The sequence below is a fragment of the Streptomyces sp. NPDC036764 genome (assembly GCF_055609385.1).
Map to the genome: position 1 here is coordinate 1,749,761 of NZ_JBVJPT010000001.1, position 112,339 is coordinate 1,862,099.

Sequence of the window (112,339 nt, forward strand, 5' to 3'; positions counted from 1 at the left end):
CTTGCCGTAGAGCTCGTGCACCGCGGTGTGCCGGCGCCGCGTGCTCGCCGTACGGACGCCTTCGACCAGCCACGATGCGCCGGCAGACGATTCAGCCGGATCGGCGCTGGCCTCGCCCTCGCCCCAGGTGTTGTGGTCCTCGGCCTTGGTGAGGCAGGAGCGGTGGGTGACGACGGCCTTCTCGACCGCGTCGCACAGCAGCAAGGACCGTACGCCCTGGACGCGGAGAAGGGCACCGGGACCGCCAGGACCGCCTGAGCGCTCCGCTGGGCGTGCGGCGACGGGCCGTCTTCCGGCTGCGGCGCCGTCATGGCTGGTCGCTCCCCCACTCTCGGCTTCGCTCGAGCGGGAGGGACCCCCATCGCGGCGGAGCCGCATATCGGCACCGCCCCGCGCCCCTTGAGGGAGCTGTCGAACCGCAGTGGACTTCACCAGGTCCGCTTGGAGTCGCCGTGCCCGCGCACGGCACGGCGACCGGCCGATCACGTGCGGTCGTGGAGCGTGACCTGGTAGCCGTCGGGGTCGGCGAAGGTGAAGGTCCGGCCGAAGGGGCCGTCGATCGGTGCGGAGACGATGGTGTGACCGTCGGCGACGAGCGCGTCGTGGATGGCCTGGACGTCGGTGGCGTGGAGCCAGATCGCGGCACCGATGCCGGGCTGAGCGACGGATGCGAGGTCGGTGCCGGGAATGACGTCGCGGAGTGCGAACGCGATCGGCTTCGTCTCGAAGACGACGGCGTGCGCAGGTCCGGCCGGCGAGCGGACGAGGCCCAGGTACTGCTCGTAGAACGCCTGCGAAGCGTCGAGGTCGCGCACTTGGAGCGAGATGAAGTCGGGGCCGGTGGCGGGCATGATGGCGCTCCTTCTGTGTGTGTCAGTTTTCTGACATGCATCAACCTATGTCAGAATGCTGACATGGGTCAAGAAGGTGTCGGCGTCGACCTGGAGACGTCACTGGGTTACCTGCTCAAAGAAGCGTCGAGCGCGCTGCGCGCGGCCATGGAGGAAGTGCTGCGGCCGCTCGGGATGAGCGTGACGCACTACTCCTGCCTCGAGCTGCTGGCGCAACGACCGGGCTTGTCGAACTCCGAGCTCGCGCGGGGCGCGTTCGTGACACGGCAGACGATGAACGTGCTGCTCCAGGCCCTGGAACGAGACGGCTACGTCACCAGGCCTGCGGAGGCACCCGTCGGGAAGGTGCTTCCCACGCGGCTGACGCCCAGCGGCCGACGAAGCCTCGAGAAGGCGAGCGCAGCCGTCCGGTCCGTCGAGGCCAGAATGCTGGCTGGCCTGACCGAGACCGAGCAGTCAGAGGCGTTCCGGCTCCTGCAGAGCATGATCCGTTCCCTGCGAGCCTGAAATCCGAACCGCTCAGTGCGCGTCCGGCTTCCGCTCGTGAGGAATTTGCTCCCCTGCCTCGATCGCGATCGGGAGGCGGTTCTCGGCGGGCGGCAGGGGGCAGGTCGCGAAGTCGGTGTAGGCGCAGGGCAGGTTGGTCGCGCGGTTGAAGTCGAGCACGACCCTGCCGTCGGGGCCAGGTGCGTCGATGTGCAGGGAGCGGTTGGCCGCATACGTGGTCACGCCGGAGGTCGCGTCGGTGAACAACACCAGGAGACTGCCCGGCGTGTGCCCGTCGAACGCGGTCAGGCTCAGCGCCCGGCCGTCGATCTGGAAACGGATCTCCCCTGGCGCGTCGTAGACGTGCTGAAGTCCTTCGGCCGCGGCACCCACGGTGGTCGGTCGCGGCTCCGGGAACGGCGTGTACGTACCAGTGATCACCCAGCGCGGGTGCGGTGCGTACGCCGGTGTTCCGGTGAACGCAGTGCGCAGCCGATGGTGCGGATGCCGCGGCCGGATCACGTTCTGGCCGCCCCGCTTGGCGACTTCGATCACCGCGTCCCCCCACACTGCGTTGACGCCGCCGCGTTCCGGGATGACGCCGAAGCCGTGCCGGCCGCGCACGGCCGTACCGTCGACGACGAGCTCCTCTCCCTCGCCGAGCACGACGGTGACGCCGTCGACGCCCGTCGACCAGGTGCCAGGCGCGTCGGGGAAGCGCTGGGGGTCGGCGGCCAGCCAGTGGAGGCCGGTGACGGCGAGGAATCCGTGCTCATGGGCGAGGGAGGCGTCCTTGTGCTGGTGCCATGCCTCCCATTCGGCGGCGAAGGCGTCGATGCCGGTGGGTGAGTCCTGGACGGTCATGTCTACTCCTGCTGATGTCGGTACTGCTGGCAAAGGGTGTCCGGCGGTGACGGAGTCGATGGGCTCGCTCATGGCGCTCCCTTGTGGCAATGCGGCGATGCCGGAATGCGGAGCGAGGAAGGCGGAAGAACCGCAGGCCGAGAGCACGCGCCCGGACAGGGGCAGCGGTCAGCGCGATGTGGTGGGAGAGGGCTGGTCGGACGCCGGAGGACGCGGTCAGCTCACGGCGGAACAACCCGTGGTGGTGACACGCACGTAGTCGACGTGGCGGCGGGTCACGAGCACGGTCATGGAGTCAGGTAACCACACGGTGGCAGGGGCGCACCAGCTCGACCGGGATGTCTCATCGACCAGGGGCGCGGTGGACTCCCGTTGTCGGGGTGTGCTTTGATCCGGCCATGGAAACCACTGGCCAGGTGCACACGGTGCTGCTCGACCCGTTCTGGGTGAGCCGCCGCGCCGACCAGTTCGACGAGGTCTGTTGCTGATCGCCGTTCCACGGCCCGCGACTCCGACTCTTCATCTCCGCCCCACCCCGTTCTCGGCGCACCCTTCGGGCAACTGACCTATCCGGCAGCCCCGTTGACGTGTGCAGCCCTGGCCGGTCGGCTGCCCTCACGAAGGAACCACCCCATGGCCCAGCCCACTGCCCTGCCCGTCATCGACATCTCCCGCTTCCGTGCCCCGGACACGGACCGCGAGGCCTTCCTCGCCGAGCTCCGTTCCGCGGCCCACGAGGTGGGCTTCTTCTACGTCACCGGGCACGGCGTCCCCGCATCGGTGCAGGACGAGATCCTCAGCGCGGCCCGCACCTTCTTCGCCTTGCCGGAGGAGCAGCGCCTGGAGATCGAGAACGTCAACTCGCCCCAGTTCCGCGGGTATACGCGTACCGGGACCGAGCACACGCTGGGCAGCGCCGACTGGCGCGAGCAGATCGACATCGGCCCGGAACGCGCGGCGCTCGACACGGGCCCGGAAGACCCCGACTACCTGCGCCTGATCGGCCCGAACCAATGGCCGACCGCGCTCCCGGAGCTGAGGGACGTGGTCCTGCGCTGGCAGGCGGAGGCGCTCCGTGTGAGCCGCGAGGTCCTGCGAGCCCTGGCGGCCGCGCTCGGCCAGGACGAGGGCTACTTCGACCAGTGGTTCGACGAGGAGGCGGCCGTATATGTGAAGATCGTCCACTACCCGCCACGCGCCGCCCGGCACGCCGACCAGGGAGTGGGCGCACACAAGGACTACGGCTACCTCGCCCTCCTGCAGCAGGACGAGGTCGGCGGGCTTCAGGTGCAGGGCGAGGACGGCGAGTGGATAGACGCCCCGCCCGTGCCCGGCGCCTTCGTGTTCAACATCGGCGAGATGCTGGAGATCGCCACCCAGGGCTATCTCAAGGCCACGCAACACCGGGTCGTCAGCCCGCAGTCGGGCGTCGACCGCTACTCCGTCCCGTTCTTCCTGGGCCCCCGCTTCGATGCCGTCGTCGAGCCGCTGCACCTGCCGGCGGAACTGGCCGCTCGCAGCCGCGGAGTCACCGACGATCCGGACAACCCCCTCCTGGCGGCCTACGGGGAGAACGCCGTGGTGGGCTGGCTCCGCTCGCACCCACGGGTGGCCGAACGCTGGTGGGCGGACGTCCTGGCCAAGCAGGGCGCCGCCCGGTGACGACCTCGCCGGCATCGGTGCCGTACGCAGCCTCCTCACCCGTCCCGCCTCCGGATCCGGCAGGTGAGACCGGCCCTTCCCGGGGGTATGTGATCACGGGTATGGATCTTCCAGTGGCGTGCAGAGAGTTGAGCCAGGGGGCCGGTCGAGGCCGCCCCCGGCATCGCCGCGCAGGTGATGTCCCCGTACGCCGCGACGCGCCGACTCGACGCGGTGCGCGATGAGTGTCGTCGGCTCGTTCCCGCTCGGTGCAGCGACCACGCTCGCCGAGCTCGCCGAGGATCCGCATCCGCGGTTGGCGCTGCTCCGTGCCCATGAGCCAGTGTCCTGGTTGCCCGAGCTGGGCGGCTGGCTGGTGACCCGTCGCGACCTCGCGCTCAGTGTGATGCGGGACGCCGACACCTTCACCGTCGACGATCCCCGGTTCTCCACCGCACAGGTCGTCGGGCCGAGCATGCTGTCCCTTGACGGCGACCAGCACGCTCGGCACCGCCGCCCCTTCAACGCCCCCTTCCGGCCCCGGGAGGTGCGTGACGGGTTCGCCTCGTTCATCGCGCGGGAGTCCGACCGCCTCATCGCCGCACTGGAGCCGGCGGGCACCGGCGAACTACGCAGTGCCTACGCCGGCCCGCTCTCCGTCGCCGTCGTGACCGAGGCACTGGGACTGGTGGGCGTCGATACGGTCACCGTGCTGTCCTGGTACGACTCCATCGTGCGCTCGGTCTCGGACATCACCGCCGGTCATGCGGCGGGTCCCGACGGTGCCGCGGCGTACGCGCAACTACGGGCGGCCGTGGAAGCCACGGTGGCCGACGGGGAAGCCACCGTCGCCGACGGGGAAGCTCCCTCGCTCCTCGTCACCGCTGCCGGGCAGCTTGATCTGCCCGAGGTGGTGTCCAATGCCGCGGTCCTGATGTTCGGAGGCATCGAGACCACCGAGGCGATGATCACCAACGCGCTGCTGCATCTGCTGCGCTCCCCGGACCAGCTTGCCCTGGTCCGGGGCGACGCCGATCTGCTGGACGGTGCCATCGAGGAGTCGCTGCGTCTCGAACCCGGCGCGGTGCTCGTGGACCGCTACGCCACCCGGGACACGGTCCTCGGCCCGGCCACGATCCGCCGGGGCGACGCGGTCACGGTCTCCCTGGCGGGCGCCAACCGTGATCCGGCCGTCTTCCCCGACCCCGATCGCTTCGATGTCCGCCGCGAGAACGCGCGGCTCCAACTGGCGTTCGCGCACGGTCCGCACCACTGCATCGCCGCGCACCTCGCCCGCCTGGAGGCCCGCATCGCCCTCCAGCACCTGCTCGAACGACTCCCTGCCCTGCGCCTCGACCCGGACCTCCCCACAACTCCGTACGGTCTGGTCTTCCGCAAGCCGCCCGCCCTGCATGCGCTGTGGGACAGCCCTGCCTGACCGCGCGGTCCGTGGTCCGTCCAGGCTTTCCTGATCAACGGCCGATCGAGTTGAGGGCGTCGAGCAGACGGGGGCTTGCGGGCGAGCCCTCGTCCGGCAGGCCCGCAGTTCGGTGGAGGTCGCCGTCGATGAGCTCGTAGTGTCCGATGGCTCGCAGGGGCGGTGAGTAGACGTGGATGGTGACGGCGCCCGCGTCGTGGTCCATCCGGTGGACGCCCGAGCCGGGGAAGGAGAACGACTCGCCCGGCCCGTACCGCCGGGCGCGGCGCGGACCGCCCACCGGCAACCCCTCCTGCCAGGCGGTGCCTTCGATCACGTGCACGCCGACACAGGATCCCTGGTGGTCGTGGTAGCCGGTGTCGCGCGATTCCCACCAGGTGTTGAGCCACGCTTCGGAAGTCTCGTTCCGCCACAGCAGGAGGTACGAGCCGGGGCCGGAGCGGTCGAGCGCGGTGGTGTCGACGAAGGCCGCCGCGCGGCGGGCCCGGTCCGCACACTCTGCGGGCAGGAACGGGCGGTCGGACACGCCGAGTTCGGCGAGGGCTGTGGTGTCGATCGCGGTCGCGTTCATGGTCATTCCTTTGTGCGGTACGTGGGCGGGTCTCTCACCGGACGGGCTTTTCAAAGTTCCTGGCTCTTTCCGGTGAGCAGTCGTCGCGGATTGGCGTCGCGGAAGGCGGACGCCGCGGCCGCGCCCAGACCGAAGCCGGGATCTCGCGGCGGCTGCGCGTAGGGCCGGTCCGAGCCCTGGACGACGGCGTCCACACCGAGGGCGCGGACGATCGCCTCGACGGCGCGCGGACCGTATGAGGACGTCTCGACGAAAACATCCGGGTCCACCCCGATGCCGCCGCCGTCGCCCCGGGCGGCGAAGCGCTCCCCGTGCAGCGGAGCGAGCCCGGCCAGCAACGCGAAGCACACGCGCAGTCTCGGATGGCGCGCGCGGCCGAAGGCCCGGAAGGCGAACCAGGCCGAGTGCATCTGCTGGACGTAGGGAACCATCGCGGGCCACCAACCGGGTCCCTCGGAGTGGCCGGCGGCCGGCCCCGGGTGGACGAACAGGGGGAGGTCGCGCTCTTCGAGCAGATCGAGCAGCGGGGCGCACCGCGCGTAACCGGCCGCGTCCGCAAGGGCGTTCGCCGGGAGCTGGAGGCCGACGAACCCCCGGTCGAGGTCCTCGGCCGTCGCCTTCGCGTCGATGTCCCGTACGCAGGCGGCGGCCCAGGCGCCGAACGGCTCGGGGAGCGAGGCCGCGCCCTCGTGGTAGGCGTCGAGCAGGGGGCGTGCCTCCGCCGAGGGCAGCCATTCCACGCCGATCGGGGCGGACAGCGAGACGAGTGCCCGGCCGAGGCCGTCGGCGGCGGCGAGCTCTGCGCGCCGTGTCACGTCGTGGTCGGCGGGCGGGATCTCGTAGGGCGGCTCACCGTCCAGAAACAGCGTCCAGCCCTCCAGGAACGGCGGTTCACCGCGGGACCGCAGGGCCGCCACCAGTGACGGACTCCAAAGATGCTGGTGCACGTCGACGTTCGTCATGACAGTCCTCCCACCTCGGACGCTTCTCCCACCACTGCGCGCAGTGCACTGCGGACGTCGTCGGAACCCAGGACGTCGTGGTGCACCGCCTCCACGTCCACCCCGCAGGGCCGGTCGTCGTCCAGACGGGGCACGATCGCCCGGATCGCCCGGTGCAGCAACCGAGGTCCCCGTCCCAGGGCGGACGGTGCGGCCAGGTCCACGGCCTGGGCGGCGACGACGGCCTCCACGGCGAGCAACTGCCGTAGCCGCACGAGGATCGTGGCCAGCCGCCGTGCCCCGAGCGCCGCGTTGGTCGAGTCGTCCTCGACGGCGTCGGCGCCATGACGGGGGTCGGTGCACACCGGTACGGACAGCATGCGGATCTCGGCGGCGAGTGCCTGCGCCGTCTTCGTCAGAGGTGCGAAGCCCGAGCGCTCCGGACCGTACGCCGACAGATTGGCGGGCAGTCCGCTGACGCCGGGGGCGAGCAGCCGGCGCATGCGCTCGGCGGAGAGTGACGCGGTCTGCGTCAGCGCCAGCGCGAGGGTGTCGAAGGCGAGGGCCAGGGCAGGGGTGTGGAAGTTGCCGGAGGAGAGGATCTCGCCGGTGTCGGCCAGCACCACAGGATTGTCGCCGCAGCCGTTCAGCTCCGGTCGGAGCGCTGCGTCGGCGAAGTCCAGCGCGCTGTGCAGGGCCCCGTGCACCTGGGCCGCACAGCGCAGGCTGATGGGATCCTGGACCCGGCGCGCGTGCCGGGGGTCGCCCAGCACACCGCCGTCCAGCAGGGCGAGCAGTTCGCTCGCCGCGCGGGACTGGCCCGGGGCGGGGCGCAGGCTCAGTACCCGGGCGTCGAGCGGGCTCGTGTTCGCCCGGAAGCCCTCGTAGGTCAGAGCCGTGACCGCCTGGGCCAGCGTGAGGACGGCAGCCGCTTCGTGCAGGGCGAGGGCACCCGGCCCGGCTGCCAGCGGGCTCGCGCTGCACAGCACATGGCCGTCCTTCGGACCGAGTTCGGCCGGGGCGAGACCGGCCTGCCGCAGTGCCGTGCCGCCATCGAGCACCCGACCGGCGAACTCGGCGCTGCCCTCACCGATGACGACCAGGCCGACATGGGCCATCTGGCACAGATCGGAGGCGCCGATCGACCCCACCTCGGGGATCACGGGATGCACCCGCGCGTTGAGCATGTCCACGAGCAGCCGCGGGATCTTTGGCCGGACCCCGCTGCCGCCGCCCGCGATGCCGTTGACGCGGGCGAGGACGGCGGCGCGTACGAGGGGGACCGGTAGCGGATCACCGACGGCGTTGGCCCTTCCCCGGACGGTACGGACGCTGAACTCCTCCAGTTCTTCGCGCGGCAGTGCGTAGGACGCCCGGGTGCCCAGCCCCGTCGTCAGCCCGTACGTCGGCACCTGACGGTCGACGACGTCGTCGACGACGGCCCGGTCGCGGGTGAGCCGGGGGAGTACCTCGTCCGCCAGGACGACCTCGGCTCCGTGGTGGGCGACGGCGGCGACATCGCCGTAGGACAGCGTTCGCCCGTCGACGACGACCATGGTCACGAGAACCGCAACTTCTGTCCGAGGCCGCGCTCTTCGGCCTTCCTCAGCATGGCCGCACCCAGCGCGATGTCGGAGAGGGAGAGCCCGCGGTGCCAGAACAGGTTCGTCTCGTCGGCGCTTTCCCGGCCGGGCTTGCGGCCGGCGACGATCTCGCCCAACTCGGCGTGCAGATTGCCCTCGTCGAGTCTGCCGCTGTCGACATGTGCGCGCAGCGCGCCGAACGGCCCCGCGTGCGCCTGGCCCCAGTCGTCGACGACGATCTTGTCCATGACGTCCGTGAGGGAGAGTTCTACGGCGCTGTTCGTTCCGTAGGGCACGACCAGGGCGCCTGGGGCGATCCACTCGGTCCTCAGCAGCGGCTCCGGGCGCTCCAGCCGGGACGCCTCCACCACGATGTCCGCGCCTTCCACGCAGGTCTTCCAGTCCTCGGTCACGACGACGGGCTTGCCGAGCTCCCGCTGAAGTCGCTCGGCGAAGGCTTCACGACTCTCGGGGCGGCGCGAGTGGACGCGGATCTCGGCGAGGTCGAAGATCCGGTCGAGCAGGCGGACGTTCCAGTACGACGTGGCGCGGGCGCCGACGTGCCCCAGCACCTTGGCGTCCGGGCGGGCCAGATGACGTGCCCCGAGCGCGGTGAGGGCGCCGGTGCGCATCTCGGTGATGGCGGTGGCGTCGAGGACGGCCACCGGCATCCCGGTGCGCGGGTCGAAGAGGTTGAGCAGCGCCATCTCCGAGGGCAGGCCCTGCTGGTAGTTGCCAACGTAGTCGCCCACGATCTTGACCCCGGCCAGCGAGAGCGGAGCTATGTAGCCGCGCAGGACGTTGAAGTGGCCGTTGAACGCGGGATCGGGCACGAGGTGGACGCGCGGTTCGATGACCGTCTCCCCGAGGCCCTGGGCGCGCAGCCCGTCCTCGACGGCGTCGAGTATCTCGTCGTCGGTCAGCTCGAGCTGTGCGATGTCCGAGCCGTTCAGGAAGGTGAACCAGACCGGTTCCATGGAGCTTCTCCTTGCGTTTGCGCAGGCCAATTGTGAGTGGAACATCAGTTGTGGAACCTGGGCATTTCAGGCGCTCCTGGCCTGATTTCGTAGGAACGTAACGCGGCGTTCACAGTCGGCCATTGACTGCCATTCACTCACTCGAAAATCTGCATATGCATATGCAGTCAGGTGAGGGGCAGCCTTGATCAGATTCGACGCGGTGAGCAAGAACTATCCGAACGGCACCACTGCCGTGGACGACCTCTCCCTGGAGTTGGCCGAGGGCGGCATCACGGTCCTGGTCGGCCCCTCCGGCTGCGGCAAGACCACGACCCTGCGCATGATCAACCGCATGGTGGAGCCGACGGCCGGGACGGTGAGCCTGCGCGGCCGGGACATCCGGGAGGTCAACGCCCCTGAGCTGCGCCGCGGCATCGGGTACGTGATCCAGCACGCCGGGCTGTTCCCGCACCGGACCATCCTGGACAACATCGCGACCGTGCCGCTGCTGCTCGGCTGGAGCCGCAAGAAGGCACGGGCGCGGGCGGCGGAGCTGCTGGAACTGGTGGGCCTGCCGGCCGGGATGGCGGGGCGCTACCCGAGCCAGCTCTCCGGCGGGCAGCAGCAGCGCGTGGGGGTGGCCAGGGCACTGGGCGCGGACCCGCCGGTGCTGCTGATGGACGAGCCGTTCAGCGCGGTCGACCCGATCGTGCGGGCGGAATTGCAGGCGGAGTTCATACGGCTGCAAAAGGAGCTGCACAAGACGATCGTGTTCGTCACCCATGACATCGACGAGGCGATCAAACTCGGCGACAACATAGCGGTGTTCCGTACCGGCGGCAGGCTCGCCCAGTTCGACACCCCTGAACGGTTGCTCGCGCGGCCCGCCGACGAATTCGTGGCCGGATTCGTCGGGCAGGACCGCGGCATTCGCCGGCTGTCCTTCGTCAATGCGGCCGAAGTGCCGCTGCGCGACGGTGCGGTGCTGCCGGCGACCGCTCCCGTGGCACGGGCCAGGGCGGCGGACGAGCCGTGGGTGCTGGTCGTCGACGACGAAGGGCGACCGCTCGGCTGGGCCGAGGTCGCGAAGCTGCCGGAGAGCGGCACCCTCGCCGAGGCGCCTCTCACTCAGCTCGGCCACACCTTCAGCCTCGTCGGCGACTCGGCGCGGGCCGCCCTCGACTCGGCGCTCCTGTCGCCGTCCCGGCTCGCGGTGGGCGTGGACGCGGACGGCGCGGTCGTCGGAGTCGCGGACGCGCACGAACTGTCCGCGGTCGCAGGCGCGGCCGAGGTGCCGCAGGCGGCGATCGGGGAGCAGTCGAGGCTCGCGAAGACCGGGGACGCGAAGGCCGGGCACGCTGCGGACGCCGCCGGTCCGGGCGGTGGTGAGCGATGAGCGACGGCGAACCGCTGGTCCGGTGGGACTGGATCGGCGACCACATCGGCGAGCTGGCCGACTACACCGCGATCCACCTGCGACTCGGCCTGCTGCCGGTGCTGTTCGGGCTGATCATCTCGGTGCCCCTCGGCATCCTCTGCCACCGCTTTCGATGGCTGTACACGCCGGTGCTGACCGTGGCCAACATCCTGTACTCGATCCCGTCACTTGCCCTGTTCATGATCTTCGTCAAGTACACCGGGCTGACGGAACAGACCGTGATGATCCCGCTGACGCTCTACACGCTGTCGGTCCTGGTGCCCAACGTCGTGGACGGTCTTGCCTCGGTCCCCGAACCGGTCCGGCAGGCGGCCACCGCACTGGGCTTCGCCCCGGTACGCCGGGTCGTGCAGATCGAACTGCCCATCGCCGTACCCGTCGTCATCGCCGGCGTACGCGTCGCCGCGGTCTCCTCCATCAGCCTCGTAGCCGTGGGACAGCTCATCGGACAGGGCGGGCTCGGCTACTACATCACCCGTGGCCTCCAGCTCGACTTCCCGACCCCGATCGTCACCGCGATCGTCCTGATCATGCTGCTCGCGCTCGCCACCGACGCGCTGCTGGTCCTGGCGCAGCGGCTGCTCACGCCCTGGTCCCGGAGCAAGGTGACGGCGACATGAACGATCTCCTGAACCAACTCGGGCTCGTGGGCGACTGGTTGACGTCCTCGAAGCAGTGGCACGGGGCGGAGGGAATCCCGCAGCGGCTGCTGGAGCACCTCACCTACAGCGGCCTGTCGCTGCTGTTCGCCGCCCTGATCGGGCTGACGCTCGGGCTGCTCGTCGGACACACGGGCCGCGGGGCGTTCGCCGTGGCCAGCGTCGCCAACCTCGCACGGGCGATCCCCACCTTCGGCCTGGTGGTCCTCGTCGTCACGCTCGCCGGGCTCAGCACCACCCCCGTACTGGTCGCCCTGGTGGCCCTCGCCGTCCCGCCGATCCTCATCAACACCTTCGAGGGAGTCCGGGGCGTGGACCCCGCGACCAGGGACGCCGCGCGCGGGGTCGGCATGACCGAGTGGGAGGTCCTGGTACGGGTGGAGGTGCCGATGGCTCTGCCGCTGATCCTCCTCGGACTCAGGGTCGCCGCGATCCAGGTCGTGGCCACCGCGACCGTCGCCGCCTATCCGGGTCTTGGCGGCCTGGGCCGCTTCATCGTCGACGGGCTCTCCCGCAACGACTACGAGCTGGTCATCGGCGGCTCCACTGTCGTGGTCGCCCTGGCGCTCGTCGTCCAGATCCTGTTCACCGCGCTGCGGCGCGTCATCGTCTCGCCGGGCCTGCGGGTCTCGGCGGCCAAGTCCTGACCCTGCCGTTCCGCACTTGTCGTTCTGAGTTCGTCCGAGCCCCCGGGCTCCGAGAAAGGAAACACCCATGACAGGCATCCACCGCGGCGCCGCCTTCGCCCTGATCGCCGCCCTGTCGCTGACCGCCTGCGGCGGCTCCGGCGACAGCGACGACAACCCGCTGACGGGCAGCGGCGGTGACAGCGGCGACGGCAAGGCCATCGTCGTCGGCTCGGCGAACTTCCCCGAGAACCAACTGCTCGCCGAGATCTACGCCGAGGCCCTGGAGGCCAAGGGCCTGAAGGTGACCCGGAAGTTCGACATCGGGGCCCGTGAGGTCTACTACGACCAGGTGGTCAAGGGCGGCATCCAGGTCTTCCCGGAGTACAACGGCGCCCTGCTGGCGACGGCGGTCGACAAGGCCAGCACCGCGACCGGCACGCAGGACATCAACGCCGAGCTGAAGAAGAAGCTTCCGTCGTCGGTCGAGATCCTCGACTCCGCCGAGGCCCAGGACAAGGACTCGGTCACGGTCACCGCGGAGACGGCCAAGAAGTACAACCTCAAGACCCTCGCCGACCTCAAGGCGGTCGCCGGGAAGTGGACGATCGGCGCCGGGTCGGAGTTCAAGACCCGTACGCAGGGCTGGATCGGTCTGAAGAAGATCTACGGCGTCGAGTTCGGGAAGTTCCAGCCGCTCGACGCGGGTGCCCAGAGCACCCTGCTGAAGCTGCTGAACTCGGACAAGGTGCAGGCCGCGAACATCTACACCACCGACCCCGCCATCGTCCAGGACAAGCTGGTGGTGCTGGAGGACCCGAAGAACCTGTTCTCCTCGCAGAACGTCACGCCGCTGGTCTACAAGTCCGCGGTCAACGACACGGCGAAGGCAGCGCTCAACGGCGTCTCGGCCAAGCTCACCACCGAGGACCTGCTGGAGATGATGAAGAAGCTCGTCAACGACAAGGAGGACGCGAGCGCCGTCGCCAAGGAGTGGCTGACGAAGGCCGGCCTCGCGACCTGACCGGCTCGGCTCCACCAACACCGTCCGCCCCGCACTCCTCCCCGCAACACCAGGAAGGAGTGCGGGGTACCGGTCGTCCCCGGGAAAGCCAGGAAAGGCCGCCCGGGACACAGCGTCAGGGGTTCTCCGGATCCTGACCTGACGTGGTGCCGAGGCTGAGAGCCGCCGTGGTGGGCCACCCGGCGCCCCGGTCGGCGGGCGCGCTGGGTACGCTCCATCCGTCCCGCCGCCGTCCCCGGCCCGCGCAGCTGCTGATGACGGCCGCCGGCCCGGTGCCGTGCACCCGGCCGAGGGGAGTTCCTCGACTTCGAGTGTGAGGCGTGCGGCGCGTACCACCCGGTCGTCGAGCAACTGCGCGAGGAGTACGGCGACCGCGTCACCTTCGTCGCCCGCTACTTCCCCATGCCCGGTCACCGCAACGGCGAACTCGCCGCCCGCACCGCCGAAGCGGCAGCGCGGCAGGGCGAGTTCGAGGGCATGTACAGCAAGCTCTTCACCACGCAGAAGGAGTGGGGCGAGTCGCAGGAGTCGAAGCAGGACGTCTTCCGTGACTAAGCCGCAGAACTCGGCCTGGACATGGACGAGTTCGACGCGGCGCTGGCCGATCGGAAGGTCGCCGGGCGTGTACACCAGGACCAGCGCGACGGCCTCGGCCTGGGCGTGCAGGGCACGCCGACGTTCTTCCTCGACGGAGCAAGGATCCAGAACCCCGGTTCCTACCAGGAGTTCAAGGCCCTCATCGAGGACCGGTTGGCCGGCTGATCCGCCGGGCCGCGCCCGAGGGGCGGAACCATCGCCGCCCCGCGGGTGTCGTGCCGTCAGGTCAGCATTCCCCGCCCCACACGGCGGAGTTCAAGGTGACGTTGCCGTACAGGCTGAACGAGTTCCCGGCGTCCGGCGGGTAGTGCAGACAGCCGGACGAGGTCTGGCCGGTGGACCAGGTGGCCCGCCACCAGATGTGGTCGGCGCCCGGGTACCGTACGCCGTTGTTGAAGATCGACAGGCCGTTGGCCGAGTGCATGTTGTACAGGTTGCCCGTCGACCTCCAGGTCGGGGCACCGGAGAAGGCGGTGTTGTTCCAGACGCACACGTACTCTCGGGGGCAGTCGCTCTTGGCGGCGGATGCCGATGGTGCCAGCGCCACGCCGGTGGCCGTCATGGCCAAGGTGGCGAAGGCGACGGCCGTGAGCTTTCTGGTCAGCTTCATGGCCCGGGATGCTGTCAGCGGAATCCTGGGCTCGGGAGGAAGCATTGAGACAGCCGGTGCCCGCCGTGTGTAACCGGCCACCGGTGAGGGAGTCGCCGATCGGGCTGCTGCGCGGCGTCCTCAGCGGCGCGCACAGGGCCAATCAGGGTCATGCGTCACCTGATGCGGTGAGCCGTCGCCGCTGAAGCGAACTTTGCGTACGCGACTGATTACGGTTTGTTCTCATGCCGGCCGTGTCAGCCACCCGACACCGCCGCTCCGCGTCACGGACCGGAGCGGTGCTCGCGCTGTTGCTTGTCGCGCTCCTGCATGTGCTGGCCTGCGCCCACGGCCCGACCCTCACCGGCGTGGCCCGCGCCGACACCCCGCTCGTCGCCTCCGCCGCCTGCGGGCAGACATCGCACGACCCGCATCGGGCGGACACCGGGCAGCCGGCCCCGCATCACGACAGCGACGCGCACTGCCGGGGCGGTGACGGACCGATGGTGCAGCCTCCGCGTGACGTCGCGCCGGCTCTCCCCGTGGTACACGACGCCCTGCGCGTCGGCCCCGCAATCGCCGTGGCGCTCTCCTCGCGACCCGGTCCGGCGCCTGATGCGTCCAGCGGATCGTCGGCAGGGCACGCACGGGCCCTCTTCGGCGTGTGGCGGACCTGATCGGCCCCGCTGCCGAGCCCGGCCCCTGACCCGGGCGCACCGCAGCCGATCAGCCCCGCCCTCTTCCCCGAGCATCCGGCCGGCCGCCCTTGACGGCACCGGCCGCAGGAGAAGCACGTCATGAACCACCCCAGCCGTACGCACGCCATGAGCCACCCCACCCCGGTACCCGCGCCCGCACCCGTCCCCCTCTCCCCGGCCCAGCTCCTCGCCGACGCCAAACGTCCGATGCACAACGCCGCCGGACTGGTCGGCGACACCCCCGTGTTGTGGATCGGGGAGCCCTTCACCGCCGCCGGGCGTGGCTTCTGGGCCAAGCTCGAAGGCCACAATCCCGGCGGCATCAAGGACCGCACCGCCCTCCACATGGTCCGAGCGGCCCGCGAACGCGGACGGCTGCTGCCCGGTGCCCGGATCGTGGAGTCCACCTCGGGCACGCTCGGCCTCGGCCTGGCGCTCGCCGGAGCCGCCTTCGGTCACCCCGTCACGCTCGTCACCGACCCGGGCATCGAGCCGCTGATGACCGGCCTGCTCACCGCCTACGGCGCCGAGGTCGTACGCGTCGACACGCCGTATCCCACCGGCGGTTGGCAAGAGGCCCGCCGCCGACGGGTCGAGGAGCTCCTCGCGGGCCGGCCCGATGCCTGGTGCCCCGACCAGTACAACAACCCGGACAACGTCGCCGCCTACGCCCCGCTCGCCCACGAGATCGTCGCCCAACTCGGCCGCGTCGACAGCCTCGTCGTCTCCGTGGGCACCGGCGGTCATTCCGCCGGTATCGGGTCCGTCCTGCGCGGATTCTTCCCTCACCTGCGGGTGGTCGGGGTGGACACCATCGGCTCGACGATCTTCGGGCAGCCCGCCGCGCCCCGCATCATGCGCGGACTGGGCTCCAGCATCCACCCCCGCAACGTCGCCTACGACCTCTTCGACGAGGTCCACTGGGTCGCCGCGCCCGAGGCGGTGTGGGCCGCGCGGTGCCTGGCCCGCGACCACTACGCCACCGGCGGCTGGAGCGTCGGGGCCGTGGCGCTCGTCGCCCGCTGGCTGGCCCGCACCCTGCCCCCGGAAGAGCGGATCGTCGCCGTGTTCCCCGACGGCCCGCAGCGCTATGTGGGCACCGTCTTCGACGACCTCTACTGCCGCGAGCACGGCCTCCTCGGGCATCTGCCGGCCGACGACCCGGACGAGATCGCTCACCCCGGCGAACGGATCGTCACCCGCTGGACCCGCTGCACCCACGTGACCGACCCACTCGCAACGCCACACGCCCCGGGTCTGACGGGAGCCGCCCGATGAGGTCGCTGTGGCGGCAGACCCGCTCCTTCCCGCCCGCCGTACGGCTGTTGATGGCCAATCAGTTCGCCATCAACCTCGCCTTCTACATGCTGATGCCCTACCTCGCCGCCCACCTGTCCGACGGAGTCGGCCTGGCGGCCTGGGCCGTGGGGCTCGTCCTGGGCGTACGCAACTTCTCGCAGCAGGGCATGTTCCTCATCGGCGGCACCCTCGCCGACCGTCTCGGCCACAAGATCCCGATCCTGGCGGGCTGCCTGCTGCGCACAGCGGGCTTCGCGCTGCTCGGCTGGGTCGACGATCTCGCCACCCTGATCGTGGCCTCCGCCGCCACCGGCTTCGCCGGTGCCCTGTTCAACCCGGCGGTGCGCGCCTGTCTGGCCGCCGAGGCAGGCGAACGGCGGGTGGAGGTGTTCGCCGCGTTCAACGTCCACTACCAGGCCGGCATGCTCCTCGGTCCGCTCGTCGGGCTCGCCCTGCTCGCCGTCGACTTCCGCCTCGTGTGTACGACCGCCGCGGCCGTCTTCGCCGCACTCACGGTGCTCCAGTGGCGCCGCCTGCCCGCGCGTCGGGGCCAGATCCCGGGCACCACCGCACGGCGGGAGGGCGTGCTGTCGCAATGGCGGACGGTCGCGGCCAACCGGCCCTTCCTGCTCTTCGCCGCCGCGATGATCGGCTCATACGTGCTGACGTTCCAGGTCTATCTGGCACTCCCGCTGGCGGCTGCCGACGCCCTCGGCGCGAACGCCACCGCGGTCACCAGCGGGCTGTTCGTCGTCTCGGCCGCCGTCGCCGTCGTAGGCCAGTCGCGCCTGACCGCCTGGGCCGGACAACGCCGGCGATCCGACCAGGCGCTGGTGCGCGGCCTGGCCGCGATGGGGCTGGCCTTCCTGCCGCTCGCGCTCGTCCCGAACGGCTCCCCGGCGGCATCGCTGACCGCTCTGGTCGCCGCGGTGGTCCTGCTCGCGGCGGGCTCCGCCGTGGTCTACCCGTTCGAGATGGACACCATCGTCGCCCTCTCCGGCAACCGCCTGGTCGCCACCCACTACGGCCTCTACAACACCATCTCCGGCCTGGGCATCACGCTGGGCAACCTCGGCACCGGCGCACTGTGGGACTTCGCCCGACGGCACGATGCCCTGTGGCTGACGTGGACCGCGCTGACCGCCATCGGACTCGCCTGCGCGGCGGCCGTCACCGCTCTCGCCCGCACCGGCCGGCTCAACCCCGCGCGCAAGCCGGAACCAGCCCCCGTCTGACGGGCGCGCTCACCGCGCGGGACGGTCCCCGGCGTCCGGCTGCTCCAGGTGCGAGGCGAGGACGGCGGCCTGGACGCGGCGCTGGACGCCCAGCTTGGCCAGCAGCCGCGAGATGTGGTTCTTGACGGTCTTCTCCGAGAGGTAGAGCTTCTTGCCGATCTCGCGGTTGGTCAGGCCGTCGCCGATCAGGGCGAGAATGTCCCGTTCGCGGGGCGACAGGCTCGCCAGCTCCGGCGGGACGGCGGGTGTCTCGGCCGGGTCTGCCCGCAGCGAGCGCATCAGACGGGCCGTCGTCGCGGGGTCCAGCATGGACTGGCCCGAGGCGACCGTACGGACCGCCGAGACCAGGTCGGAGCCCCTGATCTGCTTGAGGACATAGCCCGAGGCGCCGGCCATGATGGCGTCGAGCAGGGCGTCCTCGTCGTCGAACGACGTCAGCATCAGACAGGCCAGCTCCGGCATCTGGCTGCGCAGCTCACGGCAGACGGTGATGCCGTCGCCGTCCGGGAGGCGTACGTCGAGCACGGCGACGTGCGGGCGCAGGGCCGGGCCGCGGACCAGGGCGTGCTCGACGGTGTCCGCGTCGCCGACCACCGAGATGTCCGGTTCGGCGTCGAGCAGGTCGGTCAGGCCCCGGCGTACGACCTCGTGGTCGTCCAGCAGGAACACGCGGATCGGGTTCTGCTCCGTGAAGGTGCCTGGCCCTGTCATGACGACCCCTTGTACCCCGGTGGCTCACGGTCTGCGGACCGAAGGGTCACCGGCGGCGGACGACGGAGCGCAGACCACGGACTGCTTCTGATGACGATCATCGCTCGCCGGGACCTCAGGCACTAGGGCCGACCGGCCCTACCGGACCACGAGAAACGCCCCCGGCGACCCGGAGAGGCGTACTCACCGGCCCATCGCGCGGTCCCCACCTGCCCTTATCGGGGTTTCCAGGGCGAAGTCCACGTCCACCACGCCTTCGACGGCACGTACCAGGCGGGCGGCGACGGGGATCAGGGACGTGTCCCGGACGCGCCCGGCGAGGTGCACCACGCCGTCCTGCACCTCGACCCGGATCGCCGAGGCCGGCATGGGGAAGAGATGGGCGACGATCTCCCGCCGCACCTCCTCGGCGATCTCGTCGTCCCCGCGCAGGAAGACCTTGAGCAGGTCGGCCCGGCTGACGATGCCCTCCAGCATGCCCAGCTCGTCGACCACCGGCAGCCGCTTGACCTTGGCGCGGGCCATGGTCCGGGCGGCCTGGGCCAAAGTCGCGTCCGGGCGGACGGTCAGCGCCGGCGACGTCATCAGCTCCCCCGCGGTGACCGCGCCGGCCTTCGCCAGGTCGGACAGGCGGCGTAGCTGGGTGTACCGGTCCGGGTCGCTGTCGCGGAACTCCTCCTTGGGCAGCAGGTCGGCCTCGGAGACGACACCGACGACACGGCCCTCGCCCGCCAGGACGGGCAGGGCGCTGACCTTCCGGTCCTGCATCAGCCGCACGATCTCCACGAAGGTGGCCCGGCGGCCGACAGCGGCGACCGTGCGGGTCATGACGTCGCTGACGATGTTCGGGTTGCCGTGCATGACTGCTCCTCCTCGCTCGGCTCGCGTGCCGGGTCAGACGGGGCTGCCGGCGCCGTACGGGGCGTAGAGGTCCAGCAGCCGGGTCCGGGCCGAGCGCAGACGGTGGGCCAGCACGTCCCCGACCCACTGCGCGATCGGGTGACCCAGCGCCGGGTCCTCCCGGCACATCATGCGCACGCTCGTCGCGTCGAACTCGTAGGCCCGTACGGGGGTCGCCGCCTGGGCGCCCAGATGCCAGACGTGCGGGGTGAACAGCCAGGACCAGCCGACGAGTTCGTTGTGCCGCAGGCTCTCGATGACGGCCGCCCGGCGGCCCGGTACGCGCATGTCGAGTTCGACGGTGCCCGTGCGAATGATCCAGAACCGGTCGGCCCTGCCGCCCTCCTCGAACAGGCGCGCCCCTTCCGGGAAGGACACTTCGCGGGCCATGTGCATGAGCCGTTGCCGCTGTTCGGCAGGCAATGCGCGCAGCATGCTGGGCGTGGGTGTGGTGATCATGGCGTGCCTCCCGACGGGTGCAGGGACTTCCACTGCCAGCGTCCGCCCGGCGGCCACGGCCGGCCATGGGCCACCCGGCCCCTCGCATCGGGCCACCCGGCTCCTGCCCCGCCTAGAGGTCGCCGGACCACTCCCGGTACGCGGCAACCGCGGTCGGCAGGGTCGGAAAGATCCGGTCCGCTCCCACCGAGTCCGCGAGGCCGTACGCCTGAAGGTCGTCCAGGAGGTCCTGCTTGACGCGGGCGAGGGCGAACACGACGCCGCGGTCGGTGAGCTCGCGGCGCAGCTCGTCGACGGCGTCCAGCGCGGTGATGTCGACCTCCACGTTGGCCTCGGTGTTGAGGACGAACCAGCGGACGCGGGCGGTCTGCCCGTCCACGGCGGCCAGGGCGCGACGGCGGAAGTCCTCGGCGTTGGCGAAGAAGAGCGGGGAGTCGTAGCGGTAGACCAGCAGGCCGGGGATGGTGCGCGCGGACGGGTAGTCGTCGACGTCGTGCATGCCGGCGACCCCGGGCACCACGCCCTGGATCGCGTCGTGCGGACGGGCGACCCGGGTCAGCAGCTCGGCCACCGACAGGCCGACCGCGACGAGGACGCCGTACAGGATGTCCAGGGCGAGCACGCCGACCAGGCAGCCGAGGGCGAGCAGGAGTTCGCGGCGGCGAAAGGACGCCAGACGGCGGAAGCCCGTGAGGTCGATCATGCGGACCGCGGCGTAGACGACGAGTGCGCCGAGCACCGCGGACGGGGTGCGGGCGAGCAAGGGGCTCAGGAAGAGCAGGACCGCGAGGACCGCCGCCCCGGCGACCAGCGAGTACCCCTGGCTGCGGGCGCCCGCAGAGGAGGCGAGCGCGGTGCGGCTGGCGCTGCTGCTGACGGGGAATCCGTGCAGGGCGCCGGCGCCGAGGTTGGCCGCGCCCAGCGCCAGGAACTCCTGGTCGGCGTCGAGCCCGGGGCCTTCGTCCGAGTCGTTCGTCCGGCCGGAGAACGCCCGCGCGGTCAGGATGAAGTCTGTGTAGCCGACCAGGAGTACGCCCAGGGCGGGCAGCACCAGACCCGGCACCTCGGTCCAGTCCGGCGCGGCGAGGCCGGGCAGGCCCGAGGGGACCTCGCCGATCACCTTGACGCCGTACCGGTCGTCGAGGTCGAAGAGCACCACGGCCAGCGTGCCCAGGACCACGGCGAGCAGCGGACCGGGCACGGCACGGACGTACTTCGCCATGAGGAAGAGCAGGACGAGGGCGGCGGCCGAGAGCAGGACGGTCGCCGCGTGGGCCTGCGTCACATCGCCCGCGAACGACCACACCTGGGGGAAGAACTTGGATCCCGTCGTCTCGACTCCGGTCAGCTTGGTTAGCTGGTCCGACATCATGATCAGAGCCACGCCCGCCATGTAGCCGATCAGTACCGGGCGGGAGAGCAGATCCGCGAGGAAGCCGAGCCGCACCGCCCGCGCGACCAGGCACAGCAGGCCGACCGTGACCGCGAGGGTGAGGGCCAGAGTGGCGTACCGGTCCGGGTCGCCGGCGGCGAGCGGGGCGACCACGGTGGCCGTCATCAGCGCGGTCGTGGACTCCGGGCCGACCGACAGCAGGCGCGAGGATCCGAACAGCGTGTACAGGGCGAGGGCGGGCAGGATCGCCCACAGTCCGGCGACCGGCGGCAACCCGGCCACGCCCGCGTACGCCATGACCTGGGGCACGAGATACGCCGCCACGGTGACGCCGGCCAGGATGTCGCCCCGCAGCCAGGAGCGCCGGTAACCGAGGAGGGTGACGACTCCCGGCACCAGGCGCCGCCACTGCGACACCTGATCGCTCTTGCCCTGCTCCATCGGCCACCCTTCTCCGTCGGGCCTCAGGATCCACCGGCGTGCCCACGGCCGCGAGAGGCGAATCGACTCCGGCCGATCATGCACCCCAACGGGCCCTTCGCGCAGGTCCGTTCAGCCCACCGTCCGCGATGTCCGCCCGGTCCGCGCCCGAACGCCGCACCGCGGGGGAACGGCCAGGGCCGGTCGGCCCCTTGCAGGGACTTGCGGCCCCTGCCGGGAGGGGCATCCGAGGGCGAGGCTCGGATCGGGACCCCGACCCGGGACCCCGGATCCAGGAGGTGGAACCATGACCCGCACCGTCACTCTCAGCGTGACCGCCGGTCTCGACGGCTCGCGTGAGAGCCGCGCGGCGGCCGAGTGGGCGGCACGCGAGGCACAGTTGCTCGGTCTGCCGCTCAGGCTGGTCCATGTGCGGGAGCCCGTACCCGAGCCCATGGCGCAGGCGCCGCTCCTCGGCGCGGAGACGCAGCAGCACTGGACCGAGCGCATTCCGCGGGACGCGGCCGAAGGAATCCGAGCGCGGCACCCCGGCCTCGACGTGACCATCGAGGCGCTGTCCGGGCGACCCGCCGAGGTGCTGGCCGACGAGGCGAAGGACGCCGAGCTCGTCGTCCTCGGCTCCCGCGGGCTGAGCGGCATCGGCGGCTTCCTCGTCGGCTCGGTCGGCCTCTCGGTCGTGGCACACACCGACCGGCCGGTCGTACTGGTCCGCGCCGACGAACAGGCCGCCGACGAGCACGAGAGCGACCCCGTCGGCATACCGTCCGCCGCGACCGCGTTCCGGCCCGTCGTCCTCGGCCTCGACATCGACAGCCCCGATCGGGAGCTGATCGAGTTCGCGTTCGCCGCCGCTGCCCGCCGGGGTACCTCCCTGCGGGTCGTACACGGCTGGAACCCGCCCCCGTACTACGCTTACGGCCTGTCCGCGGACCTCGAACTCCATGCCTCCCTCGCACAGCGCGAGACCACGGTCCTGACCGAGGTCATGCGCCCGTGGCGGAAGAAGTTCCCGGAGGTCGAGGTCACCGAGGAATTCCGCTACGGCACCCCCGGCAGCCATCTCGTCGACGCCTCCCGCGAAGCCTCCCTGGTCGTCGTCGGCCGCCGGATCCGCCGCAGCCCGTTCGGCGCCCACATCGGTCCCGTCACGCACGCCGTGCTCCATCACGCCATGGCCCCCGTCGCCGTCGTCCCGCACAACTGACGGAAATCCGGAGGAGTTGAACCATGAAGGCAGTGATCGTACGAGTCCTCTCCCGGTTCCGGGCGTGGAGCGTTCGCCGCTCCGGCGCGGGACGGTGAGGGGCGTGGACCTGCCGATCGTCGTCGGAGTCGACGGCTCCGAGCCCGGCCTGCGGGCCGTCGACTGGGCGGCCGACGAGGCCGCACTGCGCGGCCTGCCGCTACGCCTGGTGTACGCCTCGCTGTGGGAGCGGTACGAGGGTGCCGCCCTCGCCCACGACCTGGCCAAGTCGGCCGAACAGGTGCGGGACCAGGACATCGTGACGGCCGCGGCCCGGCGTGCCCACCGCCGCCAGGCCGACGTGAAGGTCACCACCGACGTGCTGCCCGAGGAACCCGAGTACGCGCTGGTGCGGGAGAGCCGCAGCGCCGCCCTGCTGGTGACGGGCACCCGTGGCCGCACCGGCATGGCCGAGGCGCTGCTGGGCTCAGTGAGCCTGACCGTCGCCGGGCACGCGCACTGCCCGATGGTCGTCGTGCGGGGCGGCCACGGCAACGCGGTCCGGCCGGGCGGCCGTATCGTCGTGGGGGTCGGTGAGGGGGCGCCGGTCCGGTTCGCCTTCGAGGAGGCGCGGCTGCGCGGAGCGTCGGTGGAGGCCGTACGGGCGTGGCGGTTCCCCGCGCGTGAGACCACCGATCATCCGCTGCCGGCCGGAGCGCCCGCCAGACTGCACGAGCAGCAGGCGGCACAGGCCCTGGAAGAGGCCCTGCGGGGGATGCCCGCCGATGTCGAGGTGCACCGGCGGGTCGTGGAGGGCCATGCCCGGACCGTGCTGGCGGACGCCTCCCGCGACGCGGACCTGCTCATAGTCGGGGCCCGGCGCCGTCCGCGGCACTTCGGGCTCCAACTGGGCCGGGTGGCCCACGGGGTGCTGCATCACGCCGTCTGCGCGGTCGCCGTCGTGCCCGAGCACGACGGATGAAGGCCCATCGGGTACCCGCCCGCCGACCGCACTGACCGGCTACCCCGTCGATGACCGGCCGTCCCTTCTTCGATGGCCAACCGATCCTGAAATCAGGGCAGTTCGAATTACCGACGACTTCCGGAGTCGCCTCCATGTCCAAGGCCGAGCACCAGGACACCACCGAACTCTCCGCCGACGAGCTGCACAGGCTGGACGCCCACTGGCGGGCCGCCAACTATCTGGCCGCGGGCCAGATCTATCTGCTGTCCAACCCCCTGCTGACCGAGCCGCTGACGCCGGAGCACATCAAGCCGCGGCTGCTGGGCCACTGGGGCACCTCACCGGGCCTGAACCTCGTGTACACCCACCTCAACCGGGTGATCGGGGCGCGCGGGCTCGACACGCTGGGCGTGTGGGGGCCGGGGCACGGGGGGCCGTCCGTGCTCGCCGGGTCCTGGCTGGACGGCAGCTACAGCGAGATCTACCCGGACGTGCCGCGCGACGGTGAGGGGATGGAGCGGCTGTTCCGTCAGTTCTCCTTCCCCGGCGGCGTCCCGAGTCATGTGGCCCCCGAGGTCCCGGGATCCATCCATGAGGGCGGCGAGCTCGGTTACTCGCTCGCCCACGCCTACGGCGCCGCCTTCGACAACCCGGACCTGCTCGTCGCCTGTGTGATCGGCGACGGCGAGGCGGAGACCGGGCCGCTGGCCGCCTCCTGGCACTCCAACAAGTTCCTCGACCCGGTGCACGACGGCGCCGTCCTGCCGATCCTGCACCTCAACGGATACAAGATCGCCAATCCGACCGTGCTGTCCCGCCTGCCCGCCGCCGAACTGGACCAACTGCTGCGCGGCTACGGCCACGACCCGCTCCACGTCACCGGTGACGACCCCGCCGCCGTCCACCGCGCGATGGCCGGCGCCCTCGACGAGGCGTTGGACCGCATCGCCCTGATGCAGCGGTCGGCCCGCGAGGGCGGCGTCACCGAGCGCGTGCACTGGCCGATGATCGTGCTGCGCACACCCAAGGGCTGGACCGGCCCCGCCGAGGTCGACGGCCTGCCGGTGGAGGGAACCTGGCGCGCCCATCAGGTCCCGCTCGCCGGCGTACGCGAGAACCCGGAGCACCTGCGGCAGTTGGAGGCATGGCTGCGCTCCTACCGGCCCGAGGAACTCTTCCACCCGGACGGCCGGCCCGTCGCCGACGTCCTCGCCTGTGTCCCCGACGGCTCCCGCCGCCTGGGCGCCACCGCGTACGCCAACGGCGGCCTCCTGGTGCGGGACCTGCCCATCGGGTCCCTGGACTCCTTCGCCGTACCGGTCGACAAGCCCGGAACGACTCTGCACGAACCGACGCGGGTCCTCGGGAACCTCCTGCGGCAGGTCATGCGGGACACCCGCGCGCGCCGGGACTTCCGGGTCGTCGGCCCGGACGAGACCGCGTCCAACCGGCTGGAGGCGCTCTACGACGCCAGCGGCAAGGCATGGCAGGCGCAGACCCTGCCGGTCGACGAGCACCTCGACCGGCACGGGCGCGTGCTGGAGATCCTCTCCGAACACACCTGCCAGGGCTGGCTGGAGGGCTATCTCCTCACCGGGCGGCACGGGCTGTTCTCCTGCTACGAGGCCTTCGTCCACATCGTCGACTCCATGGTCAACCAGCACATCAAGTGGCTCAGGACGGCCCGGCGGCTGCCCTGGCGCGCCCCCATCGCCTCCCTCAACTACCTGCTCACCTCGCACGTCTGGCGGCAGGACCACAACGGCTTCTCCCACCAGGACCCCGGCTTCGTCGACCACGTCCTCAACAAGAGCCCCGAAGTCGTACGGGTCTATCTCCCGCCGGACGCCAACACCCTGCTGTCCGTCGCCGACCACGCGCTGCGCAGCCGCGACTACGTCAACGTGATCGTCGCCGGCAAACAGCCCTGCTTCGACTGGCTGTCCATGGACGAGGCCCGCGTCCACTGCGCGCGCGGAGCCGGCATCTGGGACTGGGCCGGCACGGAGAACGGCGGCGAACCTGACGTGGTGCTCGCCTGCGCCGGCGACGTGCCCACACAGGAGGTGCTGGCCGCCGCGCAACTGCTGCGCCGGCATCTGCCCGCGGTCGTGGTGCGCGTGGTCAACGTCGTCGACATGACCCGGCTCATGCCGCGCGAGGAACACCCGCACGGCATGACCGGCTACGAGTACGACGGCCTGTTCACCGCCGACAAGCCGGTGATCTTCGCCTACCACGGCTACCCGTGGCTCATCCACCGCCTCGCCTACCGCCGCACCGGCCACAAGAACCTGCATGTACGCGGCTACAAGGAGTCCGGCACGACGACCACACCCTTCGACATGGTCGTCCGCAACGACCTCGACCGTTTCCGCCTGGTCATGGACGTCATCGACCGCGTCCCCGGACTGGCCGTGCGCGCCGCCGCCCTACGCCAGCAGATGGCCGACGCCCGCACCCGCCACCACAACTGGATCCGCGAGCACGGCACCGACCTGCCGGAGATCGCCGACTGGACCTGGAGCACCTGACAGACCCGGAGGGGACCGGCGCCGCCGATCGCCGGTCCCCTCCGCCCAGGCCCGGCCCACCTCGTGGCTTTTAGGGGCCGAACGGACCCCGGGTCGGCCCCGGGCGGCCCATGGGATCGGCCGGTCATCGGCTGCATGATGGCAGCGAAGGAGGCGAACCGCCATGACAGACAAGGTGCTGGTGGCCTACGGAACGACCAATGGATCGACCGCGCGGATCGCCGAAGCCATCGCCGACGTCCTGCGCAAGGACGGGCTGACGGTGGACGCGCTGCCCGCCCGGTCCGTGCCGAGCGTGTCCCCGTACGACGCCGTCGTGGTCGGCGGCGGGCTGTACGCCGGACGCTGGCACAAGGACGCCCGCCGCTTCGTCCGGCGACACGGCCGGGCCCTGACCGGACGCCCGCTCTGGCTCTTCAGCAGCGGCCCGCTCGACGCCACGGCCTCCGAGCGGAACATCCCGCCCGTGCCCGGCGTGAAGAAGGCCATGACGCGGCTGGACGCCAGGGACCACGTCACCTTCGGCGGCTGCCTGGAGGAAGGCGCCAAGGGCTGGGTCGCCGGGATGATCCTGCGCTCCGGCAAGGGCGGGGACTTCCGGGACTTCACCGCGATCGAGGCGTGGGCGGGGCGGGTGGCCGCCGAGCTGCGGAACGGGGCGTAGCGGAGCAAGCGTGCCGCGGCGGCCCTGCGACTCCGTGAGGGTCCCGTCCGGCCCAAGCGGTGCCCGCGCATCCGCGTCAAGCTGGACTTGCGGGGCAAATCCGGCATCGGGGTGCCGGCGGGCGCGTGCCGCCCGCGAGACCTCATCGTCGGGTCCGGGCTCCGCGACACGTCGAGTGGGGTGAGGAGCGTCATGAGAGGCTACGTGTTCCACGGCGCCGGACAGTCCGCCTGGGAAGAGGTCCCGGACCCGGCCATCAAGGAGCCCACCGACGCGATCGTGCGCGTCGGGGCCGTCACCATCTGCGGCACGGACCTGCACATCCTCAAGGGCGACGTGCCCGAGGTGCAGCCCGGCACCGTCCTCGGCCACGAGGCCGTCGGCGAGATCGTCGAGGTCGGCAGCGACGTACGGACCGTGCGGCCGGGGGACCGGGTCCTGGTCTCCTGCATCACCTCGTGCGGGCGCTGCTCCTACTGCCGTCAGGGGGCGTACGGCCAGTGCCGGGGCGGTGGCGGCTGGATCCTCGGCCATCTGATCGACGGTACACAGGCCGAGTACGTCCGGGTGCCGTACGCCGACCTGTCCGTGCACCCGCTGCCCGGCGCCATGGACAGCAAGGACGCCGTCCTGCTGGCCGACATTTTCCCGACCTCCTACGAGGTGGGCGTGCTCAACGGCCACGTCCGGCCGGGCGACACCGTAGTCGTGGTCGGCGCGGGCCCCATCGGACTGGCGGCCATCGCCACCGCCGGGCTGTTCTCGCCGGAACGGATCGTCGCCGTCGACCTGGCCCCCGCCCGCCTGGAGGCCGCCCGGCAGCTCGGTGCCGACGCGGTGGCCGACGCCCGGGAGGCCCCGGAACAGCTAGTCACCGACCTGACCGACGGGCTCGGCGCGGACGTCGTCATCGAGGCGGTCGGCGTGCCCGAGACGTTCGAGCTGTGCACCCGCATGGTCCGGCCCGGCGGACACGTCGCCAACGTCGGCGTGCACGGCGCTCCCGCGACCCTGCACCTCGAAGACCTGTGGATCAAGAACATCACCATCACGACCGGCCTGGTCGACACCTACTCCACCCCGACCCTGCTGCGGATGACGGCCGCCGGCCGGCTGCCCACCTCGCAGCTCGTCACGCACACCTTCCCGCTGGACCTGATGGAGGAGGCGTACGACGTCTTCGGCCGCGCCACCGACACCGGCGCCCTCAAGGTCGTGCTGGGCGAGGAGCGGCACCAGGAGGTCCTCCCTGTGAGCGGGGCCTGAGCGAGGACACGAGCTGCGGACAGACTCTGCCACCGGTGGCCGTCGGAGTGGCCGGTCTGCGGGGGATCGCCGTCTCCGGCGGGGTCAGGCGGCGCCCGAGCGGTCGCCCGCGGTGAGCAGGATGCCCGTGACCAGGTCCGGCCGGATACGGACCGCCTGGTCCATCGCCTGGTCCACCCACGGCCGCACCAGCGTCCGGCAGCGGGCGAGATCGTCGGGGTCGGTCACCAGCCGGGCGTACCCGGTCACCACCACGCTCCAGCCGAGATGCGTCCGCGGGTCGATGGCGTCCGCTTCGTAGGCGACGACGACCCCCGGGTCGTCGGCCCGCCGGGCGTGCGAGGTCAGGGCGGCGCCCTCGTGGGTGCGGATGACGATGTCCCCGCGGTCCAGGGCATGGTTGACGGGGCGGACGGTCGGCAGCGCGTGCCGGGTGAAGACGATCCTGCCGAGGGACACGCTGCCCAGCAGCCGCAGCGCCTCGGCGCCGTCGAGCTCGATGCGGTGGCGCGGTCCTGAAGGGGCCGGCCGGCTGTCGTCGTGGACCATGACGGGCTTCCGTTGGGGTGCGTTGCCCATGGATTCGGTCTGCACAGGCGCGGAGCGACACCGCGGGGGATCGGTGCCGCTCCTGCCTCCACCATCTCTCGGGTCACCGCCGGGTGCCAGGGCCGAAGGGTCTCGATCAGGGGCCGGACGGCCCAGCCGCGTGATATCGGCCAGGTTCGTGTCCACGCCGCCCGGCGGTTCCGCCGGGTCCCGGCGCGACCGGCGGAGATCGTGCGCGTATCGGACCATGGCGCTGCGCTCCTCGGATCCGGCCGGTCCCGCCCGGCACTGTGGCCGCGTCGCGGATCCAGCCTCGAACGCAGGCGGGTCGGGCCGACAGGTGCTGTCCGTCCCCGCGGTAGAGCCGAACGGCCCACGACACCTCGTCGTCGGCGCTGCCGCGGGCGCCGGACCATGGCTCCAACGGGTCCGATTCCGTACCGTCGCACGCCGCGTGCCGGTAGCGTGACCGGTGTCCGCAGCGGCCGGTGTCCGACCGCCCAGGGGACCGGAGGAGACGCAGGTGGGAAGCCCCGAGGAACCCCGGGAGGCCCGCATACGGCTGCCGCAGTTGAGGCTGGACGAACTGCTGGAGGAGCTCCAGGCCCGGCTGGACGCGGCCCGCGGCACCCGCGACCGGGTGCACAGCCTGCTGGAGGCGGTGCTCTCGGTCGGCCGGGAGCTGGACCTGGAACAGGCCCTGCACAGCATCGTGGAGGCCGCCGCGGTGCTGGTCGACGCCGAGTACGCCGCCCTCGGGGTGATCGGGCCCGACGGCAGGCGGCTGTCCGACTTCCACACCGTCGGCGTCGCCGAGGACCGGATCGCCAAGATCGGCCACTACCCCGAGGGCCACGGCATTCTGGGCGAGCTCATCCGCCACCCCGAGCCGTTGCGTCTGGCCAAGATCTCCGAGCATCCGGCCTCGTACGGCTTCCCGCCGAACCATCCGCCGATGAACACCTTCCTCGGCGTCCCCATCCGGGTGCGCGACCAGGTCTTCGGCAATCTGTACCTGACCGAGAAGCGGGGCGGGGCACAGTTCGACGAGGAGGACGTCGCCGTGACGTCGACCCTCGCGGTGGCGGCCGGCGTCGCCATCGACAACGCCCGCCTCTACGAGGAGTCCCGGCTGCGGGAGCGGTGGCTGCGGGCGACCGCGGAGATCACCCACAGCCTGATGTCCGGCGCCGAGCGCGGCGAGGTGCTCGGGCTGATCGCCGACCGCGCCCGCGAGATCACGGGCGCGGCGCTGGCCATGGTCGCGATGCCGATGGAGGACACCGACTCGCTCAGCGTGGAACTCGCCATCGGGCCGGAGGCCCAGCCGCTGCGCGGACTGGTGCTGCCCGGCGACAGCGGCCTGCTCGGCGAGGCTTTCTCCACGGCCGTCCCTGTCACCAGCCCGGACGTCTCCCACGACGAACAGATCTCGGCGGGACCCCCGCGCCTCACCGGCCTCGGCCCCGGCGTCGCCGTTCCCGTCGGAACGGGGGAGGGCGGAGTACGCGGCGTCGTCCTGCTCGTCCGCGGAGCGGGGGAGAGGGTGTTCACCGGCAAGGAGATCGAACCGCTCCAGGGTTTCGCCGCGCAGGCCGCCGTGGCCATGGAGCTCGCGGAGCGCCGCCAGGACGCGGCCGAGGTCGCCGTGCTCAAGGACCGCGACCGCATCGCCCGCGATCTGCACGACCTGGCGATCCAGCGGCTGTTCGCCACCGGGATGACGCTCCAGAGCGCGGGCCGCTTCATCGATCACCCGGAGGCATCCGAGCGCGTGGTGCGCGCCGTCGACGACCTCGACGAGACCATCAAGATCATCAGGTCGACGATCTTCGGCCTGCGCTCACGCGAGGGCGTCGGCGGCGCGGGACTGCGGGCGCGTGTGGTGCGCCTGGCCGGCGAGGCGGCACCGGTGCTGGGGTTCGCACCCAGCGTGCGCATGGAGGGCCTGGTGGACACTCAGGTGCCGCGGGAAATCGCCGATCACCTGGTCGCCGTGCTCTCCGAGGCCCTCACCAACATCGCCCGCCACGCCCGAGCCGACCGCGCCGACGTCGTCCTCACCGCCGACTCACGCCAGGTCCGTCTCACCGTCGGCGACAACGGCGTCGGCATCCCGGACGGCGGCCGCCGGAGCGGGCTGCGCAACATGGCCGAGCGGGCACGGCACTTGGGCGGGGAACTGGAACTGAGCAGTCCCGAGGGCGGAGGCACCACGTTGGTGTGGTGGGTGCCGCTGCCGGCCGTGTAGCCCTTCGACCGGGGCGGGGCGCGGCGCGCCAAGGCCGGGACCGGTCGCATGGGCCGAACGTCCTCTGCTGTGGCCCATCCGCCTCTCGTGGCCGCCCCCCACGGGTGCGACGGTGGGATCAGAGCCCCGGCTGCCCGATGCGGCAGCCCGGCAAAAGGTGGTGAGGACGATGACACTCCCCCTGATCGTGGGCGTCGACGGATCCGACGCGAGCCTGCAGGCCGTCGACTGGGCGGTGGACGAAGCCGCCCGCGGTGACAGGCCCCTGCGGCTGGTGCACGCCTCCCTCTGGGAGCGCTACGAGGGCGCCGTACCGTCGACCGGACGGAACCGCCCCACCGAGCGCGTGCTGGCCGAGCACATCGTCGCCTCGGCCGCCGAACGTGCCGCACTCCGCCGCCCGGACGTGAAGGTGACAACCGGCATCGTCCCCGCCGACCCGGTCGACGCTCTCCTGCGCGAGGGCAACAACGCCTTCGCCCTGGTGACGGGCGAGCGCGGTCACGGCGAGTTGAAGGGACTGCTCCTCGGGTCGGTGAGCCTGGCTGTGGCCGCCCGCGCGCACTGCCCCGTGATCGTGGTCCGGGGTGAGGAGACGGGACTGGCCGGCGTGCACGAGCAGGTCCTGTTCGGTGCCGGGGACCTGGCCACCGGTGCGCAGGCCGTGCGCTTCGCGCTCCGCGAGGCCGACGAACGCGGATGCGCCCTCGACGCCGTACGCGCCTGGCGCTGCCCCGCACCCGCCGAGGATCCCGGGCACGAGCACGAGGAACGTGCGGCTGCCCAGCTCGACGAGCTGCTGAGCGAGGCCATGGCCGAACAACCCGGCGTCCGGGTACGCCGGACCACCGTCGAGGGCCCGGCCCGCCGGATCCTCGTGGACCGCTCGGCCACCGCCGACCTCGTGGTCGTCGGAGCGCGCCGCAGGCACGGCCACTTCGGCCTGCAACTGGGCCGCGTCGGCCACACGTTGCTGCACCACGCCCACTGCCCCGTCGCGATCGTGCCGCAGATGGCGTGAACGTCCCCGACCCGTCCGGAGTCGGGCACGCCCGGGCGGGGCCGGAACTCTCCCGGCCTCGCTGCCGGGCGCTCGCTGCCGTTGCTAAAGTCCCGTTCGGCTTCTCACCGTTGGGCTCACGCCTCGCCAACCAGCTTCTTCGGGTCCCGATGACCGTGGAGAAGGTGGGAGACCGGACTTTGCGACCGGTCCTGGCAGGTCCAGCACTGCCGACAGGGCGGCCACCGGACCGGGCGGCAGGGCGTCCTCGCCGGCCATCGGCTGCGGATTCCAGGACTCCACGTAGGAGGCGAGTGGGGCGGGCATGGGCGGGGATTCCTCCTGGCCGGCGTGATGGGAGTTCCGCGTTCGGGTGGCCCGCGCTGGGAAGGACCACGTTCAGAACGGGCTCAGGCCGAGGGCGGCGCGAAAGGAGTTCTTGTTCGCGACGCCGTCCCGCGGCGGCAGGGCACGTGGTGGCTCGTCGGCGGTGATGAGGACGTGCGCGTACGTCGTGCCGGCGCGGGACTTGATGCGATCCGCGAGGTCGTCCGTCTGGACCGGGTCGGTGATCCGCACCGCGTCACGGATGCCGAAGCCCCGCGCGACGGCGACCAGGTCGGTGCCGAGGCCCGTGTGGCTCGGCTGCATCCCGGTCTCGCCGAAGTGGGCGTTGTCCAGGACGACGACCGTCAGGTTGGGTGGAAGCCGAGCGCCGATGGTGGCCAACGCGCCGATGCCCATGAGGTGTTCGCCGTCGCCGGTGACGGCCACGAAGGGCCGCTCCGGACGGGCGAGGGCGAGACCCAGGGCGAGCGGGGCGGCGGCGCCCATCGCGCCCCACAGGTAGAAGTTCCCGGGCCGGTCGCCCGCGGCGAACACGTCGTAACTGGGCGACCCCAGGCCGGAGACGATCAGCGCGTCATCGGGCAGACGGCCGATCAGGCCGGCGACGAAGCGGCGCCGGTCGAGACGTACGTCGGCGGTGGTGTTCATCAGTCACGCTCCCACTTCTTGCGGCCGATCAGCTTCTGCCCGAGGAGCACGGCGACCCGTTCGCCCGCCCCGAACGCCGAGTCCAGGGCGGCCTCGACGGTCTCTCCGACCTCACCGGGGGAGTCGGCGCGCAGCACGGTGACATCCATCAGTTCCAGTGCCTGCCGGGTCGTGCGGCCCATGGGGCCCTGCCACGGGTTGAAGTCGGCGTACTCGCCCCGCATGGTCACCAGCGTCAGGAACGGGAACCGGCACATCTGAAGCAGGGAGAGCATGTTGACGCAGTTTCCGACGCCGCTGCTCTGCATCAGCAGCACCGCCCGCTGCCCGCCGAGCCAGGCACCGCTGACGACACCTACGCCCTCTTCCTCGGTGGTCAGCACGATGTCGTGGATGCCGGGGTCCTGCTGAGCCGCACGGATCACGTGGGAGTGACCGGCGTCGGGGACGTAGGCGATCTGCTGGACGCCACGCCTCTTGAGGGCGGCGAAGACGTCCTGCTGCCAGGAGGGTGCTGGTGCGGTCGGGGGTGCGGGGGTCACCGTCATGCCGCTCATCATGGGCACTGATGGATGGTGTTGAGAAATAGAAATGCGTGATCCCGGTATGCCCCGCCCGTATGGCTATACGTCCGGTCGCGGCGGTGCGTGCGGTTCCTGGGACGGCTGCTGAGGCTGCGGCTGCGCCAAAGGCCATCTGCCCTCGCTCACGGCGGCCTCGACCTGCCGTACGAGTTCCCGCGCGACCACCTCCACGGCGGGCGGCGTCCGGCCGGACCTCGGTGTGGCGAGGACGATCGAGCGCCAGATGTCGGGATCGCACAGCGGCGCGGCGCTCAGCGTGCCGTTCGCGACGTCCTCGGCGATCCCGATGCCCGGCAGGATCGTCCAGCCGTGCCCGGCCAGGACGAGCTGCTTCTGCACCCGCATGGAGTTGGTCTGCACGACGATGTCCATTTCGGCCTCGGCCCGCACCGCGGCGGCGTCGATCAACGCACGCAGGGCATGGCCCGACGCGGGCATGACGAGCGGATGGGCGGCCGCCTCGGCGAAGGGAACCGGGCGATCGGCCCGCAGTCCGGCCGAGCCCGGAGCGACCGCCCACAACTGCTCCCGCACCAGCGGACGGGCGTTCAGCGACGGCGTGCTGTCCAGGTTGTACAGCAGCGTCAGATCCAGGTCGCCGTCGTCCAGCCACTGCTGGAGATGGCCGGAGTAGGCGGTCATCAGGCGCAGTTCGATGCCGGGATGGTCTCTCGCGACCGCCGAGACCAGAGGGGCGGCCAGCAGGTCGACCTTGCTCTCCAGCAGCCCGACGGTGACGATGCCGGTCACCGCCCCCGGCGTCGGCTGCACCTCGGCGCGGGCCCGCTCCAGCTCGTTCAGGGCGCGCCGCGCACGGTCCACCATGATCGTCCCGGCCTCGGTGGGCCGCATGCCCTGCCGGGTGCGTTCGAAGAGCGGGACGCCGAGTTCCTGCTCCAGCGTGCGGATCTGCCGCGTCACGGCCGGCTGCACCAGATGCAGCAGCTCCGCGGCCCGGGTGACGCTGCCGACCTCGGCGACCGTGACGAGTGCCTTGAGCTGTCTGACGTCCACGTCTGTTTCCACCGCCATCCGCACCGGGCATGCTCGCATCAGCAATTGCTATTTCACTCAGGATGTCATGAGTGACCATGATGGAGATCCGGCGGGCCCACCGAAGGAGCGGCACCATGAGCACCCTCGACCTGCTGTCCGAGGACGAGCAGTTCGTCGTCAGGACGGTGCGCGGCTTCGTGGACAGGGACGTCAAGCCCGTCGTCCGGGAGCTGGAGCACACCGACACCTATCCCGAGGCCCTCATCGAGCGGATGAAGGAACTCGGCGTCTTCGGACTCGCCGTCCCGCAGGAGTACGGCGGCACACCCGTCTCCATGCCCTGCTACGTCCTGGTCACCGAGGAGCTGGCCCGGGGCTGGATGAGCCTGGCAGGCGCGATGGGCGGGCACACCGTCGTCGCCAAGCTGCTGCTGCGCTTCGGCACCGAGGAGCAGCGGCGGCGCCATCTGCCCCGGATGGCCACCGGTCGGACCCGCGCGACGATGGCACTGACCGAACCCGGCGGCGGCTCCGACCTCCGGGCGATGCGCACCGTCGCCCGCAGGGAGGGCGACGGCTATGTGGTGAACGGCGCGAAGACGTGGATCACCAACTCCCGCCGCTCGCAGCTCATCGCCCTGCTGTGCAAGACCGACCCGGACGCCGACCCCGCCCACACGGGCATGTCCATCCTCCTCGTCGAGCACGGGCCGGGCCTGACGGTCTCCCGCGATCTGCCCAAGCTCGGCTACAAGGGCGTGGAGAGCTGTGAACTGTCCTTCGACAACCACCGCGCACCCGCCGACGCGCTGCTCGGGGGAGTGGAGGGACAGGGCTTCGCCCAGATGATGAAGGGCCTGGAGACCGGCCGCCTCCAAGTCGCCGCCCGGGCCCTCGGCGTGGGCCGCGCCGCCCTGGAGGACGCGCTCGCCTACGCCCAGGCGCGGGAGTCCTTCGGCAAGCCGATCTGGCAGCACCAGTCCATCGGCAACTACCTCGCCGACATGGCGACTTCACTCACCGCCGCACGCCAACTCACGCTCTACGCCGCCCGGCAGGCGGACGCCGGACACCGGGTGGACATGGAGGCCGGCATGGCGAAGCTGTTCGCCTCCGAGACGGCCATGCAGATCGCCCTCAACGCCGTGCGCATCCACGGCGGCTACGGCTACTCGACCGAGTTCGACGTCGAGCGCTATTTCCGGGACGCGCCGCTGATGATCGTCGGGGAGGGCACCAACGAGATCCAGCGCAACATCATCGCCGGCCAGCTCGTGCGGCGGGGAGGGCTGGACGTGTGAGCCGCACAGGCCGCGCCACCGCATGACACGGCTCGATCGGGCCGGGCCACCGCGTCACACCCCCGGCCACCTCATCAGGACCCGCACTCCCCGCCATGGCACAGTGGCCCTATGTGCGGCCGCTACGCCTCCACCCGCAGCCCCCAGGACCTGGTCCAGCTCTTCGAGGTCACCGAGTGGCACCCCGAGGAGACCCTCGCGCCGAGCTGGAACGTGGCCCCGACCGACGAGGTGTGGGCGGTTCTGGAGCGCGCTCCGCGTGGCGCGGACGAGGACGCCCCGGCCCTGCGCAAGCTGCGGCCGCTGCGCTGGGGCCTGGTGCCCTCCTGGGCGAAGGACGTGAAGATCGGTGCGAGGCTGATCAACGCGCGTGTGGAGACCGTGCACGACAAGCCCGCCTTCCGCCGCGCGTTCGTCAAACGCCGCTGCCTGCTGCCCGCCGACGGCTTCTACGAGTGGGACCAGGTCAAGGACGCCGCGTCCGGGAAGGTCCGCAAGCAGCCGTACTTCATCCACCCCGAGGACGGGCAGGTCCTGGCCCTCGCAGGTCTGTACGAGTTCTGGCGCGACCCGGCGGTCAAGGACGGCGACGACCCCGCCGCCTGGCTGCTGACCTGCACCATCATCACCACCGAGGCCACCGACGCGGCCGGCCGCATCCACCCCCGCATGCCGCTCGCACTCACCCCCGAGCACTACGACGCCTGGCTCGACCCCCAGCACCAGTCGACCGACGACCTGCGCGCCCTGCTCACCACACCGGCGGACGGCCGCCTCGACGCCCGTCCCGTCTCACCCGCCGTGAACAGCGTCAGAAACAACGGCCCCCAGCTCCTGGACGAGGTCCCCGCCCCCTGACCGCGGCGAAGGTGAGCTCTCGGTAAGGGTTGGCCCGAAGGCTCGCCGTAGAGCAGTTTTGACATCCATTTTCATTTAGCGTGGAGCCGCTGCCGGGACGGATCGAGCTCGGCGGACCATTCGCCCTGCTCGGAGGTATCCATGCCCATGCCCTCGCCCCGGTTGTCCGCGGCCCTGTTGGCCGGCTCCTGTATGACCCTGCTCGCGGGCTGCGCCGGTTCCTCGGACACCGCCGCAGCGCAGCGCCCCGCCGCGGCCTCCGTCATCCGGGTCGTGGCCTCGACGAACGTCTACGGCGACATGGCCGAGCGAATAGGCGGCGCCAAGGTCCAGGTCACCTCGATCATCAGCGACCCCGATCAGGACCCGCACTCCTACGAGGCCGACACCCGCAACCAACTGGCACTGTCCAAGGCCGAGGTCGTCATCGAGAACGGCGGCGGCTACGACGACTTCGTCGACCGCATGCTGAAGAGCTCCGGCTCGTCCCCCCAGGTGATCGACGCCGTCGAGGTCTCCGGGAAGACCGCGCCGGCGGGCGGGGAGCTCAACGAGCATGTCTGGTACGACTTCCCGACCGTCGCCGAGCTCGCCGACCGCATCGCCGCCGCACTCGGCAAGGCCGACCCGGCCGACGCCGCGACCTTCACCGAGAACGCGAAGGGCTTCGTGAACCGGCTCCGGCCGCTGGAACGGAAAGAGGCCCGGATCAAGACCGAGCACGGTGGCGAGGCGGTGGCCATCACCGAGCCGGTTCCGCTGTACATGATCGAGGCCAGTGGGCTGAGGAACGCCACGCCAGAGGAGTTCAGCGAGGCCATCGAGGAGGGCGACGACGTCTCCCCGAGAACCCTTGAGGACACCCTGGCGCTGTTCACCGGCAAGAAGGTGAAGGCGCTGGTCTACAACGAGCAGACCTCCGGCCCGCAGACCGAGAAGGCGGAGCGGGCGGCCAGGGCGGCCGGGATTCCGGTCGTGCCCGTGACCGAGACGCTCCCCAAGGGCAAGGACTATCTCGGCTGGATGACCGCCAACGTGGACGCGCTCGCGAGCGCGCTGGCCAAGTGACAAGCCCCGGCGCGTCCGGCCACGGCACGCAAGCCGCGCTGATCAGCCTGCGGCGGGCAACCCTGTCGTACGGCGAGCGCGTGGTGTGGCGGGACCTCGATCTCGACGTGCGGCCGGGCGAGTTCCTGGCCGTGCTCGGGCCCAACGGGGCCGGGAAGACCAGCTTCGTGCGCGCGCTGCTGGGGCAGCGGCGGCTGTCCGCGGGCACGCTCACCGTGCTGGGCCGTCCGCCCGGTCGCGGCAGCCGGCACATCGGGTACGTCCCCCAACAGGCGACCCTGTCCGCACAGGCGATGCTGCGCGCACGGGACCTGGTCCGCCTCGGTGTCGACGGGCACGGCTTTGGACCCCGGCTGCGCACGGGCGCCGTACGCCGCCGCGTGGACGAGATCCTCGCCTCGGTCGGGGCCGCGGCGTACGCGGACGTTCCCGTCGGCCTGCTCTCCGGCGGCGAACGGCAACGTGTGCGCATCGGGCAGGCCCTCGCGACCGACCCGCGGATCCTGCTCTGCGACGAACCGCTGCTCTCCCTCGACCTGCACCATCAGCGGGCCGTCACGGAACTCGTCGACGCCCGGCGCCGCTCCCACGGCACGGCGGTGGTCTTCGTGACCCATGAGATCAACCCCGTGCTGGGCCTGGTGGACCGCGTGCTGTACTTCGCCGGCGGCGGCCACCGCGTCGGCACCCCCGACGAGGTGCTCACCTCCGAGGTGCTGTCGCGGCTGTACGGCACGCGGGTCGACGTCGTCCGCGTCCGCGACCGCGTGGTGGTCGTGGGCGCACCCGACGAGGCGGCACACCATCCCCAACTGCCCCACGGAGTACGGCCATGACCCTCGCCGACGGGATCTGGCGGCAGATCTTCGCCTTCGACCACTACGGCGAACTGCTCGCCCTGGTCCGCAACTCCCTCGTCGCCGGGGCCGCCCTCGGCCTGGTCGGCGGCCTGGTCGGCGTGTTCGTGATCATGCGGGACCTGCCGTTCGCGGTGCACGGGATCAGCGAGCTGTCGTTCGCCGGCGCCTCGGCCGCGCTGCTGCTGGGCGTGAACATCGTGGCCGGCTCGATCGTCGGCTCGCTCGTCGCGGCGGGGGCGATCGGGCTGCTCGGCGCGCGTGCCCGGGACCGCAACTCGGTGATCGGCGTCATCATGCCGTTCGGCCTCGGGCTCGGCGTGCTGTTCCTCGCGCTGTACAAGGGCCGTGCGGCGAACAAGTTCGGCCTGCTGACCGGGCAGATCGTCGCCGTCGACACCCCGCAGATGTCCTGGCTGCTGGGCACGTCGGCGGTGGTGCTGGTCGCGCTCGCGGTCATGTGGCGACCGCTTGTCTTCGCGAGTGCCGACGCGGAGGTGGCCGAGGCGCGGGGCGTGCCGGTGCGGGGACTGTCGTTCGCCTTCATGATCGTGCTGGGCCTCGCGGTCGCGCTGTCCGTCCAGATCGTCGGCGCCCTGCTGGTCCTCACCCTCGTCGTCACGCCCGCGGCGGCCGCGGCCCGGATCACGGCCTCACCCGTACTCCTTCCGATCCTGAGCGTGGTCTTCGCGGTGGCCTCCATCGAGGGCGGGATTCTCCTGGCCCTGGGCAGCAGCATCCCCATCAGCCCGTACGTCACCACGATCTCGTTCGGGATCTACCTCGTGTGCAGACGGGTCGGTGGCCGTCGGACCAGGATCACCGCCTGACATGAAGACATGAATGGGTCTTCATTCATTCCTTTATGGTGGGGGCATGACTGCCACGCTCACCCCACCCGCGGCCGACCCCTCCGCGGCCGCGCGCGCCGCAGCCGTCCCCCGGCGGCGCACCCGGCTGCTCGCGCTGCCGGAGGTCCGCTGGGCCGGCGCGGCCACCGCGCTGTTCCTGCTCGCGCTGCCCCTCCAGCTCGGCGGAGCGCCCACCTGGACCTGGGGTCCGCTGTACGCGCTGTCGTACGCCACCGGCGGCTGGGAGCCTGGCTGGGAGGGGCTCAAGGCGCTCAAGGAGAGGACCCTCGACGTCGATCTGCTGATGGTCGTCGCCGCACTCGGCGCCGCCTCGATCGGGCAGGTCATGGACGGCGCCCTGCTGATCGTCATCTTCGCGACCTCGGGCGCGCTGGAGGCGCTCGCCACCGCCCGCACCGCCGACTCGGTGCGCGGCCTGCTCGACCTGGCACCCGCGACGGCCACCCGGATCGCCCCCGACGGCACCGAACACAGCGTTCCAGTCGAGGAGTTGACGGTCGGCGACACCGTCCTCGTTCGCCCCGGCGAGCGCGTCGGAGCCGACGGACGGGTGCTGGGCGGAGCAAGTGAGGTGGACCAGTCGAGCATCACCGGCGAACCCCTCCCGGCGGCGAAGGAGCCCGGTGACGAGGTCTTCGCAGGCACCCTCAACGGCACCGGCGCGCTGCGCGTCCGGGTCGAGCGGGACGCCTCCGACTCCGTGATCGCCCGCATCGTACAGATGGTGGAAGAGGCGTCCGAGACCAAGGCGCCCACGCAACTGTTCATCGAGAAGGTCGAACAGCGTTACTCGCTGGGGATGGTGGCCGCGACGCTCGCCGTGTTCGCGGTGCCGCTCGCGTTCGGCGAGGCGTTCTCCGAGGCGCTGCTGCGCTCGATGACCTTCATGATCGTGGCCTCGCCGTGCGCGGTGGTCCTGGCCACCATGCCGCCGCTGCTGTCGGCCATCGCCAACGCCGGCCGGCACGGCGTGCTGGTGAAGTCGGCCGTGGTGATGGAACGCCTCGGCCAGATCGACGCCGTGGCGCTGGACAAGACGGGCACCCTCACCGAGGGGACGCCACGCGTCGCCGAGGTACGGCCGCTGCCCGAACGCGGCCTGGACGAGGACGAGTTGCTGACGCTCGCCGCGGCGGCCGAGCACCCCAGCGAGCACCCGCTGGCCCGCGCGGTGGTGGACGCGGCACGCGAGCGTCGCCTCGACCTGCCGGCCGCCGAGGACTTCACGTCCGCGCCCGGAGTCGGCGTCCGGGCCGTCGTGCGGGGCCGTACCGTCGAGGTGGGCGCCCCGGCCCGGCTGCTCACCGAACCCGCCGACGACACGCTCACGGCATCGGTCCGGAAACTGGAGGATTCCGGCCGTACCGCCGTCCTCGTGGTCGTCGACGGCAGGCCCGCCGGACTGCTCGGCATCGCGGACCGGCTCCGTCCCGACGCCGCCGCCACCGTCGCCGCCCTGACCGTCCTCACCGGCACCACCCCGACCCTCCTCACCGGCGACAACCCCCGGGCCGCCACGCACCTGGCCGCCGAGGCCGGCATCGAGGACGTGCGGGCCGGGCTGCTGCCGCAGGACAAGCTGGGCGCGGTGCGGGAGCTGGAGGGCGCGGGCCGCCGCGTGATGGTCGTCGGGGACGGCGTCAACGACGCGCCCGCGCTGGCCGCCGCCCACGTCGGCGTCGCCATGGGCCGAGCCGGCTCCGACCTGGCCCTGGAGACCGCCGACGCGGTGATCGTGCGCGACGAACTCGCCGCCGTCCCCGCCACCGTCGCCCTGTCCCGCCGAGCCCGCGAACTGGTCGTGCAGAACCTCGTCATCGCCGGCGTGTTCATCGCCGGCCTCGTCGTCTGGGACCTGGCAGGCACGCTGCCCCTGCCGCTCGGCGTCGCGGGCCACGAGGGCTCCACGGTCCTCGTCGGGCTGAACGGACTGCGTCTGCTGCGGGACGCGGCCTGGAACCGGGCGGCGGCCGAAGGAACCGGCTGACAGGCGGCCGGGGGAGAGGCCGTCGGCCGCCCGGTGACTCGCCGGGCGGCCAACAGCCCCTGCTGCTCCCTTCCTTCAGATCAGTCGCAGCGGCCCGCTGGCCGCGTCCGGGTCACCAGGTCGGTGATGCCGGTCGTCGAGTCCAGCCACACCACCTGGCCGCCCGCCACCGCCGCCGCCGACGACTGCTCGCCGCGGTTGCAGGAGACCCTGCCCTTGCGCAGGCCCGGAGCGTCCGGCGTGCCGTTCGCCGCGAACTGGTGGAGCTTGGGCAGCGACTCATTGCGGAACTCGGTGTCGGGGAGGTAGGCGCCGACCGTCACCGCGTCCTCGGAGACCGTCAGCGCGTAGGCGTTCAGCGCGGCCGGCCCCGTCTCCGGGCTGAGGTCCACCACACCGGAACCGTCCAGCGCGGCCCGGCGCAGGGCCGTCTTCCCGTCCGCCGAATCCTCGTCGAGCAGCCAGAAGACATGCGTGCCGTTGACGGCCGTCGGGCCGAGACTCGTGCCGGGTGCGGCCAGTTGGATGCTCGTGTTCGCGCCGGTCGCGACATCGACGACCCGCGTGCTGACCGCGTACTCGGCGCGCACCCGCCGCCGCTCCTGATAGGCGACCTTGCCGTGGCTCACCGACGGAGCCCACGCTCGGTAATAGGTGCCGCCACCGATCGACTCCACGTTCGCCGGGTCCTTGATGCTCAGATACGCCACCGCCCTGCGCCCGCCGTAGGTCACGTAGTCGAAGGCCACCAGGTCACCGTCCACGTCCACCGAGCTGCCCGGGGTGCGGCCGTGCCAGAGCTTCTTCACAGGACCGCCGGCCAGCGGCCTGGCCAGCACGTCGACGCCGTCCGCTCCGTACGCCTGCCACACCACCGTCTTGCCGTCGGTGGCCGGATTGACGTGGTAGCGGCCGTCGTTGGGGCTCATCAGCTTCAGCGCGCCCGCGCCGTCGGCGCGGCCGGCCCACACCGAGTACGGCTCCGAGCCGTCCTCGTTGGACTTGGACGCCGCCCACCAGCCGCCGCCGGCGCCCAGGTCCGTCGCGCTCGTGTTGATCCGGTCGAGGAGGACGTCGGAGTCCACGCCGAGGGCCGACTCCCAGCCGGGCACTATGCCGTGGGCGGTGAAGGCGCGTTGCAGCGCCTTGCGGCCGGCCGCCGGGATCCCGAGGTCCTGCGCCGCCGCGAGCACGGCGGCCCGCGCCTCGGTGAAGCCGTCGAGCGGCGTCATGTACTCGGTCACCGCCCGGTACACGATCCTGTCGGTGACCTCGGCGCCCAGGCCCTCGCGGGCGTCCCACAGCGCACCGCCGAAGATGGTCGAGTTCAGGTGGACGCCGCCGTTGTCGGTGGCGAAGCCGACGCCGAGGAACGACTTGGCCGTGGCCCGCCCGTCGCCCAGGTCGCGCAGCGCGCACTCACGCGGGGACTTCGTACGGCACAGCCGCTCGCCCAGGAGGCCCGAGTCCGCGTCGGTCGCCGGGATGCCGTACACGTCGGCCTCGATGGCGTTGCCGAAGTAGTCGGCGACGGCCTCGTTCACGGCGCCCGACTGGCCGGCGTAGACGAGGTTCGCGGTGTGCTCGATCACGCCGTGCGTCATCTCGTGGCCGACGACGTCGAGGGCCGCGGACAGCGGACGGTACTCGGCGTCGCCGTCGCCGTAGACCATCTTCTGGCCGTCCCAGAAGGCGTTGACGTACGGCTGTCCGTAATTCGTCACGCCCACCAGGGAGTTGACGGTCATGCCGCGGCCGTCGAGGCTGTCGCGGCCGTGCTTGGTCCTGAAGTAGTCGTAGACCCGCCCGGCGGCCCAGTGGGCGTCCACGGCGCCCGACTCGGTGGCCTCCGAGCCGAACGAGGGAGTCGGCGCGGCGAACTCCTGGACGCCCTCGGGCCACTGTCCCGCCACGTCGGTGGCCCACTTGCCGCGCGCGTCCCAGGTCGACAGCACGTTGTCGGAGGGTATTCGGGTGCGGTCGCGCAGCACGTACAGACCGCGGGCGTCGTCGCGCTCGACGGCGAGGTCGACGGCAGTGCCGTCGAGCCGGACGCCGGTGCCCGGCTCGGCGGTCGCGATCGCCCGCCTTGGGTTCGTGTCCGCGGTCGGCCGTCCGGCTGTCGTGCGTGGCGTGCCGAACGTCTTGATCCCGCTGTACTGGAGGACCGGATATCCGGCGCGGGCGTCGACGTAGACCTCGCGGCGCACCGGCTCCCCGGTCGCCGGGTCGGTGCCGTGCACGGTGACGTGCCGGGTGAGGACGCCCGCCCCGCTGGGCAGGACGACCAGCCCGCGCGCGGTACCTTCGAGCGGAGCCGCCTCCTCGGCCCCCTCGCGCGGCGGCTTCTCGGAGAAGTTCCGGTCGCCGAGCTCGGTGAGGACGGCGTTCACGGCCCGCTCCACGGCGAGCGCCTCGCCGACCTCGGGCGTCGTGCCGGTCGTCAGCTCGGTGAAGTACTTGCCCGAGGTGCCGGTGACGACCCGCTCACCACCCCGTTTCTCCATCCGGACGACGTACTGCCCGCCCAGGACGGGAACCCCCCGGTGCCGCTGCTGGAGCCGGACGGTCTCCCGGCCGTCGGCGGCCGTCGTGCCGGCGGGCACCAGGTCGCGCTCGGGGTCGGCGATCCGGTACCGGCCCTCCTGGCCTTCGAGGTAGGCGCGGGCGGCCGCCGCGGCGCTGCCGGTGGCCGGCGCCTGTTCCCGGATGCCCCGCACCAGGGCCGGGGTCCTCGTCTGCTGCCCCGGGAACACCGACGCCTGGCCGCCCGTCCCCGGCGGTGTCGCCTCCGTCATGGCATGGGCGGGTGCCGCCGATACGACGAGTGCGGCGACGCTCAACAGCGCCGCCGCACCCGGTAAACCGTTCAGTTGTGTGCCGAAGCCGCCCCGGCGGCCTCTGACTGCTCTGTCTCTTCGGTCCGTTCTGGGGTGACGCAAGGTCTCCCGACCCCCCTTGGTCGCGGTGCCGGGAGCAGAGTGCCGCCCGGCCAGGGGTCATCGAAGCGGTGATGCGCCGTTCCATCAACGGGGCGATTGCGGCCACGGACGACTTCCGGCCGAAACCGGGGGGAAAGCCGTCAACGAGTGGGCGCCGGGCCGCTGCTGGCGCGGACCACCAGATCGACCGGGACCACCGAGTCGGCCCGGGACGGCACCTCGGAGCCGTCGAGCCGGTCCAGCAGCAGCCGCAGCGACCGTGTGCCGATCTCGGCGAAGTCCGTGCGCACGGTGGTCAGCGGGGGATGGAAGTGTGCGGCCTCGGGGATGTCGTCGTATCCGACGACGCTGATGTCGCCGGGGACGCAGCGGCCGGCTTCGTGCAGGGCGTGCAGCAGACCGAGGGCCATCTGGTCGTTGGAGGCGAACACGGCCGTGACGTCCGGGCGCCCGGCCAGGCGCCGGCCCAGCTCATAGCCCGAGTCGGCACTCCAGTCGCCGATCAGCGGGGCCGGCACCTCGGCGCCCGCTGCCTCCAGGCAGGCCCGCCAACTGCCCAGCCGGTGATCGGCCGAGGTCCAGCCGGTCGGGCCCGCGATGTGCCACACCGTACGGTGGCCCAGTCCCAGCAGATGCTCGACGGCCTTGCGGGCCCCGGCCCGGGAGTCGCCGGTGACCTGCTGGGTGTCGGCGTCGAGGCCGTTCTCCAGCACGACCAGCGGGGTGTCGAGGGGGGTGTCCGCGAGGGCCTTGCCGACCCACAACTGCGGGGCGATGGCGATCACCCCGTCCGCGCCCTCGGCGGACAGCCGGTTCACCGCCTCGACCACCGTGTCGGGCTCGGCGGTGTCCAGCGCGATCGAGCTGAGCAGGTAACCGGCGTCCTGCGCCGCGGTGTTGATCGCGGTGAGGATGGCGGCGGGGCCGTAGCGGGCGGCGTCGAAGGAGATCACGCCCACCATGCGGGTCCGCCCGCTGGCCAGCGAACGGGCGCTGCGGCTCGGCCGGTAGCCCAGCGAGCGCATGGCACTCAGCACCGTCTCGCGGGTCTCGGCCCGCACCGACGGATGGTCGTTGAGGACGCGGGAGACGGTCTGCTTGGAGACCCCCGCGAGCCGTGCCACGTCGTCCATCACGGGGCGCGAGCCCGCGAAGTTCCGTCTGCTGCGCCCCCGCGGAGCGGGGTCGTCGGCGGAGCCTCGGGTCATGATCGCTGTTTCCTCGACATCGTCACGGCGGCGGCATCCGCCCCGGCAGATCCCCCAGCATAGGCAGGGTGGCGGGGCGGAACCCCACATGGGCGTCGCGTCCGCCCGCCCTCACCCCTCGGATACGACCGCGGATCCCCCGGACCCCGTGGACAACGGCCGGCGGCGCGGGGCAGACGCCTCGATCGGGCTGTGACGCCGGGCCCGTCGGTGAAGGAGAGGCGGGGGAGCGGAGGGCGTCGGGATGCGCGGGTGGTCGGGGCGGTGCGGGCGGGTCATCAGTCGGTCTCCGGGCCGAGGTCGGCGGTGTCGGTGAGCCGGGCGCGGGTGGCGGTGGTGGCGTGCAGCTCCAGCAGGATGAGGTCGTTGGTGCCGGGGCGCAGGACCGGCGCGGGGACGTAGAGGGTGCGCTGGGGGCCGCGGTTCCAGTAGCGGCCGAGGTGGAAGCCGTTGATCCAGGCCTGGCCCTTGGTCCAGTCGGGCAGGGCGAGGAAGGTGTCCGCCGGGACGTCCACGTCGAACGTGCCGTGGTGGAAGGCGGGTTCGGCGGCCGTGGTCGCCTCGGCGGGGGCGAAGGCGAGCGCGCTCAGGTCGTCCATGGGCAGGGGGTGGCAGTCCCAGCCGTGCAGCGGCTCGCCGGCGAAGGTGACGGGACCGAGGAGGCCCTTGGGCGCGCCGATGCGGGGGCCGTAGTTGACGCCGCCCATGTTCTCGACGAGGACCTCCAGGGTGGCGCCGGGGTGCGGGACGCGGACCGGCAGGGTCTCGTCGTGGCGCTCGCGTTCCAATACGCCGACCGGGGCGCCGTCGACGAAGACCTGGGCGCGGTCGCCGACACCGCCCGCGAAGTGCAGCAGGCCGTCGCCCGCGGTGTCCAAGGTGGTGCGGTACAGCGCGTACCCGGTGTCCAGTCCCAGGTGGTTCATCGTCGCCGGGTTCTCGGTGCGCAGGGGCTCGGCGAGGGCCTTCGCGTGTGCAAGCAGCGGTGCCCGGCGGTCCAACTCGACGCTGGTGGGCGGGAGTTTGCGGGACGGAGCCGGGACCGGCTCGTCGGGGACCGGCAGATGGCGGGCGATGACCTCGCGGAAGGCGTGGTACTTGGGGCCGGGGTCGCCGCACTCGGTGAGGGCCGCGTCGTAGTCGTAGGAGGTGACGGTGGGCTGGTAGGCGTGCTTGTGGTTGGCGCCGTTGGTGAAGCCGAAGTTGGTGCCGCCGTGGAACATGTAGATGTTGACCGAGGCGCCGGCCGACAGCAGGCGGTCCAGGTCTGCGGCGGCGTCGGCCGCGTCCCGCACATGATGCGGACCGCCCCAGTGGTCGAACCAGCCGATCCAGAACTCGGCGCACATCAGGGGACCTTCGGGCTGATGCCCCCGCAGCTCCGCGAGGTTGCGGTCGACCCGGCTGCCGAAGGTGGCGGTCGCCAGGACGCCGGGGAGGGTTCCGGCGGCCAGGTGCTCGGGGTCGGCCTGGTCGCAGGTGAAGAGCAGTTCCTCCACGCCCCTGCTCCGGAACGCGCCTTCGAGGTGCTTCAGGTACGCGGTGTCGTCACCGTAGGCGCCGTACTCGTTCTCCACCTGTACGGCGATCACCGGACCGCCCGCCGCGGCCGTGTACGGCAGCAGCTCAGGCAGCAACAGGTCCAGGTAGCGGTCGAACGCGCCGGTGAAACGCGGGTCGCCGGAGCGCAGCCGGATGTCCGGGTCGGCGATGAGCCATGCGGGCAGACCGCCGTCGTCCCACTCGGCGCAGATGAACGGACCCGGGCGCAGCAGGACGCGTAGGCCCTCGTCGCGGGCGAGGCTCAGATAGCGGGGCAGGTCGAGGAAGCCGTCGAGGACGAGGGGTCCCGAGGGATCGGGCTGGTGCAGGTTCCACGGCACATACGTCTCCACCGAGTTGAGCCCCATCAGACGGGCCTTGCGCAGCCGGTCGGCCCACTGGTCGGGGTGGATCCGGAAGTAGTGCATGGCGCCGGAGACGATCCGGAACGGCTCGCCATGCAGCAGGAAACCGTCGGCGGACGTTGTCAGAGCGGACATTGCGGAGAGTTCCCTTCGGTCGGGACGTAGGGGGATGCGGGTCAGCGGGTTCGGGTGGCGCGGATCAGCCAGAGGGTCGCCATCACGCACAGGGCCGAGACGGCGCCCAGGATGAGGGGGACACTGCGGATGCCGGACCACTCGATGGCCTTGCCCAGGGCCGGGCCGGCCACCACGCCGCCGACCAACGAGGCGGCGATGACCAGCGCTCCCGCCCTGCGAGCCCGCGGGGCGGCATAGTTGAGCCACGGCAGCCCGGTCGGGAAGATCGGCGCGATGAACAGACCGACACCGGCGTAGGCGTACGGGGCAAGTCCTGGCACCGCGGCCAGCAGCAGACAGACCGTCATGCCCGCGCACGAGACCGTGATGATGGTCTGGGCCGAGAACCGCAGCGCGATCGGCGCGACCAGGAAGCGGCCCACGGTCATCATCAGCCAGTACACGGACGTGGCGGTGGCGGCGATCCCGGCCGAATAGCCGACGGTCTGGAGATGGGTCGGCTCCCAGCCGCCGACGCCGGCCTCGATGCCGACGTGCATGACGTACAGGGCGACGAACACCGCGAGGACGGAGCCGAGGCTGCGGGCGAGGACCGTGCCGCCGGACGATTCGGTGGCCGTACCGGACGGCTGTGGCTCCCGGTCGCGCACGCCTCGCAGGCACAGCATCAGCGGCAGATTGGCCACCGCGAAGCCCAGGAACACCGCTGGGTAGTGCGCTGAGCCGACCGCTCCGATCAGGGCCGGACCGAGGACCGCGCCGATGCCGAAATGAGCGTTGAGGATGTTGAGCATGGCCGTCGAGCGGCGGCCGAAGCCGACGGCGAACAGTTGGTTGAGGCCGTAGTCGATACCGCCGAAACCGAGCCCGGCCAGCAGGGCCATGGCCAGGGCGGCCGGCCAGTTCGGCGCGAGCGCGAAGCCGGCCGCGCCGACGGCCATCAGGAGATATGAGGCGCCGAGGATGCCTCTGTTGCCGACACGGCCGTGGAGCCGGTCGAAGATCAGCACGCCGGCCACCCCGCCGACGAAGTGCGCGCTCAGTCCGAGGCCGGCCGCCGACGGCGACAGGCCGAACTCCTCGCGGAAAGCGGGAATCGCCGGGCCGTAGAAGGCCTGGAGGGCGCCGATGAGTACGAAGCCCGCGCACGAGGCGACCACGGCGGTGGGGCTGAACACCCGTTGGGAAGAAGGTGCCGACGTCAGCGTCATGATGCGAGATGTTACCGGTAACATCGCTGCGCCCGTCAAGCTCTGCGCCGAGGTCCGGCCTGATGGGTGCGCGGTGTGGTGCGGTGCTCGACGGGGTGTGGTGCGGTGCCCAACGGGCTGGACTCGCATTGAACTGCCGATTTGAACTGCCGATTTGGACTGTCGGTACAAGGCTTGGACGGCTAGTCTAGGAAGTGGCGACTCGGTGCACGTGGTGCCGAGTGCGGGCGGAGCGAGGAAGCGGGGAGTGAGTGATGGCGGCCGATGAGGCTCTGGAGGCCGAGCGGGACGCGATCGTCGCCGCGCTGAGGCCGGTTGCCGACGGGCTGGTGGCGACGTTCGGGCCGATGTGCGAGGTCGTCCTGCATGACTACCGGCGGCCGGAGAAGTCCGTGGCGGCCGTCGCCGGTTCGGTTACCGGACGGGCCGTGGGTGGGGCGATGAGCGAGATCGGCATGCGGATCGTCGCGCGCGGCGACGGGGCGGGCGACGAGCTGAACTACGTCACCCGGACCCGCGGCGGCCGGTTGGTCAAGGCCTCCACCATGGTGCTGCGGGACTCGACGGGCACGGTGTTCGGCGCCCTGTGCGTCAACCTCGACATCACCGCGGTGAACGACGCCCACGCCCTGCTCGGCGCCCTCGCCGGTATCGGCGCCGCCCCGGCCGAAGTGCCGGTCACCACCTTCGGCAACGACATCGACTCCGTCGTCGACGCCATCCTCGACGCCCATCAGCTCCGGCAGAACGGTAGCTGGGCCGCTCTCGACCGCGCCCGGCGCCTTGAGCTGTTCCGCGGCCTCGACGAGCGGGGCGTGTTCGCCGTGCGGCGTGCGATCGAGCAGGTCGCGGGGCGGCTCGGCATCTCCCGCGCGTCCGCCTACAGCTATCTGTCCCAGGCACGCGCGGAAACCGGGGAGGCGACGGACCGGGCGGCGTCCGCCGGGGTCGGGAGTGCCGGGTCCGGGCAACTACCGCGGACACAACCGCCGCGGACGCAAGTACCGCGGACACAACCGCCGCCGGCCTAACCACCGCGGACGCATCCACGGCGACCGAGTTATGACCGCCGAGACAACCACCTGGAGGACACGCGTGACGACCACCACCCCGCCGGTCACCCTCGACGACGTCCGTGATGCCGCCGTGCGGCTCAAGGGCGTCGCCCACCGCACCCCCGTGCTGCGCTCGCGCACCCTCGACGAACTCGTCGGTGCCGAGGTCTTCCTCAAGTGCGAGAACTTCCAGCGGGTCGGCGCCTTCAAGTTCCGCGGCGCCTACAACGCGGCCTCCCGCCTGACGCCGGAGCAGCTCAGCCGTGGCATCGCCGCCTACTCGTCCGGCAACCACGCTCAGGCCGTCGCCCTGGCCGCCCGGGAACTCGGCACCACGGCGGTCATCGTCATGCCCGAGGACGCCCCGCCGTCGAAGCGCGCGGCGACCGAGGGCTACGGCGCCGAGATCGTCACCTACGACCGCTACACCGGCGACCGGGTCGCGATCGCCGAGGCTCTTGCCGCCGAGCGCGGCCTCACCGTGATCCCGCCGTACGAGCACCCGCACGTCATGGCAGGCCAGGGCACCGCCGCCCTCGAACTCCTGGAGGAGGTGGGGGAGCTGGGCGCCCTGCTGACACCGGTCGGCGGTGGCGGACTCATGGCCGGCAGCGCCACGGTGGCCAAGGGACTGCACCCGGACATCCGCATGATCGGCGTCGAACCGGAGGCCGGGGACGACACCAAACGCTCCCTGGAGGCGGGGCGGCGCATCAGCATCCCGGTGCCGCACACCATCGCCGACGGACAGGCCCTGCACATCCCCGGGGAGCTGACCTTCTCCGTGAACCGGCGGCTCGTCGACCGGATCGCGCTGGTCGGCGACGAGGAGATCCGGGACGCGATGCGGTTCGCCTTCGAGCGTCTGAAGATCGTCGTCGAGCCGAGTGGTGCCACCCCGCTCGCGGCCCTGCTCACCGGCCGGGCGGGCGCGCTGCCGCGCCGGGTCGGCGTGATCGTCTCCGGCGGGAACGTCGACGCCGTGCGCTTCGCCGAGCTCTGCGGGAGGTCGTGACCCTGGGATGCCGACGGCGCTCATCGCCGTCACCGACGTGACCCGCATCCGGCTCGACACCAGGGAAGTCGCCCTTCCCGCCGCGTCCATCCGGCGGGTCGGCGGCGACGGACCGATCGCGGACTTCCGCGTCGTGCTTTACCTCGCTCCGGTCCGTGCTCCTTGGGTGCGAGGGGCATCCGGGCCGGCGGACGTACCCCGGTTGGCGTCCCCGGATGGACAGGCGGACGATTGAGGGGTACGAGGCCGGCCGCCGACGGCGGTGTCCAGGGCCGCCGGGGAGACCGGCACCGGTCGCGGTGAGTCACGGCCGGAAGGGAGCGCGTCATGTTGGAAGTGAAGACACTCGACAAGCCCGACGAGCGGCGTGATTTTCCCCGCGGCCACCTCGAAGCCGTCCACATGTCGGAGCTCGACTTCGCCGTGGCGACCTTCGAGCCGGGCTGGCGCTGGTCGGAGTCCGTAGCCCCGCTGGCGGGCACCAAGACCTGCCAGATGCACCACAACGGCTATGTCCTCCAGGGCCACCTGCACATCCGCATGGACGACGGCACCGAGACCGACATCGGCCCCGGTGACGTCTATGTCTGCACACCCGGGCACGATGCCTGGGTGGTGGGCGAGGAGCAGGTCGTGGCCTATGACTTCCAGGGGCAGACGGCGAGGGAGTTCGCGAAGAAGTAGTCGCCGGCCCGCGTCGGCACGTCAGACGGTGACGACGACCTTGGCGCGCGCGTGCTCGACCTCCAGGTACCGGATGGCCTCGGCCGCCTCGCTCAGCGGATACGTCCGCTCGACGACGGGGCTGACCTTCCCGGACTCGGCCAGCTCCCGCAGCGCCTCCAGGTTCGCCCTGCTCTGCCGCGCGGCGATCTCCAGCAGCCGGTGGTTCCGTGCGAACGGGGCCACCAGCCGCCGCCTGATGAAGAGCCCCATCGGTCCGACGATGCTGCCGCCCTCGTACACCCCGCCGCCGGACAGGACGAGTGTCCCCATGGGGTTCAGCACGCGCCGGAATTCCCCGAGCGAGTGGTTGCCGACCAGGTCCAGCACAACGTCGTAGCGCGTGTCGCCCCGGGTGAAGTCCTCCTGGGTGTAGTCGATGACCCGGTCGGCGCCGAGTGAGCGCACCAGGTCGACGTTGCGCGTGCTGCACACGGCCGTCACCTCGGCGCCGTACGCCTTCGCGAGCTGTACGGCGAACGTGCCCACGCCGCCCGACGCCCCGTTCACCAGGACCGTCTGCCCCGGCTGCACCCGGGCGACGTCACGCAGGCCGATCAGGGCGGTGTTGCCCGCCAGCGGTATCGCCGCCGCCTGCTCGAAGGTGAGGTTGGCCGGCTTCGGACCCACCTCGGTGTCCCGTGCGCACACGTACTCGGCGAACGCGCCGTCGGCCTCCCCGTACACCTCCTCACCGGGCTTCAGCGCGGTGACCGCGGAGCCCACCGCCTCCACCGTCCCGGCGAAGTCCCGCCCCCGCACGGGTGCCTTGGGCCTGCGCAGCCCCATCATGGCGCGGCCGATCACCGGGTCGCCGTGCATGAGGTGCCAGTCGTAGGCGTTGACCGAGGCCGCGTGTACTCGCACCAGCACCTCGTGCGCGCCGGGCACCGGCCTGTCGATGTCCCTGAACTCGAGCGCGTCCGCCGAGCCGTACCTGTCCTGGATCACTGCCTTCATGGGATCCCCCCTCCGCTCTTGCCGAGCGTATGGAAGCCCGCGTATGCGGGCCATCGGGGACGGACCCTGATTTTCTCCGGGGTCGGGCCCTCCCCTTGCCCTGGGAAACCGATCGGTTTACGCTTCTGGTCATGGGAAACCGATCGGTTTCCGATCTGGATGATCACTGAGCATTGCGAGGAGACCCCCATGACCGCCATCGAAGGTTCCGTGGCCCTGGTCACCGGCGGCAGCCGCGGCATCGGCCGTGCCCTGGTCGCCGCCCTGTACGAGCGGGGCGCGAAGAAGGTGTACGCCACCGCCCGCGACCCGCGCACCGTCACCCACCCCGACGCCGTGCCGCTCGCGCTGGAGGTGACCGACCCCGCGTCCGTCGCGGCGGCCGCCGAGCAGGCGCAGGACGTGACCCTGCTGATCAACAACGCGGGTGCCGCGGTGAACGCGAACTTCCTCGACTCGCCGGTCGACGACGTCCGGCGCGAGTTCGAGACCAACTTCTACGGGCCGCTCCTGGTCACCCGGGCCTTCGTCCCGGTCATCGAGCGCAACGGCGGCGGCCACATCCTCAACGTCCACTCCGTGCTGTCGTGGGTCGGCCTCGCCGGCTCCTACAGCGCGTCCAAGGCCGCCTTCTGGTCGCAGACCAACTCGCTGCGCCTGGACCTGAAGCCGCGCGGCATCGAGGTCACCGGGCTGCACGTCGGCTACGTCGACACCGACCTGGCCGCCCAGATCGACGCGCCGAAGTCCACGGCCGAGAGCGTCGCGGCGCAGGCCCTCGACGGAATCGCGTCGGGTGCCTACGAGGTCCTGGCCGACGACATCTCGCGGCAGGTCAAGGCGGGCCTGTCGGCCGATCCGGCCGCCCTGTACCCGCAGCTCGCCGCCTGATCAGACCGGCAGCAGCCTCTCCACCAGCGCGCTGAGCTGCCGGGCGGTGCGGCACTCGTGCATCTCGACCAGCTCGGCGTAGTCGGGGGCGGCGGAGTCACCCGTACCCCAACTGGAGCGCCCCTCCGGGTTCAGCCAGTAGACGCGACGCGCCCGATCGGCGATCTGCCGTACGGCCGGCAGGTTCGGGTCGCTCATGTTCGTGCGGGCGTCGCCGAGGACGAACACGGTCGTGCGCGGGCCGACCGCGTCGCCGTATCGCTCGGCGAACTCGCCCAGCGCCATGCCGTAGTCGCTGCTGCCGTGATAGCCCGTGAGCGTGGCCTCCGCCTCGATCCGGGTGCTGAGCCCCTCCGGATCCGCGGTGCCGCGCTCCAGCAGCCCGGTCACCTCGTCGATCCGGTTGACGAAGGCGAACACGCGCACCTTGCTGAACTGGTCGTGCAGCGCCTGCACCAGCAGCATCGTGAAGTCCGAGAAGCCGGAGACCGACCCCGACACATCGCACAGCAGCACCAGTTCGGGGCGGACCGGACGCCGTCTGCGCAGCACCGGCCGCATCGGCACCCCGCCCGTCGACAGCGACCCTCGCAAGGTGCGTCGCAGATCGATCGTGCCTCGTGCGGCGCGGCGGCGACGTGCCGCGAGCCGGGTCGCGAGCTTGCGGGCGAGCGGCTGAACGGCCCTGCGCAGCTCGGCAAGCTGGGCCTTCCCGGCGTACAGGAAGTCGACGCGGTCGGCGGTCGGAGCCACCGCCCGCCGGGCGATCTCGTCGCGTCCGCGCCGCTCGGCGACGCGGCGTCGCGCCTCCGCGGCCACCAGCCTGCGGAAGGTATCGATGCGCCGCCGGATCTCGTCCTCCAGCAGCCGGTCCGCGAACCCCGAACTCGCGCCCCGCCCACGGATGTCGTCGCGCACCCTGGCCAGCAGGGTCTGCGGGCGCAGCCGCTCCAGCGCCTGGTACGACGACCAGCCGTCCGACGCCGGCGAGGAGCCGTAGCCGCCGAATCCGTCCACCGCCTCCACCGCCAGGCGGGCCATCATCGCCTGGTCGTCGGCGGTCAGCGCGGCCGCCAGCCGGTCACGCAGGTCGTCCCGTCCCGCGGCCTTGTGCTCCGGGCCGCCGACACCGCGCGGGAAATACAGGTCGAAGACCGGGTCGAACACCGGTCGTTGCCCGTTGCCGTGCAGCAGCGTCGCCGCGAGCCCCTCCCGCAGCAGCTCCCGGTCCGCGAGGCCGAGCGCCTCGATCGCCTGCGCCGCGTCCACCGTCTCGCCGGTGCCGATCCGGATGCCGTGCGCGCGCAACGCGCCGACCAGGGACGTCAGCCGATCCGCGACGCCGCCGGGCGTGGTCACAGGGCGTCCAGGTCGAGCTTCGCGGTCGCTTTGAGGACGTCGTCCTGATGCTTGAGCAGAACACCGAGGGTGGCCTGCACGACCGTCTCGTCCAGCGAGTCGGCGCCGAGCGCGAGCAGCGTGCGCGCCCAGTCGATGGTCTCGGCGACCGACGGCACCTTGCGCAGGTCCATCGCCCGCAGCGCACCCACGACCCGCACCACCGAGCGGGCCAGCGTCTCGTCGAGGCCCGGCACCTTCAGCCGTACGATCCGGCGCTCCAGCTCCTCGTCCGGGAAGCCGATGTGCAGGAAGAGGCAGCGGCGGCGCAGCGCCTCGGACAACTCCCGGCTCGCGTTGGAGGTGAGGACGACGAAGGGGCGGCGCGTCGCGGTGATGGTGCCGAGCTCAGGGACCGTGACCTGGAAGTCGCTGAGCACCTCCAGGAGCAGCCCCTCCACCTCGACGTCGGCCTTGTCGGTCTCGTCGATCAGCAGCACCTTCGCCTCCTCACCCCGGATGGCGGTCAGGAGTGGCCGGGTGAGCAGGAACTCCTCGCTGAAGATGTCCGTGCGTGTCTCGTCCCACGTCTCGTCGCGGCCCGCGCTGATGCGCAGCAGTTGCTTGGCGTGGTTCCACTCGTACAGCGCGCGGGACTCGTCGACCCCCTCGTAGCACTGGAGCCGTACGAGCTGTGCCTGCGCCACCTGGGCGACGGCCTTGGCGAGCTCCGTCTTGCCCACCCCGGCCGGGCCCTCCACCAGGAGCGGCTTGCCGAGGCGGTCGGCGAGGAAGACGGTCGTGGCGACCGCGGGCGAGGCGAGATAGCCGGTCTCGGCCAGGCGCGCGGAGACGTCGTCGACGGATGTGAACAACGGGGCCTCCAGCTCGGCGGTGCCGGGCAGGCACCTGTCTAAGCGCTTGTTCAGCGATGATGCCATGAGGATTCCGGGTACCGGAAGGTGGTAGACCGATCGGTTTCCTATCGGCCGCCGGAGAGGTACCCTCACCGGTATGGCCACCACAGACAAGGCGTCCACCAGGGACCGGCTGCTCGACGCGGCGGCCGAGCTCTTCTACCGCGACGGCGTCTCCATCGGCGTCGAGGCGCTGTGCCGGACGGCCGGTGTCTCGAAGCGGTCCATGTACCAGCTCTTCGCGAGCAAGGACGAGGTCCTCGCGGCCAGCCTGGCCCGACGGCTGCCGGAGTACGAGGCCCAGCTCGCGCCGGACACCCAGGGCGCCGCCACCGCGCGCGAGCGGATCCTGCACGTCTTCGAGCGGCTGGAGAAGGCGTCCACCGAGCCCGCCTACCAGGGCTGCCCCTATCTCGCCGCGCTGGTCGAGCTCAAGAACCCGGAACACCCCGCGAGCGCGGTGGCCCGCGGAGCGAAGGACTGGATGAAGGGCTACTTCCGCACACAGGCCGAGGACGGCGGGGCCCGGGACGCGGAGCTGCTCGCCCGTCAGCTCATGCTGGTCTTCGACGGGGCCAGCGCACGCTCCGGGGCCCGGGTCGAGACGCTGGACGGCCTGGCCGTCGCCACGGCGGCCACGCTGCTGGACGCCGCCGGAATGAAATGACGGGACGGCCGCCGAAGCGGCCGCCCCGTGCACCCACCTCACTCATGAGGCCACCGCCACCGCCCCTACAGCCGGAGTGCGCAGCATCCGCCGGGCCGTGACCAGGCTGGTCCCCAGCGTCACCGCCGCCGCGACCGCGACGACCGCGAGCCCGATGCCGTAGACCTCGCCCGGCAGCACCTCGTCGGAGCGGACCACGGCGAACGGCACGATCCCCGCCAGCGCGGCGACCGCGCCGAAGACGATGCCCGTGACCGTCAGGATCAGCCCCTCCACGCCCACCGTCCCGAGCACCTGTCCCGCGGTCGCCCCCGCGAGCCGCTGCTGCCCGAACTCCCGCGAGCGGTAACTCGTCGCCGCGTACAGCGAGTTGACCAGCATCACGCAGACGAAGACCACGATGATCCCGACGACCGTGAAGTTCAGGGTCTCCAGGGTCTTGTCGTCGATCGACTTGGTGATGCCGAGGGCCTCGACGGTGTCGCTCTCCACCGCCTGCATGGTGAGCGTGGCCGTGGCCACCGCGGTGAACAGGATCAGCGACATCAGGATCCCGGCGAGCTGACCGGCCCGCTCCCGCAGATTGCGCACCGCCAGCCAGCCGCTCGCCCCGCTCAGGGGCAGCCGGTTCAGCACGCCCTCCAGCAGTCGCGGCGCCAGCAGTGCGAAGCCCACCGACAGCAGGATCGCCCCGTAGGCGGGCGGCGCCATCAGGGCCGCGTCCGACGCCGAGAACGCGAACGTGGAGGTGACCGACGCGGCCCCGGTGAGCAGCGCCGCACATGCGAGGAACTTCCGTGCCCCGCCTCGCTTTGCCTGCCCGCGGGTCGCCCGCCGTACGGCCAGGAAGGCGGCGCCGGCCGACGCCAGCAGTGTGATGTCGATCCCCGAGACGAACGCGATCGGGCCGAAGGAGTGCGGGACGGACTCGGCGACCTGACCGCTGTCCTGGAACAGGTCCAGCAGCGCACGGCCGCCCAGCATCGCCGGGCCGATCGCCAGCGCCGCGCCCACCAGCGCCACGACCACGGCCTCGCCCACGACCATCCGCTTGAGCTGCGCCGGAGTCGCCCCCGAGCAGCGCAGCAGCTCCAGCTCGGCAGCCCGCTGACGGACGTTGACAGTCAGGGTCGAGGCGACGGCGAAGAAGACCAGCAGGGTGCCGTAGCCGCCGACGACGCCCGCCGCCGTGGACAGGGTCTCCGCGCTGGTCGGGTCGACGCCGTCCTGCGCCGCCGTGTCGTGCATCGAGTTGAACGTCATGATGACGGCCGCGCCCAGGAAGGCGGACAGCAGCGTCGCGAGGAACCGTCCCGGGCGGTGCCGGATCGAGCGCAGGGCCAGCATGAACATCGCTCACACCCCCAGTGCCACGTCGTCGCCGAGGTGCGCCAGCCGCTCGGCCACCGCGTCCGGGCTCGGCGCGTCCATCCGGCCGGCCAGCCTGCCGTCCGCTAGGAACACCACCGCGTCCGCGTAGGAGGCGGCGACCGGGTCGTGGGTCACCATCACGACGGTCCGGCCGTGCACCCGCACCGCCTGCCGGAGCAGCTTCAGCACGTCCCGGGCGCTGCGGGTGTCCAGGGCGCCCGTCGGCTCGTCCGCGAAGATCACCCGGGGCTCGGTCACGAGCGCACGGGCGATGGCCACGCGCTGCCGCTGGCCGCCGGACAGTTGGTCGGGGCGGTGCCCGAGCCGGTCGCCGAGGCCGACGGACGTCAGGACCTCCCTGGTCCGCGCGCGGTCGACGCGCTGCCCGGCGAGCTTGAGCGGCAGCACCGTGTTCTGCGCGACCGTCAGGGTTTCCAGGAGGTTGTACTGCTGGAACACGAACCCGATCCGGCCCCGCCGGAACTTCGTCAGCTCCGCCTCGCCGCCCCCGGTCAGTTCGGTGCCGTCCACCCTCACGATGCCACTGTCGGGCCGGTCGAGCCCGGCCGCGCAGTGCAGCAGGGTGCTCTTGCCGGACCCCGACGGCCCCATCACCGCCGTGAAGGTGCCGCGCCCCAGACCGAGCGTGATCCCGTCCAGAGCGGTCACGGCACTGTCCTGCGTGCCGTAGGTCTTGGTGACCTTGACCAGCCGTAGCGCCTCGGCGGCGGGTCCCGTGTCGTGCGTGCGTCGCGAACCTGCGCGAAACATCGTCATCACTCTCCGTCCGGGCACTCCCTGTGCCCTGCCGAAGAAGCTACGGAGACGGCGTCGAGAGCACATTGGGCGCAGAACCCGTCTTGCCGGGTGTACTCAGCGACACCTCCGACGTGGGCCCGGCCCCGGTGACCGACCGTGTTGTCAGTGGCGAGCTGTACCTTGCGAGGCATGGGGATCTATCTGGTGAGCGTGGGCGCGCGGGAGTGGTTCGGCGAGGAGGAGGACGGCCGGGGGGACGTCGCCGCGGCGCTGAACGAGGAGTTGGGGCGGCGCGGGCTTGCGCCGTACACGGGCGTTCCCGAGGAGGCGGACTTCGCACCCGGCTCCGGGACGGCCTTCGAGGAGAAGCTCGTCCCGCCCATGGACGGCTTCGTCGCGCTGTGCCGGGCACACCTGTCGAAAGCCGAGGAGGAGCTCCTCCTAGGCTGGACGGTGCTGGTGCCGGTGTCGCTCGACGAGGAGTTCGAGCTGCCGGTCGAGTCCGCCTACGACCTGACGACGACCGTCGCCGGAGCCCCGCAGGTCCTCGCCCTCGCCGAACGGCTCGCGGCGGCCGTGGAGCTGCCGGTCGACGCGATACCGGCGACGTCCGACAACCTGGAGCTGACCGGCTGGTTCCTGGACGGTCAGGCGAAGCGGACCGTGGCGGCCCGGCCGGGACGATGGGCCGATGATCTCGACACGGCCTTCTACACGGCGGTGTATCTGCGCGCCGCCCAGCACTCGATACGACGCGGCTGCCCGATCGTCTACTCCTGACGTTCGGCGGAGGTCGCCGCTCCGTGAAATCGGTGACAGGACTGGTGCCTTGGAGGACTTCCCCACGGGCGTCCGCTGCCGGTACAGGTTTGCCCATGACGGAAAACGGGGGACGCCGCCAGGCACGGTGGCGGGGAATGCGGGAGTCGGTCCAGGGGGCGGACACCGAGTTGTGGCCCGAGGGGCTGGCGGATGTGGTGCCGGGTGGATTCGAGCCCGCCTATGTGCAGTTCGGCGACCTGTATCCCGAGCAGCAGTTGCAATTACAACTCCTGTACGGCGCCTCGCAGCGCGCCTTCGAGCGCAGGACACGCGTCTCGGCGCGGGTCACGGTGGTGCGGGTGCTCGGCAACGCGCTGAGCGATCCACGGCTGAGCGACGCCAAGGCGAACGAGCATCTGACCGAGTATCTCGACCAGGAGATCGCCGACCTGCGGGGGAGGCTGGCCCAGGACAGCGCGACCGCCGTCAGCCGGGGCCTCAACATCGGCCTCGCCATGGGCTCGGCCGCCGGCCTGGCACTGCTCGTCATCCCGCTGCTGTGGGGTGTCGACCTGCTCGGCGTCCTCGGCGTGACGCTCAACTGCACCAACCGCTGGAGCCTGCTGGGCGCGTTCGTGTGCGGCGGCGTCGGCGCGTTCGGGGCCGTGCTCAGTGTGCTGGTACGGCTGCGGGGGAGCGCGGACCAGTTGGCACGCCGTCAGACCAACGGCCGCGAGGGCATCGTGGTCCCCGGGCAGATGGCTCGCAGCATGCGCCACGAAGGCGTCTACCGGGTGTTCGTCGGCTGGATCCTCGCCCTCGCCGTCTACTTCCTGCTCAGCGGCGGCATCGTCACCGTCTTCGAGCCGCCGGCCACCACGGCCGACATCTGCCCGGTCCAGGGCAACCCCGGATCGGGCGCCGCGGGCACCGAGTTCTGGGGCTTCTGGTGCGCCATCGGCTTCTTGGCGGGCTTCAACGAGCGATGGGCGTTCGGCATCCTCAGCCGTGAGTCCACCAGGCGAACAGGCAAGAACTCCTGATTCCGTTTTTGAACGGTTTCAAAAGCATGCCCCTGTAACCGGGGGAGTTCTGTTGGATTCTGCACGGTACTTGTCCTGATCGAGCCATGGACACTCGTCACTTCTGCCACTAGCTTCAACCGTCGTTCGAGCTGAATCGTTCCAACTCCGAACCGGACCAGCCGAAGGGACAACGGCATGAACGACGGAGTCGACAGCACGAAGGGCAGAGGGGTGCGTCGCCGTACCGTACTCACCACCGCACTCGGCGCCGCACCGCTTGCCGTGGCAGGCGGGATCATCGCAGGCACACCCGCGTCGGCCGCACCGACCGCGACCCGCACCGCGGTCGAGGGACTGACGGTCGAGCACCGGACGAACCCCCTCGGCGTGGACGCCGAACACCTTAGGTTCGGCTGGCGCATGACCTCTTCGGTACGCGGCCGCCGCCAGTCGGCATACCGGATCCTCGTGGCCACGACCCCCGACCGGCTGACCCCCTCCCGCGCGGACGTCTGGAACAGCGGCCGTGTCACCTCACCGGACTCGGTCGCCGTTCGCTACGACGGCCCCGCCCTGAGCGCCTCCACCCGCTACCACTGGACGGTGACGGCCTGGGACGAGACCGGCCGCGCCGCCCCCGCCGCCCCGACCGCACGCTTCGAGACCGGGCTGCTCGGCACCGACGGCGTCACCGGCTGGGACGGCGCCCGGTGGATCGCCATGGCGGGCAAACGGCCCAACACGCCCGGCGCCCCGCTCCTGCGCCGCCAAGCCCGGTTGACGGGGCGTCAAGTAAGTACCGCCCGCCTCTACATCACCGCCCTCGGCGTGTACGAGGCCCACATCAACGGCCACCGCGTCGCCGTGCCCCAGGGCGACGGCACCACGCACGAGCTGCTGACGCCGGGCTGGACCAATTACGACAGCACCGTCAACTACTTCACCTACGACGTCACGGACCTGGTCGCGGGGCAGAGCCGCCAAGGCCACGTCACCCTCGCCGCCGTGCTCGGCAACGGCTGGTACAACGGCCGGGTCTCCGAGAACAGCGCCTACTACTCCGCCGACGGCAACCGGCCGGCCCTGAAGGCCAAGCTCCTGATCCGGTACGCCGACGGATCCGAGCAGACGGTCGTCACCGCTCCCGGCGACGACTGGAGGGCCACCGACACCGGCCCCTACCGCGCCGACGACATCTACGACGGCCAGACCTACGACGCCCGGGCCGACCTGCCGGGCTGGACGGCGAACGGCTTCGACGCCTCCGGCTGGGCGGGCGTGACCGAGCACGACCACGGCACCCGGTTCCCCGACGCGAAACTGATCGCCTACCCGGGCGAGAGCGCCCGGGTGATGCCCGAATGGGACCGCCGGCCGCGGTCCGTCACCGTCCACACCGGCGTGTCCGGGCAGAGCGGCAGCCCCAACGGCAAGGGCCGTGTCGTCGTCGACCCGGCCCGCACCGTCACCGACCCGGCCACCGCGGCCACCGCCTCCGTGACCCTGCGCCCCGGCGACACCGCCGTGATCGACCTCGGCCAGAACATGGTCGGCGTGCCCCGCTACACCCTGCGCGGCCCGGCCGGTGCCCAGGTCGTCTTCAAGCCCGGCGAGATGCTCAACGACGACAGCGAAGGCGCCGACGGCCCCGTCGGGTCCGTGTACCGCGCCAACCTCCGCAGCGCCAAAGCCACCAGCACGTACATCCTCAAGGGCGACCCCGACGGCGAGACCCACCAGGACTCGCTGACCTTCTACGGCTTCCGCTACGTCTCCGTCACCGCCACGGACACCGTGACCCTGACCCGGTTCACCGGCCGGGTCGCGACCTCCGCCGTCCGCGACATCGGCACCATCACGACCGACGACACCGACGTCAACAAGCTGATCAGCAACGTCCATTGGGGCCAGCGCGGCAACTACCTCTGGGTGCCCACCGACTGCCCCCAGCGCGACGAACGCCTCGGCTGGACCGGCGACACCCAGCTCTTCTCCAACACCGGCCTCTACAACGCGGACGCCGTCAACTTCCTCAGCCACTTCGAGGACACCCTGATCGACTCGCAGAGGACGTACGGCCAGGACGGCGCGCAGTTCACCTGGGTCGCACCCGGCTCCCGCTACAACCAGCCGATCCCCGCGAGCGGTTGGGCGGACTGCGGCGTCGTCGTGCCGTGGACGGTGTGGCAGATGTCCGGCGACACCACGGTCGTCGACCGGAGCTGGGCCGCCATGACCAGGTACCTGGACTGGATCCGGGGGCGCACCGGCGACACCTACGCCGGGCAGGGCGCGATCTTCGGCGACTGGCTGGCCTTCCAGGACACCAGCACCCAGCTCATCAGCGACGTCTACTACGGCTACAGCGCCCGCCTGATGGCCGACATGGCCCGCGCCACCGGCCGCACCGCCGAGACCCGCACCTACGAGGACCTCTTCGCCCACATCAAGCGGGCGTTCGTCACCAAGTACCTGGCCACCGACGCGAACGGGCAGGTCACCGTCCGCTCCAGCCTCGGCGACGCGCCTCCCACCGGCGGCAGGACGGAGGACAACAGCCAGACCGCCCTGCTGTGGGTCCTCAAGCTCGGCTTCTACGACACCGAGGCCCAGCGCCGCCAACTGGTCACGCTCCTCGCAGAGAACATCGGCAACGACGAGGCCTACAAGGAGGCCCACCCCGACAGCACACGCGTGAAGTACGCCGAGAACACCCTGTCCGTCGGCTTCCTCGGCGTGAACGTCCTCGCGCCCGTGCTCACCGACGAGGGCCGCGTCGACCTGGCGTACCGGCTGCTGCACCAGGACGCCATGCCGTCCTGGCTGTACTCGGTACGCAACGGCGCCACCACCATCTGGGAGCGCTGGAACTCGTACTCGAAGGAGGACGGCTTCGGCCCGGTCGACATGAACTCGTTCAACCACTACTCCTACGGCGCGATCATGGAGTGGATGTACGAGAGCATGGCCGGGATCGCCAAGGACCCGGCCCACCCGGGCTTCCGGCACTTCTTCCTACGGCCCCATCTCGACCCGACCGGCAAGGTCACGCGGGTCACCGGCGCCCACCTCTCGCCCTACGGCGAGATCGTGAGCGAGTGGCACAAGGACGACCGGAAGCTGACCTACCGGGCCTTGGTGCCCGCCAACAGCACCGCGACCCTGCGCATCCCCACCGCCGACCCGTCGACCGTCCGCGAGGGCCGGACACCTCTGGCCGAGGCCGAGGGCGTCGAGTACCTGGGCTTCGCGGACGGCGTCGCCGCCTACCGGCTGGCGTCCGGCCGCTACGCGGTGACGTCGGCGCTGGCCTGATCCTCGCCCACCAGCACCACCTCCAGGGTGCGCGGGCCGTGCACCCCCTCGACCCGGTCCAGCTCGATGTCGCTGGTCGCCGACGGACCGGAGATCCACGTCAACGGGCGGACCGGGTCGAGGCGTTCGAGGGCCTGCGGGACGGAGGAGACGACCTGCTCCGGGACCCGTACCACACAGATGTGGTGGTCGGGGACGAGCGTGATGCGGCGCCGCCCCTGGTCGGGCGAGCCGTCCAGGACGATGGTGCCGGTCTCGGCCACCGCGACAGCGCACGCCGTGATGACGCTGTCGACCTGGTCCAGTTCGTGCGGGGTGCTCTCCGGCCGGTCCGCGATCCGCTCGGCGTCGGCCGCCGCCAGCCAGTCCCCGTCCAGACCGGGCGGCACGAGCACCGTCTTCGCACCGCGGGCCGCGAGCATCCCGGCGATGGTCGCCGCGAGATCCGCGGGCGTGCAGCGGTGCACGATCGCCCGGTAGTCCGCCAGGTTCTCGGCCAGCAGATCGACGGTCTGCGCGACACTCCGGTCCCCGTGCTCGCGCAGATAGTCGCGCGCAACCGCCTGTTCATACGACGGCTCGTCCTCGCGTACGTCCGCGAGCGCGCGCCGCACCCGGCCCAGGATCCGTTCCCTGCTGCTCACTTGGCCCCGTCCTTCCCGCCGTTGGTCCGCTGCCACCAGTCCCGGAACGGCTCCGCGGGCAACGTCGGAAGATCCCGTGTCCCGCTCCACGCCTTGCCGGGGCCCGGCAGTGAGCGCGGATGCAGCCTGCGGGTGCGCGAGGCGAGCCGCTGACCGGTGCGCAGGGCTCCCGGCCGGCTGAACGCCCAGCGCGCCGCCCGCATCGCGGCCCGCTCGGCGGCATGCCCCTTGGCAGGCTTCAGCACCACCTTGTTGCCCTTCGACGTCACCGCGCCGCCCGTCACGACCCGCTCCCGCAGATGGACCAGCACCTCGGGGATGTCGATGGCGACCGGGCACACCTCGTAGCAGGCACCGCACAGCGACGACGCGTACGGCAGCGAGGCGTCGATCTCGCTCGTCACGCCCCGCAGTTGAGGGCTGAGGATGGCGCCGATCGGGCCCGGGTAGACCGAGCCGTACGCGTGCCCGCCCGCCCGCTCGTACACCGGGCACACGTTGAGGCACGCCGAGCAGCGGATGCAGCGCAGGGCCTGGCGGCCGACCTCGTCGGCGAGTGTGTCGGTGCGGCCGTTGTCGAGCAGGACCAGATGGAAGTCCTTCGGCCCGTCCTGGTCCGTCGTACCCGTCCACATCGACGTGTACGGGTTCATGCGCTCGGCCGTGGAGGAGCGGGGGAGGGTCTGGAGGAACACCTCCAGGTCCCGCCACGTGGGCACGATCTTCTCGATGCCGACGACCGAGATCAGCGTCCGAGGCAGGGTCAGGCACATGCGGCCGTTGCCCTCGGACTCCACGACCACCAGCGTGCCGGTCTCGGCGACCATGAAGTTGGCGCCGGAGACGCCGACCTCGGCCCGCAGGAACTTCTCCCGCAGGTGCAGACGCGCGGCTTCGGCGAGTTCGGCGGGCGTGTCCGTCAGGCCCTCGGGCGCCGGGCGGCCCCACTCGGCCATCTCGCCGCGGAAGATGTCCCGGATCTCGCCCCGGTTGCGATGGATCGCCGGCACGAGGATGTGCGAGGGGCGGTCCTTGCCCAACTGCACGATCAGCTCGGCGAGATCGGTCTCGTAGGCGCGGATGCCCTCTGCCTGAAGGGCCTCGTTCAGCCCGATCTCCTGCGTGGCCATCGACTTGACCTTGACGACCTCCGACTGACCGGTCGCCTTGACCAGATCGGCCACGATCCGGTTCGCCTCGTCGGCGTCGGCGGCCCAGTGGACGGTGCCGCCCGCAGCCGTCACCGACTCCTCCAACTGCACGAGATATCGGTCGAGATGACGCAGCGTGTGGTCCTTGATCCGCTTGCCCGCCTCGCGCAGCGCATCCCAGTCGGAGACCTCCGCGACGGCGCCGGCCCGCTTGGCGCGGATGGTGTGCGTGGCGTGGCGCAGATTGGCGCGCAGGGTCGCGTCGTGCACGGCCTCCTGCGCGGCCTTCGGAAAGGCCGGCATCCCCAGGTACGTCCCGCTCATACGGCCGGCTCCTCCTCCGTGCTCGCCAGGATCTCCGCGATGTGCACCGGCCGCATGCCCGTCCGCAGCCGGGCCATGGTCCCGCCGATGTGCATGAGACAGGAGTTGTCTGCCGCGCACAGCACCTCCGCGCCCGTCGACTCGGCGTTGCGCACCTTGTCCGCGCCCATCGCGGCGGAGACATCGGCGTTCTTCAGCGCGAAGGTGCCGCCGAAGCCGCAACACTCGTCGGCCCCCGGCAGCTCCGCCAACTCCAGCCCCTTGACGGCCTGGAGCAGCCGCCGGGGCCGGTCGCCGAGCCCCAGCCCGCGCAGCCCGTGACAGGTCGGGTGGTACGTCACCCGGTGCGGGTAATAGGCGCCCACGTCCGTCACCCCCAGCACGTCCACCAGGAACTCCGTCAGCTCGTACGTCTTCGGCACCACCGGCGCCAGCGTCGCCGCGAGCGTGTCCCCGCGCCCCTCGGCCCGGGCCCGCTCACCCATCCGCGGATACAGCTCCCGCACCATCGCACCGCATGACCCGGACGGGGTGACGATCGCGTCGTACTCCCCGAAGACATCGGAGAAATGCCGGGCCAGCGGCTCGGCCTCATGCCGGTATCCGGTGTTGTAGTGCGCCTGCCCGCAGCAGGTCTGCGCCATCGGGAAGTCGACCTCGACGCCCAGCCTGGTCAGCAGTTTCACCACGGCGCGACCGGTCTCCGGATAGAGCGTGTCGTTGACGCAGGTCAGGAACAGGGCGACACGCATCGCGGCTCCTTGCGATCGATCATCGGATGAGTGCAGCGTAATGGGCCCGGGCGGCCGGGGGGAGACCCCGTCACCCGCCGGTGAGCCGGGCTTCCGCCTCGCGCCAGCGCGCCGCGTCCCCGCGCGGCTCGTAGCGGGTCAACGGCTGGGTACGGGTGAGCAGGCGCCGCCCGTCACCGAGGTCGCCGACGAGGCCGTGGGCCCGCGCCTGGACGAGGACGTTCCCGAGCGCGGCGGCCTCTGCCGGACCGGCCACCACCGGCAGCCCGCAGGCGTCGGCCGTGAGCTGGCACAGCAGGGCGTTGCGCGTGCCGCCGCCGACGACGTGCACGACGTCGACGGGGTGGTCGGCGAGCCGCTGCGCCTCGGCGATCGCCCGGCGGTGGGCGAGGGCCAGCGAGTCGAGGATGCACCGGGTGACCTCGGCGGGCGAGACGGGCACCGGCTGTCCCGAGGTCCGGCACGCCTCGGCGATCCGCTCCGGCATCCGCCCCGGCGCCAGGAACGCCGCGTCCCCCGCGTCCACCACCGACCGCAGCGCCGGGACCCTGCCGGCCTCCAGCAGCAACGCCTCCAGCTCCGGCTCGCCCCAGGCCCGTACGCACTCCTGGAGCAGCCACAGCCCCATGATGTTCCGCAGATACCGGACCGTGCCGTCCAGCCCCAGCTCGTTGGTGAAGTTGGCGGCCCGGCTCTCCTCGGTGAGCACGGGCGCGTCCAGCTCCAGCCCGGCCAGCGACCAGGTGCCGGTGCAGATGTACGCGAAACGCTCGCCGTCGGCCGGCACGGCGGCCACGGCGGAGGCGGTGTCGTGCGACCCGACCACCGTCACCGGCAGCGGCCCGGTGAGCCCGGTCTCCTCCAGCACCTCCTCACGCAACAGGCCCGCCGGGTCGCCGGGTCGCCTGAGCGGCGCGAACAGGCCCAGGTCGATGCCCAGTTGGGAGGCGATGCCGTACGACCAGTCGCGCGTGCGGGGATCGACGAGCTGGGTGGTGGAGGCGTTGGTGAGCTCGGTGCCCTGCTCGCCGGTGAGCCAGTAGGACAGCAGGTCGGGGATGAGCAGGAGCCGCTCGGCGTACGCCAGTTGGGCGGAGTTACGCGCCGCCGTGAGCTGGTACAGCGTGTTGAACGGCGCGTACTGCAACCCGGTCGCGGCATACAGGTCCGCCGCTGGAACTCTCGCCCACACCTTCTCGGCGACGCCCTGAGTCCGGGAGTCCCGGTAGTGCACGGGATTGCCCAGCAGCGCCCCGTCGGCGTCCAGCAACCCGTAGTCCACGGCCCAGCCGTCGATGCCGACGGAAGCGACCTGCCCGGCCGCCCGCAACCCGTCCAGCACCCCCGCGTACAGAGCGAGGACATCCCAGCGCAGCCCCTCGGGCGTCCGCACGGGCCGGTTCGGGAACCGGTGCGCCTCGGTCAGCTCCAGGCTGTCGGGGCCGACGCGGCCGACCATGACACGCCCGCTGGAGGCGCCGAGGTCGACCGCGGCGTACGACCTCACAGGGGCGCTCATCGCAGGAACGCGGCCGCGACGCCGGCGTCGACCGGGATGTGCAGCCCGGTGGTGTGCGTCAGGTCCCCGCCGGTGAGGGCGAAGACGGCGTTCGCGACATGCTCGGGCAGCACCTCGCGCTTGAGGATGGTGCGCTGGGCGTAGAACTCACCCAGCTTCGCCTCCTCGACCCCGTACACGGCGGCACGCTGCGCACCCCACCCGCCGGCGAAGATGCCCGACCCGCGCACGACACCGTCGGGGTTGATGCCGTTGACGCGGATGCCGTGCTCGCCGAGCTCGGCCGCCAGCAGACGTACCTGATGAGCCTGGTCCGCCTTGGTGGCGCCGTACGCGATGTTGTTGGGACCGGCGAAGACGCCGTTCTTGGAGGCGATGTAGACGATGTCGCCGCCCAGCCCCTGCGCGATCATCACGCGTGCCGCTTCCCGTGACACGAGGAAGGAGCCGCGGGCCATGATGTCGTGCTGGAGGTCCCAGTCCTTGGCCGAGGTCTCAAGGAGCGGCTTGGAGATGGAGATCCCGGCGTTGTTGACGACGAGATCGACGCCGCCGAAGGCGAGCACGGCCGCCTTGAAGGCATCGGCGATCTGCTCCTCGGACGTGACGTCGACCGTCACCGCGACGGCCTTGTCGGACCCGCCGAGCTCCTCGGCCACCGCGTGGGCGTTGTCGCCGTCGAGGTCCGCCACGACCACACACGCGCCCTCGGCGACCAGCCGCCGTGCGATGGCCTTCCCGATCCCGCTGCCCGCGCCGGTCACCAGCGCGACCCGCGTGGCCAGCGGCTTGGGCCTCGGCATCCGCTGAAGCTTGGCCTCTTCGAGGGCCCAGTACTCGATCCGGAACTTCTCGGACTCCTCGATGGGCGCATACCCGGAGACGGCCTCGGCGCCCCGCATCACATTGATGGCGTTGACATAGAACTCACCTGCCACCCGGGCGGTCTGCTTGTCCTTGCCGAAGCTGAACATGCCGACACCCGGGACGAGGACGATCGCCGGGTCGGCGCCGCGCATCGCGGGGGAGTCGGGCAGGGCGTGCCGCCGGTAGTAGGCGGCGTACTCCTCGCGGTACTCGGCGTGCAGTTCCTTGAGCCGCGCGACGGCCTCGTCCAGCGGTGCGGTCGGCGGCAGATCCAGTACCAACGGCCGCACCTTGGTCCGCAGGAAGTGGTCCGGGCAGGAGGTCCCGAGCGCGGCGAGCCGCGGGTGCTCGGCCCGGGCGAGGAACTCAAGGACGGCCTCGGAGTCGTTGAAGTGCCCGACCTGGGCCCGGTCCTGGGAGGCGACGGCGCGCACGTACGGCGCGAGGGCGGCGGCACGCTCACGGCGCTGAGCAGCCTCAAGCGCGCCGTACCCCTCGATGACGGCCCCGAAGGGCTCGTCCTTGCCGCGCTCCGTCAGGAACTTCTCGGCGGTCCGGATGATGTGCAGTGAGTTGCGCTCGCACTCCTCGGAGGTGTCGCCCCAGGCGGTGATCCCGTGCCCGCCGAGCACACACCCGATGGCCTGCGGGTTTGCGGCCTTCACGGCGGCGATGTCCAGCCCGAGCTGGAACCCGGGCCGCCGCCACGGCACCCACACCACAGTGTCCCCGAAGCACTCGGCGGTCAGCTTCTCCCCGTCTGCCGCGCAGGCCAGCGCGATCCCCGAGTCCGGGTGCAGATGATCGACGTGCGCCGCCTCCACGAGCCCGTGCATGGCGGTGTCGATGGAGGGAGCGGCCCCGCCCTTGCCGTGCAGGCAGTAGTCGAACGCGGCGACCATCTCGTCCTCACGCTCGACGCCGGGATACACCTCGACGAGCGCCCGCATCCGATCCAGCCGCAACACGGCCAGCCCGCCCTCGGTGAGCGTGCCGAGATCACCCCCGGACCCCTTCACCCACATCAGCTCGACGTCACCCCCGGTGACGGGGTCGGTGGCCGTGCCCTTGGCGGACGCGTTCCCGCCGGCGTAGTTGGTGTTACGGGGATCGGATCCGAGCCGCTGGGACCGGGCGAGGAGGGCGGCGGCTTCGGGGTGGGGAGCCATGTGTTCTCAGTCCTTAGAAGAGGAGTTGTGTGACAGGCGCCTTGCGAGGCGCGGGAGGATCAGGCGCGAAGCGCCGATCCTCAGGGGCGCGGGGCTGTATCGATTTGCGGCTTCGCCGCGTGGGCGCGACCAGCCACATCCGGCCCGCAGCCCGCAGACGACAGAACTCGGCAGACGCTCACGCCCCCCAACCGGCCTGCTGCCCACCCACCCGCTCGGCGACGATCTTCTCGGCCCACCCGGACCCCCGATACGCAGCGATCGGATCCGCGTCCAACCCCATCTCGCCCCGCACCTCACGCAGCAACGGCCGCACATCCGTGTTGTATGCGTCCATCAGCACGGCATTCGCATCCAGCACGTCCCCCGCAGCCTGCGCAGCACGCAGCGCCGCCCCATCGACCAGCAACGCCTTCGCCGTGGCCTCCTGCACATTCATCACCGACCGGATGATCGCCGGGATCTTCGCCTCGATGTTGTGGCACTGGTCGAGCATGAACGCCACATCCGCGGTGAACCCACCCCCACGCACGACCTCGTACATGATCCGGAACAACTGGAACGGATCGGCCGCCCCCACCATGAGGTCGTCGTCCGCATAGAACCGCGAGTTGAAGTCGAACCCGCCGAGCTTCCCCTCCCGCAGCAGCGTCGCGACGATGAACTCGATGTTGGTGCCGGGCGCGTGATGCCCGGTGTCGACCACGACCTGCGCCTTCGGCCCGAGCTTCAGGCAGTGCGCGTACGCCGTCCCCCAGTCCGGCACGTCCGTCGTGTAGAAGGCCGGCTCGAAGAACTTGTACTCCAGCAGCATCCGCTGCCCGTCCCCGAGCCGCTCGTACACCTCGGCCAGCCCCTCGGCCAGCCGGTCCTGACGACCCCGGATGTCGTCCTGTCCGGGGTAGTTCGTGCCGTCCGCGAACCACAGCTTCAGGTCCCGTGAGCCCGTCGCGTCCATGATGTCGACGCACTCCAGCAGGTGATCGACGGCCTTGCGCCGCACCACCGCGTCCGGGTGACAGATGCTGCCCAGCTTGTAGTCGTCGTCCTGGAAGGTGTTGGAGTTGATCGCGCCCAGCCGCACCCCGCGGTCCAGCGCGTGCTTGGCCAGCGCCGCGTAGTCGTCGACCTTGTCCCAGGGGATGTGCAGCGCGACGGTCGGCGCGACGCCGGTGAACTCGTGCACCTTCGCGGCGTCGTCCAGCTTCTCCCGCGGTGTCCGGGGCACGCCCTGCTGCGCGAACACCTTGAACCGCGTCCCCGAGTTCCCGTACGCCCACGACGGCGTTTCGACGGCCTGGGTCTTGAGTGCGGCCTTCACCGCGGCGAGCTCGGTCACTTCAGGGCTCCTGTGACGTCGGGACGGAAGCGTCGGAGGCGGATAGCTGAAACGCTTCACTGTGAAACGATTCAAGACGGGAACGTATGGGCCCCCCGAAGGGGTGTCAAGCCCCGTGTCCAAGGCTGTTTCCTGTGACTCGGGCGCGACCTACGTTCATCGAAACTTTTTCGACACGGACCCATTGACGGGACATGCGCTCCGTGCCTAACGTCCCGGCAACCAAGTTGAAACCTTTCACGACGCCGGGAGGCCCGTCCCGCCGGCGTCGTCGAGGAGCCCCCATGACCCACCCGTCCACCACGGGTCCGGCCCCGGTTCTGGCGCTCAGGGACATCTCCAAGTCCTTCGGCGCGGTCCGCGCCCTGCGGGACGTCTCCCTGGAGCTGGTCCCCGGGGAGGTGCACGCCCTCGCCGGGGAGAACGGCGCGGGCAAGTCGACCCTCATCAAGACGCTCGCCGGCGTGCACCGGCCCGACGCCGGCCAGGTGCTGCTCGACGGCGCGCCCGTCGTCTTCCACGGCCCCGGCGACGCCCGCGACGCCGGCATCGCCGTGATCTACCAGGAGCCGACCCTCTTCCCGGACCTGTCGATCGCCGAGAACATCTTCATGGGCCGCAGGCCGCGGCGCGCGCTCGGCCGCATCGACCACAAGGCCACGCACACCGCGACCCTGGCCCTGATGCGGCGCCTCGGCGTCGAACTCGACCCCGACCGTCCCGCGCGCGGCCTGTCCATCGCCGACCAGCAGATCGTCGAGATCGCCAAGGCGCTCTCCTTCGACGCCCGCGTCCTGATCATGGACGAGCCGACCGCCGCCCTCACCGGCAGCGAGGTCGCCCGCCTCTTCGGAGTCGTGCGCACCCTGCGCGAACAGGGCGCCGCCGTCCTGTTCATCTCCCACCGGCTGGAGGAGATCTTCCAGATCTGTCAGCGGGTCACGACCCTGCGGGACGGCGCCTGGATCGCCACCGAACCGGTGGACGGCATGACCGAGGACGACCTCGTACGCCGGATGGTCGGCCGTGACCTCGACGAGCTGTATCCCAAGCAGGACGTCAGGCCCGGTGAAGTCGCCCTCAGCGTGCGCCGGCTGACCCGGGAGGGCGTCTTCACCGACGTCTCCTTCGACGTGCGGCGCGGTGAGATCGTCGGCCTCGCCGGGCTCGTCGGCGCGGGCCGTACGGAGGTCGCGCGGGCCGTGTTCGGCATCGACCGCTGGGACGCCGGCGAGGTGTCCGTCGGCGGCAAGGCGCTCACCAACGGCGCCCCCTCCACCGCCATGGCCTCCGGACTCGCCCTCGTCCCCGAGGACCGGCGCGCCCAGGGCCTGGTGATGGACATGTCCATCGAGCGCAACATCGGCCTCACCGGACTGCGTACGACCGTCAGGGCCGGCCTGATGGACCGCGGCGCCGAACGCAGCCGCTCCCTCGACTGGGCCGTCAAACTCCAGGTCAAGTACGCGCGGATCGCCGACACGGTCAACACCCTGTCCGGCGGCAACCAGCAGAAGGTCGTCCTCGCCAAGTGGCTGGCCACCGGCCCCAAGGTGCTGATCGTCGACGAACCCACCCGGGGCATCGACGTCGGCACGAAGGCCGAAGTGCACCGGCTGCTCAGCGAGTTGGCCGCCGACGGGGTGGCCGTCCTGATGATCTCCTCCGACCTGCCCGAGATCCTCGGCATGGCCGACCGCGTGCTTGTGATGCACGAGGGCCGCCTGACCGCCGAGATCCCGCGCTCCGAAGCGACCGAGGAAACCGTGATGGCCGCAGCCACCGGGAGGGCCGCCGCATGACGGTCACCACTTCCAAAGAGGCTCCCGTGACCGAGGTGGCCAGGTCCAGCGGCACCCGCCTGGTCGACCGCGTGTTCAAGATGCGCGAACTCGCCATCCTGGTCGTCTTCGTGGTGATGATCGTCGTCACCCAGCTCGGCAACAGCGAGTTCCTCACCGAGCAGGGCATCAAGGACCTGCTGCTGAACGCGACGATCCTGGTCCTGGTCGCCACGGGCCAGTCTCTGGTGGTGATCACGAGGAACGTCGACCTGTCGGTCGGCTCCACGCTCGGCATCAGCGCCTTCGCCGCCGGTACGTTCCTCCAGGGCGGCGGGAACCCGGTCCTGGCGGTGCTCCTGGCGGTCCTGACGGGCATCGGCTTCGGTCTGCTGAACGGCCTGCTCGTCAGCCTCGGCCAGGTCCCCGCACTCGTCGTCACCCTCGGCACGCTGTACATCATCCGCGGCATCGACTCCATCTGGGTCGGCTCCCGCCAGATCACCGCGGCCGATCTCCCGGACGGCTTCGTCGACTTCGGCTCCGGCGGCATCTGGGCCGTGCCGTGGCTGGCAATGATCGCCCTCCTCGTACTGGTGGCCACGGCGTACTACCTCAAGCACTACGGCAGCGGCCGCGAGTTGTACGCCCTCGGCTCCAACCCGGAGGCCGCCCGCCTCGCCGGCATCCCGGTGCGCAGGCGGATCCTCGCCGCGCACACCTTCTGCGGAGGGCTCGCCGGACTGGCCGGAGCCCTGTACCTGGCCCGGTTCGGCAACGTCGACTCCGGCACCGGAAACGGCTACGAACTCACCGTCGTCAGCGCGGTCGTGGTCGGCGGCGTCGTCTTCACCGGCGGCTCCGGCAGCGTCTACGGCGCCGCCCTCGGCGCACTGCTGCTGACGTCCATCAACAGCGTGCTGCCCGCCCTCGGCGTCAGCTCCGTCTGGGTGCTCGCCATCAACGGCATCCTGCTCATCCTCGCCATCGCCGTCGACCGGATCGTCGCGCTGCGCGTGGCCACCGCCCTGAAGAAGAGGAACGCCCGCCATGGCTGACTTCTCGCTCGCGCGCGCCGTTCGCTGGGACACGGTGGTCGGCGCCCTTCTGATCGTCGTGCTTCTGCTGTCCTTCGGGACGGTCGATGGATTCGGGAACGCGCTCAACCTGTCGTTCCTGATCGGAAACACCCTTCCGATCGCGTTGATCGCCCTGCCCATGACGCTCCTGGTCGTCTCGGGAGAGATCGATCTTTCGGTCGCTTCGACCGCCGGCCTCTCGGGCGCGGTGATGGGCGCACTGTGGAACCAGGGCATGACGATCGAGACGATCATTCCGATCTGTCTGCTGCTCGGTGTGGTGTGCGGGCTCGTCAACGGCCTGCTGGTGACCAGGCTGGGGCTGCCCTCCCTGGCCGTCACCATCGGCACCCTCGCCGCTTACCGGGGCATCGCACAGATCGTGCTCGGCTCGGACGCGGTGACCGACTTTCCGACCCAGTACCTGGACTTCGCGGCCGGACGCATCGGCGACACCTTCATCCCGTACGCCTTCCTGCCGTTCCTCGTCCTGCTCGCGATCGCCGTGGTGGTCCTGCACGCCACCCCGTTCGGGCGGTCGATCTTCGCGACCGGCGCGAGCGAGGAGGCCGCGCGGTTCGCCGGGATCCGCGTCAAGCGGCAGAAGCTGATCCTGTTCACGGTGACGGGGCTGATGGCCTCGCTCACCGGGATCTTCTGGGCGCTGCACTACGCCAGCGCTCGCTATGACAACGCCACCGGTCTGGAACTGTCGGTCGTGGCCGCGGTGTTGCTCGGTGGCATCGACTTCGACGGAGGCAAGGGCACGTTGGGCGGAGCCATCGCCGGGGTGTTCCTGCTCGGTGCGCTGCAGAACGTCATGAGCCTCCAGGACGTTTCCGCGCAGTCGCAGATCGTCGTCACCGGTGTGTTGCTCGTTCTTTCCGTCCTCGGGCCGCGGGTTGCGCGGCAAATCGCCGTCGTACGTGCTCAATCGTCCGGCTGAAGGCAGTACGTGGCTGGTCGCGCAGTTCCCCGCGCCCCTGGAGGACAAGGGGCGCTTCACCTCACCTCCGTAAGAAGGAAGCCCTGTCATGCGTAAGACGTCCCTCCGCCGGTCCTGCGCGGCCCTTGCCGCCGTCACCTCCCTCGCTCTCGCCCTCACCGCCTGCGGCGGTACCACCAAGGAGGACGTCAAGGACGAAGGGGCCTCCGCGGCCACCGCCGGCAAGGCCGACCCGAACGCCGAGCTGAAGAAGGGCCTGACCGTCGGCTTCCTGCCCAAGCAGGTCAACAACCCCTACTTCACCTCCGCAGACAAGGGCGGCGAGGCGGCCCTGAAGGAACTGGGTTCCAGCTACAAGGAGGTCGGGCCGAGCAGCGCCACCGACACCGCCGGGCAGGTCAGCTACGTCAACACGCTCACCCAGCAGCAGGTCGACGCGATGGCCGTGTCCGCGCAGGACCCGGGCGCCCTGTGCACCGCGCTCAAGCAGGCCATGAAGAACGGCATCAAGGTCGTCACCTACGACTCCGACACCACCGCCGGATGCCGCAACGCCTTCGTCTCGCAGGCCTCCGCCGAGGACCTCGGCCGTACCGAGGTGCAGCTTCTCGCCGAGCAGGTCGGCTACAAGGGCGAGATCGCGATCCTGTCCGCCGCGCAGACCGCGACGAACCAGAACACCTGGATCGACTTCATGAAGGACGAGCTCAAGGACCCCAAGTACAAGGACATGAAGCTCGTCAAGATCGCCTACGGCAACGACGACGCGCAGGCGTCCTTCCAGCAGACCCAGGGTCTGCTCCAGGAGTACCCGAACCTGAAGGGGATCATCTCCCCGACCACCGTCGGCATCAAGGCCGCCGCCCAGTACCTGTCGGGCTCCAAGTACAAGGGCAAGGTCAAGCTGACCGGCCTCGGCACCCCCAACGACATGCGCAAGTACGTCAAGAACGGCACCGTCGAGGCGTTCGAGCTGTGGGACCCGGCGAAGCTCGGCGAGCTCGCCGCACGCACCGCCGTCGCCCTGGTCTCCGGGCAGATCACCGGCAAGGAGGGCGAGACCTTCAAGGCCGGCGAGACCACGTACACCATCGGCAAGGACGGCGTGATCAGCCTCGGCAAGCCGACCGTCTTCGACGCCAAGAACATCGACCAGTTCAACTTCTGACATCCGGAGGGTTGTTGATGCAGCGCGTGTGCTTCCTGCTGAAGGTCAGGGCGGACCGCCTCGACGAGTACCGCCGGCGGCACGCGGCCGTGTGGCCGGAGATGCTCGAAGCGCTCTCGGCGACCGGCTGGCGGAACTACTCGCTCTTCCTGCGTGACGACGGCCTGCTCGTCGGCTACCTGGAGACCGAGGACTTCGCGGCCGCCGTGGCCGGCATGGAAGCCACCGACGTCAACGCCCGCTGGCAGGCGGACATGGCGCCGTTCTTCGAGTCCCTGGACGGCGCCCGGCCCGACGAGGCCATGAAACCGCTCACGGAAGTGTTCCACCTCGCCTGACCGCCCCCTCAGGAGCCGCATCGATGAAAAGACGTACGCTGCTGGGCGCCGCCCTCGCCGGAGCCGTCGTGACCCCCGCCCTCGCCTCCGGCACCGCCCGGGCCGCCGATCCCGGCCCGTCCCTCACCCTGACCGGCACCACCACCCTCGACACCCAGGCCATCTACTTCGTGTCGTACGACGGCCTGGTCAACAACAACGCCTTCCAGAAGAACGGCCTGCTGACCTACAAGGGTTACCAGTACGCGGCCTGGTACACCGCCGACCGGAGTGCCGTCGTCGGCCGCCGCGCGCTCGGCTCCAGCACCTGGTCCACGGTGAAGGCCGGCCACACCCTGCGGTACGACGACTCCCACAACGTCATCTCCATGGGGGTCTCGAAGGCCGACGGCCGTCTCCACCTCAACATGGACTCGCACAGCGACGGCTTCACCTATGTCAAGTCGGTCGCGGGCCTGATGGACGACCCGGCCGGCCTGAGCTGGACCGCGAGCCGCTTCGGCGCGCCCCAGTCCACCCTCGACGGGCTGGCTCTCACCTCGCAGTTCACCTACCCGCAGTTCGTCTCCACCCCCGAGGGCAAGCTCCAGCTCAGCTACCGCGTAGCCGTCTCCGGCAACGGCCGCAACGCCCTCGCCGAGTACGACGGTTCGGCCTGGACCAGCCTGGGGGAGTGGAGCAGCTCCACCGGCACCTACACCAGCGAGCACGGCTCCTCGGCCGCCCGCAACATGTACCTGCACGGCATCGACTACGACCGGAACGGCCGCCTGCACTCCTTCTTCACCTGGCGCGAGCAGAACGGCGCCGTAATGTGCAACGGCGGCGGCATCACCAACCACGACACCGGCTACGTCTACTCCGACGACCGCGGTCGCACCTGGCGCAACAACGCCGGCACCGTCGTCGGCACCACCGGCGGCTCCGACAAGGTCGCCGTCACCGACGGCGGCCTGGTGATCGACGCGCTGAACCCGGACCACTCCCTGATGAACCAGGAAAGCCAGTTCACCGACTCCGCCGGCCTGCCGCACGCGATCATCAGCTACGTCCCGGGCCGGTTCGGGCAGTGCACCACGAACTACGTCGCCGACCGCACCGCGAACGGCCGCGCCTTCCACGTCCGCAAGAACTCCTCCGGCACCTGGCAGAAGACCGAGATCCCGGTCCCGCTGAACTCCAGCCAGCGCACCAAACTGATCCTGGACAAGTACGACAACGCGTACGCGATCTTCCCCTTCTGCCGGATCGCCGGAGCCTCCAAGGCCTCCGGGTACACGGACTGGGCGATCCTGTACGACGGCGTCGGCGCCGGGCTGAACGCCTTCGGCGAGGTCGTCATCGACGAGACCCGCGTCGGGCAGGACAACTTCCTGTCGATCATGTACCAGGAGAAGTCCAGCGGTACGACGCCCTCGGCGCTGCGTAACCTCAACTTCCGCCTGCCTGCCTGATCGCAGCCGTTGTGGGCGGCTTGACGGTAATGTTCCTTCCCGCCGTCCCCACGCTGTACCGAGTCTTTCTGGAGGTCCCTGCCCGATGGCCCAGTCGGTGGGTATCAAGGACGTCGCCCGCGCCGCCGGAGTCTCCGTCGGCACGGTCTCGAACGTCATCAACCGTCCGGACACGGTCGCGACCGAGACCCGGGCGCGGGTGCAGTCCGCGATAGACCGGCTGGGCTACGTCCGCAGCGAGTCCGCGCGCCAGTTGCGTGCCGGCCGCAGCCGGATCATGGGCCTGCTCGTCCTCGACATGGGCAACCCCTTCTTCGTCGACGTGGCGCGCGGCGCCGAGCGGACCGCCCGCGACGCGGGGCTCGGCGTGATGGTCTGCAACAGCGCGCAGAGCGCCGGCGAGGAGGCCGACTACCTGTCGCTCTTCGCCGAGCAGCGGGTGCGGGGCGTGCTGCTCACCCCGGCCGACGCCACCGGCCGCAACATCGAGACGTTCCGCCGGCACAACATCCCCTTCGTCCTCGTCGACCGGGTCGCCGAGGGCACCACCGAGTGCTCGGTATCCGTCGACGACGTCGCGGGCGGCGCCCTCGCCGTACGCCACCTCGTCGACGCCGGGCACCGCTCCATCGCGTACGTCAGCGGCCCGCCCGGCCTCAACCAGGTCCGCGACCGCCGCACCGGCGCCCTGAACGCGCTGCGGGAGGCCGGCCTCGGCCCCGAGAACCTGCGCGAGCTGCCCACCGAGCGGCTCGACGTCGCCGCGGGCCGGGACGCCGGCGCCCGCCTGCTCGGCCTCGCCGAGCGCCCCACCGCCGTCTTCTGCGCCAACGACCTGCTGGCCCTCGGCGTGCTCCAGGCCATGTACGCCGCGGGCGTCGGCGTCCCCGACGACCTGGCCATCGTCGGCTACGACGACATCGAGTTCGCCGCCGCCGCGGCCGTCCCGCTGACCTCCGTACGGCAGCCCGCGGTCACCATGGGCACCCTCGCGGCGGAGATGCTGCTGGAGGAGACGGAGGCCGAGACCGGGGTGCGGAAGCACGAGCACCGGCGTGTCGTCCTCCAGCCGGAGCTGGTGGTCCGGCGGTCCAGTCTCTCGGCCCGCTGATCGGCCGTTCAGTACGATTTCATGATCCCGGGGGTCGGTCGGCGCAGGAACATGTGCTGAACTGGGACGCGGCCCGAAAACCCTCCGTCCCGGGAGCCCTGTTGACCGTCAGCTACCGCCAGCCCGGCGTCGTCCTCACCGACCGCCGCTTCACCGTGCCCCTCGACCACGAGGACCCCACCGGGGAGACGATCGAGCTCTACGCCCGTGAGGTCGTCGCCGGCGACAAGGCGCACCAGGAACAGCCGTGGCTGGTCTACCTCCAGGGCGGCCCCGGCTTCGGAGCCAACCGATTCGTCGGCAAGGGGGCCTGGCTCGGCCGGGCGCTGAAGGAGTTCCGCGTCCTGCTGCTGGACCAGCGCGGCACCGGCCACTCCACACCCGCCAACCGCCAGACCCTCCCGCTGCGCGGCGGCCCCGCCGAACAGGCCGACTACCTCACGCACTTCCGCGCCGACTCGATCGTCCGCGACTGCGAACTGATCCGCCGGGAGGTGACCGGCGGTGCCCCCTGGACCGTCCTCGGCCAGAGCTTCGGCGGCTTCTGCACGGTCAACTACCTGTCCGCCGCCCCCGAGGGCCTGACCGCCGCAGTGATCACCGGCGGCCTCCCCTCCCTCGACGCGCACGCCGACGACGTCTACCGTGCGGCCTACCCGCGCATCGAACGCAAGGTCGCCGCGCACTACGCCCGCTACCCGCAGGACGTCGAGCGCGCCCGCCGGATCGCCGACCACCTCCTCGCCCACGACGTGGTCCTGCCGAACGGCTACCGCCTCACCGCCGAGGCCTTCCAGTCCCTCGGCATCCTGCTCGGCGGCAGCGAGGGCAGCCACCGCCTGCACTACCTGCTGGAGCACGCCTTCGTCCGCACCCCGCAGGGCGCGGCCCTCTCGGACGCTTTCCAGGAAGAGGCGCAGAACCTGCTGTCGTACGCGGGACACCCGCTGTACGCCCTCGTCCACGAGGCGATCTACGGCCAGGACGAGCGCTCCACCGCCTGGTCCGCCGAGCGGGTGCGCGCCGAGTTCCCGCAGTTCGACGCCGCCAAGACGCTCGCCGGGGACGGCCCGCTGCTGTTCACCGGCGAGTCGATCCACCCCTGGATGTTCGACTGCGACCCGGCGCTGCGCCCGCTGCGCGAGACCGCCGACCTCCTCGCCGCCCGCACCGACTGGACGCCCCTGTACGACTCCGCGCGCCTGGCCGCCAACGAGGTGCCGGTCGCGGCGGCCGTCTACCACGACGACATGTACGTCGACACCGCCCACTCCCTGGCCACCGCCCGGGCCGTGCGCGGCCTGCGGACCTGGGTCACCGACGAGTTCGAGCACGACGGCGTCAGGGCCGGCGGCCCCCGTGTCCTGGACCGGCTGCTCGCGCTCACCCGTGACGAAGCGTGATGTCGGTGTGACGCGTTAGGGTGCGGGCATGACCGAGCCGACGATCACTCAGCTCCAAGCCATGCCCGACGACTGGCAGCGCGCGCTCGCCGTCGTCGCGCACCCGGACGACCTCGAGTACGGCTGCTCGGCGGCGATCGCCGCCTGGACCGACGCCGGCCGCGAGGTCGCCTATGTCCTGGCGACCCGCGGCGAGGCCGGCATCGACACCCTGGAACCCGAGAAGTGCGCCCCGCTGCGGGAGCGCGAGCAGCGGGCCAGCGCGGCGGTCGTCGGCGTGACGGCGGTGGACTTCCTCGACCACAAGGACGGCGTGATCGAGTACGGCACCGCCCTGCGCCGCGACATCGCCGCCGCGATCCGCCGGCACCGGCCCGAGCTGGTGATCACGCTCAACCACCGGGACACCTGGGGCGGCGTCGCCTGGAACACCCCGGACCATGTGGCCGTGGGACGTGCCACGCTGGACGCTGCGGGCGACGCGGGCAACCGCTGGATCTTCCCGGAGCTGATCGAGCAGGGCCTTCAGCCGTGGAACGGCGTCCGCTGGGTCGCGGTGGCGGGCTCCAGCACCCCCACCCACGCGGTCGACGCGACGCCTGGCCTGGAGCGGGCGGTGCACTCGCTGCTCGAACACCGTACCTACATCGAGGTGTTGACCGACGAGGACCCCGAGACCTACGTCCGCGGCTTCCTCACCGAGAACGCCCGGTCGACGGGGGAGCGGTTCGGCGGGAAGCCGGCCGTGGCGTTCGAGCTGTTCAGCCGGTAGTCCCGGCCGGCGACGCGGAAGACGGGGGCACGGTGAACGACATGAACGGCACACACGACACGGAACTTCTGGCGGTCCGCTTCGAGGAGCACCGCAGCCATCTCAAGGCGGTCGCCTACCGCATGCTCGGCTCGCTCGCCGAGGCGGAGGACGCCGTCCAGGAGGCCTGGCTGAAGCTGAGCCGCACGGACGCGGACGCCATCGACAACCTCGGCGGCTGGCTGACCACAGTGGTCGGCCGGGTCTGCCTGGACATGCTCCGCTCCCGTTCGCGACGCCACGAGGAGCCCCTGGACGACACCTTCGTACCGGACCCGGTGATCCGCCCCCTGGCGCAGATCGATCCGGAACAGGAGGTGCTCCAGGCCGACTCGGTGGGCCTGGCCCTGCTCGTGGTGCTGGAAACGCTGGAGCCCGCCGAGCGGATCGCGTTCGTGCTGCACGACATGTTCGCGGTGCCGTTCGACGACATCGCGTCGATCGTGGAGCGCTCCTCGGCCGCCACCCGGCAGCTCGCAAGCCGTGCCCGGCGGCGTGTGAAGGGCGCCACGCCGTCGAGCGAGCCCGACCTCGGCCGGCAGCGGCAGGTCCTGGACGCCTTCATGGCCGCCGCCCGCGCCGGCGATTTCGAGGCGCTGCTCGCGGTCCTCGACCCCGAGGTGGTGCTGCGCGCCGACTCCGGGCCGCTGGTGCGTGGCGTGGCGGCGTCCAAGCTGGTGCGCGGTGCGAAGCCGGTGGCCGAACAGGCGCTGCTGTTCGCGCAGTTGGCACAGTACGCGCAGTTCGTACTGGTCAACGGCGAGGTCGGCGTCCTGCACGCGCCCGAGGGGCGGCCGCAGTCGGTCATGGGCGTCACCATCGCCGGCGGCCGGATCACGCACATGTACATCCTGGCCGACCCCGAGCGGCTGGGCGGCCTCGCTCTGCCGGACCTCGGCGGCTGAGTCGGGCCGCCACGACCGGCGTGCCGACCCCGCGGCGCGGGCCGACCACCCGCCCGGCGGGGAGGAGGCCACCGGTGCCCTCCGAGCTCCGGTGCCGAGCCGGACATTAGGGTGGTGACATGCAAGATCACCCCGGCGACCTCGTCGACCTGCACGGAGACTGCGCGAACTGCTTCGGGCTGTGCTGTGTCGCGCTGCCCTTCACCGCCTCGGCGGACTTCGCGCTCGACAAGGACGCCGGTACGCCCTGCCGGAACCTCCAGGACGACCACCGCTGCGGCATCCACGCCCGGCTCCGGCAGAGCGGTTTCACCGGCTGCACGGTCTATGACTGCTTCGGCGCCGGACAGAAGGTCTCGCAGGTCACCTTCGCCGGGCAGGACTGGCGCGGAGGCTCCCGCGAGCACGCCCGGCGGATGTTCGACGTCTTCCCGGTCGTCCGCCAGCTCCACGAGCTGCTCTGGTACCTGACCGAGGCGGTCACCCTGCCCGCCGCCCGGCCCGTCCACGCCGAGCTGCGAGAACTCCTGGACGCGACGGACGCCCTCACGCGCCTGACCCCGGAGGAACTCGCCTCGCTGGACGTGGCCGCCCACCGGCAGAAGGTCAACGTCCTGCTGCTCAGGACCAGCGAGCTGGCGCGCCAGGGTGTGCAGGGCCGTAAGAAGGAACGCCGGGGCGCGGACCTGATGGGTGCTCGCCTCAGGGGCGCGGACCTGCGGGGCGCGAACCTGCGCGGCGCCTACCTCATAGCCGCCGACCTGACCGGCGCCGATCTGCGCGGGGCGGACCTCATCGGCGCCGACCTGCGCGACACCGACCTCACGGACGCCGATCTGACCGGCGCCTTCTTCCTGACCCAGCCCCAGCTCAACGCGGCCCGGGGCAGCGCGGGCACCCGGCTGCCCGCCTCAGTCGGCCGACCCGTGCACTGGACAGCGAAGACCTGACGACGCGTCGTCCTCGGCCGGGGGCGACACCGCCGGGGCCGACACCGCCGGGCCGGCCACGGGCACGGCCGCCCGCCGCTCCAGGTTCAGCCGCAGCCCGTCCGGCATCAGCGTCAGCCGTTCCGCCACCCGCAGCCGATACGCCGGGTCGCTCCTGAACTCGTAGCGGCGCAACAGCAGGCCCAGCACCAATGTGGCCTCGTGCAGCGCGAACTGGCGCCCGATGCACGCCCGCGCACCCGTCCCGAACGGCTTGAAGGTGTGCGGCGCCCGCGTCCGTACCGCCTTAGGATCGAACCGGTCCGGGTCGAACCGCTCGGCGTCCGCGCCCCAGACCTCCGGATCGCGGTGCAGCATCGCCGTCAGCACCAGCGCCCAGGCGCCCCGCCGCATCGGATGGACCCCGCCGAGCACGGTGTCCTCGCGGGCTTCCCGGGCGAAGGCGGGCGCCGTCGGCCACAGCCGCAGTGCCTCGTCGAGCACCCGGCGCACATAGCGCAGCCGCGCCACCTGGTCGTAGCCGGGCGTCGCCGTCGTGCCCCAGACGCGGTCGACCTCGGCTCGGGCGCGGGCCGCGACATCGGGGTGGCGGGAGAGGTAGTGCAGGGCGAAGGAGAGCGCGCCGGAGGTGGTCTCGTGGCCGGCCACCAGGAAGGTGATCACCTGTCGGCGGACGTTCTGCGCGGAGAGCCGTTCGCCCGTCTCCGGGTGCGTGGTCCGGAGCATGCGGTCCAGCAGGTCACCGTCCCCGGGCCCGTCGGCGATGCGAGCGCGGACCAGGTCGTCGACCGTGTCGTTGAGGTGGGCGATGTCGGCTTCGTTGCGGCGCGCGGCCCGCCGCAGCAGGAACGGCCACGGCACGGTGTTGAGCCGCTGGGCGTAGCTGAGCGTGCCGACCATCGCGGTCACGAAGGGGTGCGGGCGGGCGCGTTCGAACGAGCCGAAGTCGTGCCCGAACCCGGTGCGGGCGATGGTCTCCAGGGTCAGCTTGGTCATGTCGCCGGGCACGTCCACCGCCCGGCCCGCCGCGAGCGCGCGGTCCCAGTGGTCCATGAGCCGGCCGGCCACGGCCAGCATCATCGGGTGGTAGCCGGCCATGGCCTCCCGGCTGAACCCGGGTGCCAGGACGTCGTGCGCCAACTGCCAGTTCGGCTCGTGGTTGTACGCCGTGAACAGGCCGTCCCCGGCGACGGGCCGCAGATTGGCGACGCCGAGCCCGACATGCTTGGCGAAGCGCGCCTCGTCCGCCATGTCCGCCGCGAGTTCCGCGCCCCACACGAAGACGAACTCCCGGTCGAACGCCCGGCGTCGGAAGATCGGCCCCAGCTCGCGGGCGAAGCGCAGGGAGTCCTGGAGCGGCGTACGCCTGCTCGCGCCCAGCACATCGCCGAGCAGCGGGAGCCGGTGCGGGGGATGGGGTATGCGGAACAGCTCGGGCCAGCCCCGCTCGGCGCTGCGGAATCCCTTCGGAAGTCCGGTCCCGGTCGTCGTATCCGCCATGACGCGATCTCCCTTGATCCGGCGACAGCTTGCGGCGCGGCGCTCGTTGTACGTGGGTTCAATAACGCGTTTCAGTCTGATCCCGCTATTGAATCCACGTCAAGTAAAGTGCGCGCATGGCCGCGAACCAGGGTGAGCGCACGCGACGCCGGCTCAGCACCGAGGAGCGTCGTGAGCAGTTGCTCGCGGTCGGGGCGCGGCTGTTCTCGGAGAGTCCGTACGACGAGGTGTGGATCGAGCAGGTCGCCGAGATAGCCGGAGTCTCTCGCGGGCTGCTCTACCACTACTTCCCGACCAAGCGGGACTTCTTCGCGGCCGTCGTCGAGCGCGAGAGCGAGCGCATGCTGCGGATGACGGCCGCCGTGCCCGGTGTTCCGGTGCGCGAACAGCTCGGCGCCGGACTCGACGCGTTCCTGGAGTACGTCGAGGCGCACGCCCATGGCTACCGCGCCTTCCATCGGGCCGACGCGGCCGGGGACCAGGCCGTGCGCAAGGTCTATCAACGGGCCCTGGCCGCACAGGAGAAGCAGATCCTCGCGGCGATGGCGGCGGACCCCGAGTTCGGTGAGGTCTACGCGCAGCGGGATGATGTCCCGCTCGCCGTGCGGGGCTGGCTGGCGTTCACCACCGCCGTCTGTCTGGAGTGGCTGCGAGGCGCGGACCTCTCCCGGGAGCAGGTGCGCGACCTGTGTGCCCGTGCCCTGCTGGGCGTCATCGCCTCCTGAGCGTCCCTCACCTCGGCAAAGACATCGCACAGGATCGGCGGTGCCGGTTGGCCTGCGGCTCGATCTTCGATAGGTTAGGCAAGGCTTACCTAAGGAGGTATGGGATGGGTGACAGCCAAACCTGGACGGCCGCGCCTTCCGTGGCGGAACGAGCCCGGTCGGTGCTGGCCGGCGCGTGGTCCTGCGGGGTGACCGCGGAGAGCTGCCGTGAGGAGCTCGTGGGCGCGCACACCGTGACCGACGACGGACGTGTCCTGCTGGAGGTGCCGCAGGACAGTGTGCTCGTCACGGCCGCGATCTGCGCGCCGCGCGGAGAGCCCTCCGCCGTCCTGGAGTTCGCCGACGTCGCCCCCGTGCCCGTCCGCAAGCGGATCCGCTCCCGGCTCTGGCTGTCCGGCTGGTTCACCCCCGAGGAGGGCAGACTCGCCTTCCGGGCGACGCGTGTGGTGCTGCGGCAGCCGTCCGGTGCGAAGGTCGTCGACCTGGAGGAGTTCGCCGCCGCCGCGCCCGATCCGCTGGCCATAGCCGAGGCCCGGCTGCTCACCCATCTCGCCGACTGCCATCCGGACGCCGTCGAGCGGCTGACCCGCCTCGTCGACTCCGACAGCCTGCACGGCGCCGTCCGTGTCCAGCCGCTCGCCGTCGACCGGCACGGACTCACCCTGCGCATCGAGCGTGCCCGCTCCCACGGCGACGTACGGCTGCCGTTCCACCGGCCCGCCGACGACGTCGCCCAGCTCACCGAGCGCATGCACATCCTGCTCTCCCAGGCCAGCGCCGCCTCCTGCCCGCGCGCCCTACAGCGGCAGCGCACAGACGGCGACGGGTGACGCGAACGGCTCGCCCGCGAGCCGCAGTTCACCGCTCGTCCCGTCGACGTGGAAGACGCTGACGGTGCCGGAGCGCTGGTTCGCCGCGAACAGCAGCGCGCCGTCCGGGGAGAGGGCGATCTGGCGCGGGAAGTCCCCGGACACCGGCACCGTGTCGAGCAGCGTGAGCCGGGCGCCCTTCGCCTCCACCGCGTAGCGCGCGAGGCTGTTGTGGCCCCGGTTGGCGAGATAGGCGAACCGGCCGTTCGGCGTCACCGCGATCTGCGCCGGATAGCTGGTGCCCGAGCCCGTGCCGGTCTCCTGCTCCGCGCCGATGGTCAGCCGGCCCGTGCCGGGGTCGTACCCGCAGACCGCGACGCTGTTGTCGACCTCGTTGGCCAGATAGGCGTAGCGGCCGCCCGGGTGGAAGGTGAGATGACGCGGGCCAGCGCCCGGCTTGGTCTGCGCCCGTGCGACCTCGCTGAGCGTGCCCGCCTTCTCGTCGAGGCGGTAGGTGTAGACGGTGTCCGTGCCCAGGTCGACGGCGAGCACATGGCGGCCGTCGGGGCTGGTGACGAACTGATGGGCGTGCGGGCCGTCCTGGCCGGGACCGGGCGCCGGACTCGAGTGCGTGACCAGGTCGGTGCGCTCGCCGAGCGCGCCCGAGGCGTCGATCGGATGCACGGCCACGCTGCCCGTGCCGTAGTTGGCGCTCAGCAGCCAGCGTCCGCCGGGATGCACCGACAGATGGCAGGGCGCCGCGCCGCCGGTGCTCCGACTGCCCAGAACCTCGCGGTCGGCGACACGGACGGCGGTCACGGCGCCGTCCTCGCGCTCGTTGACCGCGTACAGCGTCCGGCCGTTCGGGTGCAGTGCCAGATATGACGGGTCGGCGACGCCCTCGATCGTCCCGGTGGCGGTGATCGCGCCCGTGCCCGGGTCGTACGTGGCGAGGCCGATGCCTTGGCCGCCGCCCTCCATGGAGGTGTAGGTGCCCAGGTACAGCGGGCGCGGCCCGGACGGCCCGCGGCTCTCGGACTGGGCGCTCGGGCGGGCCTCGGGGCTGCTCGCCTCGGACGTCGCCGCGTCGGCCGTGTCAGCGGGGGCGGGCGCGTCGTCGCACGCCGTGGCCGCCGGGAGAGTCACTCCGGCGGCCGACCCCGCGAGGGTCCCGACGAACCGGCGCCTGCTCAGCCCACCACTGCCCATGTCCACACCTCAGGTCCTCGGTCGTCGTGGTCGCGACAGCAACCTTGGCGTGGATCACCCGCCCGGCGCAAGAACGGCAACAGGCGTTGCACTCTGTGCAATGGTGGCGAAGTGGTGGGCCTCCGTATGCAGCCGCCTACCAGTCGCCGTCCTCCACCGGCTTGCCCTGCGCGTCCTTCAGCGGCACCACCTGGCCCGGCGTCGGCGCCTGCCAGGGCTCGTGGTCGTCGCCGAGCCACTCACCGACCGGCTGCACCGCCCCCAGCGTGTCGGTCGGGGCGAGATCCCCGGCGTCCTCGTCGTAGTAGTCGAACCAGGGCAGCCCCGCGCGCGTGTACGCGGCCCGGTCGACCGGCGACGGCGGGGGAGCCTCACCGGTGATCCGGCGCCACTCCGGAGGCGTCACCAGATGGACGAACACCCGGCCGCCGGGCCGCTCGGCCCAGTCCGACAGCGGACGGTCGTCCTCGTAGACCTCCTGGCGCATCGAACCGCCGACGCCCAGCCCCATCGCCGCGGCGGCCCGGGGTGCCCCGCCCCCGGGGGCGCCGGCGGGTGCGGGGAGAGCACCCGGAGCGGGCGGCGCGGCCATGGGCATCGCGGCGCCGTAGCCGCCGAACTGCGGCATGGGCGGCACCTGTGCCCTGCGCCGCTGCTCCTCACGCCAGGCCGCCAGCTTCGGCTCCTTCAGCGCAAAGGACTGAAGCTGTACGCCGCCCCAGACCTCCTCGCCGGTGACCTGGCCCTCGACGGTCGCGCCGAGTCCCAGCGGCACCGCCACGAACTGGCGGACCGTGCCCTTGCCGGAGTTGATGCCGTCCAGCCAGGGCTGGCGCGGCAGCACGAGGTAGTTCTGCGGCTTGCGGGCGAGCCGGTCGCTCCACGGCTTCCCCGAGACCGCGCACACCTTGCCCACCCCGACCTGCAGGGCGGCCGGGTCCGTCGTCCCCCCGAAGCTCAGCCACATCGCCTCGCGCAGATACACCGGGAGCATCACCCCGCCGCGCGCCCGCCACGCCTCGGGAACGGTGTCCGGGAAGTCCGCCACCCGTCGGACCGGGAACTCGCCGAGCCCCGGCGGCAGCGGATGCGTGCCCGACTCCGGCAGCCGCAAGGTGCGGATGAACCGCACGGCCACGCCGCCCGGCAGCCACAGGGTGTTTCCGTCGATCCGTACCGTCGTGTCGGCCATCGGCCCGCTCCCTCGCTTCGGGCGCCGGCACGTCCCGGCGTTCCCCTAGCGAGAACGCCCGCCCATCCCGGTCCGGTTCCGCCAGAGCTGCTCCTGGACGCCCATCCGTTCGCGCAGCCGGGTCAGCCCCGGCATCCGCACGCGCTGCTCCTGCGACACGCGGTCCAGCTCCTCCAGCAGCCGATGCGAGCGGTGCTCGGTGTCGAGCTCGTCGATCATGCGGTTCACCTCGGTCAGGACGGCGCCGAGCAGTTGCCAGCGCTCCGTCTCGCGGGCGGCCTCCTCGCGCAGCAGCACGGCCAGCTTGTCGCGGGTGCCCGCCGCCGTGCGCAGCTCCGCGGACAGCCGGGACTCCGCCGCGTCGGCGTTGCTGCTGACATGCGTGGTGACCAGCACCGAGAAGCTGACCACCGCATCGGCGATCTCGGACAGGAGCTGGTCGATGACCGCGCCCGTCTCCTTGGCGAACAGCGGCTCGGGCTCGCGGTCCTTGGCGAGGTCGGTCATGGTGCGCGCGAGCACCCGCAGGACCACCGTGCAGATCTCCAGCGTGTCCAGCCCGGTGCGCAGCACCACGCGGTGCAGCAGGCTGTCGCGCACGCGGGGATTGAGTCGCAGGCTGTCCTCGGCCTGCCTGAGCGCCGCATCCACCTCGACGATGTCGTGGTCGAGCCGGCGCGCCTCGTGCAGCCGGGCCGCGGCCTGCTCGAAGGGCTGCCGGCCTGCGGCCTCCTCGCCGATGCGCAACATCAACTGCCGCAGCCGGCGGGCCAGATCCTCCAGCGACTCCCCGGCCTCGTCCACCCACACAGGCGGCGCGAGCAGCAGATTGAAGCCGAGCCCCACCACCGCGCCGATCAGGGTCTCCAGAATCCGCGCCCACGCCGTGTCCCCGACGGTCGTGACGCCGAGGACCAGCATGGCGCTGATCGCCACCTCGGGAACGTACTCGTTCACCCGCACGAGATGCCCGACGGCCAGCGAGGCCACGATCAGCAGGGCGAGGCTCCACCAGGTCAGGCCGACCAGGAGGCTGAAGGCGATGGCCACCAGGACGCCTGCCACCACGGAGTTCACCCGGCGGATGCCGTTGGTGAGCGTGGCGTAGAAGGTGACCTGGACGACCAGCAGCGCGGTCAGGGGGGCCGTCAGCGGTGCGGCCTCGGGGCTCAGGCGCAGCGCGATGACGTACGCGATCGTCGCCGCGGCCGCCGATCGCAGCGTCTGGACGACCACGGGGTCCCGGCCCAGCTTCGCCAGCCGCTCCCGGTACGGCGTGTCCTCACGTGCCACTCGCATCCTCGGGCTGTTCCCTTTCGCTGATGCATCCCACACACCGCTTGCGGAACGTAACGGTCCGCAAGGAACCCCAGATTGATCGCAGTGGCCGTGTCACGGCAAGGGGCTGCGCCGGTGATCGTCGACACCCGGCTGCGAGGCCGATCGGCCGACCGGGTCCGGGACTGGGGGAGAACCCCCGCCGCCACCCCGTGGTTGTCCCCATTCGCGGACGGTGGGCCGCCGGATGGTCCCCGCCCGCCCGGAGCGCAAGCCTTGGATCATGAGACGGCATCGGACCGGATTAGTACTGACCCTGTTCATCATCCTCGCCGCCATGACGACCGGCATCCCGGCCACGGCGGCGCCGACCCCCACCACGGTCGTCGGGGCGCTCGACCGTGCGGCCCATCCGCTGCGCACCGTCGAACCCGGCGGCGAAAGCCGTGATCTACGCCCGCTGGACCGGATGATCGGTGACGCCCGGGTCGTCGGCCTGGGTGAGGCCACCCACAGCTCGCACGACTTCTTCGCCCTCAAGGACCGCGTCCTGCGCCATCTGGTGAAGGAGAAGGGCTTTCGCACCTTCGCCCTGGAGACCTGCTGGAGCACCGGCCTGCGCCTCAACGACTACGTCCTGTACGGCAAGGGCGACCCCCGGCGCGTCATGCGCGAGGAGTTCCAGCGGGACTACCTGTGGTGGAACAACACCGACTATCTGCGACTCCTCGAGTGGATGCGCGCGTACAACGTCCGCCACCCCGACGACCCCGTCCGCTTCATCGGCGACGACATCGCCTGGACCGGACCCGAGTTGTACGACGCCGTCGAGGGCTTCGCGGCCGGCGCCCACCCCGAGCTCGCCGCCCAACTGGCCGAGCTCTACCGCGGGCTGCGGCCCACCGTGCAGACCGGGGCGTACATCGAGCGGTACCTGACCCTGCCGTACGCCGAACGCAAGGACCGCGCGGAGCGCACGGGTAAGGCGCTGCGGCTGCTGGAGCGGCAGACCCCGGGCGCCGGCGGCGAGGCGTACGACCGGGCCGTCCAGCATGCGAGGGTGATCGACCAGACCGCCCGGCAGTACGCCTTCGACTTCACCGACCCGGCCGGGATCGCCGCCGCCATGCGCTACCGCGACGGGGCGATGGCGGCCAACGTGGTGTGGTGGCACAGGCACACCGGCACCAAGGTGCTGCTGTCGGCGCACAACAACCACGTCGGCTATGTGCCGGAGGAGCCCGAGCAGAACCCGAAGGTGCAGGGCGCGTTCCTGCGCGAGAGCCTCGGTGCGGGCTATGTCAGCGTCGGCCTCACCTTCGGCCGCGGCTCGTTCAACGCCACCGGCCCGGACGACGAGGTCATCCGCCGCTGGACGCTGGGACCCGCGGGCCCGGGCGGCAACGAGCGGACCCTCGACCGGGTGCGGTACCGCGACTACGTGCTCGACCTGCGGTCCGTCGGGGCGCCGGCCCATGACTGGCTGCGGCAGGCGCGGCCGACGCGCAGCATCGGCACGGCCTACCCGGACGGCCCGCACGACATCGCGCTCGCCCGCAGTCACGACGTCCTGATCCATCTGCACCGGGTGGAGGCGGCGCGCCTGCGGGACCGGTAGGCCCGGTGCCCGGTGCCGTCAGGCGTACAGCGTGTCGAGGAAGGAGGACAGGTTGCCCCTCGTCCGGGCGATCTGCTCCTCCACCGTCAGGCTCTCCTCGAAGCGGCTCCCGAGCCCCGGGGTCTTCCTGCCGCGGACGTAGAGGGAACACGCGAGGTCGGTGCACATGTACAGGCCGACCGAGTTGCCCTCGCGGCCGGCCGTGCCCGTCTTGCGGGCCGTCATCAGCGAGACCCCGCCGCCCGGATGGGTCGTCAGACACAGGGAGCACATGCTGCGGTGCAGGAACCCGCGCCGGGAGGACGGGAATCGGAAGGTGACACCCACGAGGTGCCCTTCCCGCTCGGTCACCAGATAGCTGCGATCGGGTGCCCCCGGATCGCGCCAGCCCAGAAAGTCGAGGTCGTCCCAGGGGCGTTCGTCGAGATCGCGGGGGAGGGACACGCGCTTGGCCTCCCCTTTCGAGCAGTTGATAAATGAGTTGCGGATTTCCTGCTCGGCGAGTGCCCTCATGGGGAGCCTCCTGGGGTCGGTCCAGCGAAACCTAGGGGTCCTAGGTTACGAGCTAGATTAGGCAGGCTGGACGAAGGGGAGCCAGTGAATTTCGGCGATCTCGGGGCACCTCGTGCCCGGGCGGCACTGCGGCACGTCGCGGCCTCCTCCGCGGGGCCGGCCCTCGACCCCGACGTGCGCATCACCCTCAACTTCCACCCGGACCGGCTGGTGCGGGGCGTGCCGATCCTGCGCGCGCTGGCCGAGGACGGCACGTACCACTCGCAGTTCGTCACCGGCACCAGCAACGGCGGACTCACGGCCCACCCGGGCGGCGACCGGTGGCGCTGGGAGAGCCGGATCTTCGGCGGGGCGTACGACGAGGCGAGCGCACCCGAGCGGCCGGTGTACGGTGCGCTGAACTTCCGGCGCCAAGTCGTCGGCGCCGCCCCGCGGTTCGGCTCCTCGCACTTCCGCCTCACCGGCGAGGCCCTCGCCCGCGCCACCTTCTGCTACCCCGACAGCGCGGCCGAACCGACCGACTTCGGGGTCGCCGCCGGCCTGCATCTGCTCGCCCTCGCGGAGGCCGATGACCGGGACGCCCTCGACGACTACGTCGAGGCGCAGATCCATGGCGGAGTCGTCCTCTCACGTGACGTGGAGGCCGTCGTCCTGGACGCCGGCTACCGCGGCACCCGGGTCGAGACCGCGGCCCGCCTGCTGCCCTGCCCGGTCGAATGGCACCCCGGCTACCGCCTCACCGTGCCCGAACTGCGCCGCCACGCGGAGTACCGCGGCCAGGAGTACGTCGACCTGGGCGCCCGGATCGCCGAGGACGGCCGTGTCGACCCGCGCGTCATCGGGGACGCCGCGCGCACCGGACGGTACGAGCTCCAGGACCTGAAGAAGGTCTGGCACACCCTGGCGCGCTTCGGTGCCCCGGAAGGTGCGGGCACGGCCTACTCCGGCCCGGCCGAGGCGGTGGGCGCCGGCGGCCACACGCCGGGGGCGAGCACGCCCAGCGCATAGGCGCGGGCGACCAGTTCCGTACGGTTGGCCGCGCTCCACCGTGCCGTCAGGCGCCGCAGGTGGTAGTTCACGCCGTCCACCGTCAGGTCGGTCTCCCGGGCGGCCCGCGCAGTGGTGGCGCCCCCGGCGAGCAGCGCCAGGATGCGCGCCTCCATCGGCGTGACCCGCGTGGGCGGCGTTTCGGGAGACGGCTCGCGCTCACCCAGGACACGGAGCATCACCAGCAGCGCCGGCGTGTCCTCCACGGTGTCGCTCACCGGGTCCGCCGTGAGCTCCCCGTAGCGCTCCGCACCGTCGGGAGCCTGCCAGCGCACCGACACCTGATAGCGCGAACGGTGTCGCAGCCGCAGCGCCTCGGCGATCCGCTCGACCTGCGTCGCCTCCTGCGGCCGGAACAGCTCCAGCACATCCCGGCCGCGCAACCGCCCCGGGGTCGTACCGCACTCCGCGGCCATCGCCGGATTGGCGAGCTGGACCGCGCCGTACACATCACAGACCGCGACCGGCACGGAGACGCGGTCGAACACCATCAGGGCGCGATTGCGCCACACGACGGCCCCCGGATGGGTCCAGTCCATCAGCACCTCCGGAGACCCGGTGCAAGAGCGAGTCATTGCTGCGCACTACATAATCATCTAGTGCAGTCAAAGCTAAATACCCAGGTCAGAGGCTAGATTTCGTGATCAATTACCTCTGATGTCTCACAATCTCTCACACGGCGCTTGTGTCGCCTCCCTGCGAGCGCCGCGTCATCAGCCCCGAATCGAGGGCCTCAGCGGCCTGTGGGAGGTTCCAGGGAGACGTGGACGTAGTACTTCTTGGTGACGCCCGCGTTGGCATGGCCGGCCTGGGCCGCCATGACGACATCCGGGACCTTGGCTTACTGAGGCCGGCTCTTCAGGGTGACGAATTTGGTGATCTCGCTGATGGGTAGTCACGATGGGCTGTAGACCACTGGCTGTGCGATATGCGGATGGTGGCGGGCTGACGGCCGAGGGGCGTGCGCGCCGGGAGGCCGGCGAGCTGTTCGCCCAGGGAGTCAAGCCGCCCGAGGTCGCCCGGCGGCTGCGGGTGAGCCGAAAGTCGGCCTACCAGTGGCATCGAATATGGAGGAACGAAGGGTCGGCGGTGCTGACCTCCCGCGGGCCGGGCGGGCGACGCACTCGGCTTTCGCCGTACTGTCTGGCCCGGCTGGCCGAGTACCTCGACCAAGGTCCGGCCGCCCACGGCTGGACAGAGGACCAGGTGTGGACCGCCGGCCGGGTGGCCATACTGATCGGACGGAAGTTCCACGTCTCCTACAGCGTCTCGGGCGCGACCCGGCTCATGCACAGCCTGGGCTTCAGCCCGCAGATGCCGGCGCGGCGGGTGGCCGAACGCGACGAGCAGGCCGTGACCGTCTGGAAGGAGGCGACCTGGGCGGAGGTAAGAGCGCCCGGGCGGCCTGCGGGGGCTGGATCTGCTTCGAGGACGAAGCGGGGTTCACCCGTCGGCCGCTCAGAGGCCGAACCTGGGGACGGCGCGGGACCGCACCGGTCGTGACAGTCAGCGGCCGTCGCTCCGGACGGCTGTCGGTGGCCGGTCTGATTGCCGTCCGCCCCGGGGGCGCGGACCCGGTTGTGCCACCGACTGCGTGCACACGCCGGCCGGAAAGGCGAGCGCCGCAGCATGGGCGAGCGCGACTGCATCCGGTTGCTCGATGGCATCCATCACCTGGTCAAGGCGCCGATCGTGCTGGTGTGGGGCCGGTTGAACACCCATGTCTCGCACGCGATGCGCCAACTGATCGCCGCGCGGGAGTGGCTGACGGTGTTCCTGCTGCCGGCCTACGCACCGGAGCTGAATCCGGTCGAAGGTCTGTGGGCGCACGTCAAGCGCAGTCTGGCCAACCCCGCCTCGGTCGCCCTCGACCGGCTGGAGACGCTCGTTCGCAACCGGCTCAAGCCGCCTGCAGTACCGGCCCGACCTCCTCGACGGCTTCTTCACCGGAACCGGACTCTGCCTTGAGCCACCGGCGCCCCCTGAAGCGCCGACCTCAGTAGTTGCCGAAGCGATGCGCTGATCGCTCCATGCTCCGGCCCCACGCTGCAGTCATACGGACGCGGTCGTCATGCCGTCCTGAGCGGCCATGCCGGCTCACCTGTGTTCATCCTGGTGCACTGCCCAAGGTGCCCGACCGGGAGCGCGAACATAACGTGCACACATGGGAGCGATGGGTAGCGGCCCGGTCGGAACGGGGCCTCGTGATCGGCAGCCTCCGCCGAGCTCACGAGACCGGCACGGCCATCCTGCGTACGGTGCGTGCCGAGGGGCCGACGCGGGCCAGCGGGTGTTCGCATGCTGAAGAAGGCCCTGATCGCGCTGGGCATCGTCCTGGTCCTGCAGAGCCTGTTCGCACTCTGCCTGGTCAGCGCGCTGCAACTGCTCGTGCTGCGCAACACCCCGTTCGGGGTGACCGGCGCGTCCCCGGTCGTGAACGCGGTGGGCGCAAAGGTGTCACTGGATACCCGCCGCTATGGTGACGAGTCCGCGGTGATGGAGGCGATCGGCCAGAGCAAGCTCTACGGCGCCTACCTGCCCGGCCAGGCGAGCGACACCCTGATCGTCGTCCCCGCCAAGAGCTTCTTCGGCCGTGTGGAGCTGGAAGCCGCGTTCGAGGACGCGGCCAAAAAACTCGACAGGCCCCTGACGGTGAAGACCGTCAAGCCGCTGCCGAAGTACGACCGCCTCGGCGGCGTCTCCGGGCTGTTGCTGATCCCGCTGCTCATCGGCGGCTACCTGGCGGCTGTCCTGCTCCTCAAGGCGACCAGAACCGCGGCGGCCCCCTGGCACGTGGCGATGCTCGTCGGCTACTCGGCGGCGGGCGCCCTGCTGACCGACCTGATCGCCGGGCCGGGGATCGGCGCCTATTCCAACAGCCACTTCTGGCCGCTGCTGCCGTGCTTCATCCTGATCGCCGCCTCGGTCACCCTCGCGGCCGCCGCCTTCCAGCGCCTCCTCGGACCACCAGGCACCCTCGTGGTCGCCACACTGTTCATCATCGTGGGCGGCTCCGCTGCCGGCGGCGTCGGCATCACCCTCCTGCCCGACTACTGGCAGCACCTCGGCGCCGCCTTCCCGCCCCAGCACGCCATCACCCTGGTGCGCAACGTCATCTACTTCAACGGGAACAACATCACCACACCGTTGATCGTCCTGGGTCTGTACGCGCTGGCCGGTGGCATCGTCATCGGCTACCTGGGACGCTGGCGGCCCGTCAAAAGGGTCGGCGCACCCACACCCGCCGACGCGGCCGATGCCCCGGCCACGGGTCCGAAGACGGCCGTCCGGGTCCTCGTCGCGCTGGCGATCGCCGCTGTCGTGCAGTGCCTGTTCACCGTCAACTACATCAGCTCGGCGCACGAACCCGTCGCGACCGACATGCCGTTCGGTGCCACCGGCCAGTCCCCGCTCCTGGCCGCGACCCAGCAGAACCTCTCCCTCAAGGTCACCCAGTACCCGAACGAGCAGGCGGCAAAGGACGCGATCGACCGGGCCGAGATCTACGGAGTACTCATCCCCGGCCAGACATCGAACACCCTGCTCGTCGTCCCCACCCTCAGCGACGTCGCTCCCCTCGACCTGGCGGCGAACTTCGAGGTCGCCGCGAAGAAGCTCGGGCAGCCGCTCAGCGTCCAGCAGTACGCGCCGCACCCGCTGGCGAAGAAGGACCCCTTCGGCCTCGTCGAGTCGCTGATGCTCGTCCCGCTGCTGGTCGGCGGCTACATGTCCTCGACCATGCTCAGAACCGTCACCGGCAGTGCGACCGGACGCCGACGCCTCACCGCCCTCCTCGGCTTCTCCGTCCTGGCCGGCCTCTCGGTCAACCTCGTCGTAGGCCCCTGGCTCCAGGGCTACCCCCTGGAGAAGTTCTGGATCGTCTGGCCGATCCTCTCGCTGATCGTCGCAGTCGTCGCCCTCGTCGCCGCCGTCCTGCAAAAGCTCCTCGGAGCCGCCGGGACACTCGTGACCGTCATCGTGGTCATGCTGTTCGGCAACCCCTCCTCCGGAGGGGCGAACGGCGTCCCGTACCTCCCGGCGTTCTGGCGTGACATCGGCCCGTTCCTGCCGCCCCGGAACGCCTACATCCTGCTCCGCAACACGATCTACTTCGACGGCCACGGCACCACGCAGGCACTCGTCGTCCTCCTGGTCTACCTGACACTCCCGGCGATCGCCCTCGCCCTCCTCGACAGGTTCCGCACCCCCGAGATCCCCCTGACCCGCGAAACCGAAGCCGAAGCGACCGCACTGACCGTCCCCGTCGGCGGCCTGCCTTAGGCAGCACCGGCGCATGCCGATTTTCGTGTCACCCTGAAGTGCCGACCTCAGTAGAGGGACATGCAGGCGTGGTTCCTGGGATGGCGTGTCGTCAGGGCTGTGCCCGTCTCGGCAGCGTGACCACCTGTACGTCCCGGTCGACGGCTGGCCGCCGATGGTCCACCCGGCGGCCTGAGAGCCTCTCTTGCGCGATCAGGACGCGAAGGAGCCCCGGTCGGTCTGCGACGGGGGCACAGGCCGACCGGGCCGGTAGGTGATTCAGACGTGGGCGCGGACCAGGAGCGTGCCGATCGTGCGGGGACCGGGCGGGGCGGGCAGGACGCAGGCCGTGGGCGCGGTGAAGCCGTGCTCGTGCAGGATCTCCACCCACTGCTAGGGCTCGTAGTCCCAGCGCTTCACCACCATCGGGTCCTCGTCGGCGCCGCGCGGGATGTACGACGCCTGGCAGCCGTAGCAGCCCTCCACCGGCGGCCGCTGCGAGAACACCAGCCGGCCGCCCGGGCGCAGCCGCTCGCGCACGACGGGCAGCAGCAGGCCCGGGTCGGTGAACCACACGGCCCCGTACACCGAACAGGCCGCGTCGAACGGCTCCCTGGGACCTTGCAGGTAGGCAATCGCCTCCGTGTGATGCAGTTCCAGCCCCGGCACCTCGCCCCACCGGTGGCCGGCCGCACGTAGCTGCACGTGCGACATGTCCACGCCGACGGCCTGCATGCCGAGCGAGGCCATGTGGACCGCATTGCCGCCCTTGCCGCAGCCCAGATCCAGAACGCGCCCGCCGGCGGTCAGGCCGAGCAACTCGGCGCCCGGGCCGTGGTCTTCGTACTGGGTCCAGTTGAACCAGGTCGTCTCACCGCGGGAGTTCGTCTGCCGGCGTTCGGGCCGCTGCCGCGAGTCAATCTGTCGTCGAGCAGGGGGATCGGGTCGATGGTGCCGACTGTGGGCTCTAATGCGATGGTCACGTGATCCTCCTGTAGTGGACGTCCGCCTCTGGGTGTGAGGCGGGGCCCGCTCGCCTTCGTGTCGCGAGGACTGGGGTGCTGGAAGGCGAGCGGGTGTTCGTGTGGCGGTCGCCCCCGTCGGGGGAGCGGCCGCGGTCATCCCGCTGGCGCCGCTGCCGGGAGCGGGCGTCTACCAGCCGTTCGGGGCTGAGGCCGTTCCGGGCAGCCGGAGCCGCACTCGTAGACCTCGATGCTCAGGTCGTAGGCGCCGCTCGAACCTGCGGCGCGACCGGCGGACCGGGCGCCGTTGGTCAGATCGGTGTGGCACCAGCAGCACCGCCAGCCGTCGAACTGCGCTCGGGTGAGTCCGTCGACGGGTGGCGGCGTGGGCCGCCAGGTCACGGGCGGTCGGCGAGCGGGAGGAGGTCGTAGGCGTGGCGGCAAGAGGCGCACGCGAAGTGACTGCCGGCGGTGCCGGGTCCTGAGCCCTGCTCGATGACGCCGATGAGGCGTACGCCGCGCGTTGCCCTGATGCCAGGCGCACCGGCCGTATCCCGTGGGGGTGTTGGCGAGGGGGGCGGTCTGCGCATTCTCCGGCATGTCGACTCCAGCCAGTCGGCCAAGCCCGGGGCCGTTCGCGCGGCCGCCGGGGTCAATTGTCCCGGCCAGCGTCTTGTGACAGATGGTGTCGAGGCGATCCCCTACCGGCAATCTCACGGTGAGATGGAATCCCATCCTGCGCGCGATACGGGGGGCCCGCGCTATGGGGCCCGCGCTGGAGCCGATCCAACTGCCCGACTGGGCATGGGAGCGCGCCGAGGTCCGTCAGGCGCTGAGAGCCCGCGACGTGGGCGCCGTGTTCCGGCACGCCCAGCAGTACGCAGGCGCCAGCCAGGCCCGTATCGCCACGGCGACCGGCATGACGCAGGCCCGATTCTCCGAGATCATCAGCGGCCGCCGCGTCACCCGGCTCGACGTGTACGAGCGGATCGCCGACGGCCTCCACATGCCCGACGACGCCCGCCACCTCCTCGGTCTCGCCGCCGGACGTGAGCGCCGAACGGGCGGACCCGCGTTCGACCTGGCGGCGTTCCCCGAAGTCGTGCGCGTCTACGCCGCGCAGCACTCCGCAGCCGAGGAGATCCAGCAGCAGGCGCGTGAGGCCACGGAGTTGGACGTCCTCGCCGTGCGCGGCCTCGGACTGATCGGCCTCAACGATTCGCTGTTACGTGCCTGCCTGCCCGCGAAGAGGGCGGCAAGGGTCTCCGTGTCCGGGTCGCTCTCCTCGACCCCGACAGCGACGCCCTGGCGCGGCGTGCGGCCGAGATCGGGGAATCCGCCGAGTCCCTCGCGTCCGGGGTACAGCTCGCTGAGGCGCGGCTGCGGGAGCTCGCCCGGGCGGGCGACGTCAGTGTGTGGCGGTATCAGATGCTGCCGACGTGGCGGCTCATCCGCACCGACGGGACCATGTTCGTCGGCGCGTTCGACGCTGGGTGGGAAGGGCACGAGAGCGCGATGTACAAGGTGATGGAGACGCCGCACGGCCCGCTGTACCGCGGCTTCAGGCGGATGTTCGAGGCAGTCATCGACGGCGCGCAGCGCACGATCTGACGAGGAGGGAACCGCAGGTGATCGAGGCGGAGTTGAAGGCCCGCGTTCACGCACCCGAGCAGGTCATGCGCCAGTTGGAGGCGCGCGCCGCGGCGAGGGTCGAGGTGTACCAGGACACGTACTACGACCGGCCGGACGGCTCGCTGGAGAAGGCCGGCGAGGAGCTGCGGGTGCGCACGGTCCACGGCGCCGGCGGCACCAGCACGGTCCTGACGTACAAGGGCGCGGCGGTCGACGAGGAGTCAGGTTCGAAGCCCGAGCAGGAGACCCGGGTCGAGGACGCCGAGCAGACTCACGCCATCCTCCGCGGCCTCGGGCATGTGGTGCTGATCGCGTTCGAGAAGCGGTGCCGGAACTACGACTTCACCGCGCACGGCCGGAGCATGCTCGCCACGCTGGTGCGGGTGCCGGAGATCGACGGCACGTTCCTGGAGGCCGAGACCCTCGTCGACGAGGACGACGTGCCCGCAGCACTCGACGACATCCGCGCGGTCCTCGCCGAGCTCGGCATCGACGCGGCGGACCTGACGCGGGAGACGTACACGGGCGCTGTGGCTGCGCAGCGACGCTGAGGTAGCGCGGGGGACTGGCAAAGCCCCCAGGCAGCCCGCCGCAGCCGCGCTGAGGGCCTCGCGCTACGCCTTCGGGACCGCCCACTCCACCGGCTCATCCAGATCCCCTGGCGAGTACAGCACCCGCTCCGCTCGGCTGAACTCCTCCGGCACCTCGAAGAGGACGTGCCCTCGCACACAATCGCCGTCCCGCACCTTCGCCTCCAGCGGGTACACCGGCTGCGGCAGACCGCCCCCACTTACGTGCATCGGCTCCATCCGTGCCCCGTCCGAGTAAGCCAGCGACCATGCGAACGGACTCACTTCAATAGGCTCGCTCCCGCGGTTGCAGACCTTCACCTCGACGGTCGCGAACTTCTGCCCTTCATTGAGGATCCCCTCCGGAGTGGGCACGTTCGTGTCCTTGTAGGTGAGCGCGCTGCCCGAGAACTTCTTGCCGTCCGCGCTGATGTCGACGGTGTCGCCGAGCCGGTAGGTCTCCGGGGTGGGCGACGGGCTGGGGCTCGGGGTGGGGCTCGCCGACTCGGTCGCGGAGGCCTTCGCGACGGTCGGCTGTCCCTCATCGTCGGAGGCGCAACTGGTGGTGAGGCCGGCGAGTAGCAGGCAGGCGGCAATGGCGGTGCGGGTGCGCATGGTTCCCCCAGGGTCTTGCGTGTTGTAGAGGGCATCATGGGCGCCGATGAGCATGGTGCGGAGGTATGTGTCCGTGCTGTGCCCCGTGTGGGTGACGTTCTGCCCTACTTGCCGATGTTGATCTTCTCGTTGTCGAGGAGCGCCGTGTGCGTCGCAGCCGTGATGATCTACAGGGCCAGAAGCAGCCCGGAGAACGGGCTGGTGCCGTCACCCTCCGGGTCCAGGGCGGTCGCGATGACGAGGAACGCAGCCGCCGCGTACACCTTGACCAGGACGGTCTTACGGGCACGCCCCTTGAGCGTCACTCGGGTCTCACGGGTGCCGCCGGCGACGGAGGCACCGCCGAGCGGATCGGCGCCGATGCGCACGTCGGCGGCCCGGACGGCGTCGAACTCTGACCTGGACGTTGCGTGGCCCCACGGGCTCCCGCAAGCCCTGTTGGACGCTCTCGACTACATAATCATGTAGTTCCGGCGCTCCGGCGAGCGGGACCCGTCGACCAACCTGGATCGCAGTCTTCCCGTACCGCGAAAGGCAGTTGGTCGCCATGCCCCCCACCGCGCTCGACCCGCAGACCGCAGACCTTCTCCCCGGCGTCCCCGTCGCCGACATCTCCGCCACCGGACCCGGCGGCACCCCCGTGCAGCAGGCCATGGAGCTGATGCGCGAGCGCGGGCCCGTGTTCGTGCGGCGGCTGTACGGGCGGGACGCCCTGTTCGTGGGCGACCTGGACCTGGTGGCCGAGCTCGCCGACGAGCGGCGGTTCGCCAAGCACGTCGGGCCCGGTCTGGAGAACGTCCGCGAGTTCGCCGCGGACGGCCTGTTCACCGCGTACAACGACGAGCCCAACTGGGCCAAGGCGCACGACATCCTCATGCCCGCCTTCGCGCTCGGGTCGATGCGCACCTACCACCCCGTGATGCTGAAGGTGGCCCGCCGGCTCATCGAATCCTGGGACCGCGACGCCCGCGCCGGACGGCCGGTGAACGTCCCCGACGACATGACCCGCATGACCCTGGACACCATCGGGCTCGCCGGGTTCGACTACGACTTCGGCTCCTTCGAGCGGCCCGAGCCGCACCCCTTCGTCGAGTCGATGGTCCGCTGCCTGGAGTGGAGCATGACCCGGCTCGCCCGGGTCCCCGGCCGGGACTACTCGGCGGCCGACGCGGCCTTCCGGGACGACGCCGCCTACCTCGCCCAGGTCGTCGACGACGTCATCGCCGCCCGCACCGGCACCGACCAGAGCGCCGCCGAGGACCTCCTCGGCCTGATGCTCACCGCCGCGCACCCCGCCGACGGCACCACCCTCGACGCCGCCAACATCCGCAACCAGGTCATCACCTTCCTGATCGCCGGCCACGAGACCACCTCCGGCGCGATGTCCTTCGCGCTGTACTACCTGGCCAAGCACCCGACGGCACTGGAACTGGTACGGCGGGAGGTCGACGACCTGTGGGGCGACCGGGCCGACCCGGAGCCGGCGTACGACGAGATCGGCAGGCTGACGTACACCCGCCAGGTCCTCAACGAGGCGCTGAGGCTGTGGCCGACGGCCGCCGTGTTCTCCCGGCAGGCCCGCGAGGACACCCTGCTCGGCGGACGCATCCCGCTGCGCGCCGGACAGGCCGCCCTCGTGCTCACGCCGATGCTCCACCGGCAGCCCGTCTGGGGCGACAACCCCGAGCTGTTCGACCCCTCACGCTTCACGGCCGAGGCCGAGGAAGCCCGGCCGGTGCACGCCTTCAAGCCCTTCGGTACGGGTGAACGCGCCTGCATCGGGCGGCAGTTCGCGCTGCACGAGGCGACCATGCTGCTGGCGATGCTCGTCCACCGCTACCGGCTGCACGACCACGCCGACTACCGCCTCACCGTCAAGGAGACCCTCACCCTCAAGCCCGAGGGCTTCACCCTCACCCTGACCCCGCGCACCCCCGCCGAGCGCAGCCACGCCACGCTGCCCGGAAGCGTGCCGGCGGAGGTACCCGGGGACACCGAGACCACGTCGCTGCCCGCCCGCGTCCGCCCCGGCACCCGTGCCCTCTTCCTGCACGGCAGCAACTACGGCACCTGCCGGGAGTTCGCCGCGTCCCTCGCCGACGAGGCCGCCGCCGTCGGCTGCGAGACCGAGATCGCGCCCCTGGACGCCTACGCCGGCGGCCTGCCCACCGACCGGCCCGTCGTGATCACCGCCGCCTCCTACAACGGCCGCCCCACCGACGACGCCACCGCCTTCGCCGCCTGGCTGGAGGACACGCACGGCCTCAAAGACGTGAGCTACGCCGTCCTCGGCGTCGGCGACCGCAACTGGGCCGCCACCTATCAGCAGGTCCCCACCCGCATCGACGACCGTCTCGCCGAGCTCGGCGCCACCCGCCTCCTCGACCGCGCCGCCGCCGATGCCTCGGGCGACCTGACCGGTGCCGTCCGCGGCTTCACCGCCCGCCTGCGCACCGCCCTGCTGGAGCGGTACGGCGACCCCGACGCGGCCGCCACCGCCGACGAGCCCAAGGCCGCGTACGAGGTGCGCACCCTGACCGGCGGCCCGCTGGACGCCGTCGCCGAACGCCACGGACTCCTCCCCATGACGGTCACCGGGGCCCACGACCTCACCGCGCCCGACCACCCGCGCCGCAAGCGCTTCGTCCGCCTCGCCCTCCCGGACGGCGTCACCTACCGCACCGCCGACCACCTCACCGTGCTGCCCGCCAACAACTCCGCCCTGGTCGAGCGGTTCGCCTCCGCCCTCGGCCTCGACCTCGACACCGTCCTGGACATCCGCGCCGCCCGCCCCCGCCGGGACGGCCTCGCCATCGACCGGCCCCTGACCGTACGCCAACTCCTCACCCACCACGTCGAGTTGCAGGAGCGCCCCGGCGCCACCCAGCTCTCCGCGCTGGCCGCCGCCAATCCCTGTCCGCCGGAGCGCATCGCGCTCACCGAGCTGCGCGACGACCCGCGCACCCTGGTCGAGGTCGTCGAGGACTTCCCCGCCCTGCGCGGCGCCCTGGACTGGCCCACGCTCCTCGACCTCCTCACCCCGCTGCGCCCGCGCCACTACTCGGTCTCCTCCTCGCCCGCCGTCGACCCGGGCCACGTGGACCTGATGATCTCCCTGCTGGAGGCCCCGTCCCGCTCCGGCAAGGGGGTCCACCGAGGCACGGGATCCGGCCACCTCACCGACGTCCGCCCCGGCGACACGGTGTACGCCCGGATCCAGCCGTGCCGGGAGGTCTTCCGCGTCGACGTCGGCGCACCGGTCGTGATGGTCGCCGCGGGCACCGGCCTCGCCCCGTTCCGCGGCGCCGTCGCCGACCGCACCGCGGCCCTCGCGGCCGGCACCGAACTCGCCCCCGCCCTGTGCTACTTCGGCTGCGACGCCCCCGACGCCGACTTCCTGCACGCCGAGGAGCTGCACGCCGCGCAGGCGGCCGGAGCCGTCTCGCTGCGCCCCGCCTTCAGCGACGCCGGAACCTTCGTCCAGCACCGCATCGCGGCCGAGGCCGACGACGTCTGGGAGCTGCTCGGCGCCGGCGCCCGCGTGTACGTCTGCGGCGACGGCTCCCGGATGGCGCCGGGCGTGCGGGACGCCTTCCGTACGCTGTACCGGGACCGCACGCCGGGCGCCGACGACGCGGCGGCCGAGCGGTGGCTGGACGCGCTGATCGCGGACGGCCGCTACGTGGAGGACGTCTACGCGGCGTAGGTCACAATGGGAGTCGGTCCGAACACGGCGGGGGACCAGGGCTGATCCGGAGGGAGCCGCATGGCGGGGCGTAATGGGCGCACGGTACGGGACCTCAGGCGGGGCAACCGTACCGCGGTATTGCAGCGCCTCTACTTCGACGGCCCCCTCAGCCGCTTCGAACTCGGTCCGGCCACCGGACTCAGCTCCGGCTCCGTCAGCAACGTCGTCGCCGAGCTGATCGCCGACGGCCTGGTCGAGGAGGCCGGCAGCGTCGACTCCGACGGCGGCCGGCCCCGCATCCTGCTGCGCGTCGCCCCGGGCAGCGGTCACATGATCGGCGTCGACGTCGGCGAGACCCGGGTGCGGATCGGCCTGTTCGACCTGACCCTCACCGAACTCGCCCGCGCGGAACGGCCGTTGACGCGCGAGCGGTACGAGGTCGAGGGCATCGTCGGACACATCCGCGACGGCATCGCCGAGGTGCTCGCGGAGGCCGGCATCGGCCCCGGACGGCTCCTCGGCGTCGGTATCGGCGTCCCCGGCATCGTCGAGGACACCGGCGACCTCGGCGCCGTGGTGCACGGCCAGACCATCGGCTGGGACGCCGTACCGCTGGAGAAGCTCCTGCGCGACGGCACCCAGCTCCCCGACGACGTGCCCTACTTCATCGACAACGGCGCGCGGACCCTCGGCCAGGCCGAGATGTGGTTCGGCGGCGGGCGCGGCGCCGGAAACGCCGTCGTCGTCCTCTTCGGCTCCGGCGTCGGCGCCTGCCTGGTCACCCCCGAGGTGGAGCACGGGCGGGCCGTCGAGTGGGGGCATCTGACGGTACGGGTCAGGGGGCGCCGCTGCCGCTGCGGTGCCCTCGGCTGCCTGGAGGCCTACGCGGGCGCCGAGTCGCTGCTCGACCGCTGGCGCGAGCAGGGCGGGAGCGTGCCGGAGGGCGCCGACGAGGAGACCGCGCTGACGGCGATGCTGGCCGGCGCGTATCCGGCCGAGGGCCGCGAGGCCGACCCGGTGGCCGTCGCCGTGCTGGAGGAGACCGCCGAGTACGTGGGCGCCGGCCTGTCCGACCTGATCAACCTCTTCCAGCCCGAGCGCATCCTGATCGGCGGCTGGGCCGGTCTCCAGCTCGGCGCCCGCTTCCTGCCCGCCGTACGCCGGCACGCGGCCTCCTACGCCCTGCGGCATCCCGCCCACAAGGTCACCATCGACCTCGGCAGGCTCGGCCCGGACGCGGTCACCGTAGGCGCCGCGATCCTGCCGCTCGCCGACTTCTTCGCCCACGGCGGCCGCCGCGCCGAGCCCGCTCCCGAGGCGCCGTCGCCGTCCCTGCCCACGGCGGTGGCGGAGCGGGTGCCGCACTGACGTTTCGCCGTCGGCGGGGACGGTACTCGCGGTCCCTCGGGGGCGATACGAGGGAGGTGCCACCATGGCCGACGGTCGTGGAGGAACAGCCGGCCGCACGAGCGCGCCCGTGCCGAGGGATCTGCCGGACCAGCAGGCCGACACGGTCGAGGATCCGTGGGAGGTGCCCGTCGAGCCCGCCGACGACGCCACCGAGGCGGACGACGTGCCCGACACGGACGAGGCGGGCACGGGCCGTCAGGGGGCTCGGCAGGGCGGCGCGGTCCACTCGGAGCATCCAGCCCCCGAGGAGTCGACGGGCTGAGTCAGCCCACCTTGCGCCCCCGCATCGGCTCGGTGGCCGCGCCCTCGCCCCGCTGGAGGCCCTGAAGGAACTCCTCCAGCACCTCGGGCGCGGTGCGCTGGGGATGCCAGCCCAGCTCCATACGCGCGCGCGTGCAGTCCATCAAGGGCAGCCTGAGGACCGCGTCGAACAGATGCGGTGAGGCGGGCAGCAGATGCAGCCCCCACGCCGCGGCGACCGCCGACCGTGCCGCCGTGCGTGGGAGCCGCAATGGGCGAGCCCCGAGCAGCTCGCCCAGCAGGGCCGCGTCGACCGGTGGGTCGGCCGCGAGATTGAACGCGCCCCGGACGTCGGACTTCGCCGCCAGCAGGTACGCCCTCGCCGCGTCGTCGGTGTGCAGAGCCTGCACCCGCAGTCCCGGGATGTCCGGCAGGAACGGCAGCAGGTCCGGACGGGCCAGTGGACCCGGCAGGAAGCGGCCGCCGAAGATGCGGCGCTGCTCGCTCGCCGACTCCCGCTTGAACAGGAACGCCGGCCGCATCCGCACCACCCGTACCCGGGGATGGGCGCGGTCGAAGGTGTCCAGCACCCGCTCCAGGTAGGCCTTCTCCCGGCAGTACGCGGCGTCCGGCCAGCCGTGCGTCGGCCAGGACTCGTCCACGGCGTGGTCCTTCGGGCCCGGTGAGTAGGCGCCGACCGACGACGCGTGGACCAGCTTCGGCACCCTGGCCCTGACCGCCGCCTCGAACACATGGAGGCCGCCGAGCACGTTGGTCCGCCAGGTCGTCGCCGGATCGTGCGTCGGCTGGAACGCCCAGGCCAGGTGGATGACGGCCGAAGCGCCCGCGAACAGCTCCGCCAGGTCGGCCCGGTCGGCGGCCAGATCGACCGCCGTCCAGTCGGTCTTCGGCGGTGACCAGTCCGGGATCCGGCGGGCCAGTCCCAGGACGGAACCGACCTCCGGATCCTCCGAGAGGAGTCGCACCACGCTGGTACCGACATTGCCGGTGGCGCCGGTGACCACGATCCTTCGGGCCGCTGCGCTGCTCACCTGCGGCTCCTCCCGGGGAGGGGACGGGAGCCTACGAGTACCCCGATTCGGGGCGTTGGCACGCCGTACGTCCCCGGGCGGGCTACGCGGCGAACGCGTCCACGCCCGTCAGCTCCGCCGACAGTGCCCACAGCCGCGCCGCCTGCTCCGGGTCGGTCGCCCAGTCCTTGACGCCACTGCGCTCCTCGCCGTCGACGGCGGGCTCGGCGATGTCGCAGTCCTCCAGATAGACCCCGCCCATGCCGTCGAGCTGCGGGGACGTCGCGGCCCACACCTGCGTGGCCGCGCCCTGCGCGGGGCTCTTGAAGCCCTCGGGGTTCAGTACGTTGCCCTGCTCGTCGATCCAGCCGCGCTGCACCATCTCCTCCTTCGGGAGGTGGCGCTGGAGCGGGGTGATGATGCCGCCGGGGTGCAGCGCGAAGGCCCGCACGCCGCGGCCGGCCGCGAGGCGGTCGAGGTGGACGGCGAACAGGACGTTCGCGGTCTTGGCCTGGCCGTAGGCCTGCCACTTGTCGTAGCCCTGCCGCCACTGCACGTCGTCCCAGCGGATGCCGGAGAAGTGGTGACCGCGCGAGGACACGGACACCACGCGGGCGCCGCCCGGCTCGATCGCCGGCCACAGGCGGTTGACCAGCGCGAAGTGACCGAGGTGGTTGGTCGCGAACTGCGCCTCCCAGCCGGGCCCGACGCGGGTCTCCGGGCAGGCCATGATCCCGGCGTTGTCGATCATGAAGTCGATCGTGCGGCCGGAGGCGAGGAACCGCTCGGCGAAGCCGCGCACGCTCTCCAGGTCGCCCAGGTCCAGTTCGTCCACCTCGACACCGTCGAGGCCGGCCAGCGCCTCCTCGGCGGCGGCCCGGCGGCGGGCGGGGACGACGACCCGCGCGCCCGCCTTGGTGAGGGCCCGGGTGGTCTCCAGACCGAGTCCCGAGTAGCCGCCGGTGACGACCGCGAGCTTCCCGGTCAGGTCGATGCCGTCGAGAACCTCGTCGGCGGTGCTGTTCGCCCCGAAGCCGGAGCCGATCTTGTGCTGTGCAGTGCTCATGTCCAAAACGCTACGAATTGGAGTGCTCTCGAAGTCAAGCCGAGCCGTGGACACGCCTTCGGGCAAGAGAAAGCCCCGGCCGGACGGGGGGTTCCGGTCGGGGCGGTCAGAGGTGGGCACGGATGGCGGTCGCCTCTCGGCGAAAGGCTCCACAGGGCTTCAGCCGAACGATCTTCCCTGTGGGCGAATGGTGAGGCCCGGGGACACTGTCCCATCCGCACCCACGGCTGGTTCAACGGAAAACTACCGGCGGGTGTTCCTGCGCCCGCCGCGAGACGCGGTGATCTGCGTCACGCGCGGGAGCGCGCCTCGCAACGCCACTTCTCTCGCCCTCACTTCTCGCGCGTCCAAGCCAGCAGCTCGTCCGCGGTCCAGGTGGTCAGGACCCGCTCGGCGGGCACCCCGCACTCCTGCGCGCGGGCACAGCCGTAGCGCTGCCAGTCGAGCTGCCCGGGGGCGTGCGCGTCGGTGTCGACGGAGAACAGCACGCCCGCGTCCACGGCCCGGCGCAGCAGCCGCCGGGGCGGGTCCAGCCGCTCGGGCCGGCTGTTGATCTCCACCGCCGTAGCGGACTGCGCGCAAGCGGCGAACACCTCGTCCGCGTCGAACTCCGACTCCGGCCGGCCCCGCCCCGTGATCAGCCGTCCGGTGCAGTGGCCGAGGATGTCCGCGTGCCGATCGCGTACGGCGGTGACCATCCGGCGGGTCATCGCGCGGGCCTCCATACGCAGTTTGGAGTGCACGGACACCACCACGACATCGAGCCGCTCAAGCAGCTCGGGTTCCTGGTCGAGGGAGCCGTCCTCCAGGATGTCGCACTCGATGCCGGTGAGCAGCCGGAACGGCGCCCAGGTCGCGTTCAGCTCCGCCACCACGTCAAGCTGCTCCCGCAGCCTGTCGGCCGACAGCCCGCGGGCGACGGTCAGCCGGGGCGAGTGGTCGGTCAGCACCGCCCACTCGTGGCCGAGTTCGGCCGCCGTGCGGCCCATCTCCTCGATCGGGCTGCCGCCGTCGGACCAGTCGGAGTGCAGATGGCAGTCCCCGCGCAGCAGCTCCCACAGCGGCCCGCCGTCGGGCGGCTCGGCCTCCGGCCGGTCCTCCAGATCCGAGAGGTAGCCGGGCACCTTTCCGGCCAGTGCCTCCCGCACCACCTGCGCCGTCTTCGGCCCGACGCCACGAAGCGACTCCAGCGTCCCGGCCTCGGCCCGCGCCCGCACCTCGTCCTCGGGCAGCTCCGCCAGGACCCGGGCGGCCGTACGGAAGGCACGTACGCGATAGGTCGGCGCCAGGGACCGCTCCAGCAGAAAGGCGATCCGGTCCAGCGCCCGCACGGGATCCATCGCCACCTCCACCTCCAGGGTTCCCCCGCCGCGTCGCCCCCGCACGGCGGGCGGGCGGTTCGGCGATCTTCGCGACCCCTTGCGGGGGTGGCCTGGAGGGTTCGTCGACGCGTGTTGCGCTCTACGCTCTATTCATGACCGAAAGCGCGAGTCCGCACATCACACAACCGCGGATCATGGTGCTCGGGGTTCAGCCGGGCACGCCTCCGTTCCGCATCATGGAGATCGACGGTATGGTCGTCGGTTCGGCGAGGGCCGTCACCGACGTTCTGGAGACCGCCGCCCTCTACGGCATCAGCGTCCACGACCTGGACGACCCGGACGTGATCCGCTGGGTCGGCGGCGACAAGTTCACCTGGCATCGCCACTAGCCGGACCGGTCAACCGACCGTCCACTTCTGGTTGCCGGCGCCGGTGCAGGTCCAGATCTGCAGCCGGGTGCCGTTGGCCGAGTTGTTCCCGGTCACGTCGAGGCACTTGTCGGCCTGCGGATTGACGATGTCGCGCGCCGCCGTGACGGTCCATCTCTGATTCGGTCCGCCGGTGCAGTCCCACAACTGGACGGTCGTACCGTCCGCCGTGCCGTTGCCGGTGGCGTCCAGGCACTTGCCGAGCGCGCGGAGCGTGCCGTCCGAGCCGACGGTCCACTGCTGGGCGCCGCTGCCGTTGCAGTCGTAGAGCTGTACGGGCGTGCCGTTGGCGGAGCTCGCCCCGGCCACGTCCACGCACTTGCCGGCCAGCCCCCTGATCGCGCCGCCGCCCGCGCTGTCCCCGGTCGTCACCGAGACGTGGTCCACCACGAGCTGCTGCGGGAACACCGTGGAGCCGTCCGGGTCGCCCGGCCAGTAGCCGCCGACCGCGAGGTTCAGGATCAGGAAGAACGGCTTGTTGAAGACCCACTGCCTGCCGCCCAGGTCGGCGGGCGTGCGCCGCTGGTAGACGTTGCCGTCCACGGACCAGGTGATGGAGTCCGGCGCCCAGTCCACCGCGAAGGTGTGGAAGGCGTCGGCGAAGGCCTGGCCGCCCGGCAGCGAGTAGCCGGCGCCTATGCCGCCCGACCCGGAGTAGCCGGGGCCGTGGATGGTGCCGTGCACGGTCGACGGCTCGAAGCCGACGTTCTCCATGATGTCGATCTCGCCCGAGTCCGGCCAGTTCACCGGTGTGCCGAGCATCCAGAACGCGGGCCACATGCCCTGTCCCCGCGGCACCTTCATCCGGGCCTCGATGTGCCCGTACTGGGCGGTGAACTTGCCGGAGGTGTTGAGCCGGGCCGAGGTGTACTGGCAAGTGCCGTACCAGCACTGGTAGTTGGCGGGGTTCTCGCGGCGGGCCGTGATCACCAGGTGGCCCTGGCCGTCCAGCGCCGCGTTCTTGTTGCCGGACGTGTAGTACTGCCGCTCATGGTTGTTGACGTTGTCGCCGGTCTCGATCTGCCACTTCGACGAGTCGACCGCGGCACCCGCGGCCCCGTCGAAGTTGTCGGAGAACGTCACCGCGGCGGCCGAGACCTCGGGCGGTTCCGCCTGGGCGGGCCCGATCGCGGCGGACGCGACCAGGGCGGCGGACAGAGCGCCGAACAGAACCCTGCGGAGCAGGCGTGGGGAGGCCATCGTGCTCCCTTCCTTGCGGCGCCCCGATGGACGGGTGCGCCGGCCGTGGTGGGGGGTGAAGGTGTCGCCACTTGATTTAAGGAGTGAGGAAAGGGGGCGTCAATACCTTGGTACGGACCAGTGATGGGGGAGGGCTGGCAACTGTCCGCGTCAAGCCGTTCTGTCCGGAACATGCGGCGTGCGACCCCACCACAGGCCACCGTGACCAGCACGCGCGGACACGGCCATTGGCTCCAGTAGCCGTCGAAAGCACCCGGCCCTCCGACATCTGGCCAGATCAGACGTGATGTCCGCAGCCACCCTTCGTCCACCGCCGAACTGTTGGATTCCTAGGCTTCTCGCCATGGACGCCGCACATATCGGCGAGCTGCTCGCCGTCCTGGGCGCCGGCACAGCCGCCGGTGCCGTCAACGCCGTCGTCGGGTCGGGCACGCTGATCACGTTCCCGGTGCTGCTCGCGACCGGCCTGCCGCCCGTCACCGCCACGGTCTCCAACGCGCTCGGCCTGATCCCCGGCTCGATCAGCGGAGCCATCGGGTACCGGCGCGAACTGCGCGGCCAGCGCCGGCGCATCCTGAAGTGGGGCGCCGGCGCCCTGTTCGGCGGGCTCACCGGCGCGACGCTGCTGCTGTCCCTGCCCGCCTCGGCGTTCGAACGGATCGTGCCGGTCCTGGTCGGGCTCGCCCTCGTACTGGTCGTCCTCCAGCCGCTGATCAGCAGGGCAGTGCGCAACCGCCGAGTCCGTTCGGGGCGGCCCGCGCGCCCCGACGGCGGCCC

At 71.4% G+C, this 112,339-nt stretch carries 98 protein-coding genes and 2 pseudogenes (2 of these 100 cut by a window edge); 57 read left to right on the forward strand and 43 right to left on the reverse strand.

Going from position 1 to position 112,339, the window contains the following annotated elements; all coding sequences use genetic code 11:
* On the forward strand, positions 1–258 hold the 3' portion of the coding sequence (locus tag ACZ69Q_RS06890; RefSeq protein ID WP_471037513.1) for a hypothetical protein. Its footprint begins 189 nt before the window's first position; only the last 258 of its 447 coding nucleotides appear in the window; the start codon falls outside the window, past its left edge; its stop codon occupies positions 256–258.
* 224 nt (positions 259–482) lie between these two features.
* Here ACZ69Q_RS06890 and ACZ69Q_RS06895 read toward each other — a convergent pair whose 3' ends face one another.
* Positions 483–851, reverse strand: coding sequence for a VOC family protein (locus ACZ69Q_RS06895; protein WP_471037517.1), 369 nt, complete (start codon positions 849–851; stop codon positions 483–485).
* Between the two features lie 63 nt (positions 852–914).
* On the opposite strand from ACZ69Q_RS06895, the gene ACZ69Q_RS06900 reads away from it, so the two are divergent.
* Positions 915–1,358: a MarR family winged helix-turn-helix transcriptional regulator gene (locus tag ACZ69Q_RS06900; protein WP_471037521.1), complete on the forward strand. Its 444-nt coding sequence runs from the start codon at positions 915–917 to the stop codon at positions 1,356–1,358.
* Between the two features lie 12 nt (positions 1,359–1,370).
* Here the strand turns inward: ACZ69Q_RS06900 and ACZ69Q_RS06905 are convergent, their stop codons facing one another.
* A complete protein-coding gene (locus ACZ69Q_RS06905) occupies positions 1,371–2,201 on the reverse strand; it encodes a DUF1684 domain-containing protein (protein WP_471037524.1) in 831 nt (276 codons plus the stop codon).
* 633 nt (positions 2,202–2,834) lie between these two features.
* On the opposite strand from ACZ69Q_RS06905, the gene ACZ69Q_RS06910 reads away from it, so the two are divergent.
* Both ACZ69Q_RS06910 and ACZ69Q_RS06915 read left to right on the forward strand, forming a co-directional pair.
* Positions 2,835–3,863 (forward strand): isopenicillin N synthase family dioxygenase, encoded by a 1,029-nt coding sequence (locus ACZ69Q_RS06910; protein ID WP_471037528.1) that lies wholly within the window; start codon positions 2,835–2,837, stop codon positions 3,861–3,863.
* Between the two features lie 220 nt (positions 3,864–4,083).
* Positions 4,084–5,280, forward strand: coding sequence for a cytochrome P450 (locus ACZ69Q_RS06915; RefSeq protein ID WP_471037532.1), 1,197 nt, complete (start codon positions 4,084–4,086; stop codon positions 5,278–5,280).
* Positions 5,281–5,314: 34 nt separating this feature from the next.
* Here the strand turns inward: ACZ69Q_RS06915 and ACZ69Q_RS06920 are convergent, their stop codons facing one another.
* Genes ACZ69Q_RS06920 through ACZ69Q_RS06935 form a run of 4 tightly spaced genes read right to left on the reverse strand, consistent with a single transcriptional unit; the run spans position 5,315 to position 9,352 of the window.
* Complete coding sequence (locus ACZ69Q_RS06920; RefSeq protein ID WP_471037534.1) at positions 5,315–5,851, reverse strand: cupin domain-containing protein; 537 nt, start codon at positions 5,849–5,851, stop codon at positions 5,315–5,317.
* Positions 5,852–5,901: 50 nt separating this feature from the next.
* Complete coding sequence (locus ACZ69Q_RS06925; protein ID WP_471037537.1) at positions 5,902–6,813, reverse strand: amidohydrolase family protein; 912 nt, start codon at positions 6,811–6,813, stop codon at positions 5,902–5,904.
* On the reverse strand, positions 6,810–8,348 hold the full coding sequence (locus ACZ69Q_RS06930) for an HAL/PAL/TAL family ammonia-lyase (protein WP_471040119.1): 1,539 nt from the start codon (positions 8,346–8,348) through the stop codon (positions 6,810–6,812). The genes ACZ69Q_RS06925 and ACZ69Q_RS06930 overlap by 4 nt, the downstream gene beginning before the upstream one ends.
* 2 nt (positions 8,349–8,350) lie before the next feature.
* Positions 8,351–9,352 (reverse strand): ornithine cyclodeaminase family protein, encoded by a 1,002-nt coding sequence (locus ACZ69Q_RS06935; RefSeq protein WP_471037540.1) that lies wholly within the window; start codon positions 9,350–9,352, stop codon positions 8,351–8,353.
* A gap of 184 nt (positions 9,353–9,536) precedes the next feature.
* On the opposite strand from ACZ69Q_RS06935, the gene ACZ69Q_RS06940 reads away from it, so the two are divergent.
* From ACZ69Q_RS06940 to ACZ69Q_RS06960, 5 genes and pseudogenes are all read left to right on the forward strand, one after another.
* Positions 9,537–10,730: an ABC transporter ATP-binding protein gene (locus ACZ69Q_RS06940; protein WP_471037543.1), complete on the forward strand. Its 1,194-nt coding sequence runs from the start codon at positions 9,537–9,539 to the stop codon at positions 10,728–10,730.
* The gene (locus tag ACZ69Q_RS06945; protein WP_471037545.1) at positions 10,727–11,392 is read left to right on the forward strand and encodes an ABC transporter permease; all 666 of its coding nucleotides are present in this window, start codon (positions 10,727–10,729) and stop codon (positions 11,390–11,392) included. The genes ACZ69Q_RS06940 and ACZ69Q_RS06945 overlap by 4 nt, the downstream gene beginning before the upstream one ends.
* A complete protein-coding gene (locus ACZ69Q_RS06950) occupies positions 11,389–12,078 on the forward strand; it encodes an ABC transporter permease (RefSeq protein WP_471037547.1) in 690 nt (229 codons plus the stop codon). Before ACZ69Q_RS06945 ends, ACZ69Q_RS06950 begins: the two co-directional genes overlap by 4 nt.
* A 67-nt stretch (positions 12,079–12,145) precedes the next feature.
* A complete protein-coding gene (locus tag ACZ69Q_RS06955) occupies positions 12,146–13,081 on the forward strand; it encodes an ABC transporter substrate-binding protein (protein WP_471037550.1) in 936 nt (311 codons plus the stop codon).
* 294 nt (positions 13,082–13,375) lie between these two features.
* Positions 13,376–13,843: pseudogene (locus ACZ69Q_RS06960) on the forward strand (DsbA family protein); the annotation flags it as partial.
* Positions 13,844–13,904: 61 nt separating this feature from the next.
* Here the strand turns inward: ACZ69Q_RS06960 and ACZ69Q_RS06965 are convergent.
* Positions 13,905–14,288: a peptidase inhibitor family I36 protein gene (locus ACZ69Q_RS06965; protein ID WP_471037552.1), complete on the reverse strand. Its 384-nt coding sequence runs from the start codon at positions 14,286–14,288 to the stop codon at positions 13,905–13,907.
* Between the two features lie 233 nt (positions 14,289–14,521).
* Between ACZ69Q_RS06965 and ACZ69Q_RS06970 the strand changes: the two genes are divergently transcribed.
* The 3 genes from ACZ69Q_RS06970 to ACZ69Q_RS06980 all read left to right on the forward strand — a co-directional run bounded on the left by ACZ69Q_RS06970 (position 14,522) and on the right by ACZ69Q_RS06980 (position 17,499).
* The gene (locus ACZ69Q_RS06970) at positions 14,522–14,944 is read left to right on the forward strand and encodes a hypothetical protein (RefSeq protein WP_471037555.1); all 423 of its coding nucleotides are present in this window, start codon (positions 14,522–14,524) and stop codon (positions 14,942–14,944) included.
* A 147-nt stretch (positions 14,945–15,091) separates the two neighbouring features.
* Positions 15,092–16,243 (forward strand): PLP-dependent cysteine synthase family protein, encoded by a 1,152-nt coding sequence (locus ACZ69Q_RS06975; RefSeq protein WP_471040121.1) that lies wholly within the window; start codon positions 15,092–15,094, stop codon positions 16,241–16,243.
* A complete protein-coding gene (locus ACZ69Q_RS06980) occupies positions 16,240–17,499 on the forward strand; it encodes an MFS transporter (RefSeq protein ID WP_471037557.1) in 1,260 nt (419 codons plus the stop codon). Before ACZ69Q_RS06975 ends, ACZ69Q_RS06980 begins: the two co-directional genes overlap by 4 nt.
* A gap of 9 nt (positions 17,500–17,508) precedes the next feature.
* On the opposite strand, the gene ACZ69Q_RS06985 is transcribed toward ACZ69Q_RS06980, so the two are convergent.
* The 4 genes from ACZ69Q_RS06985 to ACZ69Q_RS07000 form a co-directional block, all read right to left on the reverse strand.
* Entirely contained in the window at positions 17,509–18,210 is a 702-nt protein-coding gene (locus ACZ69Q_RS06985; RefSeq protein WP_471037559.1) for a response regulator, read from the reverse strand.
* A gap of 183 nt (positions 18,211–18,393) precedes the next feature.
* Positions 18,394–19,071 (reverse strand): CBS domain-containing protein, encoded by a 678-nt coding sequence (locus ACZ69Q_RS06990; protein ID WP_471037561.1) that lies wholly within the window; start codon positions 19,069–19,071, stop codon positions 18,394–18,396.
* Between the two features lie 33 nt (positions 19,072–19,104).
* Positions 19,105–19,569: a cyclic nucleotide-binding domain-containing protein gene (locus ACZ69Q_RS06995; protein WP_471037563.1), complete on the reverse strand. Its 465-nt coding sequence runs from the start codon at positions 19,567–19,569 to the stop codon at positions 19,105–19,107.
* A gap of 112 nt (positions 19,570–19,681) precedes the next feature.
* Positions 19,682–21,403, reverse strand: coding sequence for a SulP family inorganic anion transporter (locus ACZ69Q_RS07000; RefSeq protein WP_471037565.1), 1,722 nt, complete (start codon positions 21,401–21,403; stop codon positions 19,682–19,684).
* Positions 21,404–21,689: 286 nt separating this feature from the next.
* Here ACZ69Q_RS07000 and ACZ69Q_RS07005 point away from each other — a divergent pair, with 286 nt between their 5' ends.
* The 5 genes from ACZ69Q_RS07005 (at position 21,690) to ACZ69Q_RS07025 (ending at position 28,014) form a co-directional block, all read left to right on the forward strand.
* Positions 21,690–22,607, forward strand: coding sequence for a universal stress protein (locus ACZ69Q_RS07005; protein ID WP_471037568.1), 918 nt, complete (start codon positions 21,690–21,692; stop codon positions 22,605–22,607).
* Between the two features lie 103 nt (positions 22,608–22,710).
* A complete protein-coding gene (locus ACZ69Q_RS07010) occupies positions 22,711–23,568 on the forward strand; it encodes a universal stress protein (RefSeq protein WP_471037571.1) in 858 nt (285 codons plus the stop codon).
* 134 nt (positions 23,569–23,702) lie between these two features.
* Positions 23,703–26,084 carry a phosphoketolase family protein gene (locus tag ACZ69Q_RS07015; protein WP_471037574.1) on the forward strand — a complete coding sequence of 794 codons (2,382 nt, stop codon included), beginning with the start codon at positions 23,703–23,705 and terminating at the stop codon, positions 26,082–26,084.
* Positions 26,085–26,247: 163 nt separating this feature from the next.
* On the forward strand, positions 26,248–26,748 hold the full coding sequence (locus ACZ69Q_RS07020) for a flavodoxin domain-containing protein (protein ID WP_471037577.1): 501 nt from the start codon (positions 26,248–26,250) through the stop codon (positions 26,746–26,748).
* Between the two features lie 192 nt (positions 26,749–26,940).
* The gene (locus tag ACZ69Q_RS07025) at positions 26,941–28,014 is read left to right on the forward strand and encodes a zinc-dependent alcohol dehydrogenase family protein (protein WP_471037580.1); all 1,074 of its coding nucleotides are present in this window, start codon (positions 26,941–26,943) and stop codon (positions 28,012–28,014) included.
* A gap of 84 nt (positions 28,015–28,098) precedes the next feature.
* Here the strand turns inward: ACZ69Q_RS07025 and ACZ69Q_RS07030 are convergent, their stop codons facing one another.
* Entirely contained in the window at positions 28,099–28,563 is a 465-nt protein-coding gene (locus tag ACZ69Q_RS07030) for a pyridoxamine 5'-phosphate oxidase family protein (RefSeq protein ID WP_471037582.1), read from the reverse strand.
* 523 nt (positions 28,564–29,086) lie between these two features.
* On the opposite strand from ACZ69Q_RS07030, the gene ACZ69Q_RS07035 reads away from it, so the two are divergent.
* Both ACZ69Q_RS07035 and ACZ69Q_RS07040 read left to right on the forward strand, forming a co-directional pair.
* On the forward strand, positions 29,087–30,814 hold the full coding sequence (locus tag ACZ69Q_RS07035) for a sensor histidine kinase (protein ID WP_471037585.1): 1,728 nt from the start codon (positions 29,087–29,089) through the stop codon (positions 30,812–30,814).
* A 169-nt stretch (positions 30,815–30,983) separates the two neighbouring features.
* The gene (locus ACZ69Q_RS07040) at positions 30,984–31,835 is read left to right on the forward strand and encodes a universal stress protein (protein ID WP_471037587.1); all 852 of its coding nucleotides are present in this window, start codon (positions 30,984–30,986) and stop codon (positions 31,833–31,835) included.
* A gap of 378 nt (positions 31,836–32,213) precedes the next feature.
* Here the strand turns inward: ACZ69Q_RS07040 and ACZ69Q_RS07045 are convergent, their stop codons facing one another.
* The 3 genes from ACZ69Q_RS07045 to ACZ69Q_RS07055 form a co-directional block, all read right to left on the reverse strand.
* Positions 32,214–32,810: a thiamine pyrophosphate-dependent enzyme gene (locus tag ACZ69Q_RS07045; protein ID WP_471037589.1), complete on the reverse strand. Its 597-nt coding sequence runs from the start codon at positions 32,808–32,810 to the stop codon at positions 32,214–32,216.
* A complete protein-coding gene (locus ACZ69Q_RS07050) occupies positions 32,810–33,358 on the reverse strand; it encodes a phosphonopyruvate decarboxylase (protein WP_471037592.1) in 549 nt (182 codons plus the stop codon). Before ACZ69Q_RS07050 ends, ACZ69Q_RS07045 begins: the two co-directional genes overlap by 1 nt.
* Positions 33,359–33,433: 75 nt before the next feature.
* Positions 33,434–34,408 carry a LysR family transcriptional regulator gene (locus tag ACZ69Q_RS07055; protein ID WP_471037594.1) on the reverse strand — a complete coding sequence of 325 codons (975 nt, stop codon included), beginning with the start codon at positions 34,406–34,408 and terminating at the stop codon, positions 33,434–33,436.
* A 116-nt stretch (positions 34,409–34,524) separates the two neighbouring features.
* Here ACZ69Q_RS07055 and ACZ69Q_RS07060 point away from each other — a divergent pair, with 116 nt between their 5' ends.
* From ACZ69Q_RS07060 to ACZ69Q_RS07085, 6 genes are all read left to right on the forward strand, one after another.
* Entirely contained in the window at positions 34,525–35,691 is a 1,167-nt protein-coding gene (locus ACZ69Q_RS07060; RefSeq protein ID WP_471037597.1) for an acyl-CoA dehydrogenase family protein, read from the forward strand.
* Between the two features lie 111 nt (positions 35,692–35,802).
* Positions 35,803–36,549, forward strand: a complete 747-nt coding sequence (locus ACZ69Q_RS07065; RefSeq protein ID WP_471037600.1) for an SOS response-associated peptidase — start codon at positions 35,803–35,805, stop codon at positions 36,547–36,549.
* A gap of 141 nt (positions 36,550–36,690) precedes the next feature.
* Positions 36,691–37,617, forward strand: coding sequence for a metal ABC transporter solute-binding protein, Zn/Mn family (locus ACZ69Q_RS07070; protein ID WP_471037603.1), 927 nt, complete (start codon positions 36,691–36,693; stop codon positions 37,615–37,617).
* Positions 37,614–38,453 carry a metal ABC transporter ATP-binding protein gene (locus ACZ69Q_RS07075; RefSeq protein ID WP_471037606.1) on the forward strand — a complete coding sequence of 280 codons (840 nt, stop codon included), beginning with the start codon at positions 37,614–37,616 and terminating at the stop codon, positions 38,451–38,453. Before ACZ69Q_RS07070 ends, ACZ69Q_RS07075 begins: the two co-directional genes overlap by 4 nt.
* Positions 38,450–39,304, forward strand: a complete 855-nt coding sequence (locus ACZ69Q_RS07080; protein WP_471037609.1) for a metal ABC transporter permease — start codon at positions 38,450–38,452, stop codon at positions 39,302–39,304. The genes ACZ69Q_RS07075 and ACZ69Q_RS07080 overlap by 4 nt, the downstream gene beginning before the upstream one ends.
* Positions 39,305–39,350: 46 nt before the next feature.
* Positions 39,351–41,333 (forward strand): heavy metal translocating P-type ATPase, encoded by a 1,983-nt coding sequence (locus tag ACZ69Q_RS07085; RefSeq protein ID WP_471037611.1) that lies wholly within the window; start codon positions 39,351–39,353, stop codon positions 41,331–41,333.
* A gap of 80 nt (positions 41,334–41,413) precedes the next feature.
* Here the strand turns inward: ACZ69Q_RS07085 and ACZ69Q_RS07090 are convergent, their stop codons facing one another.
* From ACZ69Q_RS07090 to ACZ69Q_RS07105, 4 genes are all read right to left on the reverse strand, one after another.
* Positions 41,414–44,176, reverse strand: a complete 2,763-nt coding sequence (locus ACZ69Q_RS07090; protein WP_471037613.1) for a M4 family metallopeptidase — start codon at positions 44,174–44,176, stop codon at positions 41,414–41,416.
* 239 nt (positions 44,177–44,415) lie between these two features.
* The gene (locus ACZ69Q_RS07095; protein WP_471037615.1) at positions 44,416–45,483 is read right to left on the reverse strand and encodes a LacI family DNA-binding transcriptional regulator; all 1,068 of its coding nucleotides are present in this window, start codon (positions 45,481–45,483) and stop codon (positions 44,416–44,418) included.
* A gap of 278 nt (positions 45,484–45,761) precedes the next feature.
* Positions 45,762–47,525, reverse strand: a complete 1,764-nt coding sequence (locus ACZ69Q_RS07100; protein WP_471037618.1) for a beta-galactosidase — start codon at positions 47,523–47,525, stop codon at positions 45,762–45,764.
* A 41-nt stretch (positions 47,526–47,566) separates the two neighbouring features.
* Positions 47,567–48,739: an MFS transporter gene (locus ACZ69Q_RS07105; RefSeq protein WP_471037620.1), complete on the reverse strand. Its 1,173-nt coding sequence runs from the start codon at positions 48,737–48,739 to the stop codon at positions 47,567–47,569.
* 254 nt (positions 48,740–48,993) lie between these two features.
* On the opposite strand from ACZ69Q_RS07105, the gene ACZ69Q_RS07110 reads away from it, so the two are divergent.
* From ACZ69Q_RS07110 to ACZ69Q_RS07120, 3 genes are all read left to right on the forward strand, one after another.
* The gene (locus ACZ69Q_RS07110; protein ID WP_471037623.1) at positions 48,994–49,770 is read left to right on the forward strand and encodes a helix-turn-helix transcriptional regulator; all 777 of its coding nucleotides are present in this window, start codon (positions 48,994–48,996) and stop codon (positions 49,768–49,770) included.
* 64 nt (positions 49,771–49,834) lie between these two features.
* Positions 49,835–50,809 carry a pyridoxal-phosphate dependent enzyme gene (locus tag ACZ69Q_RS07115; protein WP_471037625.1) on the forward strand — a complete coding sequence of 325 codons (975 nt, stop codon included), beginning with the start codon at positions 49,835–49,837 and terminating at the stop codon, positions 50,807–50,809.
* Between the two features lie 327 nt (positions 50,810–51,136).
* Positions 51,137–51,493, forward strand: coding sequence for a cupin domain-containing protein (locus ACZ69Q_RS07120; RefSeq protein WP_471037628.1), 357 nt, complete (start codon positions 51,137–51,139; stop codon positions 51,491–51,493).
* Positions 51,494–51,514: 21 nt separating this feature from the next.
* Here the strand turns inward: ACZ69Q_RS07120 and ACZ69Q_RS07125 are convergent, their stop codons facing one another.
* Entirely contained in the window at positions 51,515–52,492 is a 978-nt protein-coding gene (locus ACZ69Q_RS07125) for an NAD(P)-dependent alcohol dehydrogenase (RefSeq protein ID WP_471037631.1), read from the reverse strand.
* Positions 52,493–52,681: 189 nt separating this feature from the next.
* Here ACZ69Q_RS07125 and ACZ69Q_RS07130 point away from each other — a divergent pair, with 189 nt between their 5' ends.
* On the forward strand, positions 52,682–53,383 hold the full coding sequence (locus ACZ69Q_RS07130; protein WP_471037634.1) for an SDR family oxidoreductase: 702 nt from the start codon (positions 52,682–52,684) through the stop codon (positions 53,381–53,383).
* Here ACZ69Q_RS07130 and ACZ69Q_RS07135 read toward each other — a convergent pair whose 3' ends face one another.
* Complete coding sequence (locus tag ACZ69Q_RS07135) at positions 53,384–54,742, reverse strand: VWA domain-containing protein (protein WP_471037636.1); 1,359 nt, start codon at positions 54,740–54,742, stop codon at positions 53,384–53,386.
* Positions 54,739–55,596 carry an AAA family ATPase gene (locus ACZ69Q_RS07140; RefSeq protein WP_471040124.1) on the reverse strand — a complete coding sequence of 286 codons (858 nt, stop codon included), beginning with the start codon at positions 55,594–55,596 and terminating at the stop codon, positions 54,739–54,741. The genes ACZ69Q_RS07135 and ACZ69Q_RS07140 overlap by 4 nt, the downstream gene beginning before the upstream one ends.
* A gap of 139 nt (positions 55,597–55,735) precedes the next feature.
* Between ACZ69Q_RS07140 and ACZ69Q_RS07145 the strand changes: the two genes are divergently transcribed.
* On the forward strand, positions 55,736–56,305 hold the full coding sequence (locus tag ACZ69Q_RS07145) for a TetR/AcrR family transcriptional regulator (protein WP_471037639.1): 570 nt from the start codon (positions 55,736–55,738) through the stop codon (positions 56,303–56,305).
* A gap of 42 nt (positions 56,306–56,347) precedes the next feature.
* Here the strand turns inward: ACZ69Q_RS07145 and ACZ69Q_RS07150 are convergent, their stop codons facing one another.
* Together ACZ69Q_RS07150 and ACZ69Q_RS07155 are read right to left on the reverse strand one after the other, a co-directional pair.
* On the reverse strand, positions 56,348–57,658 hold the full coding sequence (locus tag ACZ69Q_RS07150; protein ID WP_471037641.1) for an FtsX-like permease family protein: 1,311 nt from the start codon (positions 57,656–57,658) through the stop codon (positions 56,348–56,350).
* Positions 57,659–57,661: 3 nt separating this feature from the next.
* Entirely contained in the window at positions 57,662–58,453 is a 792-nt protein-coding gene (locus ACZ69Q_RS07155; protein WP_471037645.1) for an ABC transporter ATP-binding protein, read from the reverse strand.
* 171 nt (positions 58,454–58,624) lie between these two features.
* Between ACZ69Q_RS07155 and ACZ69Q_RS07160 the strand changes: the two genes are divergently transcribed.
* From ACZ69Q_RS07160 to ACZ69Q_RS07170, 3 genes are all read left to right on the forward strand, one after another.
* A complete protein-coding gene (locus ACZ69Q_RS07160) occupies positions 58,625–59,215 on the forward strand; it encodes a hypothetical protein (RefSeq protein WP_471037648.1) in 591 nt (196 codons plus the stop codon).
* A 95-nt stretch (positions 59,216–59,310) separates the two neighbouring features.
* On the forward strand, positions 59,311–60,240 hold the full coding sequence (locus tag ACZ69Q_RS07165) for a hypothetical protein (protein ID WP_471037651.1): 930 nt from the start codon (positions 59,311–59,313) through the stop codon (positions 60,238–60,240).
* A gap of 177 nt (positions 60,241–60,417) precedes the next feature.
* Positions 60,418–63,537, forward strand: coding sequence for a family 78 glycoside hydrolase catalytic domain (locus ACZ69Q_RS07170; RefSeq protein ID WP_471037655.1), 3,120 nt, complete (start codon positions 60,418–60,420; stop codon positions 63,535–63,537).
* Here the strand turns inward: ACZ69Q_RS07170 and ACZ69Q_RS07175 are convergent.
* From ACZ69Q_RS07175 to rhaI, 6 genes are all read right to left on the reverse strand, one after another.
* A complete protein-coding gene (locus tag ACZ69Q_RS07175) occupies positions 63,510–64,181 on the reverse strand; it encodes a LutC/YkgG family protein (protein ID WP_471037658.1) in 672 nt (223 codons plus the stop codon). The genes ACZ69Q_RS07170 and ACZ69Q_RS07175 overlap by 28 nt on opposite strands.
* Entirely contained in the window at positions 64,178–65,656 is a 1,479-nt protein-coding gene (locus ACZ69Q_RS07180; RefSeq protein WP_471037661.1) for a LutB/LldF family L-lactate oxidation iron-sulfur protein, read from the reverse strand. The genes ACZ69Q_RS07175 and ACZ69Q_RS07180 overlap by 4 nt, the downstream gene beginning before the upstream one ends.
* On the reverse strand, positions 65,653–66,408 hold the full coding sequence (locus ACZ69Q_RS07185; protein WP_471037663.1) for a (Fe-S)-binding protein: 756 nt from the start codon (positions 66,406–66,408) through the stop codon (positions 65,653–65,655). Before ACZ69Q_RS07185 ends, ACZ69Q_RS07180 begins: the two co-directional genes overlap by 4 nt.
* Positions 66,409–66,478: 70 nt before the next feature.
* The gene (locus ACZ69Q_RS07190; RefSeq protein WP_471037666.1) at positions 66,479–67,927 is read right to left on the reverse strand and encodes a rhamnulokinase; all 1,449 of its coding nucleotides are present in this window, start codon (positions 67,925–67,927) and stop codon (positions 66,479–66,481) included.
* Entirely contained in the window at positions 67,924–69,963 is a 2,040-nt protein-coding gene (locus ACZ69Q_RS07195) for a bifunctional aldolase/short-chain dehydrogenase (protein WP_471037670.1), read from the reverse strand. Before ACZ69Q_RS07195 ends, ACZ69Q_RS07190 begins: the two co-directional genes overlap by 4 nt.
* Positions 69,964–70,141: 178 nt before the next feature.
* On the reverse strand, positions 70,142–71,302 hold the full coding sequence (gene rhaI / locus ACZ69Q_RS07200) for an L-rhamnose isomerase (protein WP_471037674.1): 1,161 nt from the start codon (positions 71,300–71,302) through the stop codon (positions 70,142–70,144).
* Between the two features lie 284 nt (positions 71,303–71,586).
* Between rhaI and ACZ69Q_RS07205 the strand changes: the two genes are divergently transcribed.
* The 11 genes from ACZ69Q_RS07205 to ACZ69Q_RS07255 all read left to right on the forward strand — a co-directional run bounded on the left by ACZ69Q_RS07205 (position 71,587) and on the right by ACZ69Q_RS07255 (position 83,248).
* Complete coding sequence (locus tag ACZ69Q_RS07205; RefSeq protein WP_471037676.1) at positions 71,587–73,104, forward strand: sugar ABC transporter ATP-binding protein; 1,518 nt, start codon at positions 71,587–71,589, stop codon at positions 73,102–73,104.
* On the forward strand, positions 73,101–74,141 hold the full coding sequence (locus tag ACZ69Q_RS07210; protein WP_471037679.1) for an ABC transporter permease: 1,041 nt from the start codon (positions 73,101–73,103) through the stop codon (positions 74,139–74,141). The genes ACZ69Q_RS07205 and ACZ69Q_RS07210 overlap by 4 nt, the downstream gene beginning before the upstream one ends.
* On the forward strand, positions 74,134–75,108 hold the full coding sequence (locus ACZ69Q_RS07215) for an ABC transporter permease (protein WP_471037681.1): 975 nt from the start codon (positions 74,134–74,136) through the stop codon (positions 75,106–75,108). The genes ACZ69Q_RS07210 and ACZ69Q_RS07215 overlap by 8 nt, the downstream gene beginning before the upstream one ends.
* Before the next feature lie 88 nt (positions 75,109–75,196).
* A complete protein-coding gene (rhaS, locus tag ACZ69Q_RS07220) occupies positions 75,197–76,276 on the forward strand; it encodes a rhamnose ABC transporter substrate-binding protein (protein ID WP_471037684.1) in 1,080 nt (359 codons plus the stop codon).
* 17 nt (positions 76,277–76,293) lie between these two features.
* Positions 76,294–76,614 carry an L-rhamnose mutarotase gene (locus tag ACZ69Q_RS07225; RefSeq protein WP_471037687.1) on the forward strand — a complete coding sequence of 107 codons (321 nt, stop codon included), beginning with the start codon at positions 76,294–76,296 and terminating at the stop codon, positions 76,612–76,614.
* A 23-nt stretch (positions 76,615–76,637) separates the two neighbouring features.
* Positions 76,638–78,068, forward strand: coding sequence for a BNR repeat-containing protein (locus tag ACZ69Q_RS07230; protein ID WP_471037690.1), 1,431 nt, complete (start codon positions 76,638–76,640; stop codon positions 78,066–78,068).
* Between the two features lie 85 nt (positions 78,069–78,153).
* Positions 78,154–79,179: a LacI family DNA-binding transcriptional regulator gene (locus tag ACZ69Q_RS07235; RefSeq protein WP_471037693.1), complete on the forward strand. Its 1,026-nt coding sequence runs from the start codon at positions 78,154–78,156 to the stop codon at positions 79,177–79,179.
* Between the two features lie 101 nt (positions 79,180–79,280).
* Positions 79,281–80,582 carry an alpha/beta fold hydrolase gene (locus tag ACZ69Q_RS07240; RefSeq protein ID WP_471037695.1) on the forward strand — a complete coding sequence of 434 codons (1,302 nt, stop codon included), beginning with the start codon at positions 79,281–79,283 and terminating at the stop codon, positions 80,580–80,582.
* 28 nt (positions 80,583–80,610) lie between these two features.
* A complete protein-coding gene (locus ACZ69Q_RS07245; RefSeq protein WP_471037698.1) occupies positions 80,611–81,354 on the forward strand; it encodes a PIG-L deacetylase family protein in 744 nt (247 codons plus the stop codon).
* Positions 81,355–81,395: 41 nt separating this feature from the next.
* Complete coding sequence (sigJ, locus tag ACZ69Q_RS07250; protein WP_471037702.1) at positions 81,396–82,298, forward strand: RNA polymerase sigma factor SigJ; 903 nt, start codon at positions 81,396–81,398, stop codon at positions 82,296–82,298.
* A 119-nt stretch (positions 82,299–82,417) separates the two neighbouring features.
* Positions 82,418–83,248, forward strand: a complete 831-nt coding sequence (locus tag ACZ69Q_RS07255; RefSeq protein ID WP_471037707.1) for a pentapeptide repeat-containing protein — start codon at positions 82,418–82,420, stop codon at positions 83,246–83,248.
* Here the strand turns inward: ACZ69Q_RS07255 and ACZ69Q_RS07260 are convergent.
* Positions 83,210–84,748: a cytochrome P450 gene (locus ACZ69Q_RS07260; protein WP_471037709.1), complete on the reverse strand. Its 1,539-nt coding sequence runs from the start codon at positions 84,746–84,748 to the stop codon at positions 83,210–83,212. The genes ACZ69Q_RS07255 and ACZ69Q_RS07260 overlap by 39 nt on opposite strands.
* Before the next feature lie 116 nt (positions 84,749–84,864).
* Here ACZ69Q_RS07260 and ACZ69Q_RS07265 point away from each other — a divergent pair, with 116 nt between their 5' ends.
* On the forward strand, positions 84,865–85,473 hold the full coding sequence (locus ACZ69Q_RS07265; RefSeq protein ID WP_471037712.1) for a TetR/AcrR family transcriptional regulator: 609 nt from the start codon (positions 84,865–84,867) through the stop codon (positions 85,471–85,473).
* Between the two features lie 104 nt (positions 85,474–85,577).
* The gene (locus ACZ69Q_RS07270) at positions 85,578–86,303 is read left to right on the forward strand and encodes a DUF2470 domain-containing protein (RefSeq protein ID WP_471037714.1); all 726 of its coding nucleotides are present in this window, start codon (positions 85,578–85,580) and stop codon (positions 86,301–86,303) included.
* Here the strand turns inward: ACZ69Q_RS07270 and ACZ69Q_RS07275 are convergent.
* The 3 genes from ACZ69Q_RS07275 to ACZ69Q_RS07285 all read right to left on the reverse strand — a co-directional run bounded on the left by ACZ69Q_RS07275 (position 86,271) and on the right by ACZ69Q_RS07285 (position 89,982).
* The gene (locus ACZ69Q_RS07275) at positions 86,271–87,491 is read right to left on the reverse strand and encodes a lactonase family protein (protein ID WP_471037716.1); all 1,221 of its coding nucleotides are present in this window, start codon (positions 87,489–87,491) and stop codon (positions 86,271–86,273) included. The genes ACZ69Q_RS07270 and ACZ69Q_RS07275 overlap by 33 nt on opposite strands.
* A 136-nt stretch (positions 87,492–87,627) precedes the next feature.
* Complete coding sequence (locus ACZ69Q_RS07280) at positions 87,628–88,683, reverse strand: hypothetical protein (RefSeq protein WP_471037719.1); 1,056 nt, start codon at positions 88,681–88,683, stop codon at positions 87,628–87,630.
* Positions 88,684–88,728: 45 nt separating this feature from the next.
* Positions 88,729–89,982 (reverse strand): FUSC family protein, encoded by a 1,254-nt coding sequence (locus ACZ69Q_RS07285; RefSeq protein WP_471037722.1) that lies wholly within the window; start codon positions 89,980–89,982, stop codon positions 88,729–88,731.
* A 262-nt stretch (positions 89,983–90,244) separates the two neighbouring features.
* Here ACZ69Q_RS07285 and ACZ69Q_RS07290 point away from each other — a divergent pair, with 262 nt between their 5' ends.
* Entirely contained in the window at positions 90,245–91,579 is a 1,335-nt protein-coding gene (locus ACZ69Q_RS07290) for an erythromycin esterase family protein (protein WP_471037725.1), read from the forward strand.
* Between the two features lie 18 nt (positions 91,580–91,597).
* Here the strand turns inward: ACZ69Q_RS07290 and ACZ69Q_RS07295 are convergent, their stop codons facing one another.
* Complete coding sequence (locus tag ACZ69Q_RS07295) at positions 91,598–92,092, reverse strand: FBP domain-containing protein (RefSeq protein WP_471037727.1); 495 nt, start codon at positions 92,090–92,092, stop codon at positions 91,598–91,600.
* Between the two features lie 84 nt (positions 92,093–92,176).
* On the opposite strand from ACZ69Q_RS07295, the gene ACZ69Q_RS07300 reads away from it, so the two are divergent.
* Positions 92,177–93,100 carry a DUF3626 domain-containing protein gene (locus ACZ69Q_RS07300; protein WP_471037730.1) on the forward strand — a complete coding sequence of 308 codons (924 nt, stop codon included), beginning with the start codon at positions 92,177–92,179 and terminating at the stop codon, positions 93,098–93,100.
* Here the strand turns inward: ACZ69Q_RS07300 and ACZ69Q_RS07305 are convergent.
* Positions 93,031–93,678, reverse strand: a complete 648-nt coding sequence (locus tag ACZ69Q_RS07305; RefSeq protein ID WP_471037733.1) for a PAS domain S-box protein — start codon at positions 93,676–93,678, stop codon at positions 93,031–93,033. The genes ACZ69Q_RS07300 and ACZ69Q_RS07305 overlap by 70 nt on opposite strands.
* Positions 93,679–94,060: 382 nt before the next feature.
* Between ACZ69Q_RS07305 and ACZ69Q_RS07310 the strand changes: the two are divergent.
* Together ACZ69Q_RS07310 and ACZ69Q_RS07315 are read left to right on the forward strand one after the other, a co-directional pair.
* Positions 94,061–95,162, forward strand: a pseudogene (locus ACZ69Q_RS07310) (IS630 family transposase).
* A 275-nt stretch (positions 95,163–95,437) separates the two neighbouring features.
* Positions 95,438–97,420 (forward strand): hypothetical protein, encoded by a 1,983-nt coding sequence (locus ACZ69Q_RS07315; RefSeq protein WP_471037736.1) that lies wholly within the window; start codon positions 95,438–95,440, stop codon positions 97,418–97,420.
* Positions 97,421–97,792: 372 nt separating this feature from the next.
* Here ACZ69Q_RS07315 and ACZ69Q_RS07320 read toward each other — a convergent pair whose 3' ends face one another.
* Positions 97,793–98,218 carry a class I SAM-dependent methyltransferase gene (locus ACZ69Q_RS07320; protein ID WP_471037739.1) on the reverse strand — a complete coding sequence of 142 codons (426 nt, stop codon included), beginning with the start codon at positions 98,216–98,218 and terminating at the stop codon, positions 97,793–97,795.
* A 906-nt stretch (positions 98,219–99,124) separates the two neighbouring features.
* On the opposite strand from ACZ69Q_RS07320, the gene ACZ69Q_RS07325 reads away from it, so the two are divergent.
* The gene (locus tag ACZ69Q_RS07325; RefSeq protein WP_471037743.1) at positions 99,125–99,889 is read left to right on the forward strand and encodes a helix-turn-helix domain-containing protein; all 765 of its coding nucleotides are present in this window, start codon (positions 99,125–99,127) and stop codon (positions 99,887–99,889) included.
* Positions 99,890–99,989: 100 nt separating this feature from the next.
* Positions 99,990–100,544 carry a class IV adenylate cyclase gene (gene cyaB, locus ACZ69Q_RS07330; RefSeq protein WP_471037747.1) on the forward strand — a complete coding sequence of 185 codons (555 nt, stop codon included), beginning with the start codon at positions 99,990–99,992 and terminating at the stop codon, positions 100,542–100,544.
* Between the two features lie 63 nt (positions 100,545–100,607).
* Here the strand turns inward: cyaB and ACZ69Q_RS07335 are convergent, their stop codons facing one another.
* On the reverse strand, positions 100,608–101,177 hold the full coding sequence (locus ACZ69Q_RS07335; protein ID WP_471037751.1) for a DUF4352 domain-containing protein: 570 nt from the start codon (positions 101,175–101,177) through the stop codon (positions 100,608–100,610).
* Positions 101,178–101,344: 167 nt separating this feature from the next.
* Positions 101,345–101,545: a hypothetical protein gene (locus tag ACZ69Q_RS07340; protein ID WP_471037756.1), complete on the reverse strand. Its 201-nt coding sequence runs from the start codon at positions 101,543–101,545 to the stop codon at positions 101,345–101,347.
* A gap of 179 nt (positions 101,546–101,724) precedes the next feature.
* On the opposite strand from ACZ69Q_RS07340, the gene ACZ69Q_RS07345 reads away from it, so the two are divergent.
* The 3 genes from ACZ69Q_RS07345 to ACZ69Q_RS07355 all read left to right on the forward strand — a co-directional run bounded on the left by ACZ69Q_RS07345 (position 101,725) and on the right by ACZ69Q_RS07355 (position 106,537).
* Positions 101,725–104,883, forward strand: coding sequence for a cytochrome P450 (locus tag ACZ69Q_RS07345; RefSeq protein ID WP_471037762.1), 3,159 nt, complete (start codon positions 101,725–101,727; stop codon positions 104,881–104,883).
* A gap of 60 nt (positions 104,884–104,943) precedes the next feature.
* Complete coding sequence (locus tag ACZ69Q_RS07350; protein ID WP_471037767.1) at positions 104,944–106,233, forward strand: ROK family protein; 1,290 nt, start codon at positions 104,944–104,946, stop codon at positions 106,231–106,233.
* A 64-nt stretch (positions 106,234–106,297) separates the two neighbouring features.
* A complete protein-coding gene (locus ACZ69Q_RS07355) occupies positions 106,298–106,537 on the forward strand; it encodes a hypothetical protein (RefSeq protein ID WP_471037771.1) in 240 nt (79 codons plus the stop codon).
* A 1-nt stretch (position 106,538) separates the two neighbouring features.
* Here ACZ69Q_RS07355 and ACZ69Q_RS07360 read toward each other — a convergent pair whose 3' ends face one another.
* From ACZ69Q_RS07360 to ACZ69Q_RS07370, 3 genes are all read right to left on the reverse strand, one after another.
* Positions 106,539–107,567 carry an SDR family oxidoreductase gene (locus ACZ69Q_RS07360; RefSeq protein WP_471037775.1) on the reverse strand — a complete coding sequence of 343 codons (1,029 nt, stop codon included), beginning with the start codon at positions 107,565–107,567 and terminating at the stop codon, positions 106,539–106,541.
* 82 nt (positions 107,568–107,649) lie between these two features.
* Positions 107,650–108,612, reverse strand: a complete 963-nt coding sequence (locus ACZ69Q_RS07365; RefSeq protein WP_471037780.1) for an SDR family NAD(P)-dependent oxidoreductase — start codon at positions 108,610–108,612, stop codon at positions 107,650–107,652.
* A gap of 332 nt (positions 108,613–108,944) precedes the next feature.
* A complete protein-coding gene (locus ACZ69Q_RS07370) occupies positions 108,945–109,952 on the reverse strand; it encodes a PHP domain-containing protein (protein ID WP_471037784.1) in 1,008 nt (335 codons plus the stop codon).
* A gap of 134 nt (positions 109,953–110,086) precedes the next feature.
* Here ACZ69Q_RS07370 and ACZ69Q_RS07375 point away from each other — a divergent pair, with 134 nt between their 5' ends.
* Positions 110,087–110,323, forward strand: a complete 237-nt coding sequence (locus tag ACZ69Q_RS07375; protein WP_471037788.1) for a hypothetical protein — start codon at positions 110,087–110,089, stop codon at positions 110,321–110,323.
* Positions 110,324–110,332: 9 nt separating this feature from the next.
* Here the strand turns inward: ACZ69Q_RS07375 and ACZ69Q_RS07380 are convergent, their stop codons facing one another.
* On the reverse strand, positions 110,333–111,562 hold the full coding sequence (locus tag ACZ69Q_RS07380) for a ricin-type beta-trefoil lectin domain protein (RefSeq protein ID WP_471037794.1): 1,230 nt from the start codon (positions 111,560–111,562) through the stop codon (positions 110,333–110,335).
* Between the two features lie 343 nt (positions 111,563–111,905).
* Between ACZ69Q_RS07380 and ACZ69Q_RS07385 the strand changes: the two genes are divergently transcribed.
* A protein-coding gene (locus ACZ69Q_RS07385) for a sulfite exporter TauE/SafE family protein (RefSeq protein ID WP_471037798.1) crosses the window boundary here: on the forward strand, positions 111,906–112,339 show its 5' portion. It continues 343 nt past the right edge of the window; the window shows 434 of its 777 coding nt (coding positions 1–434); its start codon is at positions 111,906–111,908; its stop codon lies beyond the right edge, outside the window.

Bases quoted from the DNA above. Each gene is read 5' to 3' on its own strand.
- ACZ69Q_RS07315 (WP_471037736.1), top strand. From the start codon at position 95,438: ATGCTGAAGAAGGCCCTGATCGCGCTGGGCATCGTCCTGGTCCTGCAG.
- ACZ69Q_RS07285 (WP_471037722.1), bottom strand. From the start codon at position 89,982: ATGCGAGTGGCACGTGAGGACACGCCGTACCGGGAGCGGCTGGCGAAG.
- ACZ69Q_RS07125 (WP_471037631.1), bottom strand. From the start codon at position 52,492: ATGAAGGCAGTGATCCAGGACAGGTACGGCTCGGCGGACGCGCTCGAG.
- ACZ69Q_RS07025 (WP_471037580.1), top strand. From the start codon at position 26,941: ATGAGAGGCTACGTGTTCCACGGCGCCGGACAGTCCGCCTGGGAAGAG.
- ACZ69Q_RS06975 (WP_471040121.1), top strand. From the start codon at position 15,092: ATGAGCCACCCCACCCCGGTACCCGCGCCCGCACCCGTCCCCCTCTCC.
- ACZ69Q_RS07370 (WP_471037784.1), bottom strand. From the start codon at position 109,952: ATGGATCCCGTGCGGGCGCTGGACCGGATCGCCTTTCTGCTGGAGCGG.
- ACZ69Q_RS07005 (WP_471037568.1), top strand. From the start codon at position 21,690: ATGACCCGCACCGTCACTCTCAGCGTGACCGCCGGTCTCGACGGCTCG.
- ACZ69Q_RS07345 (WP_471037762.1), top strand. From the start codon at position 101,725: ATGCCCCCCACCGCGCTCGACCCGCAGACCGCAGACCTTCTCCCCGGC.
- ACZ69Q_RS07095 (WP_471037615.1), bottom strand. From the start codon at position 45,483: ATGACCCGAGGCTCCGCCGACGACCCCGCTCCGCGGGGGCGCAGCAGA.
- ACZ69Q_RS07080 (WP_471037609.1), top strand. From the start codon at position 38,450: ATGACCCTCGCCGACGGGATCTGGCGGCAGATCTTCGCCTTCGACCAC.
- ACZ69Q_RS07105 (WP_471037620.1), bottom strand. From the start codon at position 48,739: ATGACGCTGACGTCGGCACCTTCTTCCCAACGGGTGTTCAGCCCCACC.
- ACZ69Q_RS06910 (WP_471037528.1), top strand. From the start codon at position 2,835: ATGGCCCAGCCCACTGCCCTGCCCGTCATCGACATCTCCCGCTTCCGT.
- ACZ69Q_RS07165 (WP_471037651.1), top strand. From the start codon at position 59,311: ATGACGGAAAACGGGGGACGCCGCCAGGCACGGTGGCGGGGAATGCGG.
- ACZ69Q_RS07265 (WP_471037712.1), top strand. From the start codon at position 84,865: ATGGCCGCGAACCAGGGTGAGCGCACGCGACGCCGGCTCAGCACCGAG.
- ACZ69Q_RS07290 (WP_471037725.1), top strand. From the start codon at position 90,245: ATGAGACGGCATCGGACCGGATTAGTACTGACCCTGTTCATCATCCTC.
- ACZ69Q_RS06950 (WP_471037547.1), top strand. From the start codon at position 11,389: ATGAACGATCTCCTGAACCAACTCGGGCTCGTGGGCGACTGGTTGACG.
- ACZ69Q_RS07180 (WP_471037661.1), bottom strand. From the start codon at position 65,656: ATGAGCGGGACGTACCTGGGGATGCCGGCCTTTCCGAAGGCCGCGCAG.
- ACZ69Q_RS06990 (WP_471037561.1), bottom strand. From the start codon at position 19,071: ATGCACGGCAACCCGAACATCGTCAGCGACGTCATGACCCGCACGGTC.
- ACZ69Q_RS07190 (WP_471037666.1), bottom strand. From the start codon at position 67,927: ATGAGCGCCCCTGTGAGGTCGTACGCCGCGGTCGACCTCGGCGCCTCC.
- ACZ69Q_RS07380 (WP_471037794.1), bottom strand. From the start codon at position 111,562: ATGGCCTCCCCACGCCTGCTCCGCAGGGTTCTGTTCGGCGCTCTGTCC.
- ACZ69Q_RS06895 (WP_471037517.1), bottom strand. From the start codon at position 851: ATGCCCGCCACCGGCCCCGACTTCATCTCGCTCCAAGTGCGCGACCTC.
- ACZ69Q_RS07295 (WP_471037727.1), bottom strand. From the start codon at position 92,092: ATGAGGGCACTCGCCGAGCAGGAAATCCGCAACTCATTTATCAACTGC.
- ACZ69Q_RS06925 (WP_471037537.1), bottom strand. From the start codon at position 6,813: ATGACGAACGTCGACGTGCACCAGCATCTTTGGAGTCCGTCACTGGTG.
- ACZ69Q_RS07350 (WP_471037767.1), top strand. From the start codon at position 104,944: ATGGCGGGGCGTAATGGGCGCACGGTACGGGACCTCAGGCGGGGCAAC.
- ACZ69Q_RS06930 (WP_471040119.1), bottom strand. From the start codon at position 8,348: ATGGTCGTCGTCGACGGGCGAACGCTGTCCTACGGCGATGTCGCCGCC.
- ACZ69Q_RS06985 (WP_471037559.1), bottom strand. From the start codon at position 18,210: ATGACAGGGCCAGGCACCTTCACGGAGCAGAACCCGATCCGCGTGTTC.
- ACZ69Q_RS07045 (WP_471037589.1), bottom strand. From the start codon at position 32,810: ATGAACACCACCGCCGACGTACGTCTCGACCGGCGCCGCTTCGTCGCC.
- ACZ69Q_RS06955 (WP_471037550.1), top strand. From the start codon at position 12,146: ATGACAGGCATCCACCGCGGCGCCGCCTTCGCCCTGATCGCCGCCCTG.
- ACZ69Q_RS06905 (WP_471037524.1), bottom strand. From the start codon at position 2,201: ATGACCGTCCAGGACTCACCCACCGGCATCGACGCCTTCGCCGCCGAA.
- ACZ69Q_RS07110 (WP_471037623.1), top strand. From the start codon at position 48,994: ATGGCGGCCGATGAGGCTCTGGAGGCCGAGCGGGACGCGATCGTCGCC.
- ACZ69Q_RS07260 (WP_471037709.1), bottom strand. From the start codon at position 84,748: ATGGCGGATACGACGACCGGGACCGGACTTCCGAAGGGATTCCGCAGC.
- ACZ69Q_RS07270 (WP_471037714.1), top strand. From the start codon at position 85,578: ATGGGTGACAGCCAAACCTGGACGGCCGCGCCTTCCGTGGCGGAACGA.
- ACZ69Q_RS07150 (WP_471037641.1), bottom strand. From the start codon at position 57,658: ATGTTCATGCTGGCCCTGCGCTCGATCCGGCACCGCCCGGGACGGTTC.
- ACZ69Q_RS07235 (WP_471037693.1), top strand. From the start codon at position 78,154: ATGGCCCAGTCGGTGGGTATCAAGGACGTCGCCCGCGCCGCCGGAGTC.
- ACZ69Q_RS07050 (WP_471037592.1), bottom strand. From the start codon at position 33,358: ATGACGGTGACCCCCGCACCCCCGACCGCACCAGCACCCTCCTGGCAG.
- ACZ69Q_RS07060 (WP_471037597.1), top strand. From the start codon at position 34,525: ATGAGCACCCTCGACCTGCTGTCCGAGGACGAGCAGTTCGTCGTCAGG.
- ACZ69Q_RS06965 (WP_471037552.1), bottom strand. From the start codon at position 14,288: ATGAAGCTGACCAGAAAGCTCACGGCCGTCGCCTTCGCCACCTTGGCC.
- ACZ69Q_RS06915 (WP_471037532.1), top strand. From the start codon at position 4,084: ATGAGTGTCGTCGGCTCGTTCCCGCTCGGTGCAGCGACCACGCTCGCC.
- ACZ69Q_RS07155 (WP_471037645.1), bottom strand. From the start codon at position 58,453: ATGACGATGTTTCGCGCAGGTTCGCGACGCACGCACGACACGGGACCC.
- ACZ69Q_RS07365 (WP_471037780.1), bottom strand. From the start codon at position 108,612: ATGAGCACTGCACAGCACAAGATCGGCTCCGGCTTCGGGGCGAACAGC.
- ACZ69Q_RS07020 (WP_471037577.1), top strand. From the start codon at position 26,248: ATGACAGACAAGGTGCTGGTGGCCTACGGAACGACCAATGGATCGACC.
- rhaS (WP_471037684.1), top strand. From the start codon at position 75,197: ATGCGTAAGACGTCCCTCCGCCGGTCCTGCGCGGCCCTTGCCGCCGTC.
- ACZ69Q_RS07070 (WP_471037603.1), top strand. From the start codon at position 36,691: ATGCCCATGCCCTCGCCCCGGTTGTCCGCGGCCCTGTTGGCCGGCTCC.
- ACZ69Q_RS07015 (WP_471037574.1), top strand. From the start codon at position 23,703: ATGTCCAAGGCCGAGCACCAGGACACCACCGAACTCTCCGCCGACGAG.
- ACZ69Q_RS06980 (WP_471037557.1), top strand. From the start codon at position 16,240: ATGAGGTCGCTGTGGCGGCAGACCCGCTCCTTCCCGCCCGCCGTACGG.
- ACZ69Q_RS07225 (WP_471037687.1), top strand. From the start codon at position 76,294: ATGCAGCGCGTGTGCTTCCTGCTGAAGGTCAGGGCGGACCGCCTCGAC.
- ACZ69Q_RS07145 (WP_471037639.1), top strand. From the start codon at position 55,736: ATGGCCACCACAGACAAGGCGTCCACCAGGGACCGGCTGCTCGACGCG.
- ACZ69Q_RS07185 (WP_471037663.1), bottom strand. From the start codon at position 66,408: ATGCGTGTCGCCCTGTTCCTGACCTGCGTCAACGACACGCTCTATCCG.
- ACZ69Q_RS07280 (WP_471037719.1), bottom strand. From the start codon at position 88,683: ATGGCCGACACGACGGTACGGATCGACGGAAACACCCTGTGGCTGCCG.
- ACZ69Q_RS07130 (WP_471037634.1), top strand. From the start codon at position 52,682: ATGACCGCCATCGAAGGTTCCGTGGCCCTGGTCACCGGCGGCAGCCGC.
- ACZ69Q_RS07085 (WP_471037611.1), top strand. From the start codon at position 39,351: ATGACTGCCACGCTCACCCCACCCGCGGCCGACCCCTCCGCGGCCGCG.
- ACZ69Q_RS06945 (WP_471037545.1), top strand. From the start codon at position 10,727: ATGAGCGACGGCGAACCGCTGGTCCGGTGGGACTGGATCGGCGACCAC.
- ACZ69Q_RS07030 (WP_471037582.1), bottom strand. From the start codon at position 28,563: ATGGTCCACGACGACAGCCGGCCGGCCCCTTCAGGACCGCGCCACCGC.
- ACZ69Q_RS07120 (WP_471037628.1), top strand. From the start codon at position 51,137: ATGTTGGAAGTGAAGACACTCGACAAGCCCGACGAGCGGCGTGATTTT.
- ACZ69Q_RS06995 (WP_471037563.1), bottom strand. From the start codon at position 19,569: ATGATCACCACACCCACGCCCAGCATGCTGCGCGCATTGCCTGCCGAA.
- ACZ69Q_RS07375 (WP_471037788.1), top strand. From the start codon at position 110,087: ATGACCGAAAGCGCGAGTCCGCACATCACACAACCGCGGATCATGGTG.
- ACZ69Q_RS07100 (WP_471037618.1), bottom strand. From the start codon at position 47,525: ATGTCCGCTCTGACAACGTCCGCCGACGGTTTCCTGCTGCATGGCGAG.
- ACZ69Q_RS07040 (WP_471037587.1), top strand. From the start codon at position 30,984: ATGACACTCCCCCTGATCGTGGGCGTCGACGGATCCGACGCGAGCCTG.
- ACZ69Q_RS07215 (WP_471037681.1), top strand. From the start codon at position 74,134: ATGGCTGACTTCTCGCTCGCGCGCGCCGTTCGCTGGGACACGGTGGTC.
- ACZ69Q_RS07210 (WP_471037679.1), top strand. From the start codon at position 73,101: ATGACGGTCACCACTTCCAAAGAGGCTCCCGTGACCGAGGTGGCCAGG.
- ACZ69Q_RS07195 (WP_471037670.1), bottom strand. From the start codon at position 69,963: ATGGCTCCCCACCCCGAAGCCGCCGCCCTCCTCGCCCGGTCCCAGCGG.
- ACZ69Q_RS06935 (WP_471037540.1), bottom strand. From the start codon at position 9,352: ATGGAACCGGTCTGGTTCACCTTCCTGAACGGCTCGGACATCGCACAG.
- ACZ69Q_RS07160 (WP_471037648.1), top strand. From the start codon at position 58,625: ATGGGGATCTATCTGGTGAGCGTGGGCGCGCGGGAGTGGTTCGGCGAG.
- ACZ69Q_RS07245 (WP_471037698.1), top strand. From the start codon at position 80,611: ATGACCGAGCCGACGATCACTCAGCTCCAAGCCATGCCCGACGACTGG.
- ACZ69Q_RS07305 (WP_471037733.1), bottom strand. From the start codon at position 93,678: ATGGACTGGACCCATCCGGGGGCCGTCGTGTGGCGCAATCGCGCCCTG.
- ACZ69Q_RS07325 (WP_471037743.1), top strand. From the start codon at position 99,125: ATGGGGCCCGCGCTGGAGCCGATCCAACTGCCCGACTGGGCATGGGAG.
- ACZ69Q_RS07355 (WP_471037771.1), top strand. From the start codon at position 106,298: ATGGCCGACGGTCGTGGAGGAACAGCCGGCCGCACGAGCGCGCCCGTG.
- ACZ69Q_RS06900 (WP_471037521.1), top strand. From the start codon at position 915: ATGGGTCAAGAAGGTGTCGGCGTCGACCTGGAGACGTCACTGGGTTAC.
- sigJ (WP_471037702.1), top strand. From the start codon at position 81,396: ATGAACGGCACACACGACACGGAACTTCTGGCGGTCCGCTTCGAGGAG.
- ACZ69Q_RS06920 (WP_471037534.1), bottom strand. From the start codon at position 5,851: ATGAACGCGACCGCGATCGACACCACAGCCCTCGCCGAACTCGGCGTG.
- ACZ69Q_RS07000 (WP_471037565.1), bottom strand. From the start codon at position 21,403: ATGGAGCAGGGCAAGAGCGATCAGGTGTCGCAGTGGCGGCGCCTGGTG.
- ACZ69Q_RS07205 (WP_471037676.1), top strand. From the start codon at position 71,587: ATGACCCACCCGTCCACCACGGGTCCGGCCCCGGTTCTGGCGCTCAGG.
- ACZ69Q_RS07170 (WP_471037655.1), top strand. From the start codon at position 60,418: ATGAACGACGGAGTCGACAGCACGAAGGGCAGAGGGGTGCGTCGCCGT.
- ACZ69Q_RS07335 (WP_471037751.1), bottom strand. From the start codon at position 101,177: ATGCGCACCCGCACCGCCATTGCCGCCTGCCTGCTACTCGCCGGCCTC.
- ACZ69Q_RS07230 (WP_471037690.1), top strand. From the start codon at position 76,638: ATGAAAAGACGTACGCTGCTGGGCGCCGCCCTCGCCGGAGCCGTCGTG.
- ACZ69Q_RS07275 (WP_471037716.1), bottom strand. From the start codon at position 87,491: ATGGGCAGTGGTGGGCTGAGCAGGCGCCGGTTCGTCGGGACCCTCGCG.
- ACZ69Q_RS07065 (WP_471037600.1), top strand. From the start codon at position 35,803: ATGTGCGGCCGCTACGCCTCCACCCGCAGCCCCCAGGACCTGGTCCAG.
- ACZ69Q_RS07255 (WP_471037707.1), top strand. From the start codon at position 82,418: ATGCAAGATCACCCCGGCGACCTCGTCGACCTGCACGGAGACTGCGCG.